Genomic DNA, 115,343 nt, shown 5'->3' on the forward strand with positions numbered 1-115,343 from the left:
ACTGCAGTCTATTCAGCAAAAAAAATTTTCACAGCCATTGTATCACATCTGCAAAGAGACATTGAACATTTCCATAGTATGTATGTAATTTGAAGCACTTTAGCAAAATCCGAACATTTGTCGAGATTGGATTTAAGATAATTCGTTGAAAAATACGGATATTTATGTTTTAATCAATATGTAATGTTCGTGAAATGAACAAATTACGATTGAAAAAGATATTGAAAGGGGAATTCCTGGTGGAAAAACAGGAACTACTGTACGAAGGTAAGGCAAAACGTATTTATCGGACTTCTGAACAAAATATTTTCTGGGTCGAGTATAAAGACGATGCAACTGCGTTTAATGGCGAAAAAAAGGCCACAATAAGTGGAAAAGGCGAGTTGAACAACAAAATTACTTCTATCTTTTTCAACCTGTTGAAAGATCAGGGAGTAGATAATCATTTCATAAAAATGTTGTCTGACAATGAACAACTCGTGCGTCAGGTAGAAATTATTCCCCTTGAAGTTGTCGTGCGTAATATTGCAGCAGGCTCGTTGGCGAAACGCCTTGGATTGGAAGAAGGCGCCCCACTCGCCCGAACCGTTGTGGAATTCTACTACAAGAACGATTCGTTAGGCGATCCGCTGATTAACCATTCGCATATCAAACTGCTTGGTGTAGCAAGTAACGATGATCTTGCGCAAATTGAGAAGCTGGCTTTGCGGGTAAACGAAATCTTGAAAGCCTATTTGCTCGAGCGCAAAGTGACCTTGGTGGATTTCAAGCTTGAGTTTGGTCGCACACCAGAAGGCGAGATCCTGCTGGCAGATGAGATCTCACCGGATACATGCCGCTTCTGGGATGCAGATACGAAAGAAAAATTGGATAAAGATCGCTTCCGTCGTGATCTGGGAAATATAGAAGAAGCTTATCAAGAAATGCTACGTCGATTAGGAGGAGTATCACATGTATAAAGTTCTGGTTTATGTAACGTTGCGAGAGAGCGTATTGGACCCGCAAGGTCATGCGGTGAAGGGTGCCCTGCACAGCTTGGGATTCGATGAGGTAAGTGACGTTCGAATTGGTAAATTCCTTGAATTGAAAGTAGATACAAAGGATGAAGCTGTCGTAAATGAAAGAGTTAGTGAAATGTGTGAGAAACTCTTGGCGAATACGGTGATAGAAAACTATCGCTTTGAAATTGTGGAGGCCTAAGGTATGCGAGTAGCCGTTATTGTTTTTCCTGGCTCTAATGCTGATGTCGACATGTTCAATGCAGTAGAAGATATTATGGGTGCTCCAGTAGATTATGTGTGGCATTCAACGACAGATTTATCTGCTTACGACATTATTCTCTTGCCTGGTGGTTTTTCATACGGAGACTATCTCCGCTGTGGTGCCGTTGCCAGATTCTCGCCTGTCATGGAACAAGTGGTCAAAGCTGCTGCTGAAGGCAAATTGGTAATGGGAGTTTGCAACGGATTCCAGATTCTCGTAGAAGCAGGTCTTCTGCCGGGAGCGTTGCTGCGTAATACTTCGTTGAAATATATTTGCAAAATGGTTAACTTGCGGGTGGAGAATAACCAAACTGCGTTTACTAGTGATTACGGTAAAGAAGAAGTCATTGAAATTCCGATCGCACACGGAGAAGGAAACTACTACTGTGATGAGGAAACGTTGGCGAAATTGAAGCAAAACGGACAAATCGTCTTTACGTACGATGGTCATAATCCGAACGGTTCCATTAGCAACATCGCTGGGATTATGAATGAACAAGGCAACGTGCTCGGCATGATGCCACACCCGGAACGCGCCGTCCATAAATGGATGAGCTCCGATGATGGCAAACGAATTTTCACTTCTATTCTTACGACTTGGAGGGAACGAAACGGTGTCACAACTCACGTGTAAGGAACCTACCCCGGCGCAAATCGCCGAACAACGTTTATATGCTGAGATTGGTCTGACTGATGATGAATACAACCTGATTGTCAAGTTAATCGGGAGACAACCGAACTGGACAGAAACTGGACTATATAGCGTAATGTGGTCAGAACACTGTTCCTATAAAAACTCCAAGCCAGTGCTTCGCCGCTTCCCTACCAAAGGACCTCGAGTTCTTCAAGGACCTGGTGAAGGCGCCGGGATTGTCGATATTGGCGATAACCAAGCGGTAGTTTTCAAAATCGAAAGCCACAATCACCCATCTGCCATTGAGCCGTACCAAGGAGCAGCAACTGGTGTAGGCGGTATCATTCGTGATGTATTCTCAATGGGTGCACGTCCGATTGCTTTGTTGAACTCCTTGCGTTTCGGAGAATTGGATACCCCGCGTGTAAAATACTTGTTTGAGCATGTTGTAGCGGGGATTGCAGGCTATGGAAACTGTATCGGGATTCCGACAGTTGGCGGTGAAGTCAACTTCGATCCTACGTATGAAGGAAATCCACTGGTCAATGCCATGTGTGTCGGCTTGATCGATCACGATAAAATTCAGAAGGGTGTAGCATCCGGTATCGGCAACCCGGTTATTTACGTCGGGGCAAGTACTGGTCGAGATGGTATTCATGGAGCTACCTTCGCTTCTGAGGAATTGAATGAAGAATCCGAGAAGAAACGCCCGGCTGTACAAGTAGGCGATCCGTTCATGGAAAAACTCCTGTTGGAAGCTTGCCTGGAGTTAATTGACAGCGGTGCTGTTGTAGGGATTCAGGATATGGGTGCTGCGGGACTAACAAGCTCCAGTGCGGAGATGGCTTCCAAAGCAGGCAACGGAATTGAAATGAACCTTGATCTGGTCCCACAACGGGAAGAGGGCATGTCTGCCTATGAGATGATGCTTTCCGAGTCTCAAGAACGGATGCTGGTAGTTGTTCAGGTTGGCCGTGAAGATGAAGTAAAAGCTCTGTTTGATAAATGGGGTCTGCATTCAGCGATTGTGGGTCGAGTAACTGATGATGGCATGCTTCGTCTGCTTCACCATGGAGAAGTGGTTGCGAACGTTCCGGTTGACACATTGGCAGAAGATGCTCCGGTTTACAATAAACCATCTCAAGTGCCTGCTTACTACGAGAAATTTGCAAATATCGATACCACTGACTTTACCGCACCATCTGATCTAACAGTAACTTTGAAGGATCTTTTGAGCCAACCAACGATTGCGAACAAGGCATATGTGTATGAGCAATACGACCACATCGTTCGTGCAGGTACAGCGGTAAAACCGGGGTCTGATGCGGCGGTTGTGCTGATTCGTGGCACTCGCAAGGCATTGGCAATGAGTACAGATTGCAATGGACGTTATGTCTATCTCGATCCAAAAGTGGGCGGAGCCATTGCCGTTGCAGAATCAGCACGCAATGTGGTCTGCTCGGGTGCTGAGCCACTTGCAATCACAGACTGCCTAAACTTTGGCAGCCCTGAGAAACCAGAGGTATTCTGGCAATTCGAAAATGCGGTTGACGGGATGAGTGCTGCTTGTACAGCTCTTCAAGCGCCAGTTATCGGTGGTAACGTTTCTTTCTATAACGAACGCACCGGTGATGCCATCTATCCAACTCCTGTAGTTGGTATGGTTGGTCTCGTCACAGATGTTGATCATATTACAACTCAATCCTTCAAACAGGCAGGCGATGTCGTGCTTGTGCTGGGTGAGACATTTGCAGAATTGGGCGGCAGTGAGTATCAGAAGCTGGTAACAGGCTCGATCTCTGGACGTCCGCCACAAATTGATCTGGAAAAAGAAGCAAAGCTTCAACAGGTCGTTTTGACAGCGATTCGCCAAGGGCTTGTGCAATCAGCTCATGACTTGTCAGAAGGCGGTCTTGCGGTTGCAGTTGCTGAGAGCTGCTTCGAGAAAAACCTGGGAGCGATTATTGAAGCGGAGACGACGCTTCGCACAGATATTTTCTTGTACAGTGAATCACAATCTCGAATCGTATTGAGTGTAAAACCTGAGCATGTGGAAAAAGTAAAAGCATTGGCAAATGAGAGTCTTGTTCCTTGCACAGAGATTGGAAAAACAGGCGGTGAACGTCTGGCGGTGAAGGTCAACGGTGAAGAAGCGATCAACGCACCTGTTTCTGATCTGAAAGCTGCCTGGAAGGATGCGATTCCATGTTTGATCGGTTAATCTGGGATAAATTGAACGAAGAATGTGGCGTATTTGGTATCTATAATCATCGGGAGGCAGCCCAATTGACGTATCTTGGGCTGCATGCCCTCCAGCATCGTGGTCAAGAGAGTGCTGGTATGTGTGCTTCTGACGGGGAAAAATGGTACAAACATCGTGGAATGGGCTTGGTCAGTGAAGCGTTCGGTAAAGGTGATTTGGAAAAATTCAGTGGTCACATTGCTATCGGTCATACCCGATATACCACTGCGGGTTCCAGTAAAATCGAGAATGCACAGCCGTTGTTTTTCCGTTATGCACAAGGCAGTATGGCGGTGGCTCATAATGGGAATCTGGTCAATGCAGCACCGATGCGCAAAGAGCTAGAGCGGCAAGGTTCGATTTTTCAGACAACCAGCGACACGGAAGTTATCGCTCACCTGATCGCTCGTGCCAAAAGTACTGATCTTCCAGGAGCGGTGCATGAAGCGCTTCAGCAAATAAAAGGCGCCTACGCACTCCTTGTCATGAATGAAAAACAACTGGTTATCGCACTTGATCCGAATGGATTGCGCCCGTTGTCACTCGGTCGTATTGGGGATGCTATTGTCGTTGCTTCTGAGACTTGTGCATTTGATATTATCGGTGCTGAATACTGGCGTGAAGTACAACCGGGAGAATTAGTTGTCGTTGACGAAACAGGAATTCGTTCCAGTTTCTTTGCAGAGAGAACAGAACGGTCTATTTGTACGTTTGAATATATTTACTTTGCTCGTCCGGATAGTGACATCGACGGAATCAACGTCCATATGGCTCGCAAACGCTTGGGTAAACGCCTTGCTATGGAAGCTCCAGTGGAAGCAGATGTCGTAACAGGTGTTCCTGATTCGAGTATCTCCGCTGCTATCGGATTTGCGGAAGCTACAGGAATTCCTTATGAATTGGGATTGATCAAGAATCGTTACGTAGGCCGTACGTTTATTCAGCCAACACAGGAAATGCGTGAACGTGGGGTATACATGAAGCTGTCTGCGGTTCGTAAAGTGGTGGAAGGCAAACGAGTGGTGATGATCGACGATTCCATCGTTCGAGGAACGACCAGTGGAAGAATCGTTCAAATGCTTCGTGATGCGGGAGCGACGGAAGTTCATGTACGAATCAGTTCCCCGCCTGTTATGAATTCGTGTTTCTATGGGATCGATACCTCCACACGGGATGAATTGATCGCTTCGACCAAATCGGTAGAAGAGATCCGTCAGTTTATCGGTGCTGACTCCCTTTCCTTTTTATCCATTGACGGTATGGTTGATGCCATTGGTCGTACCGACGCAGGAGAATTCCGTGGGCATTGTCTTGCTTGCTTTAACGGGAAGTATCCAACAGAGATCGAATTCGAGTCTGCTTTGCCGGCAGCCAAGTGTTAGGGAGGGGAAAGCATGAGTGAAGCTTATAAACAAGCCGGAGTGGATATTCAGGCTGGTAATGAAGCGGTAGAAAAAATGAAGAAACACGTCAAGCGCACATTTCGTCCAGAAGTAATGACTGATTTGGGCGGATTCGGAGCCTTGTTTAAATTGAATACCAAGAAGTATGAAAAGCCTATCCTTGTCTCCGGTACGGACGGTGTGGGCACCAAGCTGAAAATAGCCTTTGCCATGGATAAGCATGACACCATCGGAATCGATGCAGTGGCCATGTGTGTGAATGACGTGGTCGTGCAAGGGGCAGAGCCGCTCTTTTTCCTCGACTACCTGGCTTGCGACAAGGTGATTCCTGATAAAATTGAAGCGATTGTCAAAGGGATTGCAGACGGCTGTGAACAATCCGGTTGTTCTCTGATCGGTGGAGAGACCGCTGAGATGCCGGGGATGTACGCAGACGGAGAATACGATATCGCTGGCTTTACAGTTGGTGTCGTAGATGAAGACAAGATTATCGATGGGAAAAGTGTAGCTCCCGGAGATGTTTTGATCGGTATTCGTTCGAGTGGTGTACACAGTAACGGTTTCTCCCTTGTACGCAAGGTGTTACTTTCCGATCATCAGCTTTCTCTTCACCAGCACGTCGATGCCTTGGGCAAAACGTTGGGCGAAGAATTGCTCACTCCTACCAAAATTTACGTAAAACCTGTTTTAGCTTTGCTTGAAAAATTTGAGATCAAAGCAATGGCGCATATCACGGGTGGTGGGTTCACGGAGAATATACCACGTGTTCTGCCAACAGGTACGCAAGCAGAAATTGATTACGGCTCCTGGCCGATTTCTCCGATTTTCTCTCTCGTAGAAGAGTTGGGGAAAGTATCTCGTGAGGATATGTTCCGCACGTTCAACATGGGGATCGGTATGGTGCTTGTGGTGAAGAATGAAGATGCGGTTCCCGTGATACAACAGTTGGAAGCCATGGGAGAATCCGCTTATTTGATCGGCAGAATCTCTTCTGGTGATCAAGGGGTAGTATACGGCGGGGTGGCTTGGTGATGAAAATAGCGGTTTTTGCCTCCGGTAGCGGTTCGAATTTTGAAGCGATTGTGGAGGCAACCCGAGATGGAAGATTGCCAGGTGCCGAGGTTGTTCTGATGGTATGTGACAAGCCAGATGCTTATGTCATGGAACGTGCTGAACGATTGGGGATACCGACCTTTGCCTTCGTACCTAAAGAGTATCCGGATAAAGCAGCATTTGAAGCAGAGGTTGTTCGTCAACTGGAAGCAGCGCAAGTTTCCTTTATCGTGCTGGCAGGGTATATGCGTCTGATCGGTCCCGTTATGCTGGATGCGTACGGTGGCCGAATGATTAATCTGCACCCGTCCTTGTTGCCTGCCTTCATTGGCAAAGATGCAATTAGTCAAGCGATTGAGTACGGGGTAAAGGTGACTGGAGTAACGGTTCATTTTGTCGATGCTGGCCTCGATTCAGGGCCGATTATCGCTCAACTACCTGTACAGGTGGAGCCAGAAGATACAAAAGAGACTTTGGCTAAAAGGATTCACGAAGTAGAGCACCAATTATTGGTCTCCACTTTGCGTAATATCGTAGACGGTCAGGTTTCTCTCCAAGGGCGCAAAGTGCTTTGCAGGAAATAGAAATACATCGATAGCTCAGCTCCTGTGGTGACACGGGGGTGGGCTTTTTTTCTGTGAAAAACGTCTCGACGTTTTTACCGAAGTAAATGCCAGATGTTACGCTGAGGCACCTTGTCATAAAAGTGGATGTGAACGCTTGCGGTCAACAAAACGGTCATAACCGTTTTGTACAAACGTTTGAGTTATTCACGTTTACTCATAGCAAACATAAGATACGGGGAGGAGATCACTGGCGAAGGGGGTCGAGACAATGAGTGTTGATCTAATCAACAATGTATTGGATAAATTAAAGGCCAAGACTGGACGGGAATGGACATTTGGCGATTTGTTAAACCTGGCGCAGAAGTTGCCTGATTTGAACAGTGATAGCATTGACGCAGTGATTCAGGAATTAAACGATATGGGATTAGACCTTCCCGAAGATGCAAAGGAACGAGTGAAGCAAAAACTGGATGAAAATCCGAACTTTTCACTAGAGGATGTTCGGAATTTGGATATACAGGAAATAAGAAGAGTGAAAGCAAGCAGTAAAACCAGACTGGCAAAGAAAAAAACAGGGTCAGCGAGGAAACGAAGCCATGCAAAAAATTCCGGCAAAAAGGAGCTGCTTGTGCAAATTCATATGATGCAAGCTGCAACCAAAAAGCGAAAGAAAAAATAAGAGGGTACGCTTCCAGATGAGGAGGCGTCTTTTTCTTTTTGGTAGCTTATTCCGAGCATTGAAATATCCTGATAACCTTGAATAACACGTACATTTATGGTTTAATCATAATATAATGTTCGTAATTTACTTTGATACTTACTTTTGTCAGGAGGTTATTGGGCGTGGCCATTCAAAAAGCGCTAATTAGTGTTTCTGATAAGACGGGTGTGGTAGAGTTTGCTCGTCAGCTCGCAGATATGGGTATTGAGATCATTTCAACTGGAGGAACAGCAAGCCTATTAAAAGAGGCGGGTGTTCCTGTAACTGGAATTTCAGAAGTGACTGGGTTCCCGGAAATCCTTGATGGACGTGTCAAAACACTTCACCCGAACATCCATAGCGGTTTGTTGGCTGTGCGTGACGATGTGAGCCATCAACAGCAGCTTGCCGAGTTGCAAATTGAACCAATTGACCTTGTTGTCGTTAATCTTTACCCATTCAAACAAACAATTGCCAAGCCGGATGTGACATTTGCCGAAGCAATTGAGAATATTGATATTGGTGGTCCGACGATGCTTCGTTCCGCCTCCAAAAATCATGCATTTGTCACAGTAGTCGTTGACGCTGCCGATTATGAAGGTGTTCTTACTGAAATCAAGGAACAAGGTGATACCTCTCTTGAAACAAGAAAACGTCTCGCTGCAAAAGTGTTCCGTCATACTGCCGCTTATGATTCGTTAATCTCTCGTTATTTGAGTGAGCATGTTGGTGAATTGTTGCCTGAGAGTTATACTGTTACTTATGAAAAAGCACAAGATCTTCGCTATGGTGAGAACCCTCACCAACAGGCGGCATTTTATCGTGAACCACTTGCTCCACAAGGCACCATTACAACTGCCGAACAGCTCCATGGCAAAGAGCTCTCTTACAATAATATCAATGATGCCGACGCAGCACTTGCGATTGTCAGTGAGTTCACTGAACCAGCCGTTGTAGCAGTCAAACATACCAATCCATGTGGCGTGGGGATTGGCTCATCAATCAAGGAAGCCTATGAGAAAGCATATGAAGCGGATCCGGTTTCTATTTTTGGCGGGATTGTAGCAGCCAATCGTCCGATTGATAAAGATACTGCCCTTCTATTAAAAGAAGTATTCCTTGAGATTGTGATTGCTCCCGATTTTACACAAGAGGCGCTAGAGATCCTTACAGAAAAGAAAAATCTCCGTTTGCTTCGCTTGCCGCAATCAACTGCCAAGAACACCAAACAGCAGAATTTCCGCATTGCTCCAGTAGCAGGCGGCATGCTGATTCAGGATTACGATACCAAACAAGTGAATCTGGATGAACTGACAGTAGTGACTGAGCGTAAGCCATCCGAAGAAGAAATGGTACAATTGGCCTTCGCCTGGAAGGTTGTCAAGCATGTGAAATCCAATGCGATAGTTCTCGCCAAAGACAACATGACCATTGGTGTCGGTGCTGGTCAAATGAATCGTGTAGGTTCTGCGGGGATTGCCATTGAACAGGCAGGAGAAAAAGTGAAAGGTTCAGTCATGTCGTCGGACGCTTTCTTCCCGATGGCAGATACGGTTGAGGCAGCAGCCAAAGCAGGAGTAACAGCTATCATTCAACCAGGTGGTTCCATTCGAGATCAAGATTCCATCGATGCATGCAATCGTTTCGGGATTGCCATGATATTTACGGGTGTACGTCATTTCAAACACTAAGAGGAGGATTACCAATGAAAGTTCTGGTGATCGGGGGCGGAGGCAGGGAGCATGCTATCGCCTGGAAGCTGGCACAGAGTCACAAAGTAAATAAGATCTATTGTGCACCAGGAAACGGCGGAACTGCGGAATTAGGGCTAAATGTGAATATCGCTGTAGATGACTTCGCAGCATTGGCGCAGTATGTAAAGGACGAGGGAATTGACCTGACGATCGTTGGCCCGGAAGACCCGCTCTTGTTAGGAATTGTTGATTTTTTTGAGTTGCGTGGCATACCTGTATTTGGTCCAAGTTCATTGGCTGCCAAGATTGAAGGCAGCAAGAGCTTCGCTAAGAATATAATGAAGAAATATAATATACCAACAGCAGGATATGAGTCATTTATTGATTATGAATCAGCACTGGCATATGTCCGTGAGCAAGGCGCTCCTATCGTAATCAAGGCGGATGGATTAGCCGCTGGAAAAGGGGTAGTTGTCGCGCAGACATTGGAAGAAGCGGAGCAAGCATTGTACGATATTATGCAAGCGGGCAGCTTCGGGCAGGCTGGCAGTCGAGTGGTAGTCGAAGAATTCATGCGTGGCGAAGAGCTTACCCTGCTGGCATTTGTTGACGGTGAAACGGTGAAGCCGATGATCACTGCACAGGATCATAAAGCGGTTTTTGATGGCGACAAAGGACCGAACACAGGCGGAATGGGTACCTATGCACCTGTACCACATATGTCACAAGAACTGGTTGACTCTGTTGTTGAGACAATCGTGAAGCCAATGGCGAAGGCGATGGTAGCAGAAGGCATTCCGTTCAAAGGCATTCTCTACACCGGACTGATGATTACTTCGGAAGGTCCGAAAGTAGTCGAATTCAATGCCCGATTTGGTGACCCTGAGACGCAGGTTGTCTTACCTTTGCTTGAAACCGACTTGGTCGATATTTGTCTGGCTACGATTAAGGGAGAGCTTGCATCACTCGATGTAAAGTGGAGTAACAAAAGTGCTCTGTGCGTAGTTATGGCTGCGCCGGGATATCCTGGTGAGTATCCCAAAGGAGCCGTGATTCAAGGCTTGCCAGTACCGAACAAGGACAAAATCGTATTCCATGCAGGCACCAAATTGACTGTTGATGGTACAGTCACGAATGGTGGACGTGTATTGGGTGTGACAGGGATCAGCGATACGTTGGAACAGGCGCAACAAACCGCGTACGACCAAGTGAGAAGCATTTCTTTTGAAGGTGCGCATTATCGAAACGATATCGGCGACAAAGCACTTCGCAAAGTGTAGGGAAGTTCAAAAAGTCCGTCCTCCTTTTTGAACAAAACAATAAAAAGGAAGTACCGTTTACAAACGGTATCTTCCTTTTTTTCTGCCGACATTTATTATAAACAACGCCATCACTATGAGTGCACCTACAGCGAGGGCGACAACAAATAGATTGTGCGATATCCATTCATATAGTGAAGGTCCGACTAGACTCATAATGGCATTCTCCTAAGAGTAGCTTGGATAGGAATGCTCGTCCTGCTTGTAAGTCTGTTTTGTTCTTGCAGTACGGCGAATTCCTTCTCTTGATTTCAACGTTCTCGTTTGTTCTCTGTTTTGCTGGGTAGATTGACTGCTTACCACCTCATCAAGGTCAAAATCAACAGGAGGCTGAATGTTTTGATTGTCACCTGCTACAGCATGTGTGAATTCTTCAATTTGGGACTTAACAAAATTAGCGCCTACCTTTGATACTTGATCCTTGATAAAGTTTGAAGATGGATCCTTGCTTTCTGCGGTGACCTGATTTCTGGAGCTTGACTGGGCTTGCTGATTTTTGGAAGCAGACTGCCCATCTTCAGCAATCGTATTCATTCCGGCACTGTATAACATGGGACAGAATCGAGTGACCCCTTCCGCCACCTTCATCGCAGACATCGTCATGAGCAGCCATGGTGTCCGATGAGGACGTCGTGTCATTTTGCCGACGCCATAGGTGAGTCCTAGCAAACCAAGTGTAATTCTTATGGTTGCATCAACGGTTCCAACATTTTTTTGCATAGACGGTTTCCCTCCCTTTAGCTACAGTTAGTGTGTAACCTTTTTGGGAAAACAAACATGGGAATAATTTCAAGTGAAAGGGTGGAATTGATCATGCGAGTACGGTCATTATCCAGTGAATCATATACGCAATTGCTTCGAACCTCCAGAAACCTCGTACCAGCATCCATGTGGATCAAGGGAGGAACGTACCTCGATGTATATTTGAAACAGTGGAGAAAAGGAAACATTGTCATAGCAAATGAACGGATTGCCTATGTAGGTGAGCGGGAGCCTCTCGTAAACGATCAGACCAAGATTATCGATGCGAGTGGACAATACCTGGTGCCTGGCTATATTGAACCGCATGCCCACCCATTTCAATGGTACAATCCGCTTAGTTTAGGCGATTTTGCCTTGACGAGAGGAACGACCACACTCATTTCGGATACGCTGATTCTCCACAACACCTTGCCCCAGGATGCGGTCGAACGAATAATGGAAATCATGCAGAACCATCCGGTGAAGCAGTTTTTTTGGGGAAGAATCGACCCGCAAAGTCAGAAACAAGAGATGAAAAGAGAGTATAGCTTTAATCGGCTTCAGCAAATGTTGGAGCATCCGTGCGTTGTACAAGCAGGGGAGTTAACGGATTGGGGCGGAATTTTGTCAGAGCAGGAAGAACAGTTGCAAGGACTTTTGTGGGCAAGAGACCTTGGAAAACGGGTAGAAGGACATCATCCGGGAGCATCCTGGGATACCTTAAATGTCGCTTCCGCAATTGGGGTTACAGCATGTCATGAAAGTATGACGGTGGAGGAAGTGATAAATCGGCTGCGGCTAGGAATGTATGCCACCCTTCGCCATTCTTCCATACGACCGGACTTGCCACAACTGATCAAGGGGCTGATTGAGCAAAATGTTCCGTGGGGATCTCGACTAATGCTCACAACAGATGGTTCAACTCCGCCAATGTTGGGTAAAGGATTAATGGACTACTGTATTTCTCTTGCGATTGAAGCGGGAGCGCCACCAGAGGAAGCGTATGTGATGGCAACGCTAAATCCAGCTACTTACTACGGAATGGATGCGGAGATTGGCGGAATTGCTCCAGGACGGATTGCCGATATTTTACTGTTGGAATCTCCAACCATGCCAACTCCAGTCAAGGTAATTGCGAATGGGAGGGTCTGGGCAGAGCAGCAACAATTGACGGATACGACAATGAAAATCGATTGGACGAGTTACCCCTTCCCTTCACGACAAGCAGAGTGGGATGAAGATGCAAAAGCAGCTTGGTTTAGAATGCAACATCCAGGTGAGGCGATACCCGTGATGGACATGCTGAATGCTGTCATTACGAAAGTAGAGATGATGCAATTGCCGTGTCATTCGTCAGGAGAGATTTGCATTGCTGACAATCCAGAATTGGCTTTTGTCTGCCTTTTGGATGCTAGAGGCAAGCGTATTTCTCAGGCAATTATTCGTGGATTTGGCTCTGACATTCAAGCGATCGCAAGCACGTACACTGCATCTGGAGATTGGATTGTCATTGGTCGAGACCCCGAAATGATGGCGAAAGCCTTTAATCAGGTGAAGAAGATGGATGGAGGAATCGTCGTTTACGATAGAGGAGGATTGCAATTTCAACTTGAACTTCCGATTGCAGGTATGATTAGCGAGGCATCGGTGGATGAACTATCCAGAAAAGGTACTGAGTTTTGTATCATTTTACAATCAAAAGGGCATCAGCATATTGATCCGATCTATTCTTTGCTTTTTTTATCTGCAACACATTTACCGTTTGTCAGACTGACCGATGAAGGATTATATGATGTGAAACAACGAAAAATACTTGTTCCATCTATAGAAATATTCTGAATTTTTAACAAAAATTTCAACATATTAATCAATCAATGCTTTACTGTACCAACGGAATGATATACTTTTTTAAGTTCATTTGATGTTTTTTGAAAATACAAATAATGTTACGATAAAAATATTTTTTTCTCTTGTAAATTTTCGCATTTATTTTACAATAATGAAAGAGCCAAGCTACGTCTGCTGTCAGCCACGTATAGAAATGTCACTTACAGAAAGAGAAAGCTGATATGCTAGATCAAATTTGGTGTCACAAATAAGAGTGACTGATAGAAAAAGGGGGATTTAATGGGTATGAAAAAGACTCAACTCGGTTTTCTGACGGCGGTATTAGCTGCTGGTATGGCTCTCACAGGTTGCGGCGGTGCGAACAACGCTGGTGGCGGAACTCCAGCTCCACAGCAAGGTGGTTCTGGAAGCAGCGGTGGTGCTGCTACAGAAGGCGGAAAAATCAAAATTGCAACACAAACTCCACTCTCTGGACCACAATCTTCTTTAGGGGATGCAATCAAAACTGGAGCTGAGTATGCGCTCAGTCTTCAAAAAGAAGAATTCAAGAAGTTAGGCTTTGATGTGCAACTATTCCCACAAGACGACCAGGCCGACCCGAAACAAGGCGTAGCGAATGCGGAGCTGTTGATCTCGGATCCGGATGTTTACGGGGTAGTTGGCCACTTGAATACCGGTGTTGCGATTCCTTCATCTGTGAAGTATGAAGAGGGTAAACTAGTCATGGTTTCCCCAGCAAACACTGGTGTGAAACTGACAGAAGAAGGCAAGAAATCAGTTCACCGTATTTGCGCTCGTGACGACTCTCAAGGTCCTAAAGCTGCAATCTATGCGAAGAACCAACTAGGCGTTAAATCAGTATTCCTGATTCACGATAAAACTGCTTATGGGCAAGGTCTTGTAGACCAAGTTAAAGCACAGTTTGAAAAAGATGGTGTTCAAGTTTTAGGTTTCGAGGGAATCACTCAAGGGGAAAAGGATTATAGTGCCGTTCTCAATCAGGTAAATTCCAAAAACCCTGACATGGTCTACTTCGGCGGTATCTACTCCGAAGCTGGTATCGTAGTTAAGCAAGCTCGTGAAAAAGGCTTCAAAGGCTACTTCATGGGTGGCGACGGTATCGACTCATCTGACATGATCAAAATTGCTGGTCCTGCAGTTGAAGGTGTAGTATTTACTTCCGTTGCTGGTGACGTAACACAAACAGAAGAAGGTAAGAAGTGGGCTGCCGAATACGAAAAAGTAATGGGCAAAAAACCTGAAACTTTCTCTGTTTACGGTTACGACAGTATGAACGTAATCTTGAATGGTTTGAAAGAAGCAATCAAAGCAAACGGTGGCAAGAAGCCTACTCGTGAGCAAGTATTGGATGCAGTGCACGGCACAAAAGATTTCCAAGGCCAATTCACAAAGGTTTCCTTTGATGAAAAAGGCGATAACCAATTCGCAGACGTATTTATCTACAAATATGAAAAGGATAAATCCGTCTTCGTAGGTAAAGCTGAATAATAACATCATTAGATTTCGTCGCAGCTTATTCTTAGCCTCATTCACCACACCGTATGATTTGGGGGCGACACAGGTTGTCGCTCCCTCATTTATGGTGAAAAATGAGTCAAGATAGAGACTTTAAGAGAAAAGAGGGAAAAGACGATGCTCAGCATACTACCTCAGGTACTGGTTGATGGACTAACCCTCGGGTTTATGTATGCCGTCGTTGCGTTAGGCTACACGATGGTGTACGGGATTCTCGAATTTATTAACTTTGCCCACGGAGAAATTTTCATGGTGGGTGCATTTGTCGGTACTGAAGTTTTATTAATTACCGATGCTGTTGGCAAAGGAATGAACCCTTATCTAGCGTTTATACTTTGCTTAGTAATTGGTAGTGTTTTCACGGGAGCGCTCGGTGTCGGTATCGAACGGGTTGCATATCGTCCATTACGTGGTGCACCACGTCTCGTACCGTTAATTTCTGCGATTGGTGTATCTTTCTTATTGCAGGATTTGGTTCGTTTCACAGAAGCAATTACACGCAATGAGTTTTACTTGAATTCTCCATCGTTATTCCCTGGCATGTTAGATATGGGATTTGCCAGCATCCCGATTAAAGCATTAATTGTAATCGTAATTGCAATCGTTATGATGGTAACTTTGACGCTGTTCGTTAACAAAACTAAGTGGGGAATCGCCATGCGTGCTGTAGCGCAGGATCAGACTACTGCATCGCTGATGACTATAAACGTTGACAAAGTAATCATGCTGACATTCTTGATCGGTTCTGCATTAGGGGGAGCAACGGGCGTACTATTCGCTCAGAACTACGGAACCATTGACCCGTATATCGGCTTTATCCTCGGTCTGAAAGCATTTACTGCTGCTGTACTTGGCGGTATCGGTAACCTTCGTGGTGCAATGGTGGGTGGGGTGCTTCTTGGTTTGTTAGAATCACTTGCAGGTGCTTACCTTGGTCCTCTTACAAATGGTGCATTTGGTGCAGAATATAAAGACGTATTTGCGTTTTCAATTCTAATTTTAGTGCTTTTGTTCAAGCCAGAAGGATTATTTGGCGAAGCAGTAAAAGAGAAAGTGTAGGTGAGAGAACGTGGCAAACATTTTTAGCTCGATTTTTAAAGACAAGAAAATACCGCTTCTCTTTACCATCATCTGGGTAGCTGTATTTTCCACCGCATTATTTCTTTTGGACAAGTCAGTAATCGCCTTTATGGGTGTTTTATTCTCCATTATCATCGTGTATTACACCAACACATCCAAAACCATCCGCTTCATTCTGGGAGCTGCCATTTTGCTCTTGATTATCCCGCTTGTCGCTGGGGATAATCGCTATTACATGGAGGTCGCTTCTCAGGTTGGCATTTATGTAGCGATGGCACTTGGTCTTAACATTGTAGTAGGTTTTGCGGGTCTCTTAGACCTTGGTTATGTTGCTTTCTTTGCGGCAGGTGCTTATGCCTATGCGATCTTTGCTACTTCACAGGCAAACGAATTCATCCCTGGAAATATTTTTCCGCTTAGTGGTGACTGGTTCTGGCCGTTCCTGATCGTCGGATTGATAGTCGCAGCAGTATTTGGTATCCTGCTGGGTCTTCCGGTTCTTCGTGTAAAAGGGGACTACCTCGCCATCGTAACACTTGGATTCGGGGAAATTATCCGCATCATCTTCAACAATCTGGATAAACCGATTAACATTACGAATGGTCCGCAGGGACTTACCCCGATTGCTTCACCGGAATTGTTCGGCCTGAAGATGAGTACACCGTTTTATTTCTACTTCATTACGCTGTTCGTGATTGCCTTTATCGTATTGGCAAATATACGCTTCGAACATTCTCGTTTGGGCCGTGCCTGGATTGCGGTACGTGAAGATGAACTGGCTGCCCAATCAATGGGTATCTCTCTTCTTCACACAAAGCTTGCGGCATTCGCAACGGGTGCATCATTTGCCGGTGTAGTTGGGGTAATCTTTGCAGCCAAGCAAACGTTCGTTGACCCAACTTCGTTTACCCTGATGGAATCCATCGGTATTCTTGTCATGGTTATCCTGGGTGGCAGCGGTAGTATTCCTGGTGTTGTATTGGGTGCTGCGTTCGTGACGGTACTTCAAGTTCAGTTGCTTAAAGAGTTCTCGAACTTCCTTCATTCGTTGCAACAAGCAGGAGTTATTGACTTGCCTAGCCAGCTCGACCCATCCAAGTTTCAACGTATGGTCTTCGGTATCATGCTGATCCTGGTTGCCTTGTACCGGCCGAATGGTCTCATTCCGGCGAAGCGTAAGAAAAACGATATCGATGGAATTAAGCAAAGCGGCTTTGCTGGCATAAAACAAGGCATCTTGGCGAAAATTACCGGCGGCAAATAGATCAAGCCAAAAGGAGGGGCATCAAGATGGCACTATTAGAAGCAAATGGTCTGACGAAACGATTCGGTGGACTCGTAGCGAATCAGGACGTCACAATTCAAATAGAAAAAGGTACAATTACGGCGGTTATCGGGCCAAACGGTGCGGGAAAGACTACTTTCTTTAACATGATTACGGGCTTCTACGTTCCTGATGAAGGGGATGTTTTATTAAACGGTAAAAGCATTAAAGGCTTACGCCCGGATCAAATCGCAGGGCGTGGAATCACTCGGACATTCCAAAACATCCGTCTGTTCAAAGAAATGTCTGCACTCGAGAACGTAATGGTTGGCGTGCACAGCCGCTTATCTGCTGGACTTCTCGGTATCTTGTTCAATACGAAGCGTGTCCGTACAGAAGAAGAAAAGGCAAAAGTTGAGGCATACCAGCTTCTCGAGTACATCGGAATTGAACATGTTGCCAACGAAGCAGCAGGAAGTTTGCCGTACGGGTTGCAACGTCGATTAGAAATTGCACGTGCATTGGCGACGAACCCGCAAATCATTCTTTTAGACGAACCCGCAGCGGGGATGAACCCTCGTGAAACAGTGGAAATGACTGATTTTATCCGTAAGCTGAAAAAAGAATTAGATCTCACCATCATTTTGATTGAGCATGACATGAAGCTGGTTATGGGTCTTTCTGAATATATTCACGTTCTTGACTACGGACGTAAAATTGCAGAGGGAACACCTGAGCAAATCCGGACGAATCCAAATGTAATTGAAGCATACCTTGGCAAAAGTGCTACGGAAGTGTCGTAAGAGGGGAGGAACAAACGATGGCACTATTGGAATTGCAAAATGTCCACACCTATTACGGCGGGATTCATGCGCTTAAAGGGCTCACGATTAAGGTAGAGCAAGGGGAAGTTGTAACCCTGATCGGATCGAACGGTGCGGGCAAATCGACAACGTTGAAAACCATTTGTGGTCAAACAAGACCTCGTGAAGGCAAAGTGTTATTCAATGGCAAAGATATTACTGGCATGAAAACACATGATGTAGCATTATCTGGAATTGCTCACGTTCCAGAAGGGCGTCGTATATTTCCTAAGTTAACAGTGAAAGAAAACCTGGAAATGGGTGCATTCTCTGTAACGGACAAGAAAATTATTGATGAAGGTATTGAACGTGCATTCCACTATTTTCCTCGTTTAAAAGAGCGGATTGAGCAAAAGGGTGGAACGATGTCCGGGGGCGAGCAGCAGATGCTTGCGATTGCCCGTGGGTTAATGATGAAACCAAAAATTTTGATGTTGGATGAGCCTTCCATGGGTCTTGCGCCAATTCTGGTTGAACAGATTTTTGACATCGTAACGGAGCTGAATAGAGAAGGCATGACGATTCTGTTGGTAGAGCAGAACGCCAATCAGGCGCTTTCTGTGGCTCACCGTGGTTATGTAATTCAAACAGGTGAAATCATCCTTCAAGATGACGCCAAAGTGCTGCTTACGAACCCGCAAGTTCGTGAGGCATACTTGTCTTAATCATCACAATCAAAAAACGGATACAATGCAAAAAAAAGACGAGTGAAAACTCGTCTTTTTACGTTTTCAGCAGTTGGATGATCTTCTCTGCTTCACGAACCCCCGAAAGATAAGCACCTTGTACACTGGCGTAGTCATCTGGGTTTGTTGCTTCGCCTGCAAAAAACAGGCGGTTGTCTACGGATTCAGCTAGGGCAGCCATGTCTTCTGAAGTGGAATCCGCATGATGAAGTGTATAGGAACCTCTTGCATAAGGATCTGAAGCCCAGCGAGTGATTTTGCTACTAAGCGGGTAAGGGATGCTGTTCCCGTACTTCTGCCCAAGAGATTTCATTGCTGCGTGAACGATCTCATCATCAGACCATTTTTCCAGTTGATGTGTAGATGTGGATGAGAAAGAGCCGAGCAGTACAGGTTGTTTCGTGTATTTATACACATTTAGAAACTCATTGAATTGACTCTCCACCCCGCCGCTGCCAATCGACACAAGGTTTGCATCTTTTTCCCAAAAGACCTGTGGGAACTGAAGGTAAAGTTTGTTGAGCACACCGGTAGTTAAGCGATTGATCGCTGTTTGCTTGTTTTCGGGCAGGGCAGGTCGAAAAGCAATATCTCCTGATTTCAATACTCCCAACGGAAGGGTAACTACAGCGTGCCTAGCTTTAAACACGTCGCTATATGTTGCAATCTTCACACCCTCATCACTGTGCTGAACGTGATGAACAATCTGATTCAAGCGAATATTCAAGCCGTTTACAAGACTACCGATGATTTGATCAAATCCTCTGAAAAAGTTGGATGCCTCTGATTGGTTTACTTCATACTTTTCAGCTAAAAAGCGAACCGGATTACCATAATCGATGCCATGAATCCAGGACGATCCTAAATCGAAAGGCGTTTCGGAAGTGTAGTCTGTCCAGATTCGGCCACCAACCCGATCACGTGCTTCCAGAACAAGTGCATTTAGCCCATGTGACTGGAGAGTATGAGCCGCAGCCAATCCGGAAACTCCTGCTCCAATGACAATCACATCAAGATTGTCTGGTATTGGATGAGTGGCTGCCTGAGCCATTCGACTGTCAAAAAAAATATTTGCTACGTCTCCCCAAAACAAACCAGTCAAAGTGGAAGTAAGGCTGAATTTGAGGAAAGAACGCCTGCTTACATTATGAGTCATTCTTCATACCCCTTTAACCATAATTAGATGGCATGCTCCCACAAAAAGGAAGGCCTAAATATATAACATTGTTATATCACACAGCAGAATGATAAATCTATCAGTAATTCTAAAATTCTGACATATTATATTGACGAAATAAATAGTTTTTCCTAAAATGGGAATATATCCCGTGATAATCGTCACAACGTACCCAGCCAATTGCCAAGACAGGGCTGGGTTTTCATATGACTATTGAATCAGAGAGGAGACAAGGAAAATTATGGCTTACTTAGGAGAAATTCGAATGTTTGCAGGCAATTATGCACCTGCTGGTTGGGCTTTTTGTGATGGTACTGAATTATCGATAGCGGAATACAGTGAACTATTTGCGATCATAGGTACCGCATATGGCGGTAACGGGCAGGATACTTTTGCCTTGCCTAATCTTCGTGGAAGGGTCCCTGTTCATGCAGGTACCAACAATGCCACGGGAACAAATTATACCCTCGGACAAGAAGGTGGGGTAGAAGATGTTACGCTTACATCCAATCAGATTCCCGCACACACACATACCCCGCTAGCCGTAACACAGGCTGGACTGAAATCACCGGCAGGCAATATCTGGGCAACCCTTCCATTTACAGGGTATTCAACTGTGACGACCAGCTTGCAGCCGATGAAAAATACCGCCATACAGCCTTCAGGAGGAAGTCAACCACATTCGAATATGATGCCCTCGCTATCGATACACTTCATCATTTGTTTGTATGGAGAATACCCAATACCAAATTAATAGAAGAAAGTGGTGGTAAGAAATGTCAGAACCTTATTTGGGAGAAATAAGAATTTTTGCTGGTAGCTTTGCTCCGAAGGGTTGGGCATTCTGTAATGGACAACTATTGCCTATCAATCAGAATCAGGCCTTGTTTTCCTTGCTTGGTACGGCCTATGGCGGCAATGGCATGACTACCTTTGCCTTGCCGGATTTGCGTGGCCGCGTTCCCGTTCATTTCGGTCGTTTAGGCGATGAATATATTCTTCTTGGTCAGGCTGGCGGAGAAGAGGGTCATACACTCAGCATTCAGGAGCTTCCTGCACATACCCATTCCGTGAATGCATCCTCGGGTTCTGCTACAGAGGTTTCACCAAAAGATCGGGTATGGGCAGAAAAAGAAAATGCCTATGGAGCATTGACACTGCCGACAAATTCCATGCATGCGTCGGCTATTTCTTCCGTAGGTGGCGGTCAGGCGCATTACAATATGCAGCCATTTTTGGTGCTTAATTTTATCATCGCACTGCAAGGAATCTATCCTTCACAAAATTAGCAAAGGAGTTGAATGGGAATGGTGGATGATGCATTTATCGGAGAAATCCGTATGTTTGCAGGTAATTTTGCACCACAAGGCTGGGCGTTTTGCAATGGGCAATTGTTATCAATTGCGCAGAATACAGCACTTTTTTCCATCTTGGGAGTTACGTATGGAGGAGACGGCAAAACAACCTTCGCTTTACCAAGCTTGAATGCTCGCGCTCCCATGCATGCAGGTCAGGGGAGTGGTCTTACTGATAGAAATCTGGGAGAAGCGGTTGGCTCATCTACTGTTACTTTACAAACCAGTCAGATTCCCGCGCACATCCATCTAGCCAATTGTGTAGACAGTCCCGGAAACACCAATCAACCGCAAGGAGCAGTATGGTCACAAGTACCCGCCCAAGGGAAATTTGTCAAGAAACAAACGCCTATGTACAGCGATACACCAGATGCACAGATGAATATAGCGGCACTGTCAACTACAGGAATGGGACAACCACACTATAACAGACAGCCATACCTGGGAATCAGCTTTATTATTGCCCTAGTTGGTGTTTTTCCGCCAAGATCATAGTTCGTACGGTATTGCTGATATAAGAAGTTAGTGAAACTGATATAGGGAGGGATCGGATTGCCTGTGATTTGGCAGTTTCAAAAAGTAAGAAGAGTACTGGTTGGCTTATTGACCTCTTTGCTTTTGGTAGCAGTGATTTGCATACAATCAACCTATTCAGCCTCCGCATATCTCTGGAAAAGTCCTGGTTCAGCAGGTACAACCTATAGTCTGCAAGGCCTCCATTATGGGGGAGGCGAATGGCTTGCATTGGGGATATCCAACACGATCGTTACCTCCTCGGATGGAAGTGGTTGGACCAGATACAATCCATCGGGTGCTTTCGGAGAATGGAATGATGCCTACTTTGATGGGAACCAATGGATACTGGTCGGAGGAAACGGGAAAATCTACACGTCATCAGGGAGTTCGGCTTCTACAAACAGTTGGAGCTCTAAATCACCATCATCGCATAATGATTTACTAGCGATTACATACGGTTTGAACAATAAGTATTATGCTGTAGGATACGATGGGGAAATCTGGGATTCCTCAAACAAAGAAACGTGGAATGCTCAGACACCATTAAAGAACTCTTTTTCACAAGAAACTAGCAGTCGGCTAACTGATATCATTTATGCGGATGGTCGGATGGTCATTGTCAGTGAAAGCGGGAGCATTTACGTGTCCGCTGATGGGGTTACCTGGACGTATGCGAATAGTAATGTGGCGTCTTCTCCCCTGTATAGCGTGACATATGGCAATGGGAAGTTTGTTGCCGTGGGCGAGAATTCCGTTTCCTATTCTAGCGATGGGAACGTCTGGAATAAGGTAACTGTACCAGGAAATCCGCTGTACTCGGTTACATACGGTAACGGTAAATTTGTTACTGTTGGGGCGGGTGGAGCGATCGTTTCCTCGACAGACGGGATTACATGGAATACCACAGAAACATCCAATACGACGAGCGATTTTTACTCCGTAGCTTATTCTGCTGAGCAGCAACGATTCGTAACAGTCGGAGATAACGCAATCATCAGAACCCAATCACATAACACACAATTGAGCGGATTATCGGTCAGCAGTGGAACACTGACCCCATCATTTACACCAGCTACGACAGCCTACTCGGCCAACGTTGCAAGCAATGTATCAAGTATAACAGTAACACCTGTAAAAGCAGATGTGGAGGCGTCTGTCGAGGTACGAGTCAATAGTGGTGCTTATACACCAGTCACAGGAGCAACAAGCGGAGATTTAAGCCTTGCTGTGGGTGCCAATACGATTGACCTCAAGGTGAAGGCGCAGGATGGGGTTTCCGAAAGGACGTATACGATTACAGTTACACGTGCTGCTCCCAATGCATCTCCAACGGATATTACCCTGACGAATAATCAGATCTCAGAGAATGCTGTGATAGGAACAGTGATCGGAACTCTCGGTGCAACCGATCCAGATTCGGCTGGACCATTCGGGTTTAGTCTTGTTGCAGGCGATACAAGTGCGTTTGTGATAGACAACGGTGTGTTGAAATCCAATGCGGTCTTTAACTATGAAACCAAAAATTCGTACAACGTGACAATTCAGGTGACTGACCCAGGTGGGGCTACCTACAATAAGCCTTTTGTCATTACGGTTACGAATGCAAATGATGTTCCTGTCGTAAGCGATAGTACGAAAACAGGTACAGAGGATGCAGAGCTAGCTTTTAGTGCAACCGATTTTACAAGCAAATTTTATGATGAAGATAGTACTTCCTTAAACAAAATACGGATAGAAAGTCTTCCTGCCAATGGGGGACTTATGCTGGACAATGCGGCGATTGGTCCAACTAATGAGATTACCGCAGCAGATTTATCCAAGTTGAAATTTGTACCGTCGTCTAATTGGAACGGAACAACATCCTTTACGTGGAAAGGTTCGGATGGTGTCGCTTACTCTGCTAGTGCGGCAACAATTACGATTCAACTTACTGGGGTAAATGATGCTCCGAGTGTAAGCAACAGCACCAAGGAGGGTACAGAGGATACGGAGCTATTCTTTGTGGCAAACGACTTCCTTGCACACTTCTCCGATGTGGATCAGACAGATACGTTACAAGGTGTGCAAATTACCAGTCTGCCTGATAAAGGCACAGTAAAGCTGAATGGGAATGCAATAGCTCTCAATCAGGTGATTCCGGTGGCTGACCTGTCCAAACTGAGTTTTGTGCCACCAGCGAACTGGGATGGCTCCACGAGCATTGGTTGGAAAGGAAGCGACGGCAACCTGTATTCTGCTGATCCTGCAACGTTGACGGTTCAGATTCTAGCGGCAAATGACCTGCCAACGGTAAATGACAGTACGAAGGCCGGTAATGAAGATGTCGAAATCACCTTTAAGCTGGATGATTTCACAACGCTCTTTACAGACGAAGAAGGAAGCAGTTTGGCCAAGATTCAGATTGTGACGATGCCGTCCAATGGAACGTTAAAAGTAGGGAACACCGTCCTAACAGCGTCCGATGAAGTTGAGGCAAATCAATTGGATCAGCTCCGCTTTATTCCTTTGGCTGATTGGAACGGGACAACATCCTTTACGTGGAAAGGCACGGATGGTAGTGACTACTCAGCAAGTGCGGCAACACTCACATTGCAATTGGCAGCGGTCAATGACGCTCCTACTGTAAGCAACAGCACGAAAGAGGGCACAGAAGATACGGAACTGTCGTTTGTCGCAGATGACTTCCTGGCGGCATTTTCCGATGTGGATGCGCTGGCCGTTCTGACTGATGTGAAAATTGTCAGTTTGCCAGAACATGGTGCGTTGAAACTGAATGACACCTTGGTAGCAAAAGACGATGTGATCCCGCCCTCAAGCTTGTCACAACTAAAATTCACCCCTGATCCGGACTGGAACGGCGAGACTCCGTTCCAATGGAAGGGTAGCGATGGAACAGTTTACTCAGTGGATGCTGCTGTTCTTACCATCAAGATCAAAGGAATCAACGATCTTCCTATCTCATCCAACGTACAAAAGAGTGGGGCAGAAGATAGTGAAGCAACCTTCACGACAGATGACTTTAGCAGTAAATTCTCTGGTGGAGATGGCGATAGCCTGAGTAAAGTGCAAATCGTCAGCTTGCCAGCTAATGGAACACTCAAGCTTGATGGCAATACAGTTGCTGTAAATCAGGAGATTCCTGTGGGCGAGTTAACCAAACTCAGCTTCATACCAGATGCTAATTGGGCAGGAACAACCGAATTTGATTGGAAAGGCAATGATGGAACGGATTATTCCATCACCTCGGCTAAAGTAACCATCACGGTCACACCAGTAGACGATGTCCCAACAATCACGTCTATTGCTGACCAATCGATCAATGAAGATGAGGAATCCGGTGACATTTCCTTTACAGTAGGTGACGAGGAGAAACCTGCGGAAGAACTGACGGTAACCGTCACTTCTAGTAATGAAACACTCGTTCCTTTAGCCAACGTGATACTGGGTGGCAACGGTACTACACGGACCATTCGCATCAAGCCTGTGGCGAACATGAGTGGAAGAGCAGCTATTACGGTTCAGGTAAGTGATGGTACAAATACGGCTGATGAATCATTCGATGTGACGGTTGTACCAGTTAATGATGCTCCGACTGTAAGTAACAGCAACAAGGAGGGCACAGAGGATACGGAACTGTTCTTTGTGGAAAACGACTTCCTTACGCAATTCTCCGATGTTGATCAGGGCGATACTTTATCTAGAGTACAAATTACAAGTTTGCCAGATAAAGGCGTACTAAATTTGAATGGCACTGCGGTTTCAGTAAATCAGGAGATTCCTGTTGGCGAGTTAACCAAACTCAGCTTCATACCAGATGCCAATTGGTCAGGAACAACCGAATTTGATTGGAAAGGCAATGATGGAACGGATTATTCTATCGCCTCGGCTAAGGTAACCATCACAATCACACCAGTGGATGATGAACCAACAATTACGTCAATCGCTGACCAATCGATCAATGAAGATGAGGAATCCGGTGAAATTTCCTTTGCAGTAGGTGACGAGGAAAAACCCGCCGAGGAATTGACATTAACCGTCACTTCCAGTAATGAAACACTTATTCCTTTAGCCAACGTGATACTGGGTGGCAACGGGACTTTACGAACCATTCGCATCAAGCCTGTGGCGAACAAGAATGGAAGTGCAACCATCACCGTTCAGGTAAGCGATGGTACAAATACGGTTGATGAAACATTCGATGTAACGGTTGTTTCCGTTAACGACGCACCGGTTGCTACGAATGGCAGCCTGTCAGTGACCGCAAATCAGCCGAAGCAAGGTTCGCTTGCAGCGACTGATAGCGATGGTGATTTGCTTACCTATTCCATTGTTCAGCAAGGTACAAAAGGGAATGTCACCGTAGATGGCAGTACAGGTGCGTATACGTATACACCGTCTCCGGGAGCGACAGGAAATGATTCCTTTACATTCATGGTGAACGACGGGACAATTGACTCCAATACAGCAACCGTAACGGTAACGATTACGAACTTGCCGCCGCCAATACCGGTTTATTACCCGCCAACCATCAGTGATATCGGCAATCAAACCATTCAAGAAGATGAGAGCACAAATGACATTGCTTTCGCCGTGAATGATCCGGATACCAATGTAAAACTCCTGACTGTTCAGGCATCATCCAGCAATACAAAACTGGTGCCGAATGATCGTATTGTTCTCGGCGGCAGCGATCAGAATCGTACCATTCAAGTAGTGCCAGCAGCAGATCAGAGCGGGTCGTCAACCATAACAGTAACGGTGAGTGACGGTCAACGATCAGCAACAGATACGTTTACGATCACAGTGTTGGAAGTAAATGATCCACCGGTTGCAAATAACCAAACATTGGTGATCAAAACAGAGGGCGAGACCAAAGGAACTCTCACGGCTAGTGATGGCGAAGGAAATCCATTAACGTATGTTCTCGTCACTAAAGCTTCCAAAGGGAAAGTGATGATCACCAATTCGAAGAAGGGTGAGTTCACGTATACACCGAATCAAGGAGAGCTTGGTGCAGACAGCTTTACATTTAAGGTAAGTGATGGTCTGGCAGACTCCAATGTGGCTACTGTGTCTATCAGCCGTGAGGGCAACAACAATGCTGATTTACGTGCGTTGAAGGTATCCAGTGGAAAACTAAAACCGTCCTTCAGTGCAAAACGTACAGAGTACACAGTAGAGGTAAACAACAAAGTAGATAGCATCAAGGTGACCCCAACCACTTCGAATAAAGATGCAACAGTGAAGGTCAACGGTGTGGCAGTGATCAGCGGGCTACCGAGTGAACCAATTACGCTTCAAACAGGGGCTAACAAAGTGGAAGTGGCTGTTACAGCACAGGACGGTACCGAAAAACTGTACACGATCACCGTCGAGCGTAAATTTGACCCGATTACTGAAATTGTTCTAAACAAGAAACAGCTCTCTCTGACAGTGGGCGATAGACCTGTTATCTTGAAAGCAGAGGTTAAGCCGAACCAAGATTCCGAGCATCTGCTTGTCTGGACATCCAGTTCACCTGATATAGCCACTGTAGACCAGAATGGCAAAGTTGTTCCATTGGGCAAGGGAACGGCAGTGATCACCGTCTCATCTCCAGATGGAAAGGTAACAGATAGTTGTATCGTGGATGTGAAGGAAGGCAAGGTGCTTGCGTTACTCACTGATCCGACCATGCTTGTCATGCAGCCAGATGAATCTGCAACCGTTCAAGTCAGCGCCTTCTTTGGTAATGAAAGCAAGCGGGATGTAACCAAAGACGTGACGTGGACTACCAAAGATAAAAAGGTAGCTACCGTTTCGAAAGGTAAGATTAAAGCGGTAGGAAAGGGATCGACACTGATTACAGCAAGTTATAAAGGGAAAAAGGCAACCATCCTGGTGAACGTATACGACAAGCTATGGGTGGATGAGAGAGAAGTAGAAGTAACCTTGACCCGAAGCGGATCTTCTTCCTATTCCAATCTAAAGGTGGAAGGTAAGATATTGGAAGATGATGACCTTTCCGTGAAGGTCGTGTATGGCAAATCCGTTTATACTGCCAAAGTCGATAAGGATGAGATGACATTTACCTTTGAACGCAAAATAAAAGTGAACAGCAAAACCTCAAAAGAAATCGAGTTACAATTGAAGCCAAAGGGATCAGACGAGGATGAGCAAGTCATTATACTGCCGATTGAGCTGTTTGATCCAGATAGCATTAAAGTGAAAGAGGGTCGAAATGACTCGTACACGATTACTGGTGAGGTATACAATCCGTCGGTTATCAACAAAATTGAAATAGTGGTTGATGGGGAGGTTCTTTCCATTGGTTCCATACAGAAGAACCAGTTTGAGTTGAAGCTGGCGAAATGGAAAGGTGACAAACTCATCTTAAGAGCTACGGCATACAATGGATTTGTTCAGGAGTATGAAGTGGAAGTAGAGTAAATGTAAGAAGGCAGCCCTGCAAGTACGGGGCTGCCTTTTTTGACACTACCTTCCTGAATCCATCTCTCGTGTACGCCCGGGATAGAACATTTTCTCTTCGTTCACCGGGTTTTCTTTTGCTGTAATCGTATGGGCATCGATTCGATAGACTCCCACGGGGTTTCCTCGGGATGAGCGATATTTGCTCACGTGCTCTCTAGCGAGTGGGCTTTCATAGTAGTTGGGCACGTATTTCGTTAACAAGTGATCCAAAGCCTCGGTAGCTTCTTCTAAATCCGTCACCAACTCAGCATTTCCGATTAAGACAACACTCATAAAAGCGGTATCTGTTTCTGCTGGCACGGGATGAGCAATTGTGCCGTATTCCTCACTTATGGTAAAACAGGCAGATGAATTTTGTGCGATCAGGTCAACTTTTCTCCCGTTAGCAGAACCGTGGAAATAAATCCGGTTGTTCCACCACACATAGTTCAAGGGAATGACATAAGGGCGTGAGCCGTCCGTGAGTCCCAGGTATCCAATTCTAGCTGAAGTCAAAAATGCCTCGATTTTTGTTTGATCTGTACATGCACGCATTAATGGAATCATCGTTATTCTCCTTTACACATTCATTTTACCAATGAGGGTAATTGATTTTTGTCATGGAGAAAAGGGGCAAAAATGGTGAAATCGATGGGGTCAGATTAGCGACAGTAAACCCAAAATCGATATGAAAAAACCCACTTCCGAAATGGAAGCGGGCTTTGGTTGTCGCCGAGCCGAGTTTTATGAATGATTATTGTGTAGCTTCGCCTTTGAATTCAGCTTTTTCTTTGCCGTATTCATAGATATACACTTTGGAGGATTTGTTATCACCTTTTTCATCGAATGAAACAGAAGTGAAGAATCCTTTGAAATCAGTTGTACCACGGACAGCAGCAGCGATTTGTTCACGAGATGGCTTTTTGTTGCCGTTGTCTTTAATTGCTTTTTCGATACCGTTCAAAGCAACGAGTGTTGCATCATAAGCGAATGCAGAGAATGCAGCAGGGTCTTTACTGAAAGTAGTTTTGTACTTCTCAACCCATTTCTTGCCTTCATCTGTAGAACGAACGTCACCAACTACAGTTGCGTACACGATACCCTCAGCAGCAGGGCCAGCAATTTTGTAGATATCATTGGACTCGATACCTTCGCCACCCATCAATTTACCAGCAAAGCCTTTTTCTTTTGCCTGTTTTGCAATGATACCAGCTTCTGCATACATACCGCCGAAGAAGATCAGATCAGGTTTTTTCGCAACTACTTGGTTGATTACTGCGCTGTAATCTTTCTCACCAGCAGTTACACCTTCATATCCCAATTCAGTTACGCCGAGTGCTTGGAAACCTTTGCGCACTTCATCAGCAAGACCTTGTCCATAGGCTGTTTTGTCGTGGATAACGAATACGGATTTGATGCCCATTTTATCTACTGCATATTTTGCAGCAGCAGGGGCAATTTTGTCGTTACGAGCAACGAGACGGTTAACGGTTTTCTTGCCGTCTTCTGTTAATTGAACACCTGTGTTAGCAGGAGATACCATAGCGAGAGTTGCTTCTTCATACTTAACGGAAGAAGGAATAGCTACACCAGTATTGTAGTGACCAATAACAGCCATAACATCAGCGTCAGAAATCAACATTTCTGCATTGGATACGCCTTGTTTCGGGTCAGCTTGGTCATCTTGCGGGAACAATTGAATATCGAATCCTAGCTTTTTGAAGTCTTCAGCGCGATCTTTTACAGCCAACTCAGCGCCGAGTTTGATTCCTTCACCTTCCAATGACTGAGGGCCTGAGAGAGGGCTTTGCGTAGCGATTTTAATTACGCTGGAACCTGTAGCAGCACCGCCGCCAGCTCCGCCTGCACCACCAGCATTTCCTCCATTTCCACAGCCAGCGAGAAGGGAACCGACCAGCAATGATGAGAGTAATACAGAAAGCACCTTATTGCGTTTTTGCATATTTATGCAACCCCCACGTATATAAATATTTTGTGTCTACTTTATTAACATATCAGTTGAAAGCGGTTTCGTCAATGTTTGACAAAGACATTTTGTTAGTAAAATCAGTTTTTCTAAAAAATCAGCAATTTATATTATATAATGTTTCAATTAAAATATAGAGAAAAGTTTGTATTTTCAAATAAATTATTCGCATATTAATTATGTTGCTTTAAAGTAGTGAAGTAAAGTGATTGCATTATTTCAATAGAAAAAGGAGCCGTATGGACTCCCTTTTTTAAGATAATTATTATGTTTCCTTTGTCCCTTTTCTTTTTACCTGTATCAAAGGCAGTGTTAGAACGAACTTCACGCCGGTTGCTTCGTTGCGGGCTTGAATGGTTCCTTCATGAGCTTCGATAACTGCTCTGGCGATGGCGAGCCCCAAACCATGTTTTCCGTTTTTTCCTTTGCGGAATCGCTGGAACAGATTGGGGAGAAGGGTCTCGTCAATGGGAGGGCCGTCATTGGCAATCGAGATTTCTGCTTGATCCTGTTTCGAGACAGCTTCGATGACGAGTTTGGTTGCTGCGTAACGCAATTGGTTTTCGAGAATGTTAACCAGTGCTGTGCTGATCTGCTCCCCGTCTCCTTCGACGATGAGCGTTTCGGGAATGTTAATTTCCCACGACACGTGAGGATTCAGCACCTGGAGACGCTGTTGCAGATAATAAAATATTTCTGCAAGCCTCAACGTTGAGATATCCAGCATTTCGTTAACCGACTCGATCTTGGTGATGTAGAGGAGTTGCTCGACGACATGCTCCAATCGTTTGCTCTCTTCCATAATAATTTGCAAGCCTTTTTCGGCCTGAGCTCCCTGGAATACGCCCTCCTGCAAGCCCTGTGCGTATCCTTGAATGGCCATAATCGGCGTTTTCAGTTCGTGTGAAATATTTTGAACAAAATGCCGTTGTGACTCGTCATACTCTTTGAGATGGAGTTTCATGGTGTCAAAGGAGCGGGCAAGCTGACCGATCTCATCCTGACGATTCATCACAAGCGGAATATTGAATTGTCGTTTGGCCAGCTTCTGGCAATACTCATCCAATGCACGCAGTGGTTTGCTCAAATAACGACTGAACCACATGGCGAGAATCCAACTGATAATCAAAAGGACGGTGAAGACAACAAAGAATTCATGCCGAAGGATGGAGTTGATCTCGTTTAGTTCCCGTTCTTTGGAGAACAGAACGAGATAGTACGGATACCCGTGATAATCCATCCGTTTGCTAACGAACAGATACGTTTCTTGTTTGCGGGACAAGGTGCCGTGCTGCAATTTTTGGGGTGGTGCGGTTGACGCTAATTGATAGAAATCCCGCATGTCAAAAGCAGTAATCGGATCTGCGCTGCTGTGGCCAAGGAGTGTCCCGTTTTTATCATAGACGAGTGCGTTAAATGTATAGGTGTAGTTCTCAAGCAAAAGCTGCAGGAAAAAAGGTGCTGACGAGGGAACCCGCAGCAGTTCATTATTTTCGTTAAAGGAAATATGGCCGGACAGCGCTTCGAATTCTTCCTCGAGCAGGTTAAAGGTATTCTGGATCAGATACTGTTTGATCGCAAAAGGATAGAAAACCCCTACACCCGCCCCAAGTACCAATGTGAGCAGCATAAATAATACAAGAATTTGTCGTGAAAGGGGCCAGTTCTTCATTTTAATAGAGAGTTTCATGAGAGCCTCATTTCAAGGTTAATCGATAGCCAAAGCCATACACGGTCTCAAGCGGGAAGTGAGGAAGTTTCTTGCGGATGCGTTTGACGAGATCGTCAACGGCACGATCCGAACCGATATAATCGTCACCCCAGACGGCGGTCAGAATTTGCTCGCGTTGTAGGGCTTGGCCCTGGTTACGAAGCAAGTAAAGAATCAAATCAAATTCTTTGGTGGTGAATTCGATCGGTTCTTCGCCCTCTTTAATCATTCTTCCTTTTTCCGAGATAGAATAAGGTCCTGCCTGTATCCAGTCTTGGTACGTTTGCGAGTGACTGATGGGTGCAGCAGCATTCGTTTTTTCATATGTCCGTAACAGGAGCTTTTGGACACGAATCACCAGCTCACGAGGAAGAAACGGCTTGGCAAGGTAATCATCACTTCCCAGCTCCAAGCCAATGATTTTATCCATGTCTTGATCGCGAGCGGAGATGAAGATTACTGGCACATCCGATTTGGCTTTGATTTGACGTAAAATTTCATATCCATCTATATCTGGCAGCATGATGTCGAGGATCCATAGATGCGGAGTGGATTGCTTCAGCTCTTGCAGGGCTTCCTCACCAGTTTGGAACGCCTTCACTTGGTATCCTGCATTTTCGAGGTAAGGCTTGAGCAGTTGCATTAGATTCACTTCATCTTCAACCAGATAGACTACATACTGTTGAGGTTGACTCATTCGAAAATTCCTCGCTTTCCGATAGTGATCAAAAGTCGGGGAGGTCCATATGGTTCTACAATACAGAATATCATTTACCTGTGGCAACCAGTCGGGAACAAAATGTAAAAGTTAAGGAATTTCCCCTGCCTAAATGAAAAGGGGAGGATAATAATTGCAAGAGAAGAAAAAGTATGTAGTAGAGGAAGTTCAAAAAGTCCGGGAAACATAGCGTTCGAATTTCGGTTGCGCCGCATAGGATGTGCCAGTGTCGGCGTTGCCAACAGGACGTTGGTGCTTTTAGCCGACCGTCGCCCCTCCGCTGCTCACGATGTTCCGCTGCTCGGGTCTTCCGCGCCTTGATCTTCGAGGCTCTGTTTGTGCCCTCTCATCGGGGCATCGAAACATCCTCCTTTTTGAACAAGTTCTAGTAGAAAAAAGTCACAGCAAAAGATAAGGAGCGGTTATATGCTGAAACGAATCCAACAGATACTGCCCTCTGTCCTTCTCAGCACGATGTTGGTGGCCTGCAGTCAAGAGGTTGTGACACAGCCTGTACAACCGAATGTGACACCCCCGGAACAACCAGTGACAATCCATGAGCCAGTACCAACAGTGAAGCCTTATACAGCTCCTTTCACAGGCATCGGGACTGACCAAAAAATCGAGAATCGTCCTATCATGGTGATGGTAAACAATCATCCCTATGCAAGACCACAATCAGGATTGGATAAAGCGGATATTGTCTATGAAATACTTGCGGAAGGAGAAGTTACCCGGTTCGTTGCGATCTATCAAAGTCAGCGGCCAGAGGTAATCGGCCCTGTGCGAAGTATTCGTCCTTACTATATTCAGGTAGGTGCAGGGTTTGATGCAGTCATGGCACATGTTGGCGGAAGCGAGGACGCATTGGAAACACTGGCCCGCTCTGACTACTCAGCGATAAATGAAATCAGCAATGGAAAATATTTTTGGAGAGAAAAGTTCCGCAAAGCCCCTCACAATGTTTATACTGATTTGGGACGAATTGAGCAGGCGATGAAGGACAAAGGAATGCGAGACCGTTCAGAATTGCCTTATTTTCCATTTTTACCGGCAGATTCCCAGATCACTCAAGGTGAAGTTGCTAACACAGTCGATGTCACCTTCCATTCCTTATACAAAGCGAGCTATCGCTATGATTCAGCTTCCAAGAAATATTTGCGATTTACACAAGGGAAGCCGCATATAGATTTGACTACCTCAGAGCAATTGGCTACGACCAATCTGATTGTGATCGCCTCCAAGCATCAAGTGCTTGATAAGGAAGGAAGACGGGCTGTTGATGTGGTAGGTCCTGGCGACGGTTATCTGTTTCAGCAGGGAAAAGCGAGAAAAGTGAAATGGAAACGCAGCGGCGGCGTGATTCGTGTTTATACTGATGCAAGCTATGCTGAAGAGCTTCCGCTTTTGCCGGGAAATACATGGATTAACATTATTCCGACGGCACCCGGTCTAACCAAAGGATTAATCTATAAGTAGATACTTGAATTGTAAGCGTTTTTTAACTAATATAAGGAATGTAGGTCTTTAACGCATAAAAATTTTACAGAGAAAAAACTTTCCCACATATGGGGTGATCGAGATGCAATTGGAGAAGCTGAAGGGAAAAGGAATCGAACAACTTTTTGAAGCAATTCTTTCGCTTGAGTCAGTTGAGGAATGCTATCGTTTTTTTGATGATTTGTGCACGATCAATGAAATGCAGTCACTCGCTCAACGACTGGAAGTAGCACGTATGCTTCGCAAAGGCTATACGTACAACCAGATCGAAGCAGAGACAGGCGCCAGCACCGCAACGATCTCTCGTGTCAAACGTTGTCTAAACTATGGCAACGACGGTTATCAGCTTGCGTTGGAACGAATTGGCAAGTAGTCAGGGGAGGCAGTTTCAGTGATTGATTACAGTGGCTGGCGACATGCTTTCAAGCTGGACCCCGACAAGACGATTTCTGATGAAGCATTGGAAGCAATCTGTGAATCGGGTACTGATGCCATCATCGTAGGTGGGACGCTCGGAGTAACTTTTGAGAATACGCTTGAGCTAATGGCCCGGATTCGAAGATATGCTGTTCCTGCCGTGCTTGAAATCTCGAACTTGCAAGCGGTTGTTCCCGGATTTGATGCGTATTTTATCCCGCTTGTGGTGAATGCAGGTGATCCTGATTGGATTCTGACACCACATGTAAAAGGGATTGCCGAGTACGGAGCATACATTCACTGGGAAGATATTGTCACGGAAGGGTATATCATTTTTAACCAGGAATCGGCTGCTGCCAAAGTAACGGGGGCAAAAGCGATTCAGTCCATAGAAGAAGCAAAAGCGTACACGCAAGTTGCCACCAATATTTGCCGTCTCCCGATTGTCTATGTTGAATACAGCGGGGTGTACGGCGACCCGAAAATGGTACGTGCTTGTCAGTCGGTGATCGGCAAAGCTCACTTGTTCTATGGCGGTGGCATCCGTTCCAAGGAGCAGGCAGTCGAAATGGCGGGCGTTGCTGATACGGTTGTCGTGGGCAATGTGATTTATGACAATCTTGATCTGGCGCTGGACACCGTACAGGCAATAAAACGGTCATGACTGTTCTATTGCCCGCAAGCGGTCATATCGACTTTTATGATAAGGTGCCTCAGCCTAGCATCTGGCTGGCATTTACTTCGGTAAAAACGTCGAGACGTTTTTTACAGAAAAATGGGTAAAATCATCCAAATGAATACATGTCCAAACGTAGTGCGAGGGAGCTCTTGTACTACGTTTTTGTATTTTCTTGGGATCTTACAGAAAGTGGGTAAAAAAAGTGGCAGAGTAAAGTAATGTATGCCAAAATAGGAACATATGATTTCTTTTTTTAAAAAGTATCTTGCACATCGAGTTTTTCCGATTTTGAAAGGTGGCCTAAGAGTTCCATGTCTATCCGTGATCAAGTGTTACATGGTTTAAATCCGCAGCAGAAGGAAGCAGTTGAGAAAACGGAAGGTCCTGTACTGATTCTGGCAGGTGCGGGCAGTGGCAAGACACGTGTCTTGACGCAACGCATTGCCTATTTGATAAAAGAAAAAAATGTGGCTCCATGGAGCATTCTTGCTATCACATTTACCAACAAGGCCGCTCGTGAAATGAGAGAGCGTGTGTCTCGGACTGTTTCACAAGGGGTTGATGATATATGGATTTCGACATTCCACTCCTTATGTGTGCGAATCTTGCGCAGGGACAGTGATCGATTGGGCATCAGCCGCAGTTTCTCCATTCTCGACGCTGGCGATCAGCAGTCCGTTATCAAACAATGTCTGAAGGAATTGAATCTGGACCCGAAAAAGTTCGAGCCAAGAAGCGTGCTTGCGGCGATTAGCGGGGCTAAAAATGAACTGCTTGATGCAAAAACCTACGGTGAACAACGTGTAGGTGATCCTTTCTCCAAGGCAGTAGCTCAAGTGTATGAGCTGTATCAAAAGAAGCTGAAACGCAACCAGTCACTCGACTTCGATGATTTGATCATGACAACTGTCCGTTTGTTTAAAGAAGTGCCAGAGGTGCTGGAATTCTATCAGAAGAAGTTTAGGTACGTCCATGTCGATGAGTATCAGGATACCAACCGTGCGCAGTACCTGCTGATCTCGATGCTTGCTGCCAAATACCGCAATGTCTGCTGTGTAGGGGATGCTGATCAGAGTATTTACAAATGGCGGGGTGCGGATATTTCGATCATCCTGAATTTTGAGAAGGACTACCCGGAAGCAAAAGTGATCAAGCTGGAGCAAAACTATCGTTCTACCAAAACGATTCTGGCAGCAGCCAATGCAGTAATTGAACATAACGTAAACCGGAAAAAGAAGAACTTGTGGACGGAAAATGATGGCGGAGAGAAGATTTTAGTCTTCGAGGGTGACTCAGAGCACGACGAAGCATACTTCATCATTGAAACGATCAAGCAGCAACTGGCAACGTATAAGCGATATGATAAATTTGCCATCCTTTACAGAACCAATGCTCAGTCACGTGTACTTGAGGACGTCTTGATCAAATCGACAATTCCGTACACCATCGTTGGCGGATTGAAGTTCTATGACCGCAAAGAAATCAAGGACATCCTCGCTTACTTGCGCCTGATTTCCAATCCTGACGACGACATCAGCCTGGAGCGGATTATCAATGTGCCAAAACGAAGTATTGGCGATACAACCGTAGATAAAATCCAGGCGTATGCATCCGCTCATGGCATGTCGATGTTTCAAGCGATTCAAGAGGTTGGCTATATGGGACTGCCGGGCCGTACGACCAATGCGATAGCCGCCTTTGGGGAGCTCATCTCCAATCTGATTGGCATGTTAGACTTCCTGAGTGTGACTGAATTGGTGGAAGAGGTATTAACACGCTCGGGATATCGGGATGCACTAAAAGAAGAGAAATCACTGGAATCGGCTGCAAGACTGGAGAACATCGACGAGTTTCTCTCTGTTACCCAAGAGTTCGAGAAGAAGAGCGAAGATCGTACCTTGCTTGCTTTCCTGACTGATTTGGCATTGGTTGCAGACATTGACTCATTGAACGAGACAGAAGAGCCAGCAGATGCTCCTGCGGAAGGGCAGGTTACGCTGATGACCTTGCACAGTGCCAAAGGTCTTGAGTTCCCTGTCGTGTTCCTGGTTGGAATGGAAGAAGGGATTTTCCCGCACAATCGAGCATTATTTGATGATACAGAGATGGAAGAAGAGCGCCGCCTTGCATATGTTGGGATTACCCGTGCCGAAGAGCGGTTGTATCTGACTCGTGCGCGTATGCGTACATTATTTGGACGAACCAATACGAATGCAGCTTCTCGCTTTTTCACTGAAATACCTGCTGAATTGTTAGAAGGAAATGTATCGAGAGAAAGTGCCAGCGGTGGCTGGGGACGCCCTTCCATGGGTGGTGGAACAGGCTACGGTTCGCGATCGACGGATCGATTTGGTCGTCCACAGAACTCTTCATCAGCCCCTGCGACCCCGGCAACGTTTACTCGCCCAACCTTCACGTCGCCAGCGAAGACAGCTTCACATGGGGGAGCAGCCGGGCTTGATCTCAAAACAGGTGATAAGGTATCCCACGCAAAATGGGGGATTGGCACGGTCGTTCGTACAAAGGGCAGCGGAGACGATCTGGAACTCGATATTGCCTTCCCAGCTCCGACTGGAATCAAAAAATTGTTGGCCAAATTTGCACCAATAACCAAAGCGTAAATCAGTTGGCGGACATAGCAAGTTTAGTAAGTTGAAAGGATGATCGGGAATGGAACGGTTGGATGCTGAGAAACGCATCAGTGAACTGAGGAAACAAATTGAGCGACATAACCGTCTTTACTATATAGAAGATAAACCAGAGATTAGCGACCAGGAGTGGGATCAGCTCATGCGTGAATTGCAGGGGCTTGAGGACCTTTTTCCTGATCTGGTTACACCTGATTCTCCTACGCAACGAGTGGGCGGTTCAGCGCTTCCACACTTTGAAAAGGTAGAACATCGGACGCCAATGCTTAGTTTGGGAAATGCGTTTGGTGAAGAGGATTTGCGTGATTTCGACCGTCGTGTACGTCAAGGTGTCGGCAAAGAGGAAGTACGTTATGTCTGTGAGTTGAAAATTGACGGTCTAGCTGTTTCGCTGCGTTACGAAGACGGGATGTTCGTCACAGGAGCTACGCGGGGAGATGGTCAGATTGGAGAAGATATTACGCAAAATCTGAAAACCATTCGTTCGGTCCCGCTTCGCCTGGAACGTCCACTTTCGCTTGAAGTACGTGGAGAGGCGTTTATGCCCAAGCGTGCTTTCGAGAAGCTGAACAAGGAACGTGAAGAACGTGGAGAAGCTTTGTTTGCGAATCCGCGCAACTCGGCAGCAGGTTCTCTGCGTCAACTCGACCCAAAGATTGCATCCAGTCGCTCACTAGATACGTATATCTATGGGATTGGTGAAATCAGCGGTGGGGAGCTTGCTTCACACAGTGAGGGGCTTACCTTGCTGGCTTCGCTCGGGTTTAAAGTGAATCCGGAATGGCGTGTTTTTGACAATATTGAGGAAGTCATCACATTTGTCAACAGTTGGGTAGAGAAGCGGCCGAATCTCCCGTATGAGATTGACGGTATGGTAATCAAGGTTGACAGCTACGCTCAGCAACAGGAGCTTGGTTTCACAGCCAAGAGTCCACGTTGGGCAACAGCGTATAAATTCCCTGCGGAAGAAGCCATTACGATTCTCGAGGATATTGAGCTGAGTGTAGGACGCACAGGGGTTGTCACACCGACTGCGATCCTCAAACCGGTCAGTCTGGCGGGAACGACAGTGAAGCGGGCTTCCTTGCACAACGAAGAGATTATTCGTGAAAAAGGGCTGATGCTCGGGGATCATGTCGTGGTCAAAAAAGCCGGGGACATCATTCCAAAAATCGAAGAAGTACTGGCAGACCGCAGAACAGGGACTGAGCGACCATTCCACATGCCAACGCATTGCCCTGAGTGTAACAGCGAACTGGTACGCTTGGATGATGAAGTAGCACTTCGTTGTATCAATCCGGAGTGTCCAGCCCAGATCCGTGAAGGGATGAGCCATTTCGTTTCGAGAGTGGCGATGAACATTGATGGACTTGGTGAAAAAGTAGTCGCGCAGCTTTTCTCAGAAGGGTTGCTTGCAAGTGTTGCAGATCTGTATTACTTGCATGAAAAACGTGACCAGTTACTACAACTGGAGCGAATGGGAGAGAAGTCAGTCGATAATATGCTGGAGGCAATTGAAAACAGCAAGCTGAACTCCGTTGAAAAACTCCTGTTTGGTTTGGGAATCCGCCTGGTAGGGGCAAAGGCAGCCCGTACACTGGCTGAACACTTTGGTCATTTGAACCAAATCAAGGAAGCCACATTTGAAGAACTCACTTCCATTGATGAGATCGGGCCGAAGATGGCAGACAGTATACTTGCCTATTTCGCTATGCCGCAGGTGCATGTTCTGATTGATCGCTTGCAGCAAGCAGGCGTGAACATGGAGTATAAAGGCGTTCGGACCGATCAGACAGAAGGGTTGCCGTTCACAGGCAAGACGGTTGTACTGACAGGTACACTTGCTGCATTATCCAGACAAGAAGCAGAGGAAAAAATTGCTTCGCTCGGTGGCAAAGTAACCAGCAGCGTTAGCAAGAAAACGGATTTGGTTATTGCCGGAGAAAAGGCTGGTTCCAAGCTGGAAAAAGCAGAGAAATTAGGCATTGAAGTACTTGATGAAGCAGGCTTCTTAAAACTAATCGACTTATCGACATCTCCGTAAGAAGTTAGAATTTCCTCTACGGAAAGGATGATTGATGCATGAAAAAACGCGTCCTAAAGCATATCGGAATCATTAGTGGACTACTGGCTGCCTTGCTTGTCGGATGTGAACCGGCAGATCAAGCTGCGGTGAACAAGGCCGAGGGGCATTCTTCTGCTGTACAGGCAGCTCAAATACCTGGAGACTTGACGTTCCAAGACGTGCTCCAGAAGGGGGAACAAATTCACTTTGTTTCTGTGTCTCCGAAAGAATCGAGGATCCTGCTTGGAACACACGCTGGATTATATGCTTCAGCGAGCGGTAATCTGTGGTCGATCTTTTCTTCTGGATTGGAAAAAAAGGATATTAGCGGATGGTTTACCGATCCTGAGAATCCAAAATGGCTTTACGTCGGTGGAAATCGTGTGAGCCAGTACTCCGATGATGGAGGGAAGACCTGGAGGGAAAGCACAAAAGGTTTGCCGCAAGTACTGAATATTCGTTGTGTCACCGGGGTTCGGGAGAATGAACAAATTATTTTATATGCATATATAGAAAATGAAGGGGTCTTCCAATCTGCTGATGGAGGAAGAAGTTGGGGTAAATTCTCAACAGTCACCTCTGACGTTTATGCTATGGATTACGATCAGTCAGAGTCCAGACTGTACATGTTGACACAAGATGGGCTAATCTATGAGCAGAATGGTCAGTGGAATCAGGAAGCGATTCCTGATGCTACTCAGTTATATTCTTTTTCCGTTGATCGAGAGAATCGGATTATTTATCTGGCATCGGATAAAGGTGTGATGATGAAGCAGGATAATCAATGGGAAATGATGGAGCAGCAACTTCCTGAGCAAGCGATGCTGCTGTCAGCAGGCCCAGCTTCTTATCCGTTAGTGGCTGTGGGCGAGTCTGCTTCGCTTTATACATTGCAAAACAATGAATGGATTAAATGGGAATAATTCTCCCCTGCACACTGAAATCAGTCAAAATGAAGGAGTGGCCATCTGTGGATAAAATTGCTGTGATTGATATGGGTTCAAACTCCATCCGCATGGTCATTTTTCAAGTGGCAGAAGAAATGTATCACCTGATTGACGATACAAAGGAAACGGTGCGTCTCAGTGAAAAAATGGGAGCGGAATTGATGTTGAAGCCCCAGGCAATGAAGCGTGCACTCGCGACATTGACCAGGTTTATGAAAATTTGTCGCTCCCGTAATGTCACAACGATTATTCCCATAACAACGGCTGCAGTACGTCAAGCAAAAAACCAGCGAGAGTTTTTAAGCATGGTAGAGCAAGAAACAGGGCTTCGCTTTCGCGTACTGACCGGACATGAAGAAGGGTATTACGGTTTCTTGGGTATCATCAACAGTTTTGCAATTGAACAGGGCCTTACATTGGATATAGGCGGGGGGAGTTCAGAAGTCACCTTCTTTACAAACCGTGAACTGCAACACAGTGTAAGTTTGCCGTTCGGTGCGATTACCCTTACCGAACGTTTTCGTGATGATGCAAATCAACTGAAGCAATATCTTCGCAATATGTTTTTGGAACTGAGCTGGATTCAGGGAGGCTTGGGTGTACCACTGATCGGATTGGGTGGAACTGTCCGAAATATCGCCCGAATTCATCGTCATCTGATCGGGTATCCGCTGGAAAGTGCTCATCACTATGAAATGAGTAAGGAGCAGGTTGACCAGACGATCAATCATATCGCTTCTTTATCCGTGCAAGAATTACAGAGCTTGCCTGGATTATCCAAAGACAGGGCGGATATCATTCTTGCTGGCGGACTCATTGTCCAAACCTTGATGGAAACATCTCATGCCCCCTCTCTTCTAATCAGTGGAAACGGACTGAGGGAAGGACTCTTTTTTGAGTATTATTACGGGGACAAGGACTACCGAAGTGGAGTAGAAGTCACGATGAGTGATGTTGTTAATATGATGCAGGTGTATAACGTTGACATCAATCACTCCCGTCATGTTGCCTTTCTGGCTGTTCGTCTGTTTGATGAACTACGCTCTCTTCACAATTGGGGCGAACGAGAAAAACAACTGCTTTTGATTGCTGCCTATCTGCACGATGTAGGGGTAGCAGTCAGTTATTACGAGTGGCACAAGCATACCTTTTATGTTCTCCTGCACTCCAAGTTTGCAGGACTCACTCATCGGGAGCGTCTTCTGGTGGCAATGCTTGCTTCTTTCAAAAACAAGAAAAAGATGCGAGAAATGGTCCAGCCGTATCTGATGATTTTGAAGCCGGAGGACGAAGAGACAATTACAAAACTAAGTATTTTGCTCTTGATGGCAAGAGCGTTTGATCGGGCGCTGTCCAAAGATATCGTCGATGTCACATGCAAGCTGCAAAACAAGGAAATACAAATTACTGCCATGACCACCAGCCCTGACATCGATCTGGAACTGAAGGAAGCAAACGAGTTTCAGCCCAGATTTGAAAAAGCGTTCGGATACAAATACAAACTGGTGGCTCAAATGGTGGACTCATGAGAACCTTTTTATTATCCAAAGGAGTTTAGAAAAATGGTACCTATGTACTCCAAACTAAAAGTAGTAACATTGATATGCATTGTCGCACTTCTCGTATCTGCATGCTCTTTCTTTCCAGGCAAGGAGAATACACCCGAGCCTGCAACTCCTTCCATCTCTCCGGTAGTTGAAGTGAGCGAAAACTATTTCAATGGACTTTTTCCTTACAAAGAGAACAAGACACGTGGAATGTTAAGCAAGCTCAAGAATTACCGGATTGATTTTGGACATCTTGAATTGGGATTATTGGAGATTGCGAGAGAGACATTTGAGGAAGAGAATTACTTTTTCCAGGAAGGACAAGTTATTTCTGCTGATCAGGTAGAAGCATGGCTATCTGCGCCTAGTGAAAATCCTGCCGGACTCAATCCTGAAAAGGGCGGCAACTTGCTGGTCCATGTACTCGAGCATGACTATCTGGATAAAGACACAAAAAAACTGTCAGGTATCGTTCTTGGATTAACGCTGTCTCCGAGATACAAGGATGCCTCCGGTCAGGATAAAGAGTATTCTGTACAGGAATTGAGAACTAAAGGACAGCAGTTGGCGGCACATATTGTTACAAAGGTTCGAGCAGAAGCTCCGCAAATACCGATGGTCGTTGCGCTGTATCAAGTGCCAAAGAAAACCTCTACACTGATTCCAGGTCGCTTTATCCTGACAGGAACGGTAAATGCGACAGAGAGCAGTGTGTCGAAGTGGCAAGCAATTGAAGAAGAGTACTTCTTGTTCCCTAGCGACGAGGTTTATAAGGCATACCCGCAAATATCGCTGCAATACGAGAACCTGATGAAGAAAACACAGGCCTTTTTCGGGGAATATATCGGGTTAACTGGAGTAGGCCGATTCATGGATGGACAACTGATTGAGCTGTCCATTACAGCTACCGCAGAGTATGATTCGAGGACAGAGGTTCTGCAATTCACCCAGTATACGGCAGCACTGATCAACCAACTGTTTGACAAGAAGGTGCATTTAAATCTCTATGTTCAGTCAATCAGCCAGCCGTTGGCGATCTATGTTCGACCGTCTGAGGGTGAAGGGTATATGCATATCTACCGTAGATAAACTAGCTTTGACACATGTGTTCAAATGTTCAAGATTAGTCATTTTTGGACACATGTGTTTAAAGGCACATAACTACTTCGATCGGATGGAATGTCGAAGGAACGGTAACACTAGGATTGAGTTTTTTGTGGAATAGTTGGTACGATCCTTGCATTTATAAATTTGCGAATCAGCAGAAGGAAATAGGAGGCGAAATTCGTGCAAGTAGAATTCAAGAATGAACCGTTTGTTAATTTTAGATTACCTGAGAATAAGCAAGCCTTTGAAGCAGCTCTTGCAAAAGTTGAGGGTGAAATGGGTCGTGAATACGATATCATCATCGGTGGCGAGCGCATCAGAACAGAAAAGAAATCGAAATCCATTAACCCTTCCAATAAAGAGCAAGTGGTGGGTGTAGTATCTCAAGCAACTCAAGAGTTGGCTGAAAAAGCAATCCAAACTGCTTTTGCTACATTCCAAACTTGGAAAGATGTAAACCCTAGCGCTCGTGCTCGCATTCTTTATAAAGCAGCAGCAATCATGCGTCGTCGCAAGCATGAATTCTCGGCTTATCTTGTAAAAGAAGCTGGAAAAAGCTGGCCAGAAGCAGATGCTGACACAGCAGAAGCAATTGACTTCATGGAATACTATGGCCGTCAAATGGAGAAGCTTGCTGATCGTCATCCATTGACTCGCATTCCTACTGAGGACAACGAATTGTACTATGTTGGTCTTGGTGTAGGTATCGTAATCCCGCCTTGGAACTTCCCATTGGCAATCATGGTTGGTATGACAACTGCAGCACTTGTTGCTGGTAACACAGTTGTATTGAAACCAGCTTCTACAACTCCAGTAATTGCAGCGAAATTCATGGAAATCCTTGAAGATGCTGGTCTTCCTGCTGGTGTAGTTAACTTCGTACCTGGTAGCGGTGCTGAAGTGGGTGACTACCTCGTTGAGCATCCATTGACTCGTTTCATCAGCTTCACAGGTTCCCGCGATGTAGGTCTTCGCATCAACGAATTGGCTGCGAAACCTAAAAAAGGCCAAAAATGGATCAAACGCCTGATCGCTGAGATGGGTGGTAAAGATTCCATTATTGTTGACAATGACTGCGATTTGGAAGCAGCAGCACAAGCAATCGTAGCATCTGCATTCGGTTTCTCCGGACAAAAATGCTCTGCTTGCTCCCGTGCAATCGTTCACCAAGACGTGTACGATCAAGTGTTGAACCGTGTAGTAGAATTGACTAAAGAATTGACAGTGGGCGATGTTGTTAACCCTGAGTTCTACACAGGTCCTGTTGTTGATGCGAAAGCATATAACAAAATCCTTGAGTACATTGAGATCGGTAAAACTGAAGGTAAATTGATGGCTGGCGGCGAGAAAGGTCCAGAGCAAGGATACTTCATCATGCCAACTGTAATTGCTGACGTTGCACCAGATGCTCGTCTCATGCAAGAAGAGATCTTCGGACCAGTTGTTGCTTTCTGCAAAGCAAAAGACTTCGATCATGCGTTGGAAATTGGTAACAACACAGAATACGGATTAACTGGTTCCGTATTTGCTCGTAGCCGTGAGAAACTCGAAAGAGCACGCAACGAGTTCTTCGTAGGTAACCTGTACCTCAACCGCAAATGTACTGGTGCGCTTGTTGGTGTTCATCCATTTGGTGGATTCAACATGTCCGGTACTGACTCCAAAGCAGGTGGCCCAGACTACTTGTTGCTCTTCACACAAGCGAAACTGGTTTCTGAGCTTCTCTAATCAGAACCCTCAACGAAATAAAAACAAATCAAGCCATTCTCTCGGGTTCGGGGGAATGGCTTTTCCTATGAAAAAATGATACAAAAAGGTAAGTAAGATGCTCGTGGTCTGGAAGTAGCATAGGAGGTTTGCAGGATGAAACGGGACCCCCATATCGTAGTCCATCGTTTTTTTAACAAGCTGATCGGAAAAAAGGGCTGTATTGAAAGTGTACCGATTTTCAGCCAGTTAACAGACAAGGAAATAGATGAGGTGCTGAAGGTTGCGATCAGTCGAAAGTTTGGCAAAGGAGATATTATTTTTTCTCCGGGGGAAATTTCTGAGGATTTATTTATCGTCTATAAAGGGAAGGTCAAGATATCAAGAATTTCTGCATCAGGGAAAGAACAAATACTGCGGATTCTGGAACCAGGAGATTTTACCGGAGAGCTTTCTTTATTTGGTCAATCTCCATCCAAAAATATGGCTGAGGCACTAGAAAAAACAGTAGTATGTCTCGTTCGTGGTCAGGAAATCAAGCAACTGGTGCTGAAAGCTCCGAATATTGCATTAAAAATTCTGGAGGAATACACGCAGAGATTCGAACGACTAGAAAACGTCATCGAACAGTTCGGGCTGCATGATGTCGAGCAACGTGTAGCAGGTATCCTGTTACAGCTAGCTGCCAAACATACCGGTGAAACTGAAAACGGTGTTGATATTACATTATCGATTAGCAAAGGGGATCTGGCCTCACTTATAGGAACCACTCAGGAATCATTAAGCAGGAAATTATCCGCTTTTCAGGAGCAAGGCTGGATCAAACTGATCGGGCAACGACGTATTCTCATTCTGGATCAAGACAGTCTGCGCCGGATCATATCTTCCTAGTTCTAACAGCTTCATCCCCCAGGGCGTACCGTAGGGGGCGAAGCAACACGATGTTTTTAGAAAGAATTAGTGTCCATGACTATTTTGAACCGGGGCTGCGTCGGCATGATTACTTTTTTCCCCTTCGCCACCTTCTCCGTGTGCAGGTGCTGCCGTTGCATCACTGTAGATCTGATAAATATATTTTTGGAATAAAAGCGAGGCTTCTGCGTATTCTCTTGACGCATCGACATCATTTAGTGAGGCCAGCTTTCTTTTTTCCATTACCTCCATAAAGCGATGATCGATTTCTTTTTCGAGCGTTTGTAAAAGCAATTCCTTCACGTGATCGGTAGACCCCTTTGTAATCGCCTGTTCAGCAGCTTCTAGAGCAGGTCCATAATCCATCCCCGCAGGTTTCAAGCCGGTAAAATCGGCTCCTTCTCCCAGACGGTGGACACGTACTACCGTTTCGTAAAACCAGTTGTCAACCAGTTCCTTCACTTGTGGCCCTTCTTTGCGGGCTTTCATCGTTTTCTCAAATGCCGCTTTCACTTCACCTTCGCCATCTTTAAATACGAAGGGAAGAGCGTAATTTACATTGCCTGTGTCCAGTGCTTTCTTTGCAGCTGTTACGACAGGGCCATCAACTGCATCACAATGAGCGGACGCCTTTCCTTCAGGAAGCAATAGTGCTGCTGTTAATACAACAGCCGGTAGTGATAGCAAAGCCCATTTCCCAAATTTTTTTGAGTTGGTTGGTAACTTCATTTTTTTTACCTCCAAGATAAAATTCCCCAATGTCTGGGGTTGACGATGCCAATATATCATGGAGGTTTCTTTTGAAACTTTGATCAATATCAAAAATTTCATTTTTTTATTATTTTGCTATCAACTTTTCTTGTTCGTTTACATCCCCCTCATCTAGCCCAAACTAGTAAGAAGATCTGACTTAGGGGGTGGGCGCTTGTATTTATACCTCATTGGATTGTTGTCCTCATTTTTTCTGGTGTACATACTCATTCCGGTAGCAAAGAAATTTGCCTGGAAGGTTCGATTACTGGACATGCCTACGGGACGAAAAGCACATGGGCGCCCTATGCCATTATCGGGCGGAATCGCGATGTATGCCGGGATTGGACTGATTCTTCTCTTGCTTGCAGGTGACGAGCCCCTGGTTTGGATGCTGCTATTCGGGGGAGCATTATTGATAGGTGTAGGAACGGTAGATGATTGGTTCAAGGCGAATCAACTCGAATTTCCTGTCTCTCCAAAGCTGATTGTGCAAATGATCGTTGCACTGATGGCGTTTGTGATGGATATTCGTTTCGAGGGAATGAATCTGTCCCTGTTTGCTGACCAACCAAATGTTGTTGTATTTCCGCTTTGGCTCTCTCTTATTGCGACGATCATCTGGATTGTAGGGCTGATCAATATGGTGAACTTCCTGGATGGAGCAGACGGGTTGGCGGGCGGGGTTGTCACACTTTCAGCGACGACGATGTTTTTTATCTCCTATGTAAAACAACAGGATTTAACTGCAATGATAGCCATTGTACTGGTTGGCGGCACGTTGGCATTTTTGCGCTTTAATTTCTATCCGGCACAGTTGTTCATGGGTGATGCGGGTGCAACATTCCTTGGGCTTTGTTTGGCACTTATTTCACTGGAGGGAGTCATGAAAGGAGCCACATTACTTTCCTTGGTGGTTACGGTGCTTGCCTTGGGTCTACCCGTGATGGATACCTTGCAAGTGATGGTCAGTCGGATGTTGGCAGGCAAGCCAATGTATCAAGCTGATCGAAGGCACATGCATCATCGGTTGATGTCCAAAGGATTAACTGCCAAGCAGACAGTAGTGGTTCTATATATTATCAGTGTGTTTTTTTCAGCAGTTTCATTATTACTATTCCTATATATGATTTAAACTGGTATATTCAGTAAATATACTCTTGATTTTGTCATTTTCTATCTATTCATCTTGCTTTTTTGGTATGATAATGTAGTATAAGCTCGAGTTTTGCAAAGAGAGAGAGCGGGAATATACATAGGGTAACAGGTTCTCGACATGTACAGGGGAGGAAGTGCTGGATGATTAACTCACTAATGAATCTGGTCCGAAATACATTAACAAACAAAGATGGTTTCATGATCTTTATTTTATGGAATCATCTATGGATTGCCGGGGTTATAGCCTACTATTATGGTGTTTCGTACTGGAGCACAGTTTCTGTCGGACTTATCATTACATTGCTCGTTTCCCCTTGGTATTTTATTAAGAAAGATAGCGTGTTTAATCGTTATGCAGTCGCTTTGGGTCTGGTGTTCTATGCTTTATCCTTTAACCATACAACAGACCATGCAGAGATTAGTTATTTGGTGTTCATGAGTTTAGGTATTCTAGCTTGCTATCTGGACTGGAAGCTGATCGTAACTACCGGCTCCCTGTATGTCGTTTCCTATATTTCTGGCTATTTCACCGAAATGTATGATTTGTTCGATGGTTCTGATTCACTGGCTAATCTTGAGCTGGAAATTGTGAGTATTGTATTGATGTGTATTGGCTTGGTGTATTTGTGTTTGTCCGGACAAGCTACCTTGAAACAAGCGATGAATGCACGCAAGGACGCAGAAGAAAAGCAACACAAAATCAGTATGCTGCTGGAAGAAGTAACACATGTTACGAAATCCCTTGATGAAACGTCTAACCATGTAAATGCAAATGCTGACGTCACTCGCCGCAATACAGACGACATGATGAGCGCCTTCCGCGAAGTAGCTTCAGGTATGGAATCGCAAGCGAATTCGACTTGCAAAATTGAAGAAGAAATTCAGTCAATTGACGGTGAAATTACAGTAGTAAATGAACAATCTATGGCGATGAAAAATGAAGCGGAGAAAAATAACCGCCGTTTGACCAACGGTATTGAGATGATGCAGGAATTGTCTACCCAAATGAATCATATTGTAGATACCGTACGAATCGCTTCTGCTACCATCTATCAATTGAATGAACGTACGGAAAAGGTAGAAAGCATCGTAAGTGCAATCAATCAAATTGCAACACAGACGAACCTTCTTGCTCTCAATGCTGCTATTGAATCTGCAAGAGCGGGTGAGCATGGCAAAGGCTTTGCAGTAGTAGCAGATGAAGTGCGTAAGCTGGCAGAGCAGAGTGCGAACGCAACACAAGAGATTACGACGATTCTTGATTCCCTCCGTGTAGAGAGTCAAAATGCCGTGAAACAAATGCAACAGGGCGAAGCATCCGTATTTAAAGGTCAGGAGATTGCGACCAATACGACCAATTCCATGGAAAAAATCAAACACGGCATGGAGTCCTTCATGTTATCGGTTGAAGCTGTTCGTACCAGTATGGATAAGGTAAAACGCCGTTCCAGTGAAGTGGCTGATGAGATGTCCAACATTACGTCGATTACCGAGGAATCGGTAGCCAGCCTGGAAGAAGTATTCGCAACGGCAGAGTCTCAGCGTGAGAAGATTGCAGAGATTGCAGAAGAGATCCATGTATTGAATGAATTGTCTTCTACATTGCAGAAGACACTGAAATAACGAGGCACAACAAGGAGTTGCTTTATGAAGAAACGCTTGATCAGTGGCATCATCCATCGACTCCCGCAAAACTCAATGTCACGCACGATGGGTAAAATTATGGCAACAAGATTTAGCAGACTCGCCATTCGCCATTATATTCGCATGTACAATATTGATTTATCACAGGTTGAAAAGCCGGTTCACGAATACCGTTCTCTCAAGGATTTCTTCATTCGCCGATTAAAACCGGGTGCTCGACCGATTGATGCGGACAAAAAAGTCATTGTCAGTCCTGTTGATGGAACGGTGTCTCAATTGGGTGACATTCATGAAGGGACACTGATTCAAGCCAAAGGGAAAAACTACAAAGTGTCAGAACTGCTTGGAAATGATCCAGATACGGCCAAACGCTTCGTTGGCGGCTCTTTCATTACGATCTATTTGAGTCCACGTGATTACCATCGGATACATGCTCCTGTAGAAGGAACACTGACCAAATACTCCTATCTGCCGGGGAGACTGTATCCGGTTAACCAGATGGGTGTAGAGAACGTCGAAAGCTTGTTTGCACGTAATGAACGTCTCATTACGTTTATCCGAAATGAACAGCTTGGCTGTGTAGCTGTGATCAAGGTAGGAGCATTGTTTGTCGGCAGTGTGAAGGTTGCCTATAATCGTGCGACCACGAATGTTCGTGGAGGCCGCCAAATTACGGAGGAAATTCTCGGTACTCCCCAAGTAAGCAAAGGGGATGAGCTCGGCTGGTTCGAATTCGGCTCGACCGTAATCCTGTTGTTTGAGAAAGATCAGATTGAGTGGACTGCACAGGTTCGGGAAGGTGCAACCTTACGAATGGGCCAAAAACTTGCTGTGCAAAAATAATTGGCATACAGATGCCAAAAATGCTATAAGTGCAAAAAATGTATGCGCTGTGTAAAATGAATAAAATACTGTTACAAAATTGACCTTGAGCGAAAATTTGCTACAGGTCAATTTTATTTTGCTGATTGACAGGCTTGTGTAAAATTGACGAATGCTGTTTTTTTCAAGTATCATCAAAGTTATGGATATTAGATGCTGGGGGTGTATAGAATGAGTGCCATTACTAGAGAACAGGTTGAACACGTCGCCAACCTGGCACGACTTCAGTTAACAGAGGAAGAAACCGAGCGATATACAAAGGATTTGAATGCGATCCTTGACTTTGCTGCCAAATTAAATGAATTAGATACATCGAACGTGCCTCCTACTAGTCATGCAATCGACGTGAAAAACGTCATGCGGGAAGATGTGGTTCGTCCATCGGTTTCACGAGAGGATGCACTCCGCAATGCGGCCGACAAAGAAGACGGCCAGTTCAAGGTTCCCGCAGTGTTCGAATAAGGTTGAAGGAGAAGGGAGAACACGTACATGTCTTTATTTAGCAAACGATTAACTGAGATACACAGTGATTTGCGAAAGAAGGAAATTTCGGTCACTGATCTTGTACAAGCTTCATTGTCTCGTATTACACAAGTAGACGGAAAAGTAAAATCAGTCCTTGCCGTAAATGAAGAAGATGCACTTCGTCAGGCAAAGCAACTGGACGAGCGACTGGCCAAAGGGGACAGTGAACTCGGTCTATTGTTTGGATTGCCTGTTGGTCTCAAGGATAACATTGTGACACAGGGTATGAAGTCCACTTGCGCAAGCAAATTGCTCGCAACGTATGATCCGATTTATGACTCTACCGTTACCAAAAAGCTGAGAGCGGCTGACTCTGTCATCGTAGCGAAACTGAACATGGATGAATTCGCAATGGGTGGCTCCAACGAAAACTCCGGATTCTTCCCTGCTTGCAACCCGTGGAACCTTGACTATGTCCCAGGTGGATCAAGCGGTGGCTCTGCTGCGGCGATGGCTGCTGACGAGTTCTTTTTCACGTTGGGCTCTGATACTGGCGGCTCGATCCGTCAGCCTGCAGCGTTTTGTGGCGTTGTCGGGTTGAAACCAACCTATGGACGTGTATCCCGATTTGGCTTGGTTGCATTTGCTTCGTCTCTTGATCAAATTGGTCCGTTAACTAAAAATGTTGAGGATTCCGCTTACGTACTTCAGGCGATTTCAGGCTACGATGAGTTCGACTCTACTTCTGCGAATGTTGAAGTGCCTGACTATCTCTCCGCATTGACAGGTGATGTCAAAGGACTTCGCATCGGGGTACCAAAAGAGCTTCTCGGGGAAGGTATTGATCCAGAAATTCGCAATGCTACCCTGGCAGCTTTGAAGCAATTGGAAAGCATGGGTGCTACCTGGAGTGAGGTATCGATGCCTCATACCGAGTATGCTGTACCTGCTTACTATCTCCTTGCATCTTCGGAAGCATCTTCGAACTTGGCCCGCTTTGACGGTGTTCGCTATGGTGTGCGTGCGGATAATGATGAAAACTTGATTCAGTTGTATAAAGAGACACGCAGCCAAGGCTTCGGCTCAGAAGTGAAGCGTCGCATTATGCTGGGAACATATGCCCTTTCTTCTGGCTACTACGATGCGTACTACAAAAAAGCACAACAGGTTCGCACCTTGATCATTCGTGATTTCCAAGAGGTTTTTGCGAAATTCGACGTGATTATCCATCCAACAACTCCAACGACTGCATTCAAACTGGGCGAGAAGATTGATGATCCAGTGAAAATGTACCTGGAGGATATTTGTACGGTTCCGGTCAACCTGGCTGGCTTGCCTGCGATCAGTGTTCCGTGTGGTTACTCTTCGAATGGACTGCCAATTGGCTTACAGATTGTCGGTAAAGCATTTGATGAGGCTACCATTCTTCGTGTAGCACACGCATACGAGCAAGCGAATGATTTCCACACGCGGAAACCGGGATTGTAAGGGGGGATAACCATGACGAAATTTGAAACAGTAATCGGCTTAGAAGTGCACGCTGAGCTTTCGACGAACACAAAAATCTTTTGTGGATGTCCGACAGAATTCGGTGCACCGCCTAATACACATACATGTCCAATCTGTCTGGGTCATCCGGGAGTACTGCCTGTAACCAACAAGCAAGCAGTTGAATTTGCGATGAAAGCATCCATGGCATTGAACTGCGAGATTTCCCGTGAGACCAAGTTCGACCGCAAAAACTACTTCTATCCTGACTTGCCAAAAGCGTATCAGATTTCCCAGTTCGATAAACCAATTGGTGTGAACGGTTGGATCGACATCGAAGTAAATGGGGAGAAGAAGCGGATTCGCATCAACCGTCTGCATCTGGAAGAGGATGCAGGTAAATTGACTCACGCCGATTATGGCGGCGGCACACTGGTAGACTACAACCGTGTCGGTGTACCACTTGTGGAGATCGTATCGGAGCCAGATATCAGCTCACCAGAAGAAGCGAAGGCATATCTGGAGAAGCTCAAGGCGATTCTTCAATACACAGAAGTATCAGACGTAAAAATGGAGCAAGGCTCCCTTCGTTGTGATGCCAACGTCTCCATCCGCCCTGTCGGTCAAAAAGAACTGGGCACGAAGACAGAATTGAAAAACATGAACTCTTTCCGCAACGTACAAGTCGGTTTGGAATATGAAGTAGAGCGCCAACGTCAAGTGGTTCTCGCTGGCGGTAAAATTACACAAGAAACTCGTCGTTGGGATGAGGGCGGGCGCAAAACAATCGTGATGCGTTCCAAAGAAGAAGCGCACGACTATCGTTATTTCCCAGACCCTGATCTGGTTACGATGCATATTTCAGAAGAATGGATTGAAGCAGTCAAGAAGTCCATTCCGGAGCTTCCTGATGCACGTCAGGAACGCTACACCACTCAATATGGTCTTTCTAGCCAGGATGCGGGTGTTATCACCATTTCCAAGGAGTCTGCTGATTTCTTTGATCAGGCAGTAGCCACAGGTGCCGATCCGAAAGCAGTTGCCAACTGGTTGATGGGTGAATTGTTCGCTTACCTGAATGCCAATAATCAGGAATTGAAAGACATCAAGCTTACTCCGCAAGGTCTGGGAGAAATGGTTAAGCTGATTGAGCAAGGCACCATTTCTACCAAAATTGCCAAAACCGTCTTCAAGGAAATGATTGAAACGGGTAAAGAACCAACCAAAATCGTTGAAGAGCAAGGGCTTGTCCAGATCAGTGACGAGGGTGAACTGAAACGCATCATCGATGATCTGCTGACCGCCAACCCACAACCAATTGAGGATTACAAGGCAGGAAATGATCGTGCGCTTGGCTTCTACGTGGGTCAGATTATGAAGCAAACCAAAGGGAAGGCGAATCCAGGAGTAGTAAACAAGCTGCTGATGGAAGCCATCGAAAAATTGTAGGCTAAGAATAATAACAAACTGGTGTTGATTGTATGGACGCTCCCGAGAAATCGGGGGCGTTTTTTTGTATGGGTAATAAATTGTAAGTTTAAGGATGCCTCCATCTTACAGGATATCTTAATGATTGTTTTAATAGTAAATTATTTGTAACATTTACTAAAATTTAGTCGTATTATAATTGGATACATATATTTCCAGTGGAGGTGTTTATTTTTGTTACATAGCAAATTATTTAAAACGCTGTTAGTGCTTCCTTTGTTAACAGCGATGTTCTCACCTGCCGTCCTGGCGCAAACGGGAGAGACTGCTTCGTCGCAAGAAAAGACTCAAGCAGATCGAGTGGAAGGTGAATGGATTGTTCAATTCAAACAGTCCAAGCCCTACGCCAAGCTCTCTTCCCAAGCACTCAACAAATTGCAGGAATTCGAACGGACTGAAGTTCAAAACAGCGGACAGACATTATTGGTAAAAGGCAATGACGATCAGTTAACTGAACTGAAAAAGGAATTGGAGAAAGATCCAGAGGTAGCATTTGTAGAACCGAACTATCGTTACTATACGACGGATGTCACTTCCAAACCAAACGATCCCAAGATAGGCCAGCAATGGGGGCTAGAACAGGTTTCGGCACTGCAAGCATGGGATACAATTCGTAACTGGAACGGCGAAATGAAAGAGTCTGTTACCGTAGCGGTTATTGACACGGGGATTGACCTAGGCCATCCCGATCTGAAAAACCGGTACATCCCCGGCTACAGTACGCTGGAAAATAGTCCTGATTTTACTGATGATGTTGGTCACGGTACACATGTTGCCGGAATAATCGCTGCCGATACGAACAACGGCAAAGGAATTGCGGGTGTATCTGGTGAATCACCGGTCAAGATTTTACCGATTCGAGCTTTGGGGAAACAAGGGGGTACATCACTTACTGTTGCCTCAGGGATCGAGCGTGCGATCGAAGCGAAGGTAGATGTGATTAACCTGAGCCTTGGTGGCAGGGGATATAGCCAGTTATTGCGGCAAACGATCAAAAAAGCAACTGATCAGGGAATCCTTGTTGTCGTCGCAGCAGGCAATGCTAACACCAATACTGACAATTACTTCCCTGCGGGCTTCAGCGAGTGTTTGACCGTTGCTGCTGTTAATGAGAAAATCAAACCTTCTTCGTTTAGCAATTATGGATCTGCCGTCGATCTGGCTGCTCCAGGCGAGCAGATTCTCAGTACTGTTCTTGATGACCAATACGAGCAATATAACGGAACGTCAATGGCGACTCCGTTCGTTAGCGCTGCAGCCGCTTTAGTCAAATTGACCCACCCAGATTGGGGTACAGAAGAGATTCGTAATGCGCTGGAAACCTCTGCTCGTGATATCGGATCATCTGGATTTGACGCCACGACAGGACATGGGTTGCTGGATGTGAATCAAGCGATCCTGGCTCAGCAAAATGTGCCTTTGCAGGTAGAATCACCAGCCTTTGGCAGCCAAGTTTTCGGCAAGGTTACTATGAACCTAGTAATTTTCGATGATTCCGTGCGACAGGTTCGTCTCTCCACAAAAGAGGGCAAACTGCTGGGAACGGCGCAGGTGGAGAACAAAAGAGCAACTGTGACGTGGGATACGAACTTGCTTCAATCGGGACGAACCAGCCTGATCATCGAAGCATTTGATCAGATGTCAAGCAAACCGATTGGTGATGCCAGGGAATGGATAGTCGTTATTCGCGACCAGGAAAAACAAGGCTTGGGTATTAGCGCTACGAAGCCGTCAGGTGAACCTGCAAAAGGAACGATGTTAATGTTGTTCAAAAAGAATCAACGTTCCCCAATTTATCAAGGTTATGTAAATGATCAGGGGCAAACATTCTTGCCCAAATTAACCCTTTTGCCAGGAGAGACATACGGTCTGTATGCTACTTACAAAGATGATGTAACTGGCGAGAATTACCTGCAATTCTATCCTGTTACATCAAAAACTACTTCTTTGACAATTGACTTTGGCCAGACTCACCCCGTCCAAATCGAATTGATGAAAAACGGAAAATCGCTGATAGGGAACAATGATCTTGAGGCAACGCTTTATTTAAATGCAGTATCTGACGAAAATAGGTTTCTTCCAGCATATGTGAATTATCAAGTGGAAATTAAAGATGGACAAGTCGTCTTACCCCGTCTTGCCCCAGGCACCTATGAGGTCGAACTGCAAGGATCTGTAGGTAATCAATACCACTTCTTGCTAAACCAGAAGGTCGAGATTACGAAACAGAATGGAAAAATAACTTTCGATTTAAATGATGCTTCAAAAATTGACTTTAAGTTACCAGAATGGGCAGACAGTATGATGATTGCCTATCAATGGATGCAGGCGCCTTATTTACCGATTCGTAAAAGCGGCAGCGTCTTTGTAACCAAAGAAGAGAGCGGAGAACTTATCCTGCTGCTCCAGCAGAAAACAAAGGACAAGGTATGGCTCTACGGAGTTAACGCATTAAATTTGGATACTACTCGAAATCGAACGGTCGATCTCTCAAAACCGCCAGTCATTGAATACAGGGAATATGAGCATCAGAAGGTAACAGGAGGAGGGTATCTTTACATTCCGGTAGATTTCAAGTTATCAGAAGATACGTACATCAATTCGATCTATTGGATGAACGCTTCAGATTGGGAATCGCTCTCTGCACAGCATGTGCTTACTCCGCCTGCATCTGATAAAGAGTTGACTTCTCAATTCTTGACTGTAGACAATGGTTTTGTTCAAGGAGATCCAGAGACGAATCCATTCTATTTTGACGGTCCCGAAACATACCTCACAGACAGCAAAGGAAATGAGGTTACCCGCTGGAAATTTGCATACGGAAGCGAAATACCCAATGATTCTACGCTCATCGATGGAATCTATCAAGTAAATGTGGACCTCTCTAAAGTGCCGCTTCCGATAGCTGTTCCACGAGTAAAAATTTGTGATATTGAATTCGTCCAGTCTGTTCCAAAGGTTACTGTTCTTGACCCGAACGGGCAGGTGTTCGAAGATGCAGATTTAATCGTAAGTGATCCAGAGACAGGAGAAAAACTGGCGCACATGGGTATCATCATGGTGATAACCGGAGGGAAAAATCCCGTTTTGGAATTTCCGCAGTTGGTCCCCGGCAAACCATGCCGGATCACGATCTTTGGCTTCACTAAAGATAAAGGATATGTTTTCTTTGACCATGAGATGCCTTTCCCAGGGGGACATTCTACACTGGATCTATCACAGGCACCACACCGTCCAAATAAAGTTCAGATCAACTGGGAAGAAAAAGATGATTCAGTGATCCTCTCTCGCAAGATAACGGAGGGTGATCAATTTTTAAGAGAATTTACTCCTGAATTTACTGGGGAATTATGGCTTGATCAAGGGACCTACTATTCGTTAGTGATGCGAAATAGTGGAGATAAACCGTTTGCTCAATCAAAAGAATTAATCATCTCACCTGATTCTACTGAAATACAGGTGGAACCGGATTACAATAAGTTAATCAAAGTACAGATTGAAGGAAGCAAACCTGCCAATACCGATTGGCTTATTGGCACCAGCTTGCAGATTACATCAGAAAAAGGTAACATGATGTTCCTGCTGAAGGCAGATGAGTCTCAGTCGGTTTACGTGCCTGCAGATCAAAAGGAATTTCAAGTTGTACAGTCAGTCACTGTTGATCAAGGTCAGGTAATCACTGTCATGGATGCCAAGTCGCGCAAATCGAAAGATGGTTACCGTCTGAAAGTGGGTGGTAAGCTTTCAGCCAAGGTTAGCGCACAACAACAAGAGTATGCACCAGGCGATAATGCAGAGTTTTCCGTTAACGTCTCAGATCAGTATGGCAATAAAGTAACAAATGGCAATGTCCAAGTGGATGCTCCTCTGAAGGATCTCGACCTTCCACTGGTGCTAACGAATAAGGGCGATCATGAGTGGGAGTTAGCATACTATGATATCCAGAAGAAGGAGTACGAAAAAATAAGTTGGCAGCTCATCGAACCGAAAATCCAGCTGAAAAAGGGGGATGAGATTGTGTTGGAGGAAAGTGGATATAGTTTTTGGACAAATCCGACACTCCAGCTTCCTGATGACCTGGAGCCTGGAACATACGAAGTTGTGTGGAGTACGCCTCTTCCCGTAGAATTGATCGCCACTACTCAATTTGAAGTAAAAGCAAATAAGCAGTAACGTAAAAACACAAAGTCGCTTTGTCATAAAATGATATGCACCCCTTAAGGTAGACATTGGGAAAACCTCTACGGTTACCGATGAAAACTTTAGGGGGTGCATTTTTGTGCCAGCAAAGAAAGGTCAGAGGTCAGGGGCGGATTACTCGAATAATGGTCATACTAGAAACATATCTAATTTTGCAGGGGTACTACAGTCTTTATCGACCATGAACTATATACTATAATTAACGTGTAAATAAGAAATAAGGAGTGACCGTATAAATGAATATTCTATCTGTTGAGGGAGGAAGTCTTCCAGCGGGTAAAGGTGGTTCACCATCTGATACGTTTGATGAATCAGTAGTAACCTACCAGGAGGGCAAAGAAACCAAAACATTGACCGTTACATATGTTCGCTACTTTCAAACTGTTTTAGCTGAGCAAGGAATTTACGATCATGAAAAGGAAGAGATTCCTCTATACAAGATCGTTGCTCTGCTTTATTTGGAGAAGTACCCGAATAGTAAGGAAAGCCGCCATTATTACAACGACACAAAGCATTTCCTCCAACTGTTTGAAGGCTTTTCCGTGCAAGCGTTTAAAGAGAAATATGCTACTAAACTTGCCCTTGTGTCCTAGCACAAGGGCTTTTGCATAAAGGCATTTATCAATAGAGTCATGGAAAAACTCACAGGATATAATTAGAACAAGTGTTTTATTATAATAATTATAATTTAGTATTGATTTTAAAATTATAGTTGTTATTATAGAATTATGACAATGTTCTTACTAAATCTTATGAGGTGATGTGTTCCATGAGTACAGATAAAAACAAGTTAACAACCAGTTGGGGTGCTCCCGTCGGAGATAATCAAAACTCCATAACAGCAGGTTCCCGTGGACCAACCTTGATTCAAGATGTTCATCTATTAGAAAAATTGGCTCACTTCAACAGAGAGCGTGTTCCAGAGCGTGTCGTCCATGCCAAAGGAGCAGGTGCACATGGGTATTTTGAAGTCACCAATGATCTTTCCAAATATACAAAAGCAAAGTTCTTGTCTGAAGTAGGCAAGCAAACACCGATGTTTATTCGCTTTTCTACAGTAGCAGGTGAACTTGGATCCGCCGATACCGTTCGTGACCCCCGTGGATTTGCGGTGAAGTTCTACACGGAGGAAGGCAATTACGATTTGGTGGGCAACAACACACCAGTATTCTTCATTCGTGATGCGATCAAGTTTCCTGACTTTATTCACACACAAAAGCGTGATCCAAAGACACATCTGAAAAACCCGACAGCCGTTTGGGATTTCTGGTCCCTGTCACCGGAAGCACTGCATCAGGTGACGATTCTTATGTCTGACCGTGGGATTCCTGCGACCTATCGTCACATGCATGGATTTGGCAGCCATACATTCAAATGGGTGAACGCAGTGGGCGAAGGTGTTTGGGTGAAATATCACTTCAAGACCGAGCAAGGCATCAAAAACCTGTCCAATGAAGTCGCAGCCCAGCTTGCGGGTGAAAATCCTGATTATCATACAGAAGATCTGTTCAATTCCATTGAAAAAGGAGACTTCCCGTCCTGGAAGCTGTATGTACAAATCATGCCACTGGAAGATGCCGATACGTATCGCTTTGACCCATTCGATGTGACAAAGGTATGGTCGCAAAAGAATTACCCATTGATCGAAGTGGGACGCATGGTGCTGAATCGCAATCCAGAAAACTATTTCGCTGAAGTGGAGCAGGCGACTTTCTCCCCAGGTAATTTCGTGCCAGGCATTGAGCCTTCACCGGATAAAATGTTGCAAGGACGCCTTTTCGCTTATGCCGATGCCCATCGTTATCGTGTCGGTGTAAACCATAACCATTTGCCGATCAATCGTCCGCTATCAGGGGCAAATCACTACCAACGGGATGGTCAAATGCGCTTTGACAACAATGGCGGTGGCTCTGTCTACTACGAACCAAACAGCTTCGGAGGGCCGAAAGAATCACCAGAAAACAAGCAAGCTCCTTACCCTGTAACTGGTGAGACCGGCAGTGTGGCGTATGATCATCATGATCACTATACGCAGGCGGGTGACCTGTATCGTTTGCTGTCAGAGGATGAGCGTACTCGTTTGGTTCAAAATATCGTGGCATCGATGAAGCCTGTTTCCAAGGAAGAAATCAAGCTACGTCAAATCCAGCACTTCTATAAAGCGGATCCTGATTATGGCAAGCGAATCGCTGAGGGACTTGGTCTATCGGTTCCAGAAGAAGCGGAATAGAGGTCAAACTGTCGTGTCCACTTGCCAGATATGACAATGAAGTGAAAAAATAGGAAGAGGAAAACAAGTTGGGTTATAATACCGATATCAACAAGGAAAGTAAGTGAGGAACGAACATGAGAAAAACCGGAATACTAGTCATCGGGCATGGTTCCAGCAACCCCTCTTGGGTAGAAATGGTGGATCAGGCAGTTCAAGAGTTGAAGACAGACGCTCCAGTCGCCACATGTTTCTTGGAGATGGTGGAAGGAAGACTGATTGAAGACGGTATTCGGGAGTTAGAGCAACAAGGTGTAGAACGCATTGTTGCGATACCACTGTTCGTTGCTTCCGGCAGTACACATATTGATGAGATTGGATGTTTACTGGGTGTCTACCAGATGAACGAAGCAATGACAGATGAAGGCATTGAGGCAATAGCGACAAAGGCAGAAATAATCTACTGTCCACCCATGGACGATCATCCACTTATCATAGAGATACTGGAACAGCGGATTCGAGAGCTCTCGGCAAACCCGGCTCAGGAGACACTACTCTTGGTTGGACACGGAGCAGATGAAGGAGAAAATCATGCTAAGTGGGAACGTGTGATGCAAAGCATGGCCGTATCGCTGAGAGAACGGTTTGGTTTCAAGGGTGTCAGCTATGGGACGCTTCATCCTGACAATCTGCGCTCCCGAACTCAGGCTTTATCCAGAAAGAACCAAACCATTGTTGTACCTCTTTTCTTAAGTGAAGGGTATTTCACCAAACGAGTGATTCCATCCCGCTTGGAAGGGTTATCCTATACGTATAATGGCAAAACATATCTTCCGCATCCCAATATATCCCACTGGTTACAGGACATTATCGATCGGGAGCTTGAGCGAAGCTGTCAGCCAACTAAGTAAATGAAAAGGATCTCCTGGTGATGTGGGAGGTCCTTTCGCTTCTTTTTCGAAACCAACCAGCTTCCCTGGTCGTAGCATAAAGTATGAATAAAATGGAAGGAGGGTCTGATTGCCGTGATTGAGCTGAATAGAGTTTCCAAGCGCTTTGGCTCGTTCCTTGCCGTTGATCAGCTTTCATTTGATGTGAAACCGGGGGAAGTGCTGGGGTTGTTGGGAGAGAACGGAGCAGGAAAGACGACAACCATGCGAATGATGGCCACATTGCTTGTACCGACAGACGGGGAAATACGAATCAATGGATTTTCTGTACGCAAGGACCCGATGCAGGTTCGCAGGCAGGTAGGCTTGTTGTTTGGTGGAGATGTAGGACTGTACGCCAGATTGACAGCGAGAGAGAACATTGAGTACTTTGGCAGACTGTACGATATGTCGCAAAAATCATTACAGGCAAGAGTGGATGAGCTTGGCCAAACGCTTGGAATGGAAGAATATCTGGAACGGCGTGTTGGCGCTTTTTCACGAGGAATGAAACAAAAGGTAGCCATTGCCCGTGCGTTGGTACACGATCCGCAGGTGATTTTGTTCGATGAGCCGACCACGGGGCTGGACGTGACGGCAGCGCAGGTATTTCGCACACTGATTCAGCATTTGCGTGACTCAGGAAAAACAATCCTCTTCTCCAGCCACAATATGGGAGAGGTAGAAAAGCTGTGCCACCGAGTGGTTATCATACATAAAGGCAAACAACGTTTTGAGGGAACTCTGCCTGCTCTGAAACAAGCCTATGCAAGCAATGATCTGGACGAAATCTTCATGCAGGTAGTAGGAGGTGGAAGAGCGTGAACGGAAAGCACATCAGCATCATTTTTCGCAAAGAATGCATCGACCTGCTCCGGGATCGCAAGACATGGATTGGTGCTTTTGTCATCCCACTGTTTGTCATTCCGCTCGTCTTTTTCCTGTTGGGTTCCAGTATTCAGAACGTTGAAAAGGAAGCGAAGGCGTATGTTCCGATCATGATCAAGGGGGATGTGAGCCACCCGTTAGCCAAGCGATTGCTGTCTATCCCGAATGCCAAAAGCATCACAGCGGAGAATCCAGAGCTGGCACTTCAAGCAGCGGAGATTCGGGCGATCATCGAGATTCCGCAAAATCTGGAGTCATCCATCACCTCCAAGCAATCAGTCAATATCCCCATCTGGTACGACCCTTCCAATCAAAAATCGGAATATGCGCTTGGAGTCATTGAAGACGTGATTGAGAAATACGAATCTGAGATTGTCGCAAAGCGCTTGACATCTGTCGGATTGTCAACGGAGGCAATTCAACCACTCAAGACCCAGATGACAAGTGTGGCAAGTGAAGAAAAAATGTCTGGCAGTATACTCGCCACGATCATTCCATTGATGCTCATGCTTTCACTAGCTTCAGGAGGGATTCCAGCCGCTACTGATCTCGTGGCAGGTGAGCGGGAGAGAGGAACATTGGAGTCACTCGTCAGTTCGCCAGTGGCAGGGGGCAGTATCCTGTTTGCCAAGCTGCTGACAACGATGATTATGAGCATCATCAGCGCATCGGCTTCGCTCGTCAGCTTGTCGATTGTACTTTCCACTGCTGGATTCGGTGCTGCGGAGGCGAAGCTGTCTCTTGGATTTCTGCAGCCTCTATCGGTGGGTGTCCTGTTCCTGATGATAATGCTTTTGTCAGCAATGTTTGCCGGATTGGAACTGTCGATCAGTTCCTTTGCGAGGTCCTTTAAAGAAGCACAGACGTATATGACACCAATAGCAATCCTTGCCGTCGTACCATCTTACATGTTGATGCCAGTCAATCCAGTGGATATTCCGGTTTTTTATTACTTACTGCCTGTTTTCAACGGGGCGGCCATCTTCAAGGAGATTTTTTACGGAGATTTGCTGCTTGGTCATTTTCTCATGGCTGCAGGGTCATCTGCCCTCTACGTAGGTGCTGCGATCTGGATCGCTTCCTACTTTTTTCGCAAGGAGGGTGTAATAGTCCGATAATTTTGTATAATATCAGTTATAACATTATCGGATAAGGTAGGTCATTCCTGTGGGTCAGTTCTATGTCGGTGTTCTGTATATTGTATTGTCTGCTGCTGCATTCGGGGTCATGCCCATTTTTGCTGTGTATGCCTATCAAGGCGGGAGTAATGTAGTTTCTTTGCTTGCGTTGCGCTTCCTGATGGCTGCCGTTCTCTTCCTGCTGGTCATCTTGTTTACTCGCAAGCGATGGGGGCTTACAGTGAAGCAGGTTTTGTCGCTCTTCGTGATGGGCGGCATTCTGTATACGGTTCAGTCATTTTCGTACCTCTCTGCGGTGCAGTACATACCTGCATCTCTTGCGGCGCTTTTGCTGTACACATTTCCGATTTACGTTGCGATTTTGGCTTATTTCATCGAAAAAGAAGCACTGAACAAACAAACCGTCTTCTCCATTCTTTTGTCGATTGGCGGGCTTGTCCTTATTTTGGGTACATCGTTTGGACAAATTAACCTGATGGGAATTATGCTTGCGCTGCTTGCAGCAGTTGTCTATGCCGTCTACATCATTACGGGGAATCGGTTGATCAAGGACATTCCCCCGTTGTTTGCCACGGTTTGTATCAGCTTTTTTGCGTCCTTGTCATTTTTTACAGTGGGCTGGTCAACAAATCAGCTTCATTTTAACTTTACAGAAGGAGCATGGTGGTCTATTGCCGGGATTGCCGTGATTTCTACGGTTGTTGCCATGTTTACTTTTTTCAAGGGCTTGGAGCTGATCGGGTCAACAAAGTCATCCATTCTCAGTACGGTTGAGCCGGTTATCACGATTGCTGCATCCACATTTTTGTTAAAAGAGCACATTACATGGATGCAGCTTCTCGGTGGGGTGGCTGTCTTGACGGGGGCGTTGCTCGTGGTTGCTACCCGTTCGAAGTCAGCAGAAGATTCAAGTGGAGATGTCGAGAATAGTGAAGTAAGTAAAGTGAAGGTGAAAAAAGTTCAATAGGGACTACGCGTCCAACAATTGTAGTATGCCTTTCGTATCGATCACGGTTGCGAATTCATCGTGCAGGCTGACCAGAGCCAAATTATGTATATCTTCGGCCCGGTATAGCTCTCCATCAAAGCTGATTCTGTCAAAAGTAGCTGTCGCATCAGACACAATGAACGGGTTGAACCCGAGGTTTTTGGCCATTCTCGTCGTCGTGGAAACACAGTGGTCCGTTGTCAGACCGACGATCACCAGTGATTCTATGCCGGAATCTTTTAGATAATTTTCAAGGTTGGTACCAATAAAGGAACTGTTCACATTTTTAATCATAACGGGTTCGTGTGGCAGCGGGGCAACGATCTCTTTAATGTCACGACCGGGGTGATGAGGTAAAGATGGGTTGCTGATATGCTGGATGTGGATGATTGGACGATTCGTTTTTCGCCACATCTGCAACAGTGCCGCCATGTTTTCCTCTGCATCCGGGTTGTTTCGTCTGCCAAGTGATCGATCATCAAAATGATTTTGTACATCGATCAAGAGCAATGCGGTGTTTGCGGTTATTTTCATACAGTAACTCCTTCTGCTCGGTAGCGGGTATTATTTCAGAAATCCCATCATTCGTTTTACATTGTTTGTATTTTCAGTGGAAGTAAGCGACTCAAGCAGGGTAAAGGCTACATCAAAAGCAGTAGCAGGATTATAAGAAGTGATGACATTGTTGTCGATGACAATGGACTGATCGGGAATCACATTGGCCCCCATTTCAGCTAATTGTTTTTGTCGTTTGCCACTGCCGAGATTGTAGGTTGTCGCGTTTCTTCCCTGTAATACGCCACTTTTGCCAACCACCAATGCACCCACACAGATTGAGGCGATCACTTTGCCTTGTCGATCGAATTCGCGGATAAACTCAAGAACATCGGGACGAAAGGCATCTTCATAAAAGCCTGCAGTCTCGAAGCCACCTGGCAGGGCTAATGCATCAAATTCATCTACGGTTACATCTGAAATGACTTTCTCCGGGATTACTGTAAAATTCCATGTGCATTTCAGTTCGTTTCGGGTGCCCACGGTAATGAGTTCGGTTGAGCCGTCCCCAAGGTTCAGGTTCCAGCCAATGACATCGGTAAACACACTTGCCTCAACTGCTTCAAAACCATTCGGTAATAGCAAACATACTCTTTTCATACAATCAGCTCCCCAAAAAAGTTTAGAAAAATTTTTTGTTGTGGAAATCCATTCACACAAGGATCATATGATACAATGAATCATTAGTAAAATTGAAATATCCAATAAAAACATTTGGGAATTCTGATAACAAAGCAAGCTGATGGGGGGATTCACCATCGACATCCGGCAATTTCAAACATTTAAAACCGTAGCTGAATTGAGTAGCTTCACAAAAGCAGCACAAGCACTACAGTACTCCCAGGCCACAATCACTTCTCATATTCAGCAACTGGAGGAAGAGTTGGGAGTTCCTTTGTTTGACCGATTGGGAAAGAGAATTCAGCTCACTGCGGCAGGGCATGAGTTGGTTCCGTATGTAGGGGAGTTGCTGGCCGCACACGCCAAGATCAAACAGATTTCTTCTGATGATATGAATTTGAAAGGCGAGCTTCGCATCGGTGCGTCAGAAACGATGACCGTTTACAAGCTAGGGCCTGTGCTGTCTCAGTTTAAAAAGAGTTATCCAGAAGTTACGATTTCTCTCATCAACGATAATTGTCTGCCGTTGCGAGAGAGGCTCCATTCGGGAGAACTGGACATAGCGATTACATTGGAGCCAAAAGTAAGTGATCCGCAATTGGCTACAGCCGTCTGCTCAGAAGAGCCGTTAGTCTTTGTTGGGGGTAATAATCTTTCTATTTCCAACATCTCCGAATTAAACGGTGAGTGTATTATTTTTAGTGAGAAAAATTGTGCGCTGCGGCGGTTTTTTGATGGTTACTTGTCGGGCAGAGGAATCATGGCAGGTAATTATCTGGAGTTTTCCAGTATGGAAGCAATGAAACAGTGTATAGTTAGCGGGTTAGGGATTAGTTTGATGCCGTACATCAGTGTAGAAGGGCTTCTACGAGAGGGAAAAATGAAGGTGATCGAGTATGTGCCAGATGAGCCATTACTGTTTTACGGGCAAGTCTCGTATCACAAAAACAAATGGCTGTCCAAAGCCAACAAGAAGTTCATCGAAATGGTATTGGCTTGATTCAGCCAAAAAGAAAAGGATGACATATAGTAGTCATGTCTACTATTGATCATCCTTTTATGATTATCTTGAGATTATTGTTGAGAATGTACCAGCCATGCCGCACCGATCACACCAGCGTCATTGCCTGTTGTAGCGGGAAGGATCTCGCAGGCACGAAAAGCAATTGGCAAAGTAAACTTCTGAAAAGATTGGCGGATTCGATCAAACAGGAAATCTCCTGCTGCAGATACACCGCCACCGATGACAATTTTGGCAGGGTTGAGAATGTTGGCGAGCTGGGAAAGGCCAAATCCGAGATAATGTGCCGCCTGATCAACAATAGCGAGGGCTGCTTCATCTCCAGCTAATGCCGCATCAAAAACATCCTTTGCATTCACTTTTCCGTTGGTGGACAGTCGCTCGGCCAGGAATGGGCTGGATTGGTCCTTGGCGACACGCATTCCTTCCCGGATAATTCCTGTGGCGGAAGCGTAGTTCTCCAGGCAGCCTGTTTTACCGCAATTGCACGGAGGGCCTCCAGTAGGTTCAACCGTGATATGACCAATTTCTCCGCCTGCTCCCGTCACGCCCTGGATCACGCGGCCCTCAACAATGACTCCTCCGCCAACACCCGTTCCCAGTGTGATGGCTACGAGATCAGTTGCGCCTTGGCCTGCACCTTGCCACATTTCGCCTAAAGCAGCATTATTGGCATCATTTCCTACGTAGACAGGAACTTTTGTGAGATGTTCGAGCTTTTCACGGAGTGGGACGTGCGTTTTCCAATGCAGATTGACTGCTTCAAACACAATACCAGACTTGTTATCAACAAACCCGGGTACACCGACGCCAATCCCCAATAGCTGTACATCGGGTGTGTTCAACTGACTGATTAGGTGTTGAATCGTCTTGTGAACGCTTTCAATAATAGCATCTACTCCGCCTGCTACGGGAGTAGGTTCTTGTGTCTTGAGCAGCATGCTGCCCGCTTGATCGAAAAGAGCGATTTTAATGGCTGTTCCACCTACATCTACTCCTGCAATAATGCCAGTCGTCACGTGACCCACCCCTATAAAAAATAGTATGAATTCCCATATTTATCTTACCATGTGCCCCCTTGTTGACAAAGAGAAATGAGAAGAAAAGCACGATGTCCCAACAATTGAGGCATAGCGATTCCCAAATTCGGCTATACAGGATATGATGGATAGAAGATAGCACGGAAATGTTTGGATGGAAGAAGGGAAAAGAGTGAAAATAAAAAGAGCGCGACTCATCTACAATCCTAGTTCGGGAAGAGAAGGGATTCGCCGCCAGTTACCCTACATCCTGGATATACTAGAAGATGCCGGATTTGAAACATCATGCTATGCGACCAAAGGAGCAGGAGATGCAACCAAGGAAGCAGCAGAAGCAGTTAGTCGAGGCTTCGATGTGATTATTGCGGCAGGTGGTGACGGGACCTTATATGAAGTCGTCAACGGGATTGCAGATAAGCCGAATCGCCCTGCCTTAGGGATTATTCCGGCGGGCACGAGCAACGATTTTGCCCGAGCACTCGGAATCCCCAAATCCCTCAGCAAATCGGCTGAAATCATCGCCAAACAAAAAACCAAGAAAATTGATATTGGGCGAATCAACAATCGCTACTTTATTAATATAGCGGGTGGCGGCTCTTTGACGGAGCTAACCTATGAAGTGCCTAGTAAATTAAAGACGGTCATCGGACAGCTCGCCTATTATGTGAAAGGGATGGAGAAGCTGCCATCGATCCACCCGACCCACGTACGAATCGAGACCCGTGATCAGGTCGTTATCGACGATGAGATCATGATGTTCCTGGTCGCCAACAGCCATTCTGTCGGGGGTTTCGACAAGCTGGCACCTCTGGCCGATTTATCAGATGGCAAGTTCGACTGTCTGGTTGTCAAAAAAATGAGTTTGCCCGAATTTATCCGTCTTTCCACCCATGCGGTCAAGGGAGATCATTTGAAGGACCCGAACATCATGTACTTCCAAACAAGCTATTTAAAAGCAACAACACAAGGGAGTGCCAAAATGCAACTCAACCTGGATGGCGAACTGGGCGGACAACTGCCGTGTGAATGCCAGGCATTGCATAATCATCAGCGGGTTTACGTGCCATAGAATTTTCAAAATGAACTTCAAAAAGGAGCAAGACATCTCGTGTCCAAAGGAACCAAACCTACGAAAAAATCGAAAAACAGATCGAATCCTTCTTCGAGAAGCGGTTTGAGAGATAAGGCAAAAAAACATTCGGGACATCATTCTACAGCTCAACCTGTGAAAGAGCGCAATTATCCCGTGCAAAACGATCAGATTCTTGAGTTGGAAATTACCGGTCTCAATCATGAGGGAGCAGGAGTAGGACGCCATGAAGGCTATACCTTGTTCGTCGCTGGAGCATTGCCAGGGGAAAAGGTACGTGTACAAGTGGAGCATACCAAAAAGAATTTTGGTTTTGCCCGTTTACTCGAAGTTATGGAGCAAAGTGCCGAGCGAGTGACGCCTCCCTGTCCTGTTTACGATCAGTGCGGAGGCTGTTCCTTACAGCACGTTTCCTACGCAGAGCAGCTTCGTCATAAAAGGCGAATTGTGGAAGAAAACCTGAAGCGCATCGGAGATTTTGATCTGGAGGGCGCAGGTATCACGGTTCATCCGACGCTTGGGATGGAAGAACCGTGGCGCTACCGCAATAAGGCACAAGTGCCGATTGGTGAAGAGGAAGGCGGACTGGTCGGTGGATTTTATGCGGAGAAATCTCATCGCATTATCGACATGGATGAGTGCCTGATCCAACATCAAGCTAACGACGAAGTGGTACGGGTGGTAAAGCAGGCGGCAAGTAAGCTGGGGATTCAGCCGTATGACGAAGTAAAGCATACTGGCTTGCTTCGTCATGTTGTGGTGCGTGTGGGAGCGAACACAGGTGAAGTGATGGTCGTGTTGATTACGACTGAGTCGTTTATACCGAGCCGGGATCATTTCATCGAGTCAATTCGCACGCAAATTCCGAATGTGAAAAGCATTGTGCAAAACATTAACGAGAAGCGGACAAACGTTATTTTTGGAGATACAACTAATACGCTGTGGGGCAGTGACGTCATTTACGACACAATAGGCCCTGTGAAATTTGCGATTTCGGCAAGGTCATTCTACCAGGTGAACCCGACGCAAACCGAGGTGCTGTATAACAAGACATTGGAATACGCCGGGCTTACGGGTGAAGAAAGCGTGATCGATGCGTACTGCGGAATCGGTACTATCTCCCTTTTCCTAGCACAGAAAGCCAAGCATGTCTACGGCGTGGAAATCGTGCCGGAAGCCATTTCTGACGCACATCGCAATGCGGAACTGAATGGGATAACGAATGCTAGTTTTGCGGTCGGAGCCGCTGAAGAGGTTATTCCTGCTTGGAAGGAAAAAGGGATACGGCCTGATGTGATTGTGGTTGATCCGCCTCGTAAGGGATGCGATGAGGCGCTGTTGACGACTATTTTGCAGATGAAGCCGAAGCGGGTGGTTTATGTGTCATGTAATCCTTCGACCTTAGCGAGGGATTTGAAGGTGCTTGGTGATTTGTATGAGTTAAAGGAAGTGCAGCCGGTGGATATGTTTCCGCATACGGGACATGTGGAGTGTACAGTGTTACTTAAATGGAAAGGGGCTTCTGATTAAGCCCCTTGCAATAAATCACCCATTTCCTGAGGGTGGGCAATGTTGTAGTGAATTTTAATAGTGCTGTCTTGATGAACTTCTATTTTCTGAATAACCTGATGAAGCAGTTGTTTTAGAACTTGCTCGTCATCAATGTCAAGCTGTGCAAATAACGCAATTTTCTTCTGAAAGGCACGGAATTGCTCTTCCGTGTCTTTTTGTGTTTCGAGAACGGATTCCAATTCCGCTTTGCGTTTGGCAAGGGCTTGTTGTTCTTCCTGATTCCGTTGATTTTGGGCGGTAAACTGCTCAAGGGTAAGAGCCTGATTGGAGAAGAGAGTTATAAGCCCCTGTACATTCTTCTCTAGCTGTTCTTGTTGCTTATTCAGCTTGTTTAACTCTTTGATTAGAGCAGTTTGTTTTAGACCAACATTCCCTTTCACAGCATCGAATAACCTATCCAATCTGACGTTACTGTCAATCAATTCCCTCAGGTCATTCTTCACAGTCGCGAGTAACGTATCATACCCGATGATGTGAGAAGAACAGAATGCCTTCCCACGTTTGACGTAACCACAACAGACATACGCTCCGCTCTGCATCTTTAGTCTATCCTTACGGTATGTCATACCCTGACCACAATCAGGACACAGCATAAGGTGTGCGAATAGGCTTTCTTGACCGTTACTGTGGCTCTTTCCCTTTGATTTCATAAGGTCTTGTACGGCTTGGAAATCTTCCTTTGAAATCAGGGCAGGGTGGGCATTCTCGAAGATAATCTGTTTATCTTCGGGAATTTTAACCCGTTCTTTAGACATGTGACTTATTACTTCTTCACGATGTTGGCATAGTGTTCCGGTGTAGGTGACGTTGGTCAAAATAAATTTTATACTTGATTGTTGCCAAACCGTCCCCTGATTACCTGCATTAGACACTGTTCTTGGTGTAGGGTAGCCGTGTTCAGTCAAGTAGTTACTGATTTTCTGCATTCCCCACCCGTCATGTAAATACCAGTGAAAAATGCTTTGTACATTTGGGGTGGTCAATTCATCAGGGACTAAGTTTCCGTTCTCATCCCGTCTGTAACCATATGCAGGCAATGAAGCCTGATACTTTCCCCGTTTAGCACTCCCTTGTCTTCCTATCTTAATTCTACGTGAGAAAGTAGCACTATCCTCTTCCGCTAACAAAGCACGAATATTGAAATTAAATTTACTTTGACTTGTAGCAGAATCGTAATTGTCCTCAGGAAGAATCAAACGAGCACCGGAACTAACGAGAATGTCTGCCGTCTGCAAGTTTTCAACTAAATTCCTCCCAAGTCGAGAAACGGATTTAGCTATAACCGCATCAAACTTCTTCTTTTTCGCATCGGCAAGTAATCGTTGCATTTGTGCACGATTTTTTACTTTTAGCCCACTAATACCATTGTCGATGTAAGTACCTGCTACCGTCCATCCTTTGCTTGTAACCCAATCCGTTGCATAGGCAATCTGATTGTCAATGCTGTCTTTTTGAGCATCCCGTGTGGTACTTACACGTGCATAAATCGCTACTTTCAAACTCATATTAACTCGCCATCCCTTCAGTGTCCGTTGAAGGAATGGTGTTTGCTCTATTCTCATCGTATTCAGGCTTGTTCAGCTTGTCAATGTGAGCCTTAATAATCGAAAGCAGAATATCCTCTAAGTTATTGCTTCCGTTAAATGTCCGTTCTACCTTCATAATTATCAACCCCCTCACAAGTAATCGTCGTTCTATGTCCGCGATTCGTTGCGATGGGCTTTAATTTATACCCCAATTCATCATTATTGATTTCGGAAAGGATATGCGTTTTGTTCAGATGGTAACTCGTTATTATCACAGAATGTATCTACGTTAATGCCCCGATTTTCTTTGAAATAGGTTAGCTTCGTGCTCTCTCCACTTTCCTGAACTAAATGAGCCGATATTATCGAAAATTATTGATTTTACCTTATTTGTACAAGCCTTTGTTATTCATACCGCCTGATTACTTATATTGGGTATGTAACAAATTCACAACCGAAAGGGGCGGTTCTCTATGGAACGTTTATACACTATCCGTGAGGTCATGGATATTCTACAGCTATCTTACACAACGGTTTACGGGCTGTGTAACAATGGCGGTCTGCCAAGCTGTAAAGTTGGGGGTTCGATTCGGATTCCTCAGGAAAGTCTCAGGAACTTCATTCTCAATAACACTACAGGAGGTCAGTAATAATGGAAGACATGAAAACGTATCTAGGACGCTTGTACAGCGCAGACGAGGTAGCCAAGCTATTGAACATTGAAATGGTCACCTGCTATAAGTGGCTCAATGACGGACGGATTAAAGCAATGAAGTTAGGTGGCTCTTTATGGCGTGTACGTGAAGCCGATTTAAGAACCTTCATTGAGGAATCCATTAAAGAAGGGAGACGTTAATCATGGAAAAGTATTACACCGTTGCTACAATCGCTCAAAGACTGTCTATAAACAGCCGCCGCATGGTCAGTGATGAAGCGGTCTATGGTTGGATTAGACAAGGTAAGCTACAGGTCGAACGAATCTCAGGCAACATTCGGGGCGTTGGCAAGTATCCCTACTATGTTGAGAGGGCGAATCTAAAGGTATTTCTACAGGATATGAATTATGACTTTGACAGAATCTTTCCTGAGAACGAGTAGCCGCCCCGACTGGATGCAAAAAAGCCCCTGCTGAGTCATGCAGGGGCGGAGAATAAGGACGTGTCTTTATTATAGGCATTTTCCTTCGCAACTAAACGCCCTCATGCAACGATTACTTATTGTGTGAGGGCATTTTTTTAGCCTTCAATGTCACTAGCTTATACCACTCCAAGGGGGAACAGGACATGAAAGAAATATTGAGTCGCAAAGAAGCCGCAAAAATTGCAGGAGTAAGCCCTAGGACGATACTAAGAGCCATACAAGCACGTCACCTAGAAGCTGTGAAGATTGGTGAGGGTAAGACCTGCTCTTACATGATAAGCCGCTCAGACGTTGCAGAGTACATTCAGAGAAGGGGGCGGAAGTAATGACGGGCAGATTCATCCTGTATCATACTGGATTCTACTCCCTTCCTAATGAAGTAGCATGTTGTAACCGCCTAACAGGTGATTCATTGAAATTGCTTGGACTTATTGTCAATCGGGTTAAAGTAGCCAATGTCCAACTTCCAACTACTGTAGCCATGTCAAGACTTCTTCTAAAAAGAGTATTCGGAAACAAAGATGACAAGACATTAAAAAACTATGCCAAACGCTTGAAGGAACTTGGGTTTATCAATTCCTACTCCCTTCAAGGTGGGGACGGTGGCGAGTTTATTTTTGCCATCAATGACTACCCTGAGAATAATCCGTTCGTGCTTCTTAGCCGAATCGAGAATGAAGTGATTGCGAACACTGAGTTACAGATAGGACATGGAGCGGATAGCCTTCTACAAGCCTTTACAGCCGCCGTTCAAGCAGTAGAACACGATTATGTCAATAGCCTAATGAACGTCACTGAGAGCCAACGTGAGATGATTCTAACAGCGTATCGTAGTTACCTTAGTGAGAAACTTCAAGCTGATGGGGCTTCAGTAGGTACTAGACAAGCAAAACCTAAGATTAAGATTAACAAAGCCAAGTCTTTACCAACAGAGACCCATTTACCTGATGATGTGCAGTCATGGTCATATCCTGAATTTACAAGGTACTTCCTTCAAGAGTACAGGAAGGTCACTGGTAAGATTCACAGCACTAGAAAAAGCCAAAAGACTGGTAAAAGTGTTGAGGATTGCATCAAGGACTTACAGCATCATTATAGAGACCATGAAAGAGCCGTGCAAAAACCAACAATGAAGAAGCACATTGAAAACTTCTTTGTGAACTATCCGCCCACTGATAAAATCACCCCAACAGCATTTCTAATGGCTGACTGTGATGCGCTTTATAATGTCCAACGCTACTTAGAGACGGGAAGCAAACATACCCCGTATGAAGAGCGTACATTTAAAGACAGGAAAGGCAAAAGCCAAGCTGAGATAAAAGCACAGCAAGCACAAGAAGCAAAACAAGAGAACACAGGCATGACACTTGAACAACTTAAAGAGCGATTGGCTAGTCGGCGTTGATTGAAATGACAAGGAAAATAAATTCCATACACAAGGAAAAATATTTCCCTGTACACGGAATTTATTTTCCCTCTAACTCTATATTGAAGGAAATATATTTCCCTCTCATGCTCATTTTCCCTAGGTAATACCTAGGCATATTGCTTCCCTAAGAACTTACATTATAAGAACAGAGAAAAGAACTGAGAACAAGTAGTACAGCACGACAGGGGAAGTTCGTTGACAGTAAGTAAAGTCGGCAGATTTGAAATACAGCTTTACGTTACAGCATGCTTTACATAACGTCCCCTAATTTCCGATTGTACCAAGTGCGGCACAGCCGCCTTTATCATAGCCTTTACTGAGCCGAAGCGTTTTCCAGTAAAAGGACATACGAAGTTAGGCTTTACCTCTACTTGTGATATGTCACCGCCCTTCGGGAACAGCACACGCAAGAATGACTCTCTAGCCCTCTCCAATACCTCAGGGGCGGCTGATTCCTCAAAGGAAGCAAAAATAGACCAAAACTCCTCGGCTTCCTTCCTATGTACAATCTTATGCTCAACATGATTCAAGTTACCTATTTCATAAATTGGTATAATTTCAGTTTTGATTAAAGTCACTTCATTCATAAGACTCTGAATATATGCCGCTACTGTTGGCTCTCCTGATGATTCAATCTGATTCCATTGTTCTTCCGTTAGTGTCAGTGACACCTTCCGAGTTATCCCCTGTGCTTTGCGTCCTGCACCTAATCGCACTCCGCACCTTGGCATATTCCTTTCCCTCCCTATGCTTGTTTCTAAAAGGCGGTACGAAAACGATTGTTTATGAAACGATTCCGAAACAGCTTGAAAAGTTCCCTATTCCGCTTGTATGTCGGTACGTTACTCGTTTCAAAATCATATTTACGTAAAGGTACGTTTATGATACTATGTAATTACTGATAAAGACAAAGGGGAACGTAAACAATGAGAATAGCTTACGCAAGGGTGTCAACCGCTGACCAGTCACTCAATTCACAAATGGACGCATTAGAAAAATTCGGATATGACCGTATCTACACTGAGAAAGCAAGCGGCGGCAAAGATAACCGCCCCGAACTTGAAAAGGCTTTAGATATGCTTCGTGAAGGCGACACTTTCATTGTTTACAAACTTGACCGCCTAGCACGTTCAACTCTAAAGCTAATAGCAACACTTGACGAACTGAAAAAGAAAGGCGTTGAGTTCGTAAGCCTTTCCGATAACATAGATACATCTACAGCGGCAGGAAAGGCGATGTTCGGCATGATGGCTGTATTTGCGGAGTTTGAGAAATCAATCATCCATGAACGAACTGTGGCAGGGCTTGAAGCGGCTAGGGCACGTGGACGTAAAGGAGGTCGCCCTAAGACTGATAATAAGAAGTTAGACAAAGCAGTCAAGTTGCATGAGAGTGGAGAGTTTACAGTAACACAAATTGAGGAAATGACAGGTGTAAGCAAGGGTTCGCTATATCGTGAACTTAATCGACGGAAGCAAGAAGTAACACAAGTGACTGAAACTGTCTGAGAGCCGTTGAGAGGCTTTATACGGTCAAAGCTGAACAGAGTAAACCGGAAGTAAGTGGGCGGCTCTGTTCAGCTTGTAGGGCGTATTATTGACCCCACCCAGTGCCTAGTGAATCGCTTTTTGTTGTCGCTTCAGAGTTTACCCCCATTTGCTCCGTACAAAATTTTTTCGAATTACCTTTGTACGCACATTTTAGTCGATATTGACACGAACTACGAAGGTTGATATATTATTGAAAGTAGTAACTGAATAGGCGATGGAGTTCGCCATTAACCGCCTTTGTGCTAATGACTCCTACCAGTTTATGTTTATTTGACATGAACTGGTAGGAGTTTTTTGTTTTTATCTGAATTATTGAAGGAGAGACAAAAATTGAAAAAATTCTTTGAAGGGCAAGCGTTAAGAGTTAGGGGCTATGCTGAAAGGTGGATTCACGTTGGAATCCTTGCTTCCTTGCTCAAGTGGATTGTATTAAGTGGGCTTGTAGGTATCTTTACTGGTTCAGCGTCTGCTCTTTTCTTGGCGAGTTTGGATTGGGCAACGAACACACGAACTTCCCATTCATGGTTATTATGGCTTCTTCCTGTCGGTGGGGCTGTCGTCAGTTACTTTTATTTGAAGTTCGGAAAGAATTCGTCAAAAGGCAATAACCTCATCCTAGAGCAGATTCACGAAGGTAATGGGACTATCCCATTCCGAATGGCACCCCTCGTTCTCTTTGGAACGATTGTGACACATTTGTTCGGCGGTTCGGCAGGACGAGAAGGAACAGCGGTACAAATGGGGGGGAGTTTTTCCGAATGGATTGGTAAAGTTTTTAAGCTAAACCCACTCGACAGGAAAATCATTTTGATGTGTGGAATAAGTAGCGGCTTCGGTTCTGTGTTCGGCACTCCCTTAGCAGGTACGGTATTTGGTCTTGAGGTTCTTGTTGTTGGTCTTATCCGATACGAAGCCCTGATTCCCTGCTTTATCGCAAGTTTCGTAGGCGATAAGGTTACGACAGCTTGGGGAATTCATCATCTGCATTATCAAATGGGAGATGTACCTGACTTTAGTACCTCCCTCTTGTTAAAAATCCTTTTTGCATCCGTCTTGTTCGGGTTAGTAGGTTTGCTCTTCAGTGAATTGACCCACCGTCTAAAGGCACTCTTTACGAAGGTATTCAAGAACCCCGTCACTAAAAGTTTTTGCGGCGGATTCGTCATCATTGGTTTGGTGTACCTCTTCGGCACAAGAGATTATCTAGGCTTGGGCATTCCGCTCATTCAGCAGTCATTCAATGAAAGTGTAGCCCCGTTCACCTTCTTGCTTAAAACAATCTTTACGTCACTCACACTAGGAGCAGGGTTTCAAGGTGGTGAAGTAACCCCATTATTTGTAATTGGCTCGACTTTGGGAAGTGCACTTGCACATTATTTGCAACTATCCGCCCCATTCCTAGCGGCAATTGGTTTTATCTCCGTTTTCAGCGGTGCAACTAATACTCCTATTGCCTGTTTCATTATGGGAATCGAACTATTCGGGGCGGAAGGTGCGCTGTATATGTTCATCGGTTGCATCATTAGTTACTTGTTCTCCGGTCATACCGGAATTTATGTAGCCCAAAGACTAGGTATTTCCAAAAGTAGAGCAGTCGCCATTGAGGAAAATGCTACTCTTGGCTCTCTGCACATCAAAAAATAACATTCATTCAGAGATAGGGGAAATACTTTTGAAAAAGAGCGGAGTTATATTTCGGAACTTTTCAGGTGAAGGGATTCTTACCGGACAGTTCCGATTAGGATGCAGTACCTTCATGCTTCCAATAGAAGTTGGCAAATATAAGCTAACGATTACCGTCACACAAGGAGGTGTAAACCTAAATCATGGGGAATATTGTATGGAGGGGCTAGAAGCAGACCCCAAAGACAGACCCCTAAGATATGAGTTCAGAGAACCGGAATCATACTGCATTGAACTAGATGTAAGAAGCGTTGACGGTGTTACTGACCGTCTTACCTTACTGAATCCTAGTCTGTCTAAAATCACACGATTTATCTTTTCGATTGATGAGGTATCCTAACATGAGAATATCGAACACTTATTGGAGGTCAATTCTTGCCCTAGCCATACCTGCAATTGCCGAGAATTTCCTGCAAAGCATGGTCGGGTTTGTAGATACTTTGTTCATTTCAAAATTAGGGCTAGCTGAGGTGGCTTCTGTAGGCATTGCAAACACAATATTGCAGATATATTTTGCTGTGTTCCTTGCCATCGCAACATGTTCCACAATATTAGTATCCCGATTCAAAGGGGAAGGAAATAATAATCAGATAATTAAAGTTAGTTCCAACTCGATTATCTTAACTTTGATGATTGGTATATTATTTGGGTTGTTGTCGTTCTTCTTTGCAGAGGACTTATTGAAGGTGATGGGCGCTAGTCCCGAAGTATTAGCATCAGGTGTTACATATTTTCGCATTGTAGCAACCCCTTCAATATTTATCTCGATGATGTACACCCTTGGAGCATTATTTAGAGGAACAGGAGACACCAAAACACCATTAAAAATTGGGATGATTATGAACGTCATTCATATTGTGCTCGATTACGTACTGATTTTTGGCGTGTTCTTTCAAGGTTTTGGTATCGTCGGGGCGGCAGTTGCTACGGTATCAGCACGAATAATAGGTGTCCTTCTCTTGTTTAGGCAGTTGCACAAAAAGAATCTTATCTCATGGTCGGCTCATGTATGGCAATTGAACCGACATATTATGCAGTCCTTAATCCGTCTTGGTATTCCTGCATCATTAGAACGTCTGTTCATGAGATTTGGGCAGGTTGTTTATTTTGGGATGATAATAAGAATGGGTGTAGAAGTATATTCCGCCCATACACTGGCAGGGAACTTCACTATATTCCCGACAATAATCGGAACTGGAATCGCAACGGCAACGGCAACACTCATCGGTCAAAGTATCGGGGCTAAAGATATTCAAGCTGTTAGACGGTACAGCAGGGCTTCCGTACTGCTTCTAATGCTCGTCATGACGATTACATTACTAATACTTTTCCTTAGTTCAAGCGTAACCGCAAGAATATTTACGGATAACAAAAGCGTTATTCTACTCATTGTCACAGTATTGGGGATTGATACCTTGACCCAACCTGCAACAGCCGTTGTCACTTCATTAACGTCTGTCTTACAGGCAGGAGGAGACACAAAATACCCGATGTACGTTACAGCCGCAGGAATTTGGGTGATTAGAACACTCGGTGTTTACTTGCTTGGTGTTTACTTCGGGTTTGGACTGATAGGGGTTTGGGTAGCAATCGGATTAGATAATTACATCCGTGCACTATTCTTATGGCAAAGATACCGCTCATTCAAGTGGATACGAAGCGTATGACGAAAGGAGTTTGTTACTTTTACAATTTTGATTTAATCACGCCTCCGACAAGTATAGGTGCATGTAGAATGGGCAAATTACAGTCATTGTGGTATACTGAGGTTATAATTCAATACTTGCATGAATCGGTGGAGTCTGCGCAAAGCAGGCTCTTTCTGCGTTTTTATGGTCATGCGGAAGGGTGGTAAAATTAAATGGAATTCTTTTTACAATTATTGATTATCATCTTGAGCACAAAAATTGCAGGTGATGTAGCAGTACGATTAGGTCAACCCTCAGTGCTTGGCAAACTCATTATCGGCGTGATAATCGGGCCTGCTGTTTTTGGGTGGGTGCATCCCTCTGATGTCGTCTCAACCTTTAGTAATATTGGCGTACTATTGCTGATGTTCTTTGCAGGATTGGAGACAGACTTGAAGGAACTGAACAATAATCGTAATGCTTCTGTTGCTGTAGCGGTTGGAGGTATTATATTACCCCTGAGCCTTGGGTACATTAGTGGAATCGCTATTGGAATGGAAAGCGCACATGCTCTATTTCTCGGCTTGTTGCTATCCGCGACTTCTGTCAGTATCTCAGTTCAAACTTTTAAGGAACTTGGTAAACTAAAGAGCCGCGAGAGTACCACCGTTCTTGGTGCGGCTTTGGTCGATGACATTCTTGTCGTCATTTCCTTGGCAGTAGTAATGAGTTTGTTATCGACAGAAGAAGTTCACTTGGGTATGGTGATTCTAAAGAAAATTATCTTCTTTGCTTTAGTCATACTCATTGGGTGGAAAATTGTACCGTGGGTTATGCGTAAACTCGCCCCCCTTAAGGTTACGGAATCAGTCATTAGTATTGGAATCGTAGTTTGTCTCTTTTTTGCTTATATGGCTGAGTATCTTGGAGTCGCAGGAATTATCGGTGCATTTGCCGCAGGCATTGCTATCTCTAGAACTGAATATAAAAAGGAAGTTGAAGAGAAACTTGAACCAATAGCTTACGCTATCTTTGTACCTGTGTTCTTTGTAAGTATCGGTCTATCTGTAACGTTTGATGGGTTCGTGTCTCAACTACTCGTAATAATCACTTTAACACTTGTGGCTATATTGGCGAAGATAGTCGGGGCAGGTTTCGGGGCTAAATTAACTGGTTTTAATTGGCGTTCATCTGCCGTTATAGGAGCAGGTATGGTATCACGTGGAGAAGTCGCACTGATAATAGCGGCTATTGGTCTAGAGTCAGGCTTGTTAAGTCAAAAATACTTTACTTCGGTGATTGTTGTTGTCATACTTACGACAATAGTTACTCCACCATTATTAAAGGCTCTCTTCAAAGAATCACCATTAAAAGAGGAAACAAGATAATGGGGGCTATAGCCCCCATTCAGAGCAAACACCATAACAGCGGACACAATAAATTAGAATTGTTTTCACTGTATACTCGTCACATGTGGAGTGTGTAATATTGATGGTTCGTAAAGAATAGATGAGATGTGTGAATCTTGAAATGAATTAGTGAAAGAGGCAAGGTGTTCGACTCCCCTCGCCTACACCATGAAAAGCCCGACTTCATGCGGTCTGGGCTGGGCTTTTCTATTGTTCGAAAATGTAGACGGTACGTAGAACGTAAAAAATAAATTTAGGATGGAATTTATCGTGTTAAGAATAAGTAATATTAAGCTTCGTGCTGATTTTGACCCAAGTAAGGAAAATGAACTTTTAGCTCAGAAAATCCAAAAAATATTAAGGGTCAAACAGAACAAAATATTGTCTTTTAATATTTCTAAGAAGTCGATCGACGCAAGGGAAAAAAATAATGTCCTACTTGTTTATTCAGTTGATATTGAAATTGAAAACGAGAAGTCATATTTAGGAATAAAGGATGTTTCTTTCTATGAACCATTAGAATATGTAATCAAGAAGGCTCAAAGAGCCACTCGTCCTATCGTAGTAGGTAGTGGACCTGCCGGCCTTTTCTGTGCGTTGCTATTGGCAGAGCATGGTTTAAACCCAATTGTAGTAGAGCAAGGAATGGACGTCGATCGGAGAAAGTTAGCTGTTGAAAAATTTTGGAAATACGGTGTGCTTGATACCAATACAAATGTCCAATTTGGTGAAGGTGGAGCAGGAACGTTTTCAGATGGTAAATTAACAACTGGCATAAAAAATACCCGTATTCCGAAAGTATTAAAGGAATTAGTAGAGGCTGGTGCTCCTAGGGAGATATCTTATTTATCAAAACCGCATATAGGAACTGACATTTTGATAACGGTTGTTAGAAATATTCGTAAAAAAATAGAACGACTTGGTGGGGAAGTGCGTTTCGAAACGAAAATGAAGGAACTTATCATCGAAAATGGTGAAGTTAGAGGCGTGTTGCTAGAAGGACAAGGAAACACAGAGACAATTGAAACTGATGCTGTAGTATTGGCGATTGGGCATAGTGCTCGCGATACTTTTTATATGCTGAAGGATCTAGGGGTTGACATGACACCGAAAGCATTTGCAGTAGGTGTGCGTATTGAACATCATCAAAAAGACATTGATTTACAGCAATTCGGTAGTTGTACAATTAATCCACTCCTTGGTGCAGCTGAATATAAGTTGAATGCGCATCTTCCAAACGGTCGAGGTGTTTACTCTTTTTGTATGTGCCCTGGAGGTCATGTCGTTGCTGCCGCATCGGAAAAAAATTCGGTAGTTTCAAATGGTATGAGCTATAGCGCAAGGAGTGGCGAAAATGCTAATAGTGCCATACTTGTCTCTATAACTCCAAATGATATGAATGGGGATGTATTGGCGGCTGTAGAGTTTCAAAGAAAACTTGAGCGAAAAGCATTTGAACTAGGTGGAAGAAATTATTTTGCACCAGTACAATTGGTTGGCGATTTCTTAGCGGATAAGGGTAGTAAACAACTTGGCGATATTGTACCAACTTATAGCCCAGGTGTTACACCAACGGACTTAAGAGAATGTCTTGATGATTTTATCGTTGATAGTTTAAAAGACGGGTTGCGATCAATGGATAAAAAACTAGCTGGCTTTATCAAACATGATGCAGTTTTAACAGCTGTAGAAAGCCGAAGTTCATCACCAGTTACAATTAAGCGAAATCCGCTGACCTTTGAGTCGAACATAAAAGGACTATACCCTTGTGGAGAAGGTGCGGGTTATGCTGGCGGTATCACGTCTAGTGCTGTTGACGGCATAAAATGTGCAGAAGCACTAATGGAGATTGAAGTTTAGTTTTGATACACACATCGAAAATGATAGGTTGTTCGTTTTGTGTATTGTGACTGTGAAACTAGTACAACACATGTGGAGTGCTGTTCACTATTAGTGCGGAATAACTAGTATACAAGATGCAAAAGTGTCTAGCCCCCTTATTTCGAGGGGGCTTTCTTATGTGAATTGGATAAATGATAAGGGAAAAAATGGTCGTTCAGTTTGCGAGGCATGATAATATAGAAATGAGGTACAATACACGATTTTATCTAAAAAGGTGAGTCAGTGAAAATCAGAGTGGATGATGAAGAGCGACAAGTAATAATTGATGATTATTTTCGTATAGGTGGGGCGATCGTTCCAAAAAGCCAATGTGAAGACTGCGGAAGTATAATCATCTATTACGATAAATATGACAATGAGTTCTGTCCCTCCTGTAATAAATGGTTGTTTGCTCCCTGTGGAGACCCATCTTGTATTTATTGTAAAGTGCGACCAATTAAAGCTTTAGAAATCAAAACTTTTGCTGATAAGTATCATGAAAATATGGAGTAACAGAATATGAAGATGATGTGGTGTTGGCGTTGTAAAAGTGAAATGCCTATGTTAGATGAAGCGGAATATGTTCAGATTCATAAATTGTTTAGTAAATGTATGGAAGCATCAGACGAGTTTAGACAAGAGCATGGGTTATCATTTGAAAAGATTTCTATGGTTGAGAGATTCAGTCCTGTCATTAAGGAATACGAAAGAATGACTGGGATTTCAGGCGTTCATCATAATGCAATAATGCACCATCGAATATCTTTATTTGGCGACCCTTGCCAATATTGTGGAAAGCCATTGAGAACACCAAACGCAAAGCTGTGTGCTAGTTGTGGTCAGCCAAAGTAATAGTTGATTTCTGAGGAAAAAGAAAGGTAAGTGTTAAATGAACCGGCATAATTGCCCTTGTTGCGGTTACCCCACACTAGAAGAAAGACGGGGTTGGGAGATTTGTTGTTTATGTGATTGGGAGGATGATGGGCAAGAAGAGGAATAGCAATACTGTGTTTTGGCCATGTTGCAAGAATACACAGAGCGGTTAATAAGCAACTGATTATCCCGCTTATTAATGATGCATTAAGTGATGAAAGTAAGTTTGTTAGAGGGCATGCTCATTCAGCTTTAGATGATATAAAATTGTTTTGCAAATAAATACGCTTCAGAGGTGTCGATTAAACCCATGTTCGTATCTTAGGTACATCGGTTTGTTGATAAGATAAGTTTGTAATTCCTTTTTCCAGAAACAACACTCTCTTAAAAATTGGGAATAATGATTTCTATTGGGCAAAACATATTATCCGAGGGAGAATCTAACATGCCAAAGAGTAATGAAACCAGCAACAAAAAGGAGTTGTCACCTGAACAACGTGAAGAACTACTCGGAACATTGAAAGCCCGCTTTGAGAAAAATATGAACCGTCATCAAGGCCTTGAATGGGCTAATGTTCAAGCAAAGCTCGAAGCTAATACGGAAAAACTGTGGTCACTGTATGAAATGGAAAAAACTAGCGGAGAACCAGATGTTGTTGGTCATGATGAAAAGTCGGGCGAATACATTTTTTATGATTGTTCAACGGAAAGTCCTAAAGGTCGCAGAAGTGTTTGTTACGACCGTGAAGCGCTGGAGTCAAGGAAAGAACATAAACCACAAAATAACGCTATTGATATGGCTGCTGCCATGGGCGTTGAGCTTTTAACGGAAGAACAATACCGGGAGCTGCAGAAACTTGGAAATTTCGATACGAAATCATCGAGCTGGGTGAAAACACCTGCTACTATTAGAAAGCTCGGCGGGGCTATCTTCTGTGATCGTCGCTACGACACTGTCTTTGTGTACCACAATGGAGCAGAATCCTACTATGCTGTCAGGGGTTTCCGTGGCTCGCTAAGGGTCTAAAAATGGTGTGATGAAAGGTAAGTAAGTACGATTATAGTTAAAGAAGGTAGTGTAAAACCATGAATGTAGAAATGGTCATGCAGGAGCTTGAAGCTCTCGGCAAGGAACGACTCAAGAAAATGTACTTGTCCAATGGAGCGCACGAACCGCTTTTTGGCGTGGCGACAGGTGCCATGAAGCCCATTGCCAAGAAAATCAAAATCAATCAACCTTTGGCTGAGCAGCTTTACGCCACAGGAAACTACGATGCCATGTACTTTGCGGGCATTATTGCAGATCCGAAAGCAATGACCGAGGCAGATTTTGAGCGTTGGATGGATGGGGCTTATTTTTATATGCTTTCCGATTACGTGGTTGCGGTAACCTTGGCGGAAACCAATATTGCGCAAGAAGTTGCCGATAAATGGATCGCAAGCGGCGACGAGCTTAAAATGTCAGCGGGATGGAGTTGTTATTGCTGGCTTTTGGGCAGTCGGCCGGATTGTGAGTTTGCTGAAAGCAAAATTGCTACCATGTTGGAGATTGTGGAAAAAACGATTCACGATTCTCCCGAACGAACGAAATCCTCGATGAATAACTTTATGTACACAGTAGGGGTATCCTATCTGCCTCTCCATGATAAGGCGGTCGAGACCGCAAAGGCAGTAGGCCCAGTAGAAGTTAAACGGGACAAGAAAAAAAGCAGTATCTTACTCGCTTCCGAAAGTATTCAAAAAGCGGTAGAAAAAGAGCAACTTGGTTTCAAACGCAAATATGTTAGATGTTAAACACTTTCCTTGAGTACGAATATCGACAACCAGACATACTATGATGCTCTAGTTCACAAAAATTCGGATTACGAACATAATTTCTATAAAAATAGCCAGAAACCTACGCTTTCAAGGGTTTCTGGCTATTTTCATCGAGTAGGATATTTTTTTAGATGGAACCTTGTTTGATATTACTTCGACAAGATGATAGGGAGCATTGGACTGATTTGACGATTGATAACACTTAATTTTGAACCTTTTATTTTTGATCAATTTTTAATACTATAATTACTATTGAATATAATTACCAAATAACGGATTAATTGTTATACATTACATAAGAAATGAGGGTATTCCATGACTACGATAGGTATTGATTTGGGAACTTCGAATAGTCTGGTAGCTTTTTGGAGTGATAACGGTCCCGAGCTAATACCGAATGCGTTGGGAGAACACCTTACTCCATCTGTTGTAAGCATCGATGACAATGGTGAAATTCTGGTCGGCCAAATTGCAAAAGAGCGTCTCATTACCCATCCCCATGTAACCGCATCAGCCTTTAAACGGTATATGGGTACGGAAAAGCTGTTTAAGTTGGGGCAGTATTCATTTTCTCCTGAAGAGCTTTCCTCCTTCGTCCTGAAAGCCTTGAAGGCAGATGCGGAAGCATTTTTTGGATATGAGGTTACGGAAGCGGTGATTAGCGTTCCGGCTTATTTTAATGACTCCCAGCGAAAGGCAACCAAGCGTGCTGCCGAATTAGCCGGATTAAAAGTGGAGAGGCTCATCAGTGAACCTACTGCTGCTGCGATCGCATATGGGCTTCATCAAGAAGAGTCCGATACTAAATTCCTGGTCTTTGATTTGGGTGGAGGAACCTTCGACGTGTCTATACTCGAATTTTTTGAAGGAGTCATGGAGGTCAAATCGATCGCAGGAGATAACTATCTCGGGGGCGAGGACTTCACAAAAATACTCGCTGCCTATTTTGTTGAAAAAACAGGGATGGATTTTGAGGCTCTAGATGCCAAAGCACATTCTGCCATTTTCAAACAGGCGGAGCTTTGTAAACGGATGATTGGCCGAGATCTGATCGGAAAAATGAGCTTTACCATAGACGGCAAAACACATGAAATCAGCTTGGATCGAAATGAATATGAGAAGCTAGCAAGTCAGCTCTTGCTGCGTTTGCGCCACCCGATCGAGCGAGCATTGAGAGACGCATCTCTTACTCCTGAGGAGCTGGATGCTGTCATTCTCATCGGTGGTGCCACCAGAATGCCGATCATCAAGTCGATTGTTAGCAAAATGTTTGGACGCTTTCCATACTCGCAAATCAACCCGGATGAAGCAGTAGCGATGGGAGCTGCGATTCAAGTTGCTCTCAAGGAGAGAAACGAAGCCCTAAAAGAGATTATTCTGACGGATGTATGCCCTTATACACTTGGAACCGATATTGTGAAAAGAACGGCAAACGGCTTTGAGGATGGGCATTATCTGCCGATCATTGAACGTAACACGCCCATTCCTGTGAGCAAAGTTGAGCGTCTCTATACAGTCAATGATGATCAGACTGCGATTCTCATTGAAATATACCAGGGTGAGAGCCGCCGTGTCGAGAACAACATCAAACTGGGGGAGCTCAGAGTAGATGTGCCAAAAGGCCCCGCAGGCCAGCAGTCTATCGATATCCGCTATACCTATGATATTAATGGGATTTTGGAGGTTGAAGTTACGATAGTCAGTACTGGCTTGAAAAAGAACATGATTATCGAGAAAAATCCAGGAAGTCTGTCACCTGAGGACATCCAAGCTCGTCTGAACGAATTGAGAGATATCAAAATTCATCCGCGTGACAGGGCCGAAAATAGACTGTTGCTTGCTCGGGGTGAACGGATGTATGAAGAATCCCTTGGGGACAGACGCACAGAAATTGCCTATTTACTGGAAAAGTTCGAAGCTGTGTTAGCCACACAAGATCAGCAACTGATAAAAAAGGCGACGTTAGCGTTTAAAAAACAACTGGATCATTTAGAAGGGTGGTTCGACTATTAATGGGTGTGTGGGAAGTACTGGGGATTGAACCCACCGAAGATATTCCATCGATTAAAAAAGCCTACTCCCAAAAACTGAAGGTTCACCACCCAGAGGATGACCCAGAAGGCTATCAAAGGCTAAGAGAAGCTTATGACTATGCAATGAAGGCTGCGAAAAAGGGAGCCGTTAAAGAAACTAGGCCGTCGTTCAGCGATGAAAACAACATCCATATCTGGCCTAATCCTTCCAACATGGTTGAGTTAACAGTTGAAACGATAGATCCACCAGAAGAAATCGACCCAGTAGATGAATTCATGGAACAGGTGGAAGAGGTTTATTCTGATTTTTCTTCCCGTATCAACCTTGATCAATGGTCAAGGCTGCTGAATTCCGACATTGTCTGGGATGTAAGGCTTAAAGAAATCGTAGAAGAAACATTATTGGATTTCTTACATGAACATCGGTTTCTCCCTAAAAGAGTTTGGGAATCCATCGAATACTGTTTTCGTTGGCGCGAACTAGCTACAGAAGCTCCGGATGATCGAATGGAGTATTTCACGGAAGAGTTTTACCATTTTTATTGCAGACAATTGGATGAACCTGCTCTTCGTTATACCTTTCTACAACATGCAGTTGATTTAGACTACGATGAGTTTCTGAACAAGCGGGAGACGGCCTATCAGGCACTTAAAGAGAACAATCTGGAACTGGCAGGTCGATCGCTTGATGAAGCATATGCGATGTATTCAGATGATCCTGACTTGCTTCGGCTACAGGGTGAATACTTTCTTCGTATGGGTGACAAGAAGTCTGCTCTTGCTGCCATGGAGCAGGGAATCCGCATTTATCCAGAGGACATCGATTGGTATCTGATTCGGTCCCGGATATGGTATGAAAGCCTTCAATTCGTAGAAGCAAAAGACGAATGTCTGTACATCCTCTCACGAATGCCTGCCAATATGGGTACCCTGCGTCTGTTGGGGAAAATCTTCATTCAGCTTGGTGAGTTAGAGAAGGCAGAGGAGAACTACTTGAAGGTATTGGAGAGTTATCCGAATGATATCGATGCCATAACAAGCCTTGCCCATATCCGTTCTGATATGGTGGAGCGGGCTAAGCAGGGGAACTTTTTCACCAGAAGATCAGTCAAAAAGAGATTGTATAAGAAGCTTGGAAAGCCGAATTTTTTTGGCAGTGTGAAACTGTTTTGGATGCAGTTGCCCAAAACAGGTGTCGTAATCACTCTATCCTTAATTCTTTTTCTACATGTTTTGTTATCTAATCCTTTCATCAATGATACGGGTTTAACACCTGTCTCCTATCTAAAAAATATGATTCATCCTGTAGAACTAGCTTCGACTGAGATGCTGAATCAAGCAGATAGTTCCGATATCGTCCAAATAAAGCTGCCCAGTGTTCATTTTCTGGGAATAACAGAGTATCAAGCCAAAGCCGAGACCGGTGCTATCAGTACTCGATATAATTCTTCCTACGACCCAAAACGTAATTGGGCGAAAAGCATCCTCCCCACAGGATGGTTTTATGTGGCAAAGCTTGATAACTCATCAATCGTTTTATTGGTCTCAGATGCCAATCAAGCAGTGCAGATACAAAAAAGTAATTCTATTGATTCGCCAGGAACAATCGTGAAAATGCCGCAAGAGTTACCTGAGTATGTATGGGAGGTTTTGCAGATTACAGACTTTGGCTCCAAATACAAAGATTCCAAATTTGTTGCCGATAAACTAATTGTTGTACATAATGTCACTAATGAAATTCTCGTTAAAGCAGTGATTTATTCCGTATTGTTACTAGTTCTCTATGCATTTTTGCTTCGACTGCTTGTCAGAACCTACAAAACGGTCCGATTCTAATAAGGAGGAACCAATGGCACCCACCGTTCTTACATATAATCAGAAGGATCACAGGTTATTTCTGCGAGCTCTTTCGTCTGTTTGCTTTAGCAAAAGTGGAGCCTACTATTATGCGTTATATCATGAAAATTTAAGTAGACGAAAGTGCCTTTTTCTTCTTAAGGAACAACAGATTACAGATAAGTTTGCACTAATCGATACAATAAAATGGCTCCTATCGGAAGGAAAGAGGGAAGAATTCAATCGTCTCCGTCATGTCTTATTTACTTTTTCCGAATCAGAACGAACAGCATACATTCAAGCGTTACCCGAGGACCATCAATCGAAATCAAAGTTGCTTCTTGTTGATTACTATTCGAGATGTCTTCCTTCAGAGGGGATTGCTGCCCATGACTATGCTTGGAGTGTCCTTTTATCCAGAGCTGGGTTGAAACTGGGTTACTTGTATAACGATGAGGCAATGGAATATATGTTGAGTGCTGCAAGGCTGGCACAACAAGCGTATTCCGGATGGAGTGAATATATTGCCGGTTTTGTGGCAGGAATTGATTTTTCAATTCCGGATACGTCTTTCCGAACTACTAAAGAAAATCGAGGTTTCTACACCAAGCTGCTCGCCTCTAGGCACAGCCCCATGCGTCAAGTTGATTGGAATGTAGCTCTTAATGGTAACGAATGATGAATACGCCCACCCCCCTGCTCGTAAGAAAGGAACATAGCCGTATGTGAATATAATTCCAAACAAGTAAAAATACTAGGTCTTGAAGAAAGCATAGTCTAGTGGAGGGAGCATATGTCATTTCAGAAACCTCAAGTAAAACCAACGAACATCGAATTTAGTTGTACGGAAATCGGAGGACTTTGGGGCGTTTATATTCAAGAAAGCATGGCGGTATGTTTCCTAACATACTTTCTGCATCATCTTCAAGATGGTCAGATTGTTCCTTTGGCTGAAGAAGCGTTGGAAATTTCAAAAGAACGATTAGAAAAAATAAAAGGATTCTTTCTTTCAGAAAATTTCCCGATACCGGCTGGTTTTTCGGAAGGTGATGTGAATTTGGCGGCTCCTCCGCTTTTTCATGACACGTTTACCCTAAGTTTTATCTACATGATGAATCGGTTGGGAATGATTAATTTTGCTTTTACGGCTTCCAATAACGTCAGGCTCGATGTGTTGGATTTTTTCAACGAATGCATTCACATATCTACCGAGATGTTCGGAAAAGCAGTGCGAATGATGTTGGAGAAAGGGATTTATGACCGCCCGCCAAAGATGAACTACCCCAACAAAATTGAGTATGTTGAGAAAATCTCATTCTTAGACGGGGTATTGGGTATGAAGCGGCCTCTCAATGCTATTGAGTTATCGGAAATATTTTTTAATATTGAGCGGAATTACTTTTCAGTTATTATCATGCTTGGATTTGCACAAGTAATGGAAGATAAAAAATTAAAAGATTTAATCATCAGAGGCAAAAAAATCAGTGAGGAACAGATTGAGTTATTTAACACCCTGCTCATGCAGGAGGATTTGCTCGGAACGGTAACAGTAAGCATGGAAGTTACAGCTTCTACTGTTTCTCCGTTTTCTGAAAAGCTTATCATGTCGATGATTAATATATTAAATTCAGTAGATATTCTCTTGATTTCACATGCTTTAGCTCTGACTATGCGAGCCGATCTTACTGCTCATTACTCCAAAATCATTGCAAAGGTGATGGCGTACGCTAAAGATACATATGACATTATGGTACAACGGAAATGGCTCGAACAACCGCCTCTTACGACAAACAGAAAGCAACTGATTCAATCCTAAAATGTACTACGCTACGCATCTTGATGAAAGATCGAGCTGATAGGTATAGCTCTCGTTGTGATAAGTGAAAACAGTGGTTATGGAATACGAAAGACGCAAAAGCTGTGGATCACGAGCTACTATCGCTTTTGCGTCTTTTTGCCTTTAAGATGAAATGATGTCGAGATTTACTGTTTAGTTCTAAATGAAGCAAAGGAAACGGCCGTCCCGATCCATCTAATTCGGAACGTCCCACGTGCACAAAACCATACCGCTTGTAGAAAGCGTGTGCGCCCTCATTTTGCTCGTTGACATCGACTTTGAGATTTCTGCCGTATTTTGCTTCCGCATGTTTAATTAGTCGGCTGCCAATCCCCTTTCCGTGGTAAGTAGGGTCAACGAACAACATCTCTATTTTCGATCCTTCAAGCCCTATAAAGCCTGTAGGTTCTTTGCTCTCGTTTATTTCCAACCATATCTCAACTTCTTTTAAGGCTGAATGCTGAACGATGTTTCTATAAAATTCAATATCCTCTTCTGTCAAAAAAGTGTGAGTGTGACGTACCGCTCGATACCAAATATCCACCAATTGATCATGATAGTTTTCATGATAAGGGACGATTTCGCTGCTCATTATGAATCCTCCACAAATTACAATTTAAGAGCGCTCTTGGGAACCAATTATACATACTGCATAGAGGCTTTCCTACCCTATTCACCAATATTTTATCCTCCCATAATATTCTGATAATTCATCCGAAAGAGAGGAAATGAGCGAAACTTGCAGTTTGACAGGCCCCATACTAAGGAATCATCCAGCAAAAAGGGGTATAATAAATTGGAAGAAGCAGACAATACAATCAGAGTCTGTTGCATTGTCATACAAGCCAATCTCTTCAAAAATCAAAAAATACCGACGATTTTAGATTTCAGTAATAAAACCCAAGGCATAAAAATTAAAGCAGAGAGGGAGACAGAATGACAGAGAGAAAAGCAACAATCGAAACAGGATGGAACCTGGACAACAGTTATGGACGTCTGCCGAAAGTATTTTTCACCAGCCAAGGCCCGACCCCGGTACAATCACCGAATCTGATCAAGCTTAATGCTTCTTTGGCGGCATCTCTCGGTTTAAATGCAGAGGCGCTACAAAGCAAGGATGGTGTCTCCGTTTTTGCTGGCAATCGAATTCCCGAAGGCGCCTCGCCTCTTGCTCAGGCTTATGCCGGACATCAATTCGGGCATTTTACCATGTTGGGCGATGGCCGGGCGATACTCCTGGGCGAACAGATGACGCCCCAGGGGCAGCGGTTTGATATTCAGCTCAAGGGCTCAGGTCGGACGCTGTACTCCCGCAGTGGCGATGGCCGGGCGGCACTTGGGCCGATGCTGCGTGAATACATCATCAGCGAAGCGATGCATGGGCTTGGTATCCCTACTACTCGCAGTCTGGCGGTGGTGACAACGGGTGAAACCATCTTCCGAGAAACCATGCAGCCTGGCGCTATTCTCACCCGGATTGCTGCTAGTCATCTGCGTGTCGGCACCTTCCAATATGCGGCCCAATGGGGGACTGTAGACGATCTGCGGGCATTGGCTGACTACACATTGCAAAGACATTTTCCAGACTTTGAAATGGATGGAAACCGCTATCTTTCCTTACTACAGGGAGTGATCAAGCGTCAGGCATCGCTGGTTGCCAAATGGCTGCTGGTCGGCTTTATTCACGGGGTAATGAACACCGACAACATGGCGATCAGTGGAGAGACTATTGATTATGGCCCGTGTGCTTTTATGGACAACTACGATCCGGCAACGGTATTCAGCTCGATAGATTATCAGGGCCGCTATGCCTATGGCAATCAGCCGCAAATTGCGGCGTGGAACCTTGCGAGATTGGCCGAAGCGTTATTGCCGCTCTTGCATGACGACGAGGATCAGGCTGTCAAACTGGCAGAGGATGCGATTTCGGATTTTGGGAAGTTATTTAATCAAAACTGGTTGGCGGGAATGAGAGCGAAGCTGGGCATATTCAATGAGGAGCCACAGGACGAGACCTTGATTCAAGACCTCCTGCAAATGATGCAAAATCATCGGGCGGACTACACGAATACCTTCCGTGCACTCAAGTTGGAGAAGCCAGAGGATACGGCTCTCTATGGCACTACGGAATTTGCTCAGTGGCATGAGCAGTGGCAGGCGAGACTGGGCAGGCAGCAGGAATCGAAAGCTGCATCACTTGAATTGATGCAAAGATCCAATCCCGCAATCATCCCTCGAAACCATCGGGTAGAAGAGGCCCTCAAAGCAGCAGTAGAGAAGGAAGATTACAGTGTAATGGAACGGCTGCTTGAAGCTCTGTCAAACCCCTTTGCATACTCATCCGAACAGGCGGAGTACTCGATACTGCCTGAGCCAACTACTCGTCCGTACCGAACCTTTTGTGGCACCTAATTAACTGCTAATAGAAAAAGGGCATATCGGCCCTTTTTCTATTTGTCTCGGTCGAGGGATTTGATTATGAAGGTGTAATTTGCAATATTGGGTACAAAGGGTAATATTAGTTTATTTTTAAAATAAGAAATTTATTTGAATAACCGAATGCCTGCTTATAAAGTGAAGAGAGAGAACAGAACGACTGAACAGTTGTATCAGAAGGGAGCAATCGGTCATGGAAATCACTGTAAACCCAAAAGGCGATTCAAAAGTAGCCATCATTTCAAGTGACAGTCTCGTCATAGAAAATGTACAAGATGCCCTGGATCTAATGGCAAACGTTCAGTACAACGGTTTTGATAAAATGCTTTTGCGAAAAGAAAATATCATTGATGATTTCTTTGAATTGAAAACAAGGTTAGCAGGGGAAATCTTGCAGAAATATACAAACTACCGGATGAAGGTCGCTATCGTTGGAGATTTTAGTGTCTATAACAGTAAAAGCCTGAATGACTTTATTTATGAAAGCAACAAAGGAAATCAAGTATTGTTTAAGGCAACAGAATCTGAGGCGCTGGAAGGACTTCATCAGCTCTGATACGAAAAGAGAGTTTTTGTTTTTTGATCCTGGAATGGATAGTAGAAAAGGTAGAAGAGGTATTTCAAATTTTTGAGGAACAAGATAATGGGCAAGGAGCGAATTTCGCGTTATGAAAATTCAAAAGATAAAGAATAGAAGTGTGTTGTTTACGAAGAGTATGCCTGCGAGTTGGGATTTAAACCTTCACCTGATTCTGGGGGATCGATACAACTATATGATCGATACTGGTCTTGGCTCTGCAACCATTGCGCACATCAAGGAATACATCAAGCATGATAACAAACCGATTATTGTGATAAATACACATTATCATTGGGACCACATTTGGGGAAACCATTGTTTCCGTGGGTCCACGATCGTATCTCACAAGCGTTGCAGAGAGATGATCGAGCAGAATTGGGAAGAGATGCTCCAAAAGTACAAGCACTTTTTGGATGGTGAAGCTGAAATGCTTCTTCCCAATTTGACATTTGAAGATGAGTTGTATTTTCCGGAAGATAAAATCAGACTCATCTATACACCAGGGCATACCGTTGATTCTATCAGCGTAATTGATGAGGTTGATAAGGTCATCAATGTAGCAGATAATGTCGGAGATTCACTAGATGACATTATCCCTAGCCTAAAGTGTGAAAAAGAAGAGTACAGAAACACTCTGTTAACCTATCGAGAAATCGACTTTGATACTTGCATATCTGGACACAATATCGTTTTGGACAAGCAAGTCATTGAGCAGATATTAAACAAGCTGTAGAATTTGAAAACTTCTTCCATGCTGAGAGAGTGAAGAAATATTATTTGCCAGTTTCGCCAAAAACCTAACTTTAGTTAGGTTTTTTTTGGATTCCTTTTTGCTAGTCTCTCAATGGAAGTAGCACTGCTGGTGTTACTTAGAGGCAGTTTGACAAAACGGATAATAGGAGTGGGGTCAATGTTAGAGAAGCTAGGTTTAGGTGTAGTCACGTACTTGATCGTAATGGTAGCCTTGGTTATCCCAGGTTTTTTTAACGAAAACCTGTTAATATTCAAGTCTGAAAAACGCAATAAAGCAGTAATCAAATGGTATTTTATCCTTGGGAGCATTTTGGCAATCACCATTGCTGTTTATGTAGTGAAGGGGGATTACTGATTGTACCGTTCGGTTAGAATAGGTTAATAGGCACTCTCAGATTCAAGAGTTGTGCATGGATAATAATGGGGGATGAAATCATGACTGACACGGCATTTGTGTATGTTACCTATATTGCAACCACACCGGAAAAGCTATGGGAAGCCTTGACCAGCAGTGATTATACGGAGAAATATTTCTTCGGGAGCAAAATTCAATCAGACTGGAAGGAAGGCTCAAGGGTTGCCTATTCACGCAATGGGGAAGTCTCTGATTTTGGAACCATATTGAAGTGTGTACCGCAGCGTGTTCTGTCGTTTACGTGGACGTATGTTGGTGATAAAATTGCTCGAGAAGAGCCGTCACGAGTCACGTTTGAGCTAAAGCCGTTGAATGAAACTGTGAAGCTGACGCTTACGCATGACAATCTGTTGCCAACAGATTTCGTGTACGAAGACAATACCTTTGAAGGATTAAACAATGGATGGCCTGCCATTTTAAGCAACCTGAAAAGTTTGCTAGAAACGGGGAAAACCTTGCCGCCGCTTTCAATATAATCGCATCTAGTATTTTAAATAGCAACCAGGGAGGATTACACGGGATGATTTCTGAAAAAAGCATTGTTGATAAACTAAACTTCAATAAATATCCTGCTAAGCTGATCCTCAATAAACCAGAAGATATCAATGATTTTAACGATATTTCGTATGACTCCACCATCGAAAAAGAGAAATATGATGTAATCCTCATTTTTATTTTTCACCTTGAAGAGTTCTCCCAGCACGTACAACAGCTTATTCAAAAGCAATTGGTTGCAGATAAAGGATACGTATTTTTTGCTTATCCAAAAAAGAACAACCCTCAATATGACAGTTATATTGACCGTGACAGTTTTTTCAAGCAGATGCCTGTAGATGAGGAAGGGTATATTCAGGACAGCAACTTGAAATTTGCCAAAATGGTCAGCATGAATGATGTTTTTACCGTGATCGGACTGAAATCAGAGGTCAAGAAGACGAAAAAAACCTCAACTGCACAGAAGAGTCAGCGTGTGGATGATTATATCGACAATGTAGAAGACATTAAGCTGCATTTAAAGAGCAACGAAGAGCTGTTACAGAAATACAACGAATTGGCTTTTGGATACCAGAAAGATTGGGCCCGTTATGTGTACAGTGCAAAGAAGAAAGAAACACAAGAGAAGCGGTTAGTAGAAATGGAATCCATTCTAGCAGAAGGCTATAAGTCAATCGATTTGTATAGGTTGAATAAGAAATAGAAGAACAAAGTCCTCCCCTCCATTTGGTGTTGGGAGGATTTTTTTATGGAAAATCCGAGATAGGTCAGGTCTAGTAATGTGATAAAATAAGTAGTCAAGAGTTTGGAGGATAGACAGTTGAAAGGCGGGAAACCATGGCAAGGGAAAAACTAGCAAGTGACCTGTCTGTGATGTATTCCAAGCCACTTCCCGCATCCAGAAGCGGAGCACTTTATTCAGCATTCTCCTATCCTACGAAAATTTCACCAGAATCGATTGCGGTATTTATTGCTTCACATACATCCCCCGGTGATACGGTGGTCGACACGTTCGGAGGAAGCGGGACGACCGGGTTGGCTGCGCATTTATGTTCGAGTCCTACCGAGGAAGTGATCGAACTGGCAAAACAACTGGAGGCCCCTGTTGTGTGGGGACCACGCAAGGCAGTTATTTATGAGTTGAGTGTGTTGGGAGCATTCGTCGCACGAACGATGTCCAACCCGCCCGATGCTAACCATTTTCTACGAGCGGTAGAAGAACTAATTGCTGCCTGCGAACAAAAGGCAGGCTTCGCCTATTCGGCAGCCGATGACCGAGGAAACAAAGGCTTCGTTCGCTACAATATATGGAGCGATATTCTCCAATGCAGTGACTGTGAGCATCAGGTTTCTTTTTGGGATGCAGCGGTAAGTTTTGACCCGATTGCCATCTCATCTGAATTTGTCTGTCCAGCTTGCGGAAAAAAGGAGGGACTGGACGAAGCAGAACGTGTGTTGGAACAGGTGCTGGACCCGCTGACGGGAGAGCCGATGACTCGTCGAAAGCGAGTGTTGAAACGGGTCTATGGGCAAACAGGCAAAAGAAAGTGGTTCCGTCCGGCTTTGCCAGAAGATGAATTACTGGCGGACAAGGTCGCTTCAACTCCTTTACCCCCAAACATTCCGTTGGTAGAGATGAATTGGGGAGATCTGTATCGGAGCGGCTATCACAAGGGGATAACCCACGCCCATCATTTTTACACGCCTCGCAATTTGCTGGTGATGGCAACGCTTTGGGAGCAAATCGAAGCAGCACCTGAGGAGCTTCAGGATGCGCTAAAGCTGCTTGTGCTAAGTTACAATGCGAGCCACGCAACCTTGATGACACGAGTTGTGGTGAAATCGGGTCAAACGGATTTTGTTCTGACAGGAGCGCAGCCTGGCGTCCTCTATATCAGCAGTCTGCCCGTTGAAAAAAACATGTTTGAGGGTATGCGCCGAAAAGCCAAAACGATTGCCAAGGCATTTGGCGTCATCCAGGATAGTACCAGTCACGTCACTGTTGTTCAAGGAAGCAGTACCAAGCTTGATCTACCCGATCAATCGGTTGATTACGTGTTTACGGACCCGCCGTTCGGTGATTACATTCCCTATGCCGAAATTAATTTTCTCAATGAGGTCTGGCTCGGCAAAACCACGGATAATTCGGAAGAAATCGTTGTCAGCCCGTCGCAGAAAAAAACGGTGTCCATCTATGGTGAACTGATGGCAGATGTATTTCGGGAAATATCCCGAACGTTAAAAGATGAAGGAAAAGCCACGCTTGTGTTTCATTCTGCACGAGCCGATGTATGGAAAGCACTCCAAGAGGCTTACCAACAGGCTGGATTGCGGGTGGAGCAGTCCAGTGTGCTCGATAAGATACAAGGAAGCTTCAAGCAGGTGACTTCGACGATTTCAGTAAAAGGGGACCCGCTGCTTTACCTTTCAAAAGATACAGCAACAAAACAGGGAGGGACTGGCTCTTCCGTGCTGCTTCAACCCGATCAGGTCATTCAGGAACTGATCGATCAGGCAGCACTGTCGCCAGACACCAAAGAACAGACAAAAGAAAGACTGTACTCCCGATTTGTAGCCATGTATTTGGAACAGGGAGTGGCTGTTCCACTTGATGCATCCCGATTTTATGAAAGACTGAAACAACTGACGGAGGGGTAATCATGTCGACAACAAGCACGTTCTCTTCGGGGATTGCCGCTGATCGGCGCAAGCGTCTTGGTCAATACTTCACCGGAGCAAAACTGGCAAAGCTGCTCTGCATGCTCGCTAATGGAGAGCGAATTCATTCAGCGATTGACCCGATGTGCGGCAGTGGTGACATGCTTCTTGCCGTGAAAGACATGTCTCCATCTGCACAGATAACAGGAATGGATATTGACCCGCTTGTTCTCGATTTGTGCAGGACACGATTGGCAGAAGGGGATAGGAACAGGACAAATCTCATTCAAGGGAATGTCTTTGATTGGGCGACGATCGCCGGGTTGCCTTCCTCTTCGTTTGATTTGGTCATTACAAATCCCCCGTACGTTCGCTACCAGCAAATGGCGGGAAATGGTCAAGACGGGATGGATAACGTGCCTGATGCCGAGACCGTACGCAAAGGATTGCAAGAAATAGCTGAAAACCTGCAAGGACTGGGTGACCAGGAACGACACGTATTCAAGACACTGATTCGTGAGTATTCCGGTTTGTCCGATCTTGCGGTGCCATCCTGGATTTTATGTGCGATGCTTACGGCTGTTGGGGGCAAGCTGGCCATGGTCGTCCCGGAATCCTGGTTGACCAGAGATTATGCCAATCCGATTCATTACCTGCTAGTTAAGCTGTTTCGGATCCGATACGTGATTGAAGACGAACACAGCATTTGGTTCGATGAGGCTCTGGTAAAAACGAATTTACTGGTTGCGGAAAGAATACATCCAGCATCTGATATTCGAGAAGAGTGCGCAGGCAAACAGTACCTGCATGTCACACTTCCTAAATCTACGATTGACGCGAGAAGTACTGTTGGTAATCTGTACCCGGACGCACAGGAACCGGAAGCGGTTTTTGTGAACGAACTCCAACGGTTTCATGTCAATGATGACACAGATACACCAAATGGTTACAAAGTGACAAAATACAGTCTGGAAGCAAAAGTAATGAATTTGGTTGCCGCCTCGGCCAGATCAGCTTGGCTGAAAAAATGTGAGCCCCAATTGGTTCAATCCATAGGAACGACGAACCAGGCTCATGATGGAGCAGAGCTTCCTCAACCACTCATTGACTTACTGAGTAAGGCTGATCCGAGTGATTTTACTACCCTGGAGCGCTTGGGGTGGAAAATTGGACAGGGGCTCAGGACAGGTGCCAATCAATTTTTCTACTGTGAACGAATTTCGGTGACAGGGGAAAACTGTTTGATCAACCCGAGTCGTATCTTTGGGCTTCCGAATCTGTTATTTCCAGCCAAGGCTCTGCTTCCTGTGTTGCGTAAGCAAAACGAGGCACCTGAAACTTATCGATTGGATCGGTCAAAGGTACAGGGCAGGGTATTGATGCTTGAAGACTTCGTCCATCCAGATGACCTGCAAGAGTCAACTGACCAGGGGAGATTAGCACCGATCAAGCGTCAGGTAATGCTTCCAGCGTTAACAACCTATGTAACTGTAGCAAAAGAAACAAATATCGGAACGAAAGAACAGCCGAAATGGATTCCTGAATTATCCGCAGTCAGAACGAACGTATCCAAACCAAAAGGGGACAGAGCAGAGCGGTATTGGTATATGCTGCCTGCCTTAGCCCAAAGACACGTCCCTGATCTGTTTGTCCCACGAGTAAATCATCTGCATCCGAAAGTCATGATGAACTCGCCTGAGAAGGTTGTCATTGACGCCAATTTCTCTACCCTTTGGGCAGAGCAAGAAGCGAAGATTGATGCTTTCAGTGTGCTTTCCTTTCTGAATAGCACCTGGATCATCGCTGCGATGGAGTTGAGTGCAGCCGTAATGGGTGGAGGGGCACTGAAACTGGAGGCCACTCATTTGAGAAGACTGCCTGTTCCCAAGCTCTCTGACCAATCGTGGGCAAAACTGTCCGAGTTGGGACAAAAGCTTGTATCTGCGCAAAATCCTTCAGAAATTCTTGATCAGATCGATCAAATCATGTCCGAAGAGCTTTTTGGACTGGAGCGAGCCCACGTAGGACTACAGCAGCTTAAAATGATTTGTAATGAAAAACGGGGAGCAAGGATAGGGTAGGAAAATACGGGGTCTAGGTAAATACGTACCAAACGTCTCCTTTTTTCGGAGGCGTTTTTTCATTTGTATAGCTTTTCTACTATTAATAGAGGCAAGAAATCATGCATATTTCGTTGTATAATATTACTATTGAAAAAAAGTTCGATTAGAAACACTAACCGAAATTTTAGTTTGAATATTCTGGTAAATAGACTGGAATCATAATCTGTCTTGAAAAGGAAGAGGTCTTTTATGAAAATGGGGGAGGAAAATGGAGAAGCATACCATATCACAATCTCCGATATTGGCAACAAAGCTTTATATGCCGAGGTGTCCATCAGGTCTTGTTTCAAGATACCGGCTGATTGAAAAGATGAACGGAAGCTTGTCAAGGAAACTGACAATCGTTTCGGCACCTGCCGGATTTGGCAAATCTACATTGTTGAGTGAGTGGGCACAACACGTCTCTGTTTCGATTGGATGGGTTTCTCTGGATAAGGGGGAAAACGATGTTATTCGTTTTTGGTCATACGTCATCTCAGCATTGCAAGGAATCGAAGCTGGGGTTGGTGATCGGTCTTTGCGCTTGCTCCAATCGGCAATGGGGACCCCGGTAGATGAAGCAATTGTGATATTGGTTAATGATATGGTAACCATCTCTACAAATTTTGTGCTGATCCTTGACGACTTTCATTTAATCAAAGCACAAGATGTACTTGATTCTTTATCGTTTCTGCTAGCCCGAATGCCATCTCAGATGCATGTGTGTCTTGCCAGTCGCCAAGAAGTACCACTGCCACTGGCGAATCTGCGGATGAAAGGCGAACTGGTCGAAATCGGGACGGTGGAAATGAGGTTTACTGGCGAGGAGATTTTTTCGTACTGGCAACAGCAAGTAGGCGGTTCCCTTTCTAGTGGAGAGCTGGAGCTTCTCGAAGCACAGACGGAAGGCTGGGTAGCCGGATTACAGTTAACGGCGCTGTCGGGAAAGGACAAACCAACTGGATCTCAAGTGATTCGTCAATTTTCGGGGAGTAATCGATTTGTGGAAGATTATTTGATAGAGGAGGTATTTCAGCATCTGACCGAAGAGATGCAGTCCTTTTTGCTATCGACGTCCATTCTTGAACGCATGAATCAATCACTTTGTACGGCAGTGACTGGAGTGGATGGACAACAGATGCTGAAGCGACTGGAACAAGCCAATCTCTTTCTCATCCCTCTTGATGAGGATCGTTATTGGTATCGCTATCACCATATCTTTGCTGATTTCCTGCTTAAGCGGTTGAAGACAAGACATTCTGATCAGGTTTCCATACTATTTCGCAAGGCAAGCGAATGGTTTGAGCAACATCAATATTACGGAGAGGCTATCGATTATTTATTGATGGGTAAGGACTTTACGAATGCAGCCCGTCTGATCGAGAAGGAAGCCCCGAATTTCTTGAAAAACAGGGAAATTAGCACACTTCACAGGTGGTTGGAGCAGCTTCCTGAATCCTTGATGACTCCGATGTTGACGGTTGTATTAACATGGACCCATATGATGCAACAGAAATACAAAGATGTTCCTTTTCTAATAGAGAAAATAAATGCCAAGCTGGAAGCTTCTGCAGAATCAATCACTTCTGAATTTTATGCACAAATCGTTGAAGAGATTTTTGTGATCAGAAACTATTTGGCATTCTTTCAAGGAGATTATGAGGCAAATTGCCAACTACTAAGCGAAATGTTTGTGCGTGAGGTGGATTTTACCCAGAATTATATGACGAATTTGCTGTTTGTGAACGGCATTGAGCAAAATGATGGATCTGACTCGCTTCTCAAAGGTATTTACGGGTTTTACGGCAGAGTGAATAAATCAGCAAGTTATATTCAAGCTTATTCAGCGGTTACTAAAAAACATGCGTTGCAGGAATTTCATTTTAGCGCATATGCTCATTCAATTGAAAGTGAGCTGAGCTACGAAAAAAACAAGTTAACCGAAGCTTTGAGTAAAGCAAAATATGCGATTGATGTAGCCTATCGAACAAGGAATCTAGGGGCGTTTGTTCCGGCTGTCTTGACATTGGCCAAGATATTCATGGCTAATGGTCATCCGGAAGAGGCAATCAAACGTGTTCGGCGAGCTATTGAGGAAATCAAGGATTTGTATCAGCACAAGGATTTGCATCAGCATCATCGTGTCTTGGTCACCATTTTCCAGGCTTTTCTTACACGTTTGTATGTGGAAATGGGGAATCAGGAAGAGATAGAACAATGGCTGAAAAACAGTTGTATAACCATAAATCGGGATATTAGCATTTTCCAGGAGTACGAGAATATTACATTTTTGCGTGTTCTGATATTTCAAGAGCATTATGAAGAAGCCTGGGAATTTTCCCAACGCCTTTTGCAAAATGCAGAGCAGGAAGGGCGAATCACATGCATCTTGGAACTCAATTTACTGCAAGCTGCTATCCTCTATCACCGGAGCGATTTGGATCAAGCAGTTCGCAAACTTCATCAAGCACTCAAGCTTGGGGAGGAAGAAGGGTATCTTCGCATATTTTTAAATGAACGGGTACTTTTGAGTGAAGTAATGAAAAGCTATATAGAACTTCGGAAAAATCGGTATATTCCTGAATTGCATTCGGACGTATCATTACGTTATGTAGAGAAACTGTATACTTTAATGGGGGAAGATGAAGCAAATCTTGCAGCAACAAAACAAAGCAAGTCAGGTATGGTTTCCCCTCTGACAAAACGAGAGATGGAAGTTTTAGGATTGCTGGCCCTAGGTAAGTCGAACAAGGAAATTGCTGAAAAGCTGGTTCTGACGGAAGGGACCGTCAAGCTCCATCTTAACCGGATCTATAGCAAGCTGATGTGTTCCAATCGCATACAGGCGCTGAAAAAAGCGAAGCAACTTCATTTGTTGCCATGATGAATAATCAAGGATATATACCCATACTGGCAACTAAATTGTTTGTTCCACACAGCTCAGGAGTTTTGATCGACCGCCCTAGACTTGTCGAAGGTTTACTCCGTGCGCTCGAATGTAAAGTGACTGTTGTCTCAGCTCCGCCTGGCTATGGCAAGTCATCTTTATTGAGCGAATGGGTCAATCAACTGCAAGTGCCTGTGGGATGGCTGTCGATGGAGAGTACTGACAATGACGTAATCCGATTTTGGGTATATGTGATTGCAGCACTGCAGAAGGTAAGGCCAAGGTTAGGGAGCCAAGCGCTGGCACTTCTCCACACTCAGCCGGATTTGGAGAATGTCATGACGCTTCTCGTCAATGATCTGATCACGGTCGAAGAAGATATCGTCCTGGTTCTTGATGACTACCACGTGATCGAAGAGCCTGAAGTTCACCGGTCGATGATGCTGTTTATCGGTCGCTTGCCTGCCAATATGCATGTGTGTCTGGCATCACGGAAGGATGTACCATTGTCGCTGGGAAGTCTGCGGGTGAAAGGTCAACTATATGAGATAGGCATTTCTGATCTTCGATTTACCAGCGATGAGATCCGTACGTATTGGAATAAACAGGTGGGAATTGAACCGAATGATAGCCTGTTGAGGATACTGGAGCAGCGTACGGAAGGGTGGGTTGCCGGACTGAAGCTGGCAGCACTTTTCGGAGGGGGGCAATCTGCTGCAAGTGCAGATATCAGCATTTTTTCCGGAAGACACCGTTATGTTGTCGATTATCTGTTAGAAGAAGCGTTTCTTCATTTACCCGAGCAAATCCAGAAATTTCTGTTACAAACCTCTATACTCGAACGTATGAATAGCTCTCTCTGTTCTGCGGTTACAGGGGAGGAAAGTGCATCCTTACTGAATTGGCTGGAGCAGGCCAATTTGTTTCTCATTCCACTAGATAATGAACGGTTTTGGTACCGATACCATCATTTGTTTTCGGAATTTTTAGAAGAACGCCTCCGGAAGCAGGCTGCTCCTGATATCTCCCAACTCCATTTGAAAGCGAGTAAGTGGTACGAAAAGCAACAGTTTATCTATGAAGCGGTTCATCACGCGATCCGTGCTGAGGAATATGAAAGAGCGTCATGGCTGATTGAGAAGCATGCGGCATCCTTTTTGAAGCGCAGAGAACTGGTTACCCTTAACAAATGGGTTGAGCAATTGCCGGAAGGTATAGCAAACAGGGCTAATCTGTTGATTATCAAGGTTTGGACAACGTTACTGGTGGGAGACGTGAAGATGACGTTGGAGCTTCTTGCGTTTCTTCACGAGAAGATTAAAGTTGATGAGGATCAGCTATCGGAAGGTTTTGTCTCCAGGATATGGGAAGAAACTTATATTATTAATAATTTTCTCGCATTATTCCGAAAGGACTTTGAAGACGCTTACCAGCGTATGGAGTGGATGACAGGCCGAAATGATATCAATGAAATACGCCCCCAGTTGGATAGGGAAGTTTTCTTGGTTGATGGAATCGAGCTGAACGCTGGATACTCTGCCATTACCCAGGGGTTTTACGGATTTTTCGGAAGGTTGAAGCAAGCAGAAGCGTATCATTTGTTATACAGCCAGTTTCTCGAAAAAAACGACATGATGGACTATCACTTTACGGCAAACAATTTTGGAGCATTATGTGAAGTCTATTATGAAAAAAATGAATGCAGCCGCTCTCGGGAAATAGGCAAAAAGGGATGCAGCATTGCCTTGAGAAAAGGAAATATCGGTGCCTATGTACCTGCCTCGATTACCATTGCCCGTACATACTGGGTGGAAGGGAAGCAGGACAAAGCGATAGAGTACGTAGAAGCTGCACTGGATACCTTGCATCAGTTAGGTGAAGAGCATTATTCCCGCTGGCATCATTTTTACCATGCATACTTGACGCGTTGTTATATCGTTCAGGGGAATGAAGTGAAAGTAGAGCAATGGTTGCAATCAACCAGGTTAAGCTCCAGCAGGGAACTGACGATTTATCAGGAATATGAGAATTTTACGTTGCTGCGTGTCATGATGCACCGACAGCAGTATGAGGAAGGGCTAATCCTTGCCAAAAGCATGTTGAAGGTGGCAGAACAGTCCAGGCAGATTGGCAGTATTCTGGAAAACCTGCTGATGCTAGCAGCTTTCCTTCATGCCCTTGGTGATCTTCACCAGGCCGCTCTTAGACTTCACGATGCACTGCTGCTGGCAGAGTCGGAAGGATATTTTCGTACTATTCTTGATGAAGGTCCCATTCTGTTTGGCATGATGAGCAAATATATGGAGTTTCGGAAATATCATCTGATTCCTGCTCTCCATAATGGTGTGTCACTGCGCTATGTAGAGAAGCTGTATATCCTTATGGGGAATGAGAAAGCAAACTGGGTAGAAACCAAAACAGCCATAAACGAGCTGGTTTCACCGCTTACGAAACGGGAATTGGAAGTATTGGGATTAGTTGCTCAGGGCATGTCCAATAAGGAGATTGCAGAAAATCTTGCCCTCTCCGAAGGAACAATCAAGCTTCACCTGAATCGCATCTACAGCAAGCTGATGTGCAACAATCGTTTACAGGCGCTGCAAAAGGCGAAGCAACTTCATTTGCTGCCATGACAAATAATTGAATCAAGACTGTCTTGCCAGAGGGTGAGGCAGTCTTTTTTCCTATTTTCCAAAACTTACATCCTTTTATATAACCTTCGTTAGATTTCAGCATGCACCGGATGGTATAAGATCAGTAAAGTTTCCAGCTATTTTGCTGATTAATGTACGATGAGGTGATCAAGGTTGAGAATCATGAGAGTATTGGTAAGCATTGTTCTGTTACTGGGGCTATGGCCTTTGCAAGGTGCTGCTGCAGGGGGGGTGACTAAAATATCGGGACATACTTATCACACCTTGGCGTTGATGGACGACGGAACCGTCTGGGCCTGGGGCCGAAACGAAGCGGGGCAATTAGGGAATGGGAATGCGACAAATTCCAATACTCCTGAAAAAGTATCCGGATTGAGCGATATCATTGATGTTTTCGCAAAAGCCTTCAACTCCTACGCATTGAAACGAGATGGCACGGTTTGGGCATGGGGAGGTAATGCCAACGGCGAGCTTGGGAATGGTTCGAAAGGGTACCCTAGCTATACACCAGTTAAGGTCGTGGGGGCAGGAGGAACAGGTGCTCTGGGCGGCATTACTTCCATTGCATCAGGACAAAGTCACGCCATCGCACTGAAAAATGACGGAACCGTTTGGGCATGGGGAGACAATGGCTCCGGGCAATTGGGCAACGGAAAGTATGTAGACAGTTATACTCCTGTACAAGTAAAAGATCCCGATAATCCTTCTCAACCTCTCTCAGACGTTATCTCTATTTATGCATCGGAGTTTACCTCTGTAGCTCTCAAGAGTGATGGTACAGTTTGGACCTGGGGTATTAATTACGAAGGTACTTTGGGAAATGATACAGACACCACCACAACTAGCAATCTTCCTGTTCAGGTAGTTGATAAAGATGATCCAACTGGTTTTCTTACCGATGTGAAGCAAGTCTCTGCAGGTGTATATCATGTCCTTGCTTTAAAAGGAGATGGTTCCGTCATGGCATGGGGATCCAATTTCTTTGGGCAATTGGGGATTGGCAACGGGACTGATTTCAGCAATACTGCTGTTCCTGTCTTGAGAAGTGAAGGAGCAGGTAAACTGACCAATATCAAAACCATTGGGGGCGCATTTAACCATTCGTTCGCTGTCGGCAAGGATGGCACCTTGTGGGGATGGGGTGATAATGCGTACGGAGCATTGAGCATTGTTACCGATTCTAATGAAGTATATTATCCGATTCAGACAGCAATGAGCGGCGTAACGAAAGCGGTGGGCGGTGTCCGCTACTCGATTTTTATGAAAAATGATGGAACTGTTTGGGGAGTGGGCTTCAACGAACAAGGGGAACTGGGAGATGGAACCAACTCCAATACAACGACGCCCGTACAAACAAAGCTCGGCGGCTCAACAAATCCAACGAATAAACCGCCAATCGCTACGGGTTCAACATTTACCACATCTATCAATCAATCGTTCTCTGGCTACTTACAGGCGAGTGACGCAGATAACGATCCATTAACATACAGCATCGATACAACCGGAACAAACGGAACCGTCTCGTTAGGCAACTCGTCTACGGGAGCGTTCACCTACACGCCGAAAACAGGGCAAACCGGCACTGATACGTTTACGTTCAAGGTAAATGACGGCAAGGTAGATTCCAATACCGCCACAGTAACCATTAGCATTACCAGTACACCACCTCCACCTGTTACTGGAATCAAGTTGAATCAAACAGAGATGGTCCTCGTAGAAAATGGATCTCCTGTGAAATTGAAGGCAACGATCATTCCAGAGGATGCAACTGACTATGAGATCGTTTGGAAAAGCAGCGACAGACAGGTAGCCGAAGTTGATCAGAATGGTCTAGTAACACCGCTTGAGACAGGGGAAGCTACTATCACTGCGATGGAAAAAGAGAGCGGTGTGGAAGCGGAATGTATCGTCACGGTTGTGCCGGAAGGAAACGTCACACTGGAGGTATCGGAGAAAAATCTGCTGCTCATGCCGAGCAATAGAGCCAAGCTTACTATTTATGCGGTAACGGAAGATGGAATGAGGAAAAACGTTACCTTTGACAAAGATACCGTGTTTGCCAGCGACGATCAGGAGCTTGTCACGATCCAACAGAACGTGGTTACTGCAGGGAAAAAGCTGGGAGAAACGACAATTACGGTCACATATCAAGGGAATATGGTCACAATACCGGTCACCGTTTCAAAGATTGGTGTAACGAAACTGAGAGCTGAAGAAAAGTGGATCACGCTCCAGGAAGGTGATTCGGAGCAATTGGACGTGATCGCCCAGTTCACGAATAAAAAGACCGAAAATGTTACGGATTTGGCAACCTGGTTAAGCTATCAACCGAGTATCGTTGAGGTAATAGATGGGGAAATACATGCACTCAAAGAGGGCAAGGCAAAAATCAGGGCCACTTACGGCGGAAAAAGCTTCTTGATCTATGTAACCGTGAAGTAGTAAGGATAATGACAAAAGTTCTAATCAAGACTGTCTTGCCAAAAGGTGAGATAGTCTTTTTTTCCTGTTTTTTAAAAACATATACCCCTCTATATATCCTTCGTTAGATTTCAATATAAATCGGATGTAATAAGATCAGTAGCGTTTCCACTTCTTTTTTGGAAATAAATGTACAAGAGGTGATGAAGGTTGCGAATATTGAGGGTATTGTTAAGCATCGCACTATTATTCGGGTTGTTGCCCTTGCAAAGTGCTGAAGCTGCAGGAGGAATTACAAAAATATCAGGGGACATTGAGCACAACCTGGCGTTGAAGGACGACGGAACTGTTTGGGCCTGGGGCAAAAACAATTTTGGACAATTGGGGAATGACAGTATCACCAATTCCAACGTCCCGGTTAAAGTATCCGGATTGGATACTGTTATTGATATTTCCGCTGGCGGCGAAAATTCCTATGCATTGAAAGCGGATGGCACAGTTTGGTCTTGGGGAAATAACGGGGTTGGTGAATTAGGGAATGGCAACATTGGGAGCTTCCATATGAAACCAGTACAGGTAGTGGGCCCTGGAGGAGTAGGTGTTCTCCAGGAAATAACGTCCATTGCAGGAGGGTATAAATTCGCCCTTGCCCTGAAAAATGACGGAACCGTTTGGGCTTGGGGAAACAATGGGAATGGCACATTGGGAAATGGAACGGGGGTATCATCTAGTACACCTGTGCAAGTGAAAGATCCTGGTGATCCGTCACAACCTCTCACAAACGTTGTTGCTATTTCTGCATCGAAATATGCCGTTGCGGCTGTCAAGGCTGATGGCACCGTCTGGACTTGGGGAGCCAATATCTATGGCGGCTTGGGTATGGGAGTGGACTCCAGTGTAACTCCGAGAAGCAATCTGCCCGTTCAGGTAAAAGACTCGAACGAAGCAGGCGGTTTTCTTACTGGTGTGAAACAGATCTCAGCAGGAGATGCTCATTTCCTTGCCTTGAAAACGGATGGAACTTTACGAGCATGGGGTAATTGTGTATATGGGCAATTGGGTGCTGGCTCGTTCGGACCCGGAATTGATGGAAGCACAACAGCTGTAATTGTCAGGGGACCAAGCGGAGAGAGCGGCAGTTCTTTGACAAACATCAAAAATATTGGGACAGGTGAAAATCACTCCCTCGCCGTCGATCAAGACGGAAACTTGTGGGCTTGGGGATATAATGGTTACGGAGCTTTGGGCGCAAGTACCCCAGGTGACCAGACGTATCCGCTCGCAACAGGCATTACCGGGATGAAACAAGCAATAGGGGGCAAGTATTACTCTATTGGTTTAAAAAATGACGGAACGCTTTGGGGCTGGGGCTACAATGCAAATGGCCAACTGGGGAATGGCACCAACACGAATAGTGTAGCGCCGGTACAAACATTAATTGCCTCAAGCAATGCCAACCTGAGCAATCTGACGGAACCAAGCGGTATAATTACTTTCGATCCAAACCAGACGACTTACACCATCTTTTATGACGGTTCAAGCACAACTGTGACACCAACCGCCGCTGACGCAGGTGCGACAATCGCCCTTGTCATTAACGGGGGTCCACCTCAACCGATTGCAAGCGGCACAACGAGTGATCCGATACCACTCAACGAGAGAGCAAACAAGATCGATGTGATCGTGACCGCCGAAGATGGTGTTACGAAAAAAACATACACAATCAACATATCAAAATCCAATCCAGCAAACACTCCGCCAGTCGCTGTCAATTCATCATTTACCACAACGGTCAGCAATGCAGTCTATGGTACCCTGAGTGCCAGTGACGTAGATAACGATTTGTTGACATTCAGCATCGTGACAGATGGAGCAAAAGGAGACGCCTCTCTAAGCAATGCTACTACGGGCGCCTTTAGCTATACGCCTAATGCAGGGGAAACCGGCACGGATACGTTTACGTTCAAGGTAAATGACGGCAAGGTGGACTCCAATATCGCTATTGTTACAGTGACAATCGAGGAACCGCAAGTCAACCAGCAGCCTACAGCACATAATGCCACTTACACCACACAGGTTGGCAAACCGATCTCGGGAACTTTGTCAGCAAGTGATCCGGACAATGACTCACTCACATACAAAATTTCAACCAATCCGGACAAGGGGTCAGTTTCATTGACGAATCCGGCAACGGGTGCTTTTACCTACACTCCTGGAGAGACGGGAAGCACGTCCTTTACCTTTGTCGCAAACGATAGCAAGGATGATTCCAATGTTGCGACAGTAACCATTAACATTACCAGCACACCGCCGCCGCCACCGCCACCGCCGCCTCCGTACTATCCGGTTACTGAAGTAAAACTGGATAAAACAGAGCTGAATCTGATTGCAGGCGGTTCCGTGGAAACGCTGATTCCAACCATTCTTCCTGAGTACGCCAGTAACAAACAGGTGACGTGGAGCAGCAGTAATCCAGCGGTAGCAAGGGTTTTGGATAACGGGATCGTTGAACCATTAAAAGCGGGAGAAGCGATCATTACAGTTACCTCCGTGGATGGCAAGAAAACGGCCGAATGCAGGGTTACAGTAACTGCTCCCATAAAACCTGGCATTGAGCTGGATAAAACAAGGCTGCCTCTCATGATTAATGGTGCGCCGGTTAAATTGAATGCAACGATCATCCCGGTGAATGCCGACTATGAGATCATCTGGAAAAGCAGTGATGAGCGGGTAGCAAAAGTTGATGATGATGGCATGGTTACCCCTGTTGCGCTGGGGCAGGCTACCGTAACGGCGAAGGTAAAAGAAAAAGGATGGGAAGCAAAATGCTACGTTACCGTTACACCAAAAGGAATCATCGCAATTGAGGTATCTGAGAAAAACCTTCTACTTATGCCAAACAAAAAGGCCAGTGTAACCATTTATGCAGTAATGGAAAATGGTAAGAAGAAAAATGTGACTTTTAATAAAGATACTGTGTTTGGAAATGACTCCAAGAAACTTGTCTCGATCAAAAAGAATGTGATCACTGCAGGCAAAAGGCAGGGGAAAACGACCATTACGGTCACATACCAAGGATATCCGATCATAATACCGATTACCGTTTCAAAGATTGGTGTAGAGGAATTGACTGCTGAAGAAAAGCGGATCACGCTTCGAGAAGGTGAGTCGTTGCAATTGGATGTGACCGCTCTCTTTACAAACAAAAAGACAAGAAAAGTAACGGATGAGGCAACTTGGCATACTGATAAGCAGGGCATTATTGAGGTCGTAGATGGAAAAGTCGTTGGTCTCAAGAAGGGAAAGGCAATAATCAGGGCAATTTATGGAGGAAAATACGTCACGTTTTATGTAACCGTGAATAAGGCAGAAACGTAAGGGAGAAAGTCCAAGTCTCCCAATGAGGACTTGGACTTTCCCATGTCATATTGGGAAATAGGAAGATGGCAATGAAAAAGAAAAATGAGTTTGTCTCTATTGGGCCAATCATGGAGACAAAACTGCATGTTCCAGAAATCCCTGCTTCTCTCTTATCACGTACACGCCTTATCGAGAAAATGAATCGAACACTCCAAACAAAATTGACTGTTGTAACGGCACCGCCGGGTTATGGAAAATCATCCTTATTTAGCGAGTGGGTCCGACATTCAAAGGTTTTTGCCGGATGGATTTCCTTGGACCCTGGCGAAAATGATGTCAAACGTTTTTGGAGATATATGATTGCGGCCATGCAACGGATTCATGAGGGATTTGGTGAGCAGGTGCTCTCCATGCTGCTGACACCTTTTTATCCCACTTTGTATGAGATGATTTCTTCGCTTATCAACGAATTGATTTATTTTCCACACCACGCTGTCCTAATTCTTGATGATTATCATGTCATTGATTCGGATGAAGTGCACCATTCGCTCGCTTACTTTCTAGAGCGGGCACCAATGAATGTGCACCTTTGTGTGGCGAGTCGTACGGAGGTTCCGTTGTTACAGGGGAAGTTACGGGTGAAAGGCCATTTGAATGAAATCACTATGTCCGATCTTCGCCTAACGGGAGAAGAGATAGCGATTTACTGGAAACAACTAGTAGGTGTCACTCTGTTTCCCTCTGAACAGAAACTTCTGGAGGAGAGAACGGAAGGGTGGATTGCCGGATTGCAATTAACCGCCCTGACTCATAAAGAAGTATTGCTCATAGATACATTTTCTGGTGGACATCGCTTCCTCGTTGACTACTTGAAGGAGGAAGTTTTTCAACATCTCTCTAAGGAGGTTCAAGCATTTTTAGTTCAGACATCCATACTGGATCGAATGAATGATAAACTCTGCGCTGAACTTGTTGGTAGCGATGCTGTAATTACGCCTCTCAGGTTACTTGAGCAGGAAAATCTGTTCCTTATTCCATTAGATATCGATTACCACTGGTATCGTTACCATCATCTGTTTGCCGATTTTTTACGCAGTCTCTTGAGACAGTATGGCACCGAGCAAATACGCAAGCTTTATTGTCGGGCAAGTGAATGGTTTGAGAGAAATCAATACCTGAGAGAGTCAATTGATTATGCCATCCGTGGGGAGGATTATGAGAGGGCAAGCCAATTGCTTGTTAATCATGCTTCCCTATTCTTTAAGCAAAGGGAATTGAGCACCATAGAGCGTTGGCTTGCACAGCTTCCAGAGAAAGTGGTAAACGAGCCCGATCTTGTGATCATAAAGGGATGGACAAAGCTTTTGTCGGGGAATCTGGAAGGCAGTAAACAGTGTGCAGAAAATCTTCTTAGAAAACTTGCTGTGAGAGATAGTTCCTTGTCTCCCGATCAGGAAATCAGGTTGGTAGAAGAGATTCTGTTAATTAAACATTTTTCGGTGATGACTAAGGGAGATTTCGCATCAGCATGTGGAATGATTGGCGATAGCCTAAACCCGGAGGATATAGAGGATAAGCTGGTTCATCTGGAGAGAGAGCTGTTTTTTTTGGCGGGTATGGAAATACACGCAAGCCACGCATCCATGTTCAGAGGATTTGTCGGCTCCTATGGAAACCTGAAGAACGCAGAAATGTACCATAAATGCTTTTTGGAGCTACTAGAAAAAAACCACCTACAATCCCGCCATTTTGCCGCTAACCACTATACAGCACTATGTGAAATCCACTACGAGAAGAATGAATTGGAGAAAGCGTTGAAACTGGGAAAAACAGCGTGCGATCTATCATGTAACAAAGGAAATATAGGGGCTTATGTTCCGGCAGCCCTGACGATAGCCAAAATCTATTGGGCAAACGGTGATCATCCAGGTGCGGTAAAGGCAATAGAGGAAAGTATGAAAAACCTGAGACGGTTGTGTGAGCACCCGGATCGATGGACGGCGGTTTTTCAGGCGTATTTAGCAAGATGTTATATGTTGATAGAGGATTATAATCGTACAACCCAATGGCTGGAAATGTGCCAGATCAGTGGAGTGCCTGAGTTTTTCAACTATCAGGATTATGAAAATCTCACTTTACTTCGTGCTTTGATGATACAAAAACGTCATTTCGAAGCCAAACAGTTTTCCAATCGTCTGCTGTTGGAAGCAGAATCGGAGGGGCGTTCGGGAAGTATAGTGGAGGGGAATCTGCTGCAGGCCATTCTTCTGTACCAGATGAGCGAGATTGATCACGCAGTGCATAGATTGCACGAAACACTGTGTTTGGCTGAGAAGGAAGGCTTTTTTCGACTTATCATCGATGAACGCCCCTTTTTAAAGGAGTTGTTTAAGGAATATGTTCAGCTCCGCAAACATCGACGTTTTCAGGGTTTGCAGTCAGGGGCTTCGCTTGCGTATGTTGAAAAATTAATTACAGCAATGGGGGAGGACGAATTCAAGCTGGGTCAGGCTAACCATATACTCACAGAGCATGTATCTCCCTTGACCAAAAGGGAATTAGAGGTACTCACATGCTTGTCACAAGGGTTATCGAATAAAGAGATCGCAGAAAAGCTGAGCCTTTCAGAAGGGACGGTTAAATTGCATCTGAACCGGATTTACAGCAAGCTAAACTGCACCAATAGAATCCAGGCAATTCAGACAGCCAAGCGTCTTCATTTGCTAAAAATATAACCTTCTATATAACCTTTGTTAGACTGCAATGCGCTCTCGTTGTACTAAGATGAATATTGTCAAGATTGAGACTATGAAAAAAGGAGAGGTATTAATACATGATTCTTTCTATGCACAAACCCAAACTGATATTATTTTTTTGCATGGCACTGCTGGTGAATATGGTGGCTTTTATCCAACCAACGGTTACCCATGCAGATGAGGAAGATGTGGAGTTAAAGATTGTTGATTTCAAGTATCTGGATAAGAAAACTGACAAAGTTGGCAAAGAGGGCGAAACCAAAGCGGATGGCGAGAAGGACTATCACTTCCAGCTAACCTTGGATATCCCTGAATCCCTTGAGATCAGAGAACTCCGTCTTGTTACTGCGAACAGTAAAGGAGAGGAAACATCGAATTCCAAAGTTTGGAGCACATATATTGATTGGTTTTTGGGAGTCTACCAAAATGACAAGCTGGTATTAAACGATTTTTCGGATACGGTAGGCAGATTTAACGGGCAAGTTGTCCTGGATATGTACGCGGCAGATGATGAAAAAACATTTATCGACGGTCAGTATTTCATGATTAGACTTTCAACCCATCAACAAGACTATTTCACGAAGCCGTTCAAATTTAAAAAAGTATTAGATTTGACACCACCGATCGCCAAAGGTGGTCAAGGAATGGTAATGGTTGAAGAGGCAGAACCATTTGCCTGGGTTACATTGAAGCAAAAAACAGATAAGGGCGTCACTGATTTT

Annotated in this window: 95 protein-coding genes and 1 riboswitch (1 of these 96 running past the window's edge); of the genes, 80 read left to right on the forward strand and 15 right to left on the reverse strand. The window is 44.7% G+C overall.

The genetic code is table 11. The annotated features are described in order from the left end of the window. Positions 1-239: 239 nt before the first annotated feature. From purC to purD, 10 genes are all read left to right on the forward strand, one after another. Positions 240-959, forward strand: a complete 720-nt coding sequence (purC, locus tag ACPW7N_RS12015; protein ID WP_425651328.1) for a phosphoribosylaminoimidazolesuccinocarboxamide synthase — start codon at positions 240-242, stop codon at positions 957-959. After that, the gene (purS, locus tag ACPW7N_RS12020; protein ID WP_425651329.1) at positions 952-1,200 is read left to right on the forward strand and encodes a phosphoribosylformylglycinamidine synthase subunit PurS; all 249 of its coding nucleotides are present in this window, start codon (positions 952-954) and stop codon (positions 1,198-1,200) included. The genes purC and purS overlap by 8 nt, the downstream gene beginning before the upstream one ends. Positions 1,201-1,203: 3 nt before the next feature. Beyond that, positions 1,204-1,896 (forward strand): phosphoribosylformylglycinamidine synthase subunit PurQ, encoded by a 693-nt coding sequence (gene purQ, locus ACPW7N_RS12025; protein WP_425651330.1) that lies wholly within the window; start codon positions 1,204-1,206, stop codon positions 1,894-1,896. Next, positions 1,877-4,117 (forward strand): phosphoribosylformylglycinamidine synthase subunit PurL, encoded by a 2,241-nt coding sequence (gene purL, locus ACPW7N_RS12030; protein ID WP_425651331.1) that lies wholly within the window; start codon positions 1,877-1,879, stop codon positions 4,115-4,117. The genes purQ and purL overlap by 20 nt, the downstream gene beginning before the upstream one ends. Further along, positions 4,102-5,520 carry an amidophosphoribosyltransferase gene (gene purF / locus ACPW7N_RS12035; protein ID WP_425651332.1) on the forward strand — a complete coding sequence of 473 codons (1,419 nt, stop codon included), beginning with the start codon at positions 4,102-4,104 and terminating at the stop codon, positions 5,518-5,520. Before purL ends, purF begins: the two co-directional genes overlap by 16 nt. 12 nt (positions 5,521-5,532) lie before the next feature. After that, positions 5,533-6,573: a phosphoribosylformylglycinamidine cyclo-ligase gene (purM, locus tag ACPW7N_RS12040; protein WP_425651333.1), complete on the forward strand. Its 1,041-nt coding sequence runs from the start codon at positions 5,533-5,535 to the stop codon at positions 6,571-6,573. Continuing rightward, entirely contained in the window at positions 6,573-7,178 is a 606-nt protein-coding gene (gene purN / locus ACPW7N_RS12045; protein WP_425651334.1) for a phosphoribosylglycinamide formyltransferase, read from the forward strand. Before purM ends, purN begins: the two co-directional genes overlap by 1 nt. A gap of 250 nt (positions 7,179-7,428) precedes the next feature. Continuing rightward, the gene (locus ACPW7N_RS12050; RefSeq protein WP_425651335.1) at positions 7,429-7,839 is read left to right on the forward strand and encodes a hypothetical protein; all 411 of its coding nucleotides are present in this window, start codon (positions 7,429-7,431) and stop codon (positions 7,837-7,839) included. A 164-nt stretch (positions 7,840-8,003) separates the two neighbouring features. Next, positions 8,004-9,551, forward strand: coding sequence for a bifunctional phosphoribosylaminoimidazolecarboxamide formyltransferase/IMP cyclohydrolase (purH, locus tag ACPW7N_RS12055; protein ID WP_425651336.1), 1,548 nt, complete (start codon positions 8,004-8,006; stop codon positions 9,549-9,551). A 14-nt stretch (positions 9,552-9,565) separates the two neighbouring features. Next, positions 9,566-10,834 (forward strand): phosphoribosylamine--glycine ligase, encoded by a 1,269-nt coding sequence (purD, locus tag ACPW7N_RS12060; protein ID WP_425651337.1) that lies wholly within the window; start codon positions 9,566-9,568, stop codon positions 10,832-10,834. Positions 10,835-10,891: 57 nt separating this feature from the next. Here purD and ACPW7N_RS12065 read toward each other — a convergent pair whose 3' ends face one another. After that, the gene (locus tag ACPW7N_RS12065) at positions 10,892-11,029 is read right to left on the reverse strand and encodes an EYxxD motif small membrane protein (protein WP_425651338.1); all 138 of its coding nucleotides are present in this window, start codon (positions 11,027-11,029) and stop codon (positions 10,892-10,894) included. Between the two features lie 12 nt (positions 11,030-11,041). Beyond that, positions 11,042-11,593: a YgaP family membrane protein gene (locus ACPW7N_RS12070; RefSeq protein ID WP_425651339.1), complete on the reverse strand. Its 552-nt coding sequence runs from the start codon at positions 11,591-11,593 to the stop codon at positions 11,042-11,044. Positions 11,594-11,686: 93 nt separating this feature from the next. Between ACPW7N_RS12070 and ACPW7N_RS12075 the strand changes: the two genes are divergently transcribed. The 6 genes from ACPW7N_RS12075 (at position 11,687) to ACPW7N_RS12100 (ending at position 18,870) form a co-directional block, all read left to right on the forward strand. Next, on the forward strand, positions 11,687-13,453 hold the full coding sequence (locus ACPW7N_RS12075) for an adenine deaminase C-terminal domain-containing protein (RefSeq protein ID WP_425651340.1): 1,767 nt from the start codon (positions 11,687-11,689) through the stop codon (positions 13,451-13,453). Between the two features lie 294 nt (positions 13,454-13,747). Continuing rightward, the gene (locus ACPW7N_RS12080) at positions 13,748-14,971 is read left to right on the forward strand and encodes a branched-chain amino acid ABC transporter substrate-binding protein (RefSeq protein WP_425651341.1); all 1,224 of its coding nucleotides are present in this window, start codon (positions 13,748-13,750) and stop codon (positions 14,969-14,971) included. Positions 14,972-15,115: 144 nt separating this feature from the next. Continuing rightward, complete coding sequence (locus tag ACPW7N_RS12085; protein ID WP_425651342.1) at positions 15,116-16,057, forward strand: branched-chain amino acid ABC transporter permease; 942 nt, start codon at positions 15,116-15,118, stop codon at positions 16,055-16,057. Positions 16,058-16,067: 10 nt separating this feature from the next. Continuing rightward, a complete protein-coding gene (locus ACPW7N_RS12090) occupies positions 16,068-17,342 on the forward strand; it encodes a branched-chain amino acid ABC transporter permease (RefSeq protein ID WP_425651343.1) in 1,275 nt (424 codons plus the stop codon). Between the two features lie 26 nt (positions 17,343-17,368). Then, a complete protein-coding gene (locus ACPW7N_RS12095) occupies positions 17,369-18,145 on the forward strand; it encodes an ABC transporter ATP-binding protein (protein ID WP_425651344.1) in 777 nt (258 codons plus the stop codon). A 17-nt stretch (positions 18,146-18,162) separates the two neighbouring features. Further along, a complete protein-coding gene (locus tag ACPW7N_RS12100) occupies positions 18,163-18,870 on the forward strand; it encodes an ABC transporter ATP-binding protein (RefSeq protein WP_425651345.1) in 708 nt (235 codons plus the stop codon). A gap of 58 nt (positions 18,871-18,928) precedes the next feature. On the opposite strand, the gene ACPW7N_RS12105 is transcribed toward ACPW7N_RS12100, so the two are convergent. Continuing rightward, positions 18,929-20,047, reverse strand: a complete 1,119-nt coding sequence (locus ACPW7N_RS12105; protein WP_425651346.1) for a flavin monoamine oxidase family protein — start codon at positions 20,045-20,047, stop codon at positions 18,929-18,931. 262 nt (positions 20,048-20,309) lie between these two features. Between ACPW7N_RS12105 and ACPW7N_RS12110 the strand changes: the two genes are divergently transcribed. From ACPW7N_RS12110 to ACPW7N_RS12125, 4 genes are all read left to right on the forward strand, one after another. Continuing rightward, on the forward strand, positions 20,310-20,822 hold the full coding sequence (locus tag ACPW7N_RS12110; protein ID WP_425651347.1) for a phage tail protein: 513 nt from the start codon (positions 20,310-20,312) through the stop codon (positions 20,820-20,822). 22 nt (positions 20,823-20,844) lie between these two features. Continuing rightward, entirely contained in the window at positions 20,845-21,357 is a 513-nt protein-coding gene (locus ACPW7N_RS12115) for a phage tail protein (protein ID WP_425651348.1), read from the forward strand. 18 nt (positions 21,358-21,375) lie between these two features. Further along, on the forward strand, positions 21,376-21,918 hold the full coding sequence (locus ACPW7N_RS12120; protein WP_425651349.1) for a phage tail protein: 543 nt from the start codon (positions 21,376-21,378) through the stop codon (positions 21,916-21,918). 63 nt (positions 21,919-21,981) lie between these two features. Beyond that, the gene (locus tag ACPW7N_RS12125; protein WP_425651425.1) at positions 21,982-28,368 is read left to right on the forward strand and encodes a tandem-95 repeat protein; all 6,387 of its coding nucleotides are present in this window, start codon (positions 21,982-21,984) and stop codon (positions 28,366-28,368) included. A 45-nt stretch (positions 28,369-28,413) separates the two neighbouring features. Here the strand turns inward: ACPW7N_RS12125 and ACPW7N_RS12130 are convergent, their stop codons facing one another. The 4 genes from ACPW7N_RS12130 to ACPW7N_RS12145 form a co-directional block, all read right to left on the reverse strand. After that, a complete protein-coding gene (locus ACPW7N_RS12130; protein WP_425651350.1) occupies positions 28,414-28,956 on the reverse strand; it encodes a pyridoxamine 5'-phosphate oxidase family protein in 543 nt (180 codons plus the stop codon). A gap of 187 nt (positions 28,957-29,143) precedes the next feature. Next, complete coding sequence (locus ACPW7N_RS12135; protein WP_425651351.1) at positions 29,144-30,352, reverse strand: branched-chain amino acid ABC transporter substrate-binding protein; 1,209 nt, start codon at positions 30,350-30,352, stop codon at positions 29,144-29,146. A gap of 289 nt (positions 30,353-30,641) precedes the next feature. Further along, a complete protein-coding gene (locus ACPW7N_RS12140; RefSeq protein ID WP_425651352.1) occupies positions 30,642-32,066 on the reverse strand; it encodes a sensor histidine kinase in 1,425 nt (474 codons plus the stop codon). A 7-nt stretch (positions 32,067-32,073) separates the two neighbouring features. Then, positions 32,074-32,784 (reverse strand): response regulator transcription factor, encoded by a 711-nt coding sequence (locus ACPW7N_RS12145; RefSeq protein WP_425651353.1) that lies wholly within the window; start codon positions 32,782-32,784, stop codon positions 32,074-32,076. Positions 32,785-33,231: 447 nt separating this feature from the next. Here ACPW7N_RS12145 and ACPW7N_RS12150 point away from each other — a divergent pair, with 447 nt between their 5' ends. The 10 genes from ACPW7N_RS12150 (at position 33,232) to ACPW7N_RS12195 (ending at position 46,313) form a co-directional block, all read left to right on the forward strand. Next, complete coding sequence (locus ACPW7N_RS12150; protein WP_425651354.1) at positions 33,232-34,284, forward strand: DUF3048 domain-containing protein; 1,053 nt, start codon at positions 33,232-33,234, stop codon at positions 34,282-34,284. 103 nt (positions 34,285-34,387) lie between these two features. Then, positions 34,388-34,678 carry a YerC/YecD family TrpR-related protein gene (locus tag ACPW7N_RS12155; protein WP_425651355.1) on the forward strand — a complete coding sequence of 97 codons (291 nt, stop codon included), beginning with the start codon at positions 34,388-34,390 and terminating at the stop codon, positions 34,676-34,678. Positions 34,679-34,696: 18 nt separating this feature from the next. Continuing rightward, complete coding sequence (gene pcrB, locus ACPW7N_RS12160) at positions 34,697-35,386, forward strand: heptaprenylglyceryl phosphate synthase (RefSeq protein WP_425651356.1); 690 nt, start codon at positions 34,697-34,699, stop codon at positions 35,384-35,386. 326 nt (positions 35,387-35,712) lie between these two features. Next, positions 35,713-38,022 (forward strand): DNA helicase PcrA, encoded by a 2,310-nt coding sequence (gene pcrA / locus ACPW7N_RS12165; protein WP_425651357.1) that lies wholly within the window; start codon positions 35,713-35,715, stop codon positions 38,020-38,022. Positions 38,023-38,071: 49 nt separating this feature from the next. Continuing rightward, a complete protein-coding gene (gene ligA, locus ACPW7N_RS12170) occupies positions 38,072-40,093 on the forward strand; it encodes an NAD-dependent DNA ligase LigA (RefSeq protein WP_425651358.1) in 2,022 nt (673 codons plus the stop codon). Between the two features lie 38 nt (positions 40,094-40,131). Beyond that, positions 40,132-41,037 (forward strand): WD40/YVTN/BNR-like repeat-containing protein, encoded by a 906-nt coding sequence (locus tag ACPW7N_RS12175; protein ID WP_425651359.1) that lies wholly within the window; start codon positions 40,132-40,134, stop codon positions 41,035-41,037. Positions 41,038-41,084: 47 nt separating this feature from the next. After that, on the forward strand, positions 41,085-42,590 hold the full coding sequence (locus ACPW7N_RS12180) for a Ppx/GppA phosphatase family protein (RefSeq protein ID WP_425651360.1): 1,506 nt from the start codon (positions 41,085-41,087) through the stop codon (positions 42,588-42,590). Between the two features lie 33 nt (positions 42,591-42,623). After that, a complete protein-coding gene (locus ACPW7N_RS12185) occupies positions 42,624-43,697 on the forward strand; it encodes a CamS family sex pheromone protein (protein WP_425651361.1) in 1,074 nt (357 codons plus the stop codon). A 198-nt stretch (positions 43,698-43,895) separates the two neighbouring features. Beyond that, positions 43,896-45,443, forward strand: coding sequence for an L-glutamate gamma-semialdehyde dehydrogenase (gene pruA, locus ACPW7N_RS12190; RefSeq protein ID WP_425651362.1), 1,548 nt, complete (start codon positions 43,896-43,898; stop codon positions 45,441-45,443). Positions 45,444-45,578: 135 nt separating this feature from the next. Next, on the forward strand, positions 45,579-46,313 hold the full coding sequence (locus ACPW7N_RS12195) for a Crp/Fnr family transcriptional regulator (protein WP_425651363.1): 735 nt from the start codon (positions 45,579-45,581) through the stop codon (positions 46,311-46,313). A 66-nt stretch (positions 46,314-46,379) separates the two neighbouring features. Here the strand turns inward: ACPW7N_RS12195 and ACPW7N_RS12200 are convergent, their stop codons facing one another. Then, positions 46,380-47,063: a DUF6448 family protein gene (locus ACPW7N_RS12200; RefSeq protein ID WP_425651364.1), complete on the reverse strand. Its 684-nt coding sequence runs from the start codon at positions 47,061-47,063 to the stop codon at positions 46,380-46,382. Positions 47,064-47,259: 196 nt separating this feature from the next. Between ACPW7N_RS12200 and ACPW7N_RS12205 the strand changes: the two genes are divergently transcribed. From ACPW7N_RS12205 to ACPW7N_RS12265, 13 genes are all read left to right on the forward strand, one after another. Next, the gene (locus tag ACPW7N_RS12205) at positions 47,260-48,219 is read left to right on the forward strand and encodes an MraY family glycosyltransferase (protein WP_425651365.1); all 960 of its coding nucleotides are present in this window, start codon (positions 47,260-47,262) and stop codon (positions 48,217-48,219) included. Positions 48,220-48,383: 164 nt separating this feature from the next. Continuing rightward, the gene (locus ACPW7N_RS12210) at positions 48,384-49,865 is read left to right on the forward strand and encodes a methyl-accepting chemotaxis protein (RefSeq protein WP_425651366.1); all 1,482 of its coding nucleotides are present in this window, start codon (positions 48,384-48,386) and stop codon (positions 49,863-49,865) included. Between the two features lie 24 nt (positions 49,866-49,889). Continuing rightward, positions 49,890-50,729 carry an archaetidylserine decarboxylase gene (asd, locus tag ACPW7N_RS12215; protein ID WP_425651367.1) on the forward strand — a complete coding sequence of 280 codons (840 nt, stop codon included), beginning with the start codon at positions 49,890-49,892 and terminating at the stop codon, positions 50,727-50,729. Between the two features lie 210 nt (positions 50,730-50,939). Beyond that, complete coding sequence (gatC, locus tag ACPW7N_RS12220) at positions 50,940-51,230, forward strand: Asp-tRNA(Asn)/Glu-tRNA(Gln) amidotransferase subunit GatC (RefSeq protein WP_425651368.1); 291 nt, start codon at positions 50,940-50,942, stop codon at positions 51,228-51,230. Between the two features lie 27 nt (positions 51,231-51,257). Beyond that, on the forward strand, positions 51,258-52,721 hold the full coding sequence (gene gatA, locus ACPW7N_RS12225; protein ID WP_425651369.1) for an Asp-tRNA(Asn)/Glu-tRNA(Gln) amidotransferase subunit GatA: 1,464 nt from the start codon (positions 51,258-51,260) through the stop codon (positions 52,719-52,721). Positions 52,722-52,733: 12 nt separating this feature from the next. Then, positions 52,734-54,170 carry an Asp-tRNA(Asn)/Glu-tRNA(Gln) amidotransferase subunit GatB gene (gene gatB, locus ACPW7N_RS12230; protein ID WP_425651370.1) on the forward strand — a complete coding sequence of 479 codons (1,437 nt, stop codon included), beginning with the start codon at positions 52,734-52,736 and terminating at the stop codon, positions 54,168-54,170. Between the two features lie 213 nt (positions 54,171-54,383). Continuing rightward, the gene (locus ACPW7N_RS12235) at positions 54,384-58,382 is read left to right on the forward strand and encodes a S8 family peptidase (RefSeq protein WP_425651371.1); all 3,999 of its coding nucleotides are present in this window, start codon (positions 54,384-54,386) and stop codon (positions 58,380-58,382) included. Positions 58,383-58,645: 263 nt separating this feature from the next. Next, on the forward strand, positions 58,646-59,002 hold the full coding sequence (locus tag ACPW7N_RS12240; RefSeq protein WP_425651372.1) for a hypothetical protein: 357 nt from the start codon (positions 58,646-58,648) through the stop codon (positions 59,000-59,002). A 176-nt stretch (positions 59,003-59,178) separates the two neighbouring features. Next, positions 59,179-60,639, forward strand: coding sequence for a catalase KatA (katA, locus tag ACPW7N_RS12245; protein ID WP_425651373.1), 1,461 nt, complete (start codon positions 59,179-59,181; stop codon positions 60,637-60,639). Positions 60,640-60,755: 116 nt separating this feature from the next. Beyond that, a complete protein-coding gene (locus ACPW7N_RS12250; protein ID WP_425651374.1) occupies positions 60,756-61,529 on the forward strand; it encodes a sirohydrochlorin chelatase in 774 nt (257 codons plus the stop codon). Positions 61,530-61,643: 114 nt separating this feature from the next. Further along, positions 61,644-62,372 carry an ABC transporter ATP-binding protein gene (locus ACPW7N_RS12255; RefSeq protein ID WP_425651375.1) on the forward strand — a complete coding sequence of 243 codons (729 nt, stop codon included), beginning with the start codon at positions 61,644-61,646 and terminating at the stop codon, positions 62,370-62,372. After that, positions 62,369-63,553, forward strand: a complete 1,185-nt coding sequence (locus ACPW7N_RS12260) for an ABC transporter permease (protein WP_425651376.1) — start codon at positions 62,369-62,371, stop codon at positions 63,551-63,553. Before ACPW7N_RS12255 ends, ACPW7N_RS12260 begins: the two co-directional genes overlap by 4 nt. 49 nt (positions 63,554-63,602) lie before the next feature. After that, positions 63,603-64,541 (forward strand): DMT family transporter, encoded by a 939-nt coding sequence (locus ACPW7N_RS12265; RefSeq protein WP_425651377.1) that lies wholly within the window; start codon positions 63,603-63,605, stop codon positions 64,539-64,541. A gap of 3 nt (positions 64,542-64,544) precedes the next feature. On the opposite strand, the gene ACPW7N_RS12270 is transcribed toward ACPW7N_RS12265, so the two are convergent. Further along, entirely contained in the window at positions 64,545-65,090 is a 546-nt protein-coding gene (locus tag ACPW7N_RS12270; protein ID WP_425651426.1) for a cysteine hydrolase family protein, read from the reverse strand. 36 nt (positions 65,091-65,126) lie between these two features. Then, on the reverse strand, positions 65,127-65,717 hold the full coding sequence (locus ACPW7N_RS12275) for a DJ-1/PfpI family protein (protein ID WP_425651378.1): 591 nt from the start codon (positions 65,715-65,717) through the stop codon (positions 65,127-65,129). A 142-nt stretch (positions 65,718-65,859) separates the two neighbouring features. Between ACPW7N_RS12275 and ACPW7N_RS12280 the strand changes: the two genes are divergently transcribed. Next, the gene (locus ACPW7N_RS12280) at positions 65,860-66,738 is read left to right on the forward strand and encodes a LysR family transcriptional regulator (RefSeq protein WP_425651379.1); all 879 of its coding nucleotides are present in this window, start codon (positions 65,860-65,862) and stop codon (positions 66,736-66,738) included. 74 nt (positions 66,739-66,812) lie between these two features. Here the strand turns inward: ACPW7N_RS12280 and ACPW7N_RS12285 are convergent, their stop codons facing one another. Further along, positions 66,813-67,778, reverse strand: a complete 966-nt coding sequence (locus ACPW7N_RS12285; RefSeq protein WP_425651380.1) for an ROK family glucokinase — start codon at positions 67,776-67,778, stop codon at positions 66,813-66,815. A 199-nt stretch (positions 67,779-67,977) separates the two neighbouring features. Here ACPW7N_RS12285 and ACPW7N_RS12290 point away from each other — a divergent pair, with 199 nt between their 5' ends. Further along, complete coding sequence (locus ACPW7N_RS12290) at positions 67,978-68,868, forward strand: diacylglycerol kinase (RefSeq protein ID WP_425651427.1); 891 nt, start codon at positions 67,978-67,980, stop codon at positions 68,866-68,868. Between the two features lie 105 nt (positions 68,869-68,973). Next, positions 68,974-70,419, forward strand: a complete 1,446-nt coding sequence (gene rlmD, locus ACPW7N_RS12295) for a 23S rRNA (uracil(1939)-C(5))-methyltransferase RlmD (RefSeq protein ID WP_425651428.1) — start codon at positions 68,974-68,976, stop codon at positions 70,417-70,419. Here the strand turns inward: rlmD and ACPW7N_RS12300 are convergent. Next, positions 70,416-71,966: a recombinase family protein gene (locus ACPW7N_RS12300; protein ID WP_425651381.1), complete on the reverse strand. Its 1,551-nt coding sequence runs from the start codon at positions 71,964-71,966 to the stop codon at positions 70,416-70,418. The two genes, rlmD and ACPW7N_RS12300, sit on opposite strands and share 4 nt — an antisense overlap. Before the next feature lies 1 nt (position 71,967). After that, on the reverse strand, positions 71,968-72,123 hold the full coding sequence (locus tag ACPW7N_RS12305; RefSeq protein ID WP_425651382.1) for a hypothetical protein: 156 nt from the start codon (positions 72,121-72,123) through the stop codon (positions 71,968-71,970). A gap of 337 nt (positions 72,124-72,460) precedes the next feature. Here ACPW7N_RS12305 and ACPW7N_RS12310 point away from each other — a divergent pair, with 337 nt between their 5' ends. The 5 genes from ACPW7N_RS12310 (at position 72,461) to ACPW7N_RS12330 (ending at position 74,532) form a co-directional block, all read left to right on the forward strand. Next, entirely contained in the window at positions 72,461-72,637 is a 177-nt protein-coding gene (locus ACPW7N_RS12310) for a helix-turn-helix domain-containing protein (protein ID WP_425651383.1), read from the forward strand. A gap of 2 nt (positions 72,638-72,639) precedes the next feature. Continuing rightward, positions 72,640-72,843: a helix-turn-helix domain-containing protein gene (locus ACPW7N_RS12315; RefSeq protein ID WP_425651384.1), complete on the forward strand. Its 204-nt coding sequence runs from the start codon at positions 72,640-72,642 to the stop codon at positions 72,841-72,843. Positions 72,844-72,845: 2 nt separating this feature from the next. Further along, positions 72,846-73,085 (forward strand): hypothetical protein, encoded by a 240-nt coding sequence (locus ACPW7N_RS12320; RefSeq protein WP_425651385.1) that lies wholly within the window; start codon positions 72,846-72,848, stop codon positions 73,083-73,085. Between the two features lie 185 nt (positions 73,086-73,270). After that, positions 73,271-73,453, forward strand: coding sequence for a helix-turn-helix domain-containing protein (locus ACPW7N_RS12325; protein WP_425651386.1), 183 nt, complete (start codon positions 73,271-73,273; stop codon positions 73,451-73,453). Next, positions 73,453-74,532 carry a hypothetical protein gene (locus ACPW7N_RS12330; RefSeq protein WP_425651387.1) on the forward strand — a complete coding sequence of 360 codons (1,080 nt, stop codon included), beginning with the start codon at positions 73,453-73,455 and terminating at the stop codon, positions 74,530-74,532. Before ACPW7N_RS12325 ends, ACPW7N_RS12330 begins: the two co-directional genes overlap by 1 nt. 257 nt (positions 74,533-74,789) lie before the next feature. On the opposite strand, the gene ACPW7N_RS12335 is transcribed toward ACPW7N_RS12330, so the two are convergent. Then, entirely contained in the window at positions 74,790-75,287 is a 498-nt protein-coding gene (locus ACPW7N_RS12335; RefSeq protein WP_425651388.1) for a hypothetical protein, read from the reverse strand. A gap of 195 nt (positions 75,288-75,482) precedes the next feature. Here ACPW7N_RS12335 and ACPW7N_RS12340 point away from each other — a divergent pair, with 195 nt between their 5' ends. The 15 genes from ACPW7N_RS12340 to ACPW7N_RS12410 all read left to right on the forward strand — a co-directional run bounded on the left by ACPW7N_RS12340 (position 75,483) and on the right by ACPW7N_RS12410 (position 91,083). Continuing rightward, positions 75,483-76,064, forward strand: a complete 582-nt coding sequence (locus tag ACPW7N_RS12340) for a recombinase family protein (RefSeq protein ID WP_425651389.1) — start codon at positions 75,483-75,485, stop codon at positions 76,062-76,064. A 243-nt stretch (positions 76,065-76,307) separates the two neighbouring features. Further along, positions 76,308-76,368, forward strand: a riboswitch (Fluoride riboswitch). 68 nt (positions 76,369-76,436) lie between these two features. Further along, on the forward strand, positions 76,437-77,750 hold the full coding sequence (locus ACPW7N_RS12345; RefSeq protein ID WP_425651390.1) for a voltage-gated chloride channel family protein: 1,314 nt from the start codon (positions 76,437-76,439) through the stop codon (positions 77,748-77,750). Positions 77,751-77,778: 28 nt separating this feature from the next. Next, entirely contained in the window at positions 77,779-78,129 is a 351-nt protein-coding gene (locus ACPW7N_RS12350; RefSeq protein WP_425651391.1) for a hypothetical protein, read from the forward strand. Position 78,130: 1 nt separating this feature from the next. Next, positions 78,131-79,456, forward strand: coding sequence for an MATE family efflux transporter (locus ACPW7N_RS12355; protein ID WP_425651392.1), 1,326 nt, complete (start codon positions 78,131-78,133; stop codon positions 79,454-79,456). Positions 79,457-79,650: 194 nt separating this feature from the next. Then, a complete protein-coding gene (locus ACPW7N_RS12360) occupies positions 79,651-80,805 on the forward strand; it encodes a cation:proton antiporter (RefSeq protein ID WP_425651393.1) in 1,155 nt (384 codons plus the stop codon). 291 nt (positions 80,806-81,096) lie between these two features. Further along, positions 81,097-82,686 (forward strand): NAD(P)/FAD-dependent oxidoreductase, encoded by a 1,590-nt coding sequence (locus tag ACPW7N_RS12365; RefSeq protein ID WP_425651394.1) that lies wholly within the window; start codon positions 81,097-81,099, stop codon positions 82,684-82,686. Positions 82,687-82,950: 264 nt separating this feature from the next. Next, positions 82,951-83,220, forward strand: coding sequence for a hypothetical protein (locus tag ACPW7N_RS12370; protein WP_425651395.1), 270 nt, complete (start codon positions 82,951-82,953; stop codon positions 83,218-83,220). Positions 83,221-83,226: 6 nt separating this feature from the next. Further along, entirely contained in the window at positions 83,227-83,559 is a 333-nt protein-coding gene (locus ACPW7N_RS12375) for a hypothetical protein (protein WP_425651396.1), read from the forward strand. Between the two features lie 37 nt (positions 83,560-83,596). Further along, a complete protein-coding gene (locus ACPW7N_RS12380) occupies positions 83,597-83,707 on the forward strand; it encodes a CPCC family cysteine-rich protein (protein WP_425651397.1) in 111 nt (36 codons plus the stop codon). A 318-nt stretch (positions 83,708-84,025) separates the two neighbouring features. Next, entirely contained in the window at positions 84,026-84,607 is a 582-nt protein-coding gene (locus ACPW7N_RS12385) for a DUF4256 domain-containing protein (protein WP_425651398.1), read from the forward strand. Between the two features lie 59 nt (positions 84,608-84,666). Continuing rightward, a complete protein-coding gene (locus tag ACPW7N_RS12390) occupies positions 84,667-85,374 on the forward strand; it encodes a DNA alkylation repair protein (protein WP_425651399.1) in 708 nt (235 codons plus the stop codon). A 339-nt stretch (positions 85,375-85,713) separates the two neighbouring features. Next, positions 85,714-87,411 (forward strand): molecular chaperone HscC, encoded by a 1,698-nt coding sequence (locus ACPW7N_RS12395; protein WP_425651400.1) that lies wholly within the window; start codon positions 85,714-85,716, stop codon positions 87,409-87,411. Beyond that, on the forward strand, positions 87,411-89,267 hold the full coding sequence (locus tag ACPW7N_RS12400; RefSeq protein WP_425651401.1) for a J domain-containing protein: 1,857 nt from the start codon (positions 87,411-87,413) through the stop codon (positions 89,265-89,267). Before ACPW7N_RS12395 ends, ACPW7N_RS12400 begins: the two co-directional genes overlap by 1 nt. 13 nt (positions 89,268-89,280) lie before the next feature. Then, positions 89,281-89,946 (forward strand): DUF1266 domain-containing protein, encoded by a 666-nt coding sequence (locus ACPW7N_RS12405; RefSeq protein WP_425651402.1) that lies wholly within the window; start codon positions 89,281-89,283, stop codon positions 89,944-89,946. Positions 89,947-90,060: 114 nt separating this feature from the next. Next, complete coding sequence (locus ACPW7N_RS12410) at positions 90,061-91,083, forward strand: DUF3231 family protein (RefSeq protein ID WP_425651403.1); 1,023 nt, start codon at positions 90,061-90,063, stop codon at positions 91,081-91,083. Between the two features lie 109 nt (positions 91,084-91,192). On the opposite strand, the gene ACPW7N_RS12415 is transcribed toward ACPW7N_RS12410, so the two are convergent. Continuing rightward, the gene (locus ACPW7N_RS12415) at positions 91,193-91,696 is read right to left on the reverse strand and encodes an acetyltransferase (protein WP_425651404.1); all 504 of its coding nucleotides are present in this window, start codon (positions 91,694-91,696) and stop codon (positions 91,193-91,195) included. A gap of 344 nt (positions 91,697-92,040) precedes the next feature. Here ACPW7N_RS12415 and ACPW7N_RS12420 point away from each other — a divergent pair, with 344 nt between their 5' ends. The 14 genes from ACPW7N_RS12420 to ACPW7N_RS12485 form a co-directional block, all read left to right on the forward strand. Next, entirely contained in the window at positions 92,041-93,516 is a 1,476-nt protein-coding gene (locus ACPW7N_RS12420; protein ID WP_425651405.1) for a protein adenylyltransferase SelO, read from the forward strand. 217 nt (positions 93,517-93,733) lie between these two features. Then, positions 93,734-94,096: a DUF4180 domain-containing protein gene (locus tag ACPW7N_RS12425; RefSeq protein ID WP_425651406.1), complete on the forward strand. Its 363-nt coding sequence runs from the start codon at positions 93,734-93,736 to the stop codon at positions 94,094-94,096. Between the two features lie 112 nt (positions 94,097-94,208). Then, positions 94,209-94,853, forward strand: a complete 645-nt coding sequence (locus ACPW7N_RS12430; RefSeq protein ID WP_425651407.1) for an MBL fold metallo-hydrolase — start codon at positions 94,209-94,211, stop codon at positions 94,851-94,853. Positions 94,854-95,030: 177 nt separating this feature from the next. Then, positions 95,031-95,228, forward strand: coding sequence for a hypothetical protein (locus ACPW7N_RS12435; RefSeq protein ID WP_425651408.1), 198 nt, complete (start codon positions 95,031-95,033; stop codon positions 95,226-95,228). An 80-nt stretch (positions 95,229-95,308) separates the two neighbouring features. Continuing rightward, a complete protein-coding gene (locus ACPW7N_RS12440) occupies positions 95,309-95,764 on the forward strand; it encodes an SRPBCC family protein (RefSeq protein WP_425651409.1) in 456 nt (151 codons plus the stop codon). A 44-nt stretch (positions 95,765-95,808) separates the two neighbouring features. Next, positions 95,809-96,486, forward strand: coding sequence for a YdeI/OmpD-associated family protein (locus ACPW7N_RS12445; RefSeq protein WP_425651410.1), 678 nt, complete (start codon positions 95,809-95,811; stop codon positions 96,484-96,486). Between the two features lie 134 nt (positions 96,487-96,620). Continuing rightward, the gene (locus ACPW7N_RS12450; RefSeq protein ID WP_425651411.1) at positions 96,621-98,441 is read left to right on the forward strand and encodes a DNA methyltransferase; all 1,821 of its coding nucleotides are present in this window, start codon (positions 96,621-96,623) and stop codon (positions 98,439-98,441) included. A gap of 2 nt (positions 98,442-98,443) precedes the next feature. Continuing rightward, entirely contained in the window at positions 98,444-100,522 is a 2,079-nt protein-coding gene (locus ACPW7N_RS12455; protein WP_425651412.1) for an N-6 DNA methylase, read from the forward strand. 250 nt (positions 100,523-100,772) lie between these two features. Next, a complete protein-coding gene (locus ACPW7N_RS12460; protein ID WP_425651413.1) occupies positions 100,773-103,427 on the forward strand; it encodes a winged helix-turn-helix domain-containing protein in 2,655 nt (884 codons plus the stop codon). Next, on the forward strand, positions 103,370-106,063 hold the full coding sequence (locus tag ACPW7N_RS12465; RefSeq protein ID WP_425651414.1) for a winged helix-turn-helix domain-containing protein: 2,694 nt from the start codon (positions 103,370-103,372) through the stop codon (positions 106,061-106,063). The genes ACPW7N_RS12460 and ACPW7N_RS12465 overlap by 58 nt, the downstream gene beginning before the upstream one ends. 183 nt (positions 106,064-106,246) lie before the next feature. Beyond that, a complete protein-coding gene (locus ACPW7N_RS12470) occupies positions 106,247-108,526 on the forward strand; it encodes an RCC1 domain-containing protein (protein ID WP_425651415.1) in 2,280 nt (759 codons plus the stop codon). 189 nt (positions 108,527-108,715) lie between these two features. Beyond that, positions 108,716-111,883 (forward strand): RCC1 domain-containing protein, encoded by a 3,168-nt coding sequence (locus ACPW7N_RS12475; RefSeq protein ID WP_425651416.1) that lies wholly within the window; start codon positions 108,716-108,718, stop codon positions 111,881-111,883. A gap of 71 nt (positions 111,884-111,954) precedes the next feature. Continuing rightward, positions 111,955-114,600, forward strand: a complete 2,646-nt coding sequence (locus tag ACPW7N_RS12480) for a winged helix-turn-helix domain-containing protein (protein ID WP_425651417.1) — start codon at positions 111,955-111,957, stop codon at positions 114,598-114,600. Between the two features lie 98 nt (positions 114,601-114,698). Then, positions 114,699-115,343 carry the 5' end (the start) of a hypothetical protein gene (locus ACPW7N_RS12485; RefSeq protein WP_425651418.1) on the forward strand. The gene runs 648 nt beyond the window's last position, so only the first 645 of its 1,293 coding nucleotides appear in the window; the start codon lies at positions 114,699-114,701; its stop codon lies off the right edge, out of view.

Source organism: Brevibacillus nigriterrae, assembly GCF_049846925.1.
In the GTDB taxonomy this organism is placed as follows: domain Bacteria; phylum Bacillota; class Bacilli; order Brevibacillales; family Brevibacillaceae; genus Brevibacillus_H.

What these genes read in the sequence shown, in the direction of transcription:
- ACPW7N_RS12065 (WP_425651338.1), bottom strand. Translation starts at nt 11,029, where the DNA reads ATGAGTCTAGTCGGACCTTCACTATATGAATGGATATCGCACAATCTA.
- gatB (WP_425651370.1), top strand. Translation starts at nt 52,734, where the DNA reads ATGACGAAATTTGAAACAGTAATCGGCTTAGAAGTGCACGCTGAGCTT.
- ACPW7N_RS12395 (WP_425651400.1), top strand. Translation starts at nt 85,714, where the DNA reads ATGACTACGATAGGTATTGATTTGGGAACTTCGAATAGTCTGGTAGCT.
- ACPW7N_RS12080 (WP_425651341.1), top strand. Translation starts at nt 13,748, where the DNA reads ATGAAAAAGACTCAACTCGGTTTTCTGACGGCGGTATTAGCTGCTGGT.
- ACPW7N_RS12120 (WP_425651349.1), top strand. Translation starts at nt 21,376, where the DNA reads ATGGTGGATGATGCATTTATCGGAGAAATCCGTATGTTTGCAGGTAAT.
- ACPW7N_RS12415 (WP_425651404.1), bottom strand. Translation starts at nt 91,696, where the DNA reads ATGAGCAGCGAAATCGTCCCTTATCATGAAAACTATCATGATCAATTG.
- ACPW7N_RS12340 (WP_425651389.1), top strand. Translation starts at nt 75,483, where the DNA reads ATGAGAATAGCTTACGCAAGGGTGTCAACCGCTGACCAGTCACTCAAT.
- ACPW7N_RS12155 (WP_425651355.1), top strand. Translation starts at nt 34,388, where the DNA reads ATGCAATTGGAGAAGCTGAAGGGAAAAGGAATCGAACAACTTTTTGAA.
- asd (WP_425651367.1), top strand. Translation starts at nt 49,890, where the DNA reads ATGAAGAAACGCTTGATCAGTGGCATCATCCATCGACTCCCGCAAAAC.
- ACPW7N_RS12310 (WP_425651383.1), top strand. Translation starts at nt 72,461, where the DNA reads ATGGAACGTTTATACACTATCCGTGAGGTCATGGATATTCTACAGCTA.
- purS (WP_425651329.1), top strand. Translation starts at nt 952, where the DNA reads ATGTATAAAGTTCTGGTTTATGTAACGTTGCGAGAGAGCGTATTGGAC.
- ACPW7N_RS12400 (WP_425651401.1), top strand. Translation starts at nt 87,411, where the DNA reads ATGGGTGTGTGGGAAGTACTGGGGATTGAACCCACCGAAGATATTCCA.
- ACPW7N_RS12110 (WP_425651347.1), top strand. Translation starts at nt 20,310, where the DNA reads ATGGCTTACTTAGGAGAAATTCGAATGTTTGCAGGCAATTATGCACCT.
- ACPW7N_RS12280 (WP_425651379.1), top strand. Translation starts at nt 65,860, where the DNA reads ATGGGGGGATTCACCATCGACATCCGGCAATTTCAAACATTTAAAACC.
- ACPW7N_RS12130 (WP_425651350.1), bottom strand. Translation starts at nt 28,956, where the DNA reads ATGATTCCATTAATGCGTGCATGTACAGATCAAACAAAAATCGAGGCA.
- ACPW7N_RS12240 (WP_425651372.1), top strand. Translation starts at nt 58,646, where the DNA reads ATGAATATTCTATCTGTTGAGGGAGGAAGTCTTCCAGCGGGTAAAGGT.
- ACPW7N_RS12185 (WP_425651361.1), top strand. Translation starts at nt 42,624, where the DNA reads ATGGTACCTATGTACTCCAAACTAAAAGTAGTAACATTGATATGCATT.
- ACPW7N_RS12115 (WP_425651348.1), top strand. Translation starts at nt 20,845, where the DNA reads ATGTCAGAACCTTATTTGGGAGAAATAAGAATTTTTGCTGGTAGCTTT.
- ACPW7N_RS12250 (WP_425651374.1), top strand. Translation starts at nt 60,756, where the DNA reads ATGAGAAAAACCGGAATACTAGTCATCGGGCATGGTTCCAGCAACCCC.
- ACPW7N_RS12100 (WP_425651345.1), top strand. Translation starts at nt 18,163, where the DNA reads ATGGCACTATTGGAATTGCAAAATGTCCACACCTATTACGGCGGGATT.
- ACPW7N_RS12430 (WP_425651407.1), top strand. Translation starts at nt 94,209, where the DNA reads ATGAAAATTCAAAAGATAAAGAATAGAAGTGTGTTGTTTACGAAGAGT.
- ACPW7N_RS12320 (WP_425651385.1), top strand. Translation starts at nt 72,846, where the DNA reads ATGGAAAAGTATTACACCGTTGCTACAATCGCTCAAAGACTGTCTATA.
- ACPW7N_RS12070 (WP_425651339.1), bottom strand. Translation starts at nt 11,593, where the DNA reads ATGCAAAAAAATGTTGGAACCGTTGATGCAACCATAAGAATTACACTT.
- ACPW7N_RS12305 (WP_425651382.1), bottom strand. Translation starts at nt 72,123, where the DNA reads ATGAAGGTAGAACGGACATTTAACGGAAGCAATAACTTAGAGGATATT.
- ACPW7N_RS12175 (WP_425651359.1), top strand. Translation starts at nt 40,132, where the DNA reads ATGAAAAAACGCGTCCTAAAGCATATCGGAATCATTAGTGGACTACTG.
- ACPW7N_RS12085 (WP_425651342.1), top strand. Translation starts at nt 15,116, where the DNA reads ATGCTCAGCATACTACCTCAGGTACTGGTTGATGGACTAACCCTCGGG.
- ACPW7N_RS12455 (WP_425651412.1), top strand. Translation starts at nt 98,444, where the DNA reads ATGTCGACAACAAGCACGTTCTCTTCGGGGATTGCCGCTGATCGGCGC.
- purD (WP_425651337.1), top strand. Translation starts at nt 9,566, where the DNA reads ATGAAAGTTCTGGTGATCGGGGGCGGAGGCAGGGAGCATGCTATCGCC.
- ACPW7N_RS12410 (WP_425651403.1), top strand. Translation starts at nt 90,061, where the DNA reads ATGTCATTTCAGAAACCTCAAGTAAAACCAACGAACATCGAATTTAGT.
- gatC (WP_425651368.1), top strand. Translation starts at nt 50,940, where the DNA reads ATGAGTGCCATTACTAGAGAACAGGTTGAACACGTCGCCAACCTGGCA.
- ACPW7N_RS12420 (WP_425651405.1), top strand. Translation starts at nt 92,041, where the DNA reads ATGACAGAGAGAAAAGCAACAATCGAAACAGGATGGAACCTGGACAAC.
- ACPW7N_RS12330 (WP_425651387.1), top strand. Translation starts at nt 73,453, where the DNA reads ATGACGGGCAGATTCATCCTGTATCATACTGGATTCTACTCCCTTCCT.
- ACPW7N_RS12275 (WP_425651378.1), bottom strand. Translation starts at nt 65,717, where the DNA reads ATGAAAAGAGTATGTTTGCTATTACCGAATGGTTTTGAAGCAGTTGAG.
- ACPW7N_RS12140 (WP_425651352.1), bottom strand. Translation starts at nt 32,066, where the DNA reads ATGAAACTCTCTATTAAAATGAAGAACTGGCCCCTTTCACGACAAATT.
- purQ (WP_425651330.1), top strand. Translation starts at nt 1,204, where the DNA reads ATGCGAGTAGCCGTTATTGTTTTTCCTGGCTCTAATGCTGATGTCGAC.
- ACPW7N_RS12315 (WP_425651384.1), top strand. Translation starts at nt 72,640, where the DNA reads ATGGAAGACATGAAAACGTATCTAGGACGCTTGTACAGCGCAGACGAG.
- ACPW7N_RS12435 (WP_425651408.1), top strand. Translation starts at nt 95,031, where the DNA reads ATGTTAGAGAAGCTAGGTTTAGGTGTAGTCACGTACTTGATCGTAATG.
- ACPW7N_RS12380 (WP_425651397.1), top strand. Translation starts at nt 83,597, where the DNA reads ATGAACCGGCATAATTGCCCTTGTTGCGGTTACCCCACACTAGAAGAA.
- ACPW7N_RS12075 (WP_425651340.1), top strand. Translation starts at nt 11,687, where the DNA reads ATGCGAGTACGGTCATTATCCAGTGAATCATATACGCAATTGCTTCGA.
- ACPW7N_RS12445 (WP_425651410.1), top strand. Translation starts at nt 95,809, where the DNA reads ATGATTTCTGAAAAAAGCATTGTTGATAAACTAAACTTCAATAAATAT.
- purM (WP_425651333.1), top strand. Translation starts at nt 5,533, where the DNA reads ATGAGTGAAGCTTATAAACAAGCCGGAGTGGATATTCAGGCTGGTAAT.
- ligA (WP_425651358.1), top strand. Translation starts at nt 38,072, where the DNA reads ATGGAACGGTTGGATGCTGAGAAACGCATCAGTGAACTGAGGAAACAA.
- ACPW7N_RS12145 (WP_425651353.1), bottom strand. Translation starts at nt 32,784, where the DNA reads ATGAGTCAACCTCAACAGTATGTAGTCTATCTGGTTGAAGATGAAGTG.
- ACPW7N_RS12095 (WP_425651344.1), top strand. Translation starts at nt 17,369, where the DNA reads ATGGCACTATTAGAAGCAAATGGTCTGACGAAACGATTCGGTGGACTC.
- ACPW7N_RS12405 (WP_425651402.1), top strand. Translation starts at nt 89,281, where the DNA reads ATGGCACCCACCGTTCTTACATATAATCAGAAGGATCACAGGTTATTT.
- ACPW7N_RS12135 (WP_425651351.1), bottom strand. Translation starts at nt 30,352, where the DNA reads ATGCAAAAACGCAATAAGGTGCTTTCTGTATTACTCTCATCATTGCTG.
- pcrA (WP_425651357.1), top strand. Translation starts at nt 35,713, where the DNA reads ATGTCTATCCGTGATCAAGTGTTACATGGTTTAAATCCGCAGCAGAAG.
- ACPW7N_RS12440 (WP_425651409.1), top strand. Translation starts at nt 95,309, where the DNA reads ATGACTGACACGGCATTTGTGTATGTTACCTATATTGCAACCACACCG.
- ACPW7N_RS12210 (WP_425651366.1), top strand. Translation starts at nt 48,384, where the DNA reads ATGATTAACTCACTAATGAATCTGGTCCGAAATACATTAACAAACAAA.
- ACPW7N_RS12375 (WP_425651396.1), top strand. Translation starts at nt 83,227, where the DNA reads ATGAAGATGATGTGGTGTTGGCGTTGTAAAAGTGAAATGCCTATGTTA.
- ACPW7N_RS12300 (WP_425651381.1), bottom strand. Translation starts at nt 71,966, where the DNA reads ATGAGTTTGAAAGTAGCGATTTATGCACGTGTAAGTACCACACGGGAT.
- ACPW7N_RS12355 (WP_425651392.1), top strand. Translation starts at nt 78,131, where the DNA reads ATGAGAATATCGAACACTTATTGGAGGTCAATTCTTGCCCTAGCCATA.
- ACPW7N_RS12480 (WP_425651417.1), top strand. Translation starts at nt 111,955, where the DNA reads ATGAAAAAGAAAAATGAGTTTGTCTCTATTGGGCCAATCATGGAGACA.
- ACPW7N_RS12450 (WP_425651411.1), top strand. Translation starts at nt 96,621, where the DNA reads ATGGCAAGGGAAAAACTAGCAAGTGACCTGTCTGTGATGTATTCCAAG.
- ACPW7N_RS12195 (WP_425651363.1), top strand. Translation starts at nt 45,579, where the DNA reads ATGAAACGGGACCCCCATATCGTAGTCCATCGTTTTTTTAACAAGCTG.
- ACPW7N_RS12460 (WP_425651413.1), top strand. Translation starts at nt 100,773, where the DNA reads ATGGAGAAGCATACCATATCACAATCTCCGATATTGGCAACAAAGCTT.
- ACPW7N_RS12050 (WP_425651335.1), top strand. Translation starts at nt 7,429, where the DNA reads ATGAGTGTTGATCTAATCAACAATGTATTGGATAAATTAAAGGCCAAG.
- gatA (WP_425651369.1), top strand. Translation starts at nt 51,258, where the DNA reads ATGTCTTTATTTAGCAAACGATTAACTGAGATACACAGTGATTTGCGA.
- ACPW7N_RS12105 (WP_425651346.1), bottom strand. Translation starts at nt 20,047, where the DNA reads ATGACTCATAATGTAAGCAGGCGTTCTTTCCTCAAATTCAGCCTTACT.
- ACPW7N_RS12360 (WP_425651393.1), top strand. Translation starts at nt 79,651, where the DNA reads ATGGAATTCTTTTTACAATTATTGATTATCATCTTGAGCACAAAAATT.
- ACPW7N_RS12470 (WP_425651415.1), top strand. Translation starts at nt 106,247, where the DNA reads ATGAGAGTATTGGTAAGCATTGTTCTGTTACTGGGGCTATGGCCTTTG.
- purF (WP_425651332.1), top strand. Translation starts at nt 4,102, where the DNA reads ATGTTTGATCGGTTAATCTGGGATAAATTGAACGAAGAATGTGGCGTA.
- purN (WP_425651334.1), top strand. Translation starts at nt 6,573, where the DNA reads ATGAAAATAGCGGTTTTTGCCTCCGGTAGCGGTTCGAATTTTGAAGCG.
- ACPW7N_RS12325 (WP_425651386.1), top strand. Translation starts at nt 73,271, where the DNA reads ATGAAAGAAATATTGAGTCGCAAAGAAGCCGCAAAAATTGCAGGAGTA.
- ACPW7N_RS12335 (WP_425651388.1), bottom strand. Translation starts at nt 75,287, where the DNA reads ATGCCAAGGTGCGGAGTGCGATTAGGTGCAGGACGCAAAGCACAGGGG.
- ACPW7N_RS12385 (WP_425651398.1), top strand. Translation starts at nt 84,026, where the DNA reads ATGCCAAAGAGTAATGAAACCAGCAACAAAAAGGAGTTGTCACCTGAA.
- ACPW7N_RS12150 (WP_425651354.1), top strand. Translation starts at nt 33,232, where the DNA reads ATGCTGAAACGAATCCAACAGATACTGCCCTCTGTCCTTCTCAGCACG.
- katA (WP_425651373.1), top strand. Translation starts at nt 59,179, where the DNA reads ATGAGTACAGATAAAAACAAGTTAACAACCAGTTGGGGTGCTCCCGTC.
- ACPW7N_RS12390 (WP_425651399.1), top strand. Translation starts at nt 84,667, where the DNA reads ATGAATGTAGAAATGGTCATGCAGGAGCTTGAAGCTCTCGGCAAGGAA.
- ACPW7N_RS12425 (WP_425651406.1), top strand. Translation starts at nt 93,734, where the DNA reads ATGGAAATCACTGTAAACCCAAAAGGCGATTCAAAAGTAGCCATCATT.
- ACPW7N_RS12200 (WP_425651364.1), bottom strand. Translation starts at nt 47,063, where the DNA reads ATGAAGTTACCAACCAACTCAAAAAAATTTGGGAAATGGGCTTTGCTA.